Source organism: Spirosoma endbachense, assembly GCF_010233585.1.
Classification (GTDB): Bacteria; Bacteroidota; Bacteroidia; order Cytophagales; family Spirosomataceae; genus Spirosoma; species Spirosoma endbachense.
The window spans coordinates 2,386,035-2,501,377 of the sequence record NZ_CP045997.1 but is presented as its reverse complement, the minus strand read 5'-3'; the positions used below and the strand labels follow the sequence as shown (position 1 = coordinate 2,501,377).

At 47.4% G+C, this 115,343-nt stretch carries 98 protein-coding genes (2 of these 98 cut by a window edge); 65 read left to right on the top strand and 33 right to left on the bottom strand.

The window, feature by feature from the left end; all coding sequences use genetic code 11:
• From GJR95_RS09805 to GJR95_RS09645, 33 genes are all read left to right on the top strand, one after another.
• A protein-coding gene (locus tag GJR95_RS09805; RefSeq protein ID WP_162385698.1) for a nucleotide sugar dehydrogenase crosses the window boundary here: on the top strand, positions 1-265 show its end. 1,007 nt of this gene lie to the left of the window's left edge; the window shows 265 of its 1,272 coding nt (coding positions 1,008-1,272); the start codon falls outside the window, past its left edge; the stop codon is at positions 263-265.
• Between the two features lie 70 nt (positions 266-335).
• Positions 336-1,442, top strand: a complete 1,107-nt coding sequence (locus tag GJR95_RS09800) for a sugar transferase (protein ID WP_162385697.1) — start codon at positions 336-338, stop codon at positions 1,440-1,442.
• 50 nt (positions 1,443-1,492) lie between these two features.
• Positions 1,493-2,605, top strand: a complete 1,113-nt coding sequence (locus GJR95_RS09795) for a DegT/DnrJ/EryC1/StrS family aminotransferase (RefSeq protein ID WP_162385696.1) — start codon at positions 1,493-1,495, stop codon at positions 2,603-2,605.
• Positions 2,606-2,609: 4 nt separating this feature from the next.
• Positions 2,610-3,185: an acyltransferase gene (locus GJR95_RS09790; RefSeq protein WP_162385695.1), complete on the top strand. Its 576-nt coding sequence runs from the start codon at positions 2,610-2,612 to the stop codon at positions 3,183-3,185.
• A 39-nt stretch (positions 3,186-3,224) separates the two neighbouring features.
• On the top strand, positions 3,225-4,187 hold the full coding sequence (locus GJR95_RS09785; RefSeq protein ID WP_162385694.1) for a Gfo/Idh/MocA family oxidoreductase: 963 nt from the start codon (positions 3,225-3,227) through the stop codon (positions 4,185-4,187).
• Between the two features lie 64 nt (positions 4,188-4,251).
• Positions 4,252-5,103, top strand: a complete 852-nt coding sequence (locus GJR95_RS09780) for an ABC transporter permease (protein ID WP_162385693.1) — start codon at positions 4,252-4,254, stop codon at positions 5,101-5,103.
• Between the two features lie 21 nt (positions 5,104-5,124).
• Positions 5,125-6,375: an ABC transporter ATP-binding protein gene (locus tag GJR95_RS09775; protein WP_162385692.1), complete on the top strand. Its 1,251-nt coding sequence runs from the start codon at positions 5,125-5,127 to the stop codon at positions 6,373-6,375.
• Entirely contained in the window at positions 6,359-7,042 is a 684-nt protein-coding gene (locus tag GJR95_RS09770; protein WP_162385691.1) for a TylF/MycF/NovP-related O-methyltransferase, read from the top strand. The genes GJR95_RS09775 and GJR95_RS09770 overlap by 17 nt, the downstream gene beginning before the upstream one ends.
• Positions 7,043-7,045: 3 nt before the next feature.
• Entirely contained in the window at positions 7,046-7,798 is a 753-nt protein-coding gene (locus GJR95_RS09765; RefSeq protein ID WP_162385690.1) for a methyltransferase domain-containing protein, read from the top strand.
• Positions 7,799-7,804: 6 nt separating this feature from the next.
• Complete coding sequence (locus tag GJR95_RS09760) at positions 7,805-8,803, top strand: glycosyltransferase (RefSeq protein WP_262889776.1); 999 nt, start codon at positions 7,805-7,807, stop codon at positions 8,801-8,803.
• A gap of 115 nt (positions 8,804-8,918) precedes the next feature.
• Positions 8,919-9,857, top strand: a complete 939-nt coding sequence (locus tag GJR95_RS09755) for a hypothetical protein (RefSeq protein WP_162385688.1) — start codon at positions 8,919-8,921, stop codon at positions 9,855-9,857.
• Between the two features lie 74 nt (positions 9,858-9,931).
• The gene (locus GJR95_RS09750) at positions 9,932-10,888 is read left to right on the top strand and encodes an FkbM family methyltransferase (RefSeq protein WP_162385687.1); all 957 of its coding nucleotides are present in this window, start codon (positions 9,932-9,934) and stop codon (positions 10,886-10,888) included.
• A 9-nt stretch (positions 10,889-10,897) separates the two neighbouring features.
• Entirely contained in the window at positions 10,898-11,863 is a 966-nt protein-coding gene (locus GJR95_RS09745) for a glycosyltransferase (RefSeq protein WP_162385686.1), read from the top strand.
• Between the two features lie 8 nt (positions 11,864-11,871).
• Positions 11,872-12,717 (top strand): glycosyltransferase family 2 protein, encoded by an 846-nt coding sequence (locus GJR95_RS09740; protein ID WP_162385685.1) that lies wholly within the window; start codon positions 11,872-11,874, stop codon positions 12,715-12,717.
• 6 nt (positions 12,718-12,723) lie between these two features.
• Complete coding sequence (locus GJR95_RS09735; RefSeq protein ID WP_162385684.1) at positions 12,724-13,431, top strand: FkbM family methyltransferase; 708 nt, start codon at positions 12,724-12,726, stop codon at positions 13,429-13,431.
• A 14-nt stretch (positions 13,432-13,445) separates the two neighbouring features.
• A complete protein-coding gene (locus tag GJR95_RS09730; RefSeq protein ID WP_162385683.1) occupies positions 13,446-14,279 on the top strand; it encodes an alpha-1,2-fucosyltransferase in 834 nt (277 codons plus the stop codon).
• Between the two features lie 23 nt (positions 14,280-14,302).
• Positions 14,303-15,154, top strand: a complete 852-nt coding sequence (locus tag GJR95_RS09725; RefSeq protein ID WP_162385682.1) for a glycosyltransferase family 2 protein — start codon at positions 14,303-14,305, stop codon at positions 15,152-15,154.
• Position 15,155: 1 nt separating this feature from the next.
• Positions 15,156-16,079 carry a hypothetical protein gene (locus GJR95_RS09720; RefSeq protein WP_162385681.1) on the top strand — a complete coding sequence of 308 codons (924 nt, stop codon included), beginning with the start codon at positions 15,156-15,158 and terminating at the stop codon, positions 16,077-16,079.
• Between the two features lie 14 nt (positions 16,080-16,093).
• On the top strand, positions 16,094-17,341 hold the full coding sequence (locus GJR95_RS09715; RefSeq protein ID WP_162385680.1) for a glycosyltransferase: 1,248 nt from the start codon (positions 16,094-16,096) through the stop codon (positions 17,339-17,341).
• A gap of 95 nt (positions 17,342-17,436) precedes the next feature.
• Positions 17,437-18,087: a GNAT family N-acetyltransferase gene (locus GJR95_RS09710; RefSeq protein ID WP_162385679.1), complete on the top strand. Its 651-nt coding sequence runs from the start codon at positions 17,437-17,439 to the stop codon at positions 18,085-18,087.
• Positions 18,084-19,256, top strand: a complete 1,173-nt coding sequence (rffA, locus tag GJR95_RS09705) for a dTDP-4-amino-4,6-dideoxygalactose transaminase (RefSeq protein WP_232541138.1) — start codon at positions 18,084-18,086, stop codon at positions 19,254-19,256. The genes GJR95_RS09710 and rffA overlap by 4 nt, the downstream gene beginning before the upstream one ends.
• A complete protein-coding gene (locus GJR95_RS09700) occupies positions 19,228-20,037 on the top strand; it encodes a glycosyltransferase family 2 protein (protein WP_162385678.1) in 810 nt (269 codons plus the stop codon). The genes rffA and GJR95_RS09700 overlap by 29 nt, the downstream gene beginning before the upstream one ends.
• 2 nt (positions 20,038-20,039) lie before the next feature.
• Positions 20,040-20,801 carry a methyltransferase domain-containing protein gene (locus GJR95_RS09695; protein WP_162385677.1) on the top strand — a complete coding sequence of 254 codons (762 nt, stop codon included), beginning with the start codon at positions 20,040-20,042 and terminating at the stop codon, positions 20,799-20,801.
• A gap of 13 nt (positions 20,802-20,814) precedes the next feature.
• A complete protein-coding gene (locus GJR95_RS09690) occupies positions 20,815-21,864 on the top strand; it encodes a glycosyltransferase (RefSeq protein ID WP_162385676.1) in 1,050 nt (349 codons plus the stop codon).
• Positions 21,861-22,739: an FkbM family methyltransferase gene (locus GJR95_RS09685; protein WP_162385675.1), complete on the top strand. Its 879-nt coding sequence runs from the start codon at positions 21,861-21,863 to the stop codon at positions 22,737-22,739. The genes GJR95_RS09690 and GJR95_RS09685 overlap by 4 nt, the downstream gene beginning before the upstream one ends.
• A gap of 6 nt (positions 22,740-22,745) precedes the next feature.
• Positions 22,746-23,717, top strand: a complete 972-nt coding sequence (locus tag GJR95_RS09680) for a glycosyltransferase family 2 protein (RefSeq protein WP_162385674.1) — start codon at positions 22,746-22,748, stop codon at positions 23,715-23,717.
• A gap of 7 nt (positions 23,718-23,724) precedes the next feature.
• Complete coding sequence (gene wecB / locus GJR95_RS09675) at positions 23,725-24,885, top strand: non-hydrolyzing UDP-N-acetylglucosamine 2-epimerase (RefSeq protein WP_162385673.1); 1,161 nt, start codon at positions 23,725-23,727, stop codon at positions 24,883-24,885.
• Between the two features lie 42 nt (positions 24,886-24,927).
• Entirely contained in the window at positions 24,928-25,653 is a 726-nt protein-coding gene (locus tag GJR95_RS09670; RefSeq protein WP_162385672.1) for a glycosyltransferase family 32 protein, read from the top strand.
• Between the two features lie 116 nt (positions 25,654-25,769).
• Positions 25,770-27,089 (top strand): glycosyltransferase family 39 protein, encoded by a 1,320-nt coding sequence (locus GJR95_RS09665; protein ID WP_162385671.1) that lies wholly within the window; start codon positions 25,770-25,772, stop codon positions 27,087-27,089.
• Positions 27,090-27,096: 7 nt separating this feature from the next.
• Positions 27,097-28,035, top strand: coding sequence for a glycosyltransferase (locus GJR95_RS09660; RefSeq protein WP_162385670.1), 939 nt, complete (start codon positions 27,097-27,099; stop codon positions 28,033-28,035).
• Complete coding sequence (gene hisH, locus GJR95_RS09655) at positions 28,032-28,658, top strand: imidazole glycerol phosphate synthase subunit HisH (RefSeq protein WP_162385669.1); 627 nt, start codon at positions 28,032-28,034, stop codon at positions 28,656-28,658. Before GJR95_RS09660 ends, hisH begins: the two co-directional genes overlap by 4 nt.
• A 3-nt stretch (positions 28,659-28,661) precedes the next feature.
• Positions 28,662-29,429 carry an AglZ/HisF2 family acetamidino modification protein gene (locus GJR95_RS09650; protein WP_162385668.1) on the top strand — a complete coding sequence of 256 codons (768 nt, stop codon included), beginning with the start codon at positions 28,662-28,664 and terminating at the stop codon, positions 29,427-29,429.
• Positions 29,426-30,577 carry an N-acetyl sugar amidotransferase gene (locus GJR95_RS09645; RefSeq protein ID WP_162385667.1) on the top strand — a complete coding sequence of 384 codons (1,152 nt, stop codon included), beginning with the start codon at positions 29,426-29,428 and terminating at the stop codon, positions 30,575-30,577. Before GJR95_RS09650 ends, GJR95_RS09645 begins: the two co-directional genes overlap by 4 nt.
• A gap of 332 nt (positions 30,578-30,909) precedes the next feature.
• On the opposite strand, the gene GJR95_RS09640 is transcribed toward GJR95_RS09645, so the two are convergent.
• The 7 genes from GJR95_RS09640 to rpmH all read right to left on the bottom strand — a co-directional run bounded on the left by GJR95_RS09640 (position 30,910) and on the right by rpmH (position 36,939).
• Complete coding sequence (locus tag GJR95_RS09640) at positions 30,910-31,578, bottom strand: hypothetical protein (RefSeq protein WP_162385666.1); 669 nt, start codon at positions 31,576-31,578, stop codon at positions 30,910-30,912.
• A gap of 348 nt (positions 31,579-31,926) precedes the next feature.
• On the bottom strand, positions 31,927-32,703 hold the full coding sequence (locus GJR95_RS09635; RefSeq protein ID WP_162385665.1) for a type III pantothenate kinase: 777 nt from the start codon (positions 32,701-32,703) through the stop codon (positions 31,927-31,929).
• A 111-nt stretch (positions 32,704-32,814) separates the two neighbouring features.
• Positions 32,815-33,504, bottom strand: coding sequence for a tRNA (adenosine(37)-N6)-threonylcarbamoyltransferase complex dimerization subunit type 1 TsaB (gene tsaB / locus GJR95_RS09630; protein WP_162385664.1), 690 nt, complete (start codon positions 33,502-33,504; stop codon positions 32,815-32,817).
• A gap of 88 nt (positions 33,505-33,592) precedes the next feature.
• The gene (locus GJR95_RS09625; protein ID WP_162385663.1) at positions 33,593-35,248 is read right to left on the bottom strand and encodes a S41 family peptidase; all 1,656 of its coding nucleotides are present in this window, start codon (positions 35,246-35,248) and stop codon (positions 33,593-33,595) included.
• Positions 35,249-35,273: 25 nt separating this feature from the next.
• Positions 35,274-36,284, bottom strand: coding sequence for a hypothetical protein (locus GJR95_RS09620; RefSeq protein ID WP_162385662.1), 1,011 nt, complete (start codon positions 36,282-36,284; stop codon positions 35,274-35,276).
• 27 nt (positions 36,285-36,311) lie between these two features.
• Positions 36,312-36,707 (bottom strand): ribonuclease P protein component, encoded by a 396-nt coding sequence (locus GJR95_RS09615; protein WP_162385661.1) that lies wholly within the window; start codon positions 36,705-36,707, stop codon positions 36,312-36,314.
• 64 nt (positions 36,708-36,771) lie between these two features.
• A complete protein-coding gene (gene rpmH, locus GJR95_RS09610) occupies positions 36,772-36,939 on the bottom strand; it encodes a 50S ribosomal protein L34 (RefSeq protein WP_162385660.1) in 168 nt (55 codons plus the stop codon).
• Positions 36,940-37,180: 241 nt separating this feature from the next.
• Between rpmH and GJR95_RS09605 the strand changes: the two genes are divergently transcribed.
• Both GJR95_RS09605 and GJR95_RS09600 read left to right on the top strand, forming a co-directional pair.
• Positions 37,181-38,743, top strand: coding sequence for a M61 family metallopeptidase (locus GJR95_RS09605; RefSeq protein ID WP_162385659.1), 1,563 nt, complete (start codon positions 37,181-37,183; stop codon positions 38,741-38,743).
• Between the two features lie 46 nt (positions 38,744-38,789).
• Positions 38,790-40,319 (top strand): amidase, encoded by a 1,530-nt coding sequence (locus tag GJR95_RS09600; protein WP_162385658.1) that lies wholly within the window; start codon positions 38,790-38,792, stop codon positions 40,317-40,319.
• 105 nt (positions 40,320-40,424) lie between these two features.
• Here GJR95_RS09600 and GJR95_RS09595 read toward each other — a convergent pair whose 3' ends face one another.
• From GJR95_RS09595 to treF, 5 genes are all read right to left on the bottom strand, one after another.
• The gene (locus tag GJR95_RS09595) at positions 40,425-40,565 is read right to left on the bottom strand and encodes a four helix bundle protein (protein ID WP_162385657.1); all 141 of its coding nucleotides are present in this window, start codon (positions 40,563-40,565) and stop codon (positions 40,425-40,427) included.
• A gap of 2 nt (positions 40,566-40,567) precedes the next feature.
• Complete coding sequence (locus GJR95_RS09590; RefSeq protein ID WP_162385656.1) at positions 40,568-41,758, bottom strand: acyltransferase family protein; 1,191 nt, start codon at positions 41,756-41,758, stop codon at positions 40,568-40,570.
• 122 nt (positions 41,759-41,880) lie between these two features.
• Positions 41,881-42,501, bottom strand: a complete 621-nt coding sequence (locus tag GJR95_RS09585) for a hypothetical protein (protein WP_162385655.1) — start codon at positions 42,499-42,501, stop codon at positions 41,881-41,883.
• Between the two features lie 93 nt (positions 42,502-42,594).
• The gene (locus GJR95_RS09580; RefSeq protein ID WP_162385654.1) at positions 42,595-43,347 is read right to left on the bottom strand and encodes a hypothetical protein; all 753 of its coding nucleotides are present in this window, start codon (positions 43,345-43,347) and stop codon (positions 42,595-42,597) included.
• Positions 43,348-43,444: 97 nt separating this feature from the next.
• A complete protein-coding gene (gene treF, locus GJR95_RS09575; RefSeq protein ID WP_162385653.1) occupies positions 43,445-44,977 on the bottom strand; it encodes an alpha,alpha-trehalase TreF in 1,533 nt (510 codons plus the stop codon).
• Positions 44,978-45,158: 181 nt separating this feature from the next.
• Here treF and GJR95_RS09570 point away from each other — a divergent pair, with 181 nt between their 5' ends.
• Positions 45,159-46,427 (top strand): MFS transporter, encoded by a 1,269-nt coding sequence (locus GJR95_RS09570; protein WP_162385652.1) that lies wholly within the window; start codon positions 45,159-45,161, stop codon positions 46,425-46,427.
• 25 nt (positions 46,428-46,452) lie between these two features.
• Here the strand turns inward: GJR95_RS09570 and GJR95_RS09565 are convergent, their stop codons facing one another.
• A complete protein-coding gene (locus GJR95_RS09565) occupies positions 46,453-47,028 on the bottom strand; it encodes a GNAT family N-acetyltransferase (RefSeq protein ID WP_162385651.1) in 576 nt (191 codons plus the stop codon).
• Positions 47,029-47,212: 184 nt separating this feature from the next.
• Here GJR95_RS09565 and uvrB point away from each other — a divergent pair, with 184 nt between their 5' ends.
• Together uvrB and GJR95_RS09555 are read left to right on the top strand one after the other, a co-directional pair.
• Entirely contained in the window at positions 47,213-49,234 is a 2,022-nt protein-coding gene (gene uvrB, locus GJR95_RS09560) for an excinuclease ABC subunit UvrB (protein WP_162385650.1), read from the top strand.
• Between the two features lie 388 nt (positions 49,235-49,622).
• Positions 49,623-51,353: a S41 family peptidase gene (locus GJR95_RS09555; RefSeq protein WP_162385649.1), complete on the top strand. Its 1,731-nt coding sequence runs from the start codon at positions 49,623-49,625 to the stop codon at positions 51,351-51,353.
• Between the two features lie 65 nt (positions 51,354-51,418).
• Here the strand turns inward: GJR95_RS09555 and GJR95_RS09550 are convergent, their stop codons facing one another.
• Positions 51,419-51,865 (bottom strand): hypothetical protein, encoded by a 447-nt coding sequence (locus tag GJR95_RS09550; protein WP_162385648.1) that lies wholly within the window; start codon positions 51,863-51,865, stop codon positions 51,419-51,421.
• 134 nt (positions 51,866-51,999) lie between these two features.
• Between GJR95_RS09550 and GJR95_RS09545 the strand changes: the two genes are divergently transcribed.
• Positions 52,000-52,572, top strand: a complete 573-nt coding sequence (locus GJR95_RS09545; RefSeq protein WP_162385647.1) for a Crp/Fnr family transcriptional regulator — start codon at positions 52,000-52,002, stop codon at positions 52,570-52,572.
• A gap of 72 nt (positions 52,573-52,644) precedes the next feature.
• Positions 52,645-53,400: an SDR family oxidoreductase gene (locus GJR95_RS09540; RefSeq protein WP_198424824.1), complete on the top strand. Its 756-nt coding sequence runs from the start codon at positions 52,645-52,647 to the stop codon at positions 53,398-53,400.
• A 77-nt stretch (positions 53,401-53,477) separates the two neighbouring features.
• Here GJR95_RS09540 and ffh read toward each other — a convergent pair whose 3' ends face one another.
• A complete protein-coding gene (gene ffh, locus GJR95_RS09535; protein ID WP_162385646.1) occupies positions 53,478-54,797 on the bottom strand; it encodes a signal recognition particle protein in 1,320 nt (439 codons plus the stop codon).
• 376 nt (positions 54,798-55,173) lie between these two features.
• On the opposite strand from ffh, the gene GJR95_RS09530 reads away from it, so the two are divergent.
• The 4 genes from GJR95_RS09530 (at position 55,174) to GJR95_RS09515 (ending at position 62,021) form a co-directional block, all read left to right on the top strand.
• Entirely contained in the window at positions 55,174-55,530 is a 357-nt protein-coding gene (locus GJR95_RS09530; RefSeq protein WP_162385645.1) for a hypothetical protein, read from the top strand.
• Between the two features lie 341 nt (positions 55,531-55,871).
• The gene (locus tag GJR95_RS09525; protein WP_232541137.1) at positions 55,872-59,219 is read left to right on the top strand and encodes a SusC/RagA family TonB-linked outer membrane protein; all 3,348 of its coding nucleotides are present in this window, start codon (positions 55,872-55,874) and stop codon (positions 59,217-59,219) included.
• Positions 59,220-59,277: 58 nt separating this feature from the next.
• Positions 59,278-61,074 (top strand): RagB/SusD family nutrient uptake outer membrane protein, encoded by a 1,797-nt coding sequence (locus GJR95_RS09520; RefSeq protein ID WP_162385644.1) that lies wholly within the window; start codon positions 59,278-59,280, stop codon positions 61,072-61,074.
• Positions 61,075-61,178: 104 nt separating this feature from the next.
• Positions 61,179-62,021, top strand: a complete 843-nt coding sequence (locus tag GJR95_RS09515; protein WP_162385643.1) for an endonuclease/exonuclease/phosphatase family protein — start codon at positions 61,179-61,181, stop codon at positions 62,019-62,021.
• Between the two features lie 136 nt (positions 62,022-62,157).
• Here the strand turns inward: GJR95_RS09515 and GJR95_RS09510 are convergent, their stop codons facing one another.
• On the bottom strand, positions 62,158-63,867 hold the full coding sequence (locus tag GJR95_RS09510; protein WP_162385642.1) for a peptidase dimerization domain-containing protein: 1,710 nt from the start codon (positions 63,865-63,867) through the stop codon (positions 62,158-62,160).
• A gap of 347 nt (positions 63,868-64,214) precedes the next feature.
• Between GJR95_RS09510 and GJR95_RS09505 the strand changes: the two genes are divergently transcribed.
• The 4 genes from GJR95_RS09505 to GJR95_RS09490 all read left to right on the top strand — a co-directional run bounded on the left by GJR95_RS09505 (position 64,215) and on the right by GJR95_RS09490 (position 67,844).
• Positions 64,215-65,435, top strand: a complete 1,221-nt coding sequence (locus GJR95_RS09505; RefSeq protein WP_162385641.1) for an NADP-dependent isocitrate dehydrogenase — start codon at positions 64,215-64,217, stop codon at positions 65,433-65,435.
• Between the two features lie 172 nt (positions 65,436-65,607).
• Positions 65,608-66,018, top strand: coding sequence for a Dabb family protein (locus GJR95_RS09500; RefSeq protein ID WP_162385640.1), 411 nt, complete (start codon positions 65,608-65,610; stop codon positions 66,016-66,018).
• Positions 66,019-66,208: 190 nt separating this feature from the next.
• Positions 66,209-67,021: an oxidoreductase gene (locus tag GJR95_RS09495; RefSeq protein WP_162385639.1), complete on the top strand. Its 813-nt coding sequence runs from the start codon at positions 66,209-66,211 to the stop codon at positions 67,019-67,021.
• 16 nt (positions 67,022-67,037) lie between these two features.
• Complete coding sequence (locus GJR95_RS09490) at positions 67,038-67,844, top strand: helix-turn-helix domain-containing protein (RefSeq protein WP_162385638.1); 807 nt, start codon at positions 67,038-67,040, stop codon at positions 67,842-67,844.
• A 13-nt stretch (positions 67,845-67,857) separates the two neighbouring features.
• Here the strand turns inward: GJR95_RS09490 and GJR95_RS09485 are convergent, their stop codons facing one another.
• The 5 genes from GJR95_RS09485 to GJR95_RS09465 form a co-directional block, all read right to left on the bottom strand.
• The gene (locus GJR95_RS09485; RefSeq protein WP_162385637.1) at positions 67,858-69,282 is read right to left on the bottom strand and encodes a serine hydrolase domain-containing protein; all 1,425 of its coding nucleotides are present in this window, start codon (positions 69,280-69,282) and stop codon (positions 67,858-67,860) included.
• Between the two features lie 108 nt (positions 69,283-69,390).
• Positions 69,391-69,981: a Uma2 family endonuclease gene (locus GJR95_RS09480; protein WP_232541136.1), complete on the bottom strand. Its 591-nt coding sequence runs from the start codon at positions 69,979-69,981 to the stop codon at positions 69,391-69,393.
• A gap of 80 nt (positions 69,982-70,061) precedes the next feature.
• Positions 70,062-72,317 (bottom strand): S9 family peptidase, encoded by a 2,256-nt coding sequence (locus tag GJR95_RS09475; protein WP_162385636.1) that lies wholly within the window; start codon positions 72,315-72,317, stop codon positions 70,062-70,064.
• Between the two features lie 116 nt (positions 72,318-72,433).
• A complete protein-coding gene (locus GJR95_RS09470) occupies positions 72,434-73,018 on the bottom strand; it encodes a YcxB family protein (RefSeq protein ID WP_162385635.1) in 585 nt (194 codons plus the stop codon).
• A 133-nt stretch (positions 73,019-73,151) separates the two neighbouring features.
• A complete protein-coding gene (locus GJR95_RS09465; protein ID WP_162385634.1) occupies positions 73,152-73,556 on the bottom strand; it encodes a DUF4783 domain-containing protein in 405 nt (134 codons plus the stop codon).
• 155 nt (positions 73,557-73,711) lie between these two features.
• On the opposite strand from GJR95_RS09465, the gene GJR95_RS09460 reads away from it, so the two are divergent.
• On the top strand, positions 73,712-74,224 hold the full coding sequence (locus GJR95_RS09460; RefSeq protein ID WP_162385633.1) for a phosphoribosyltransferase family protein: 513 nt from the start codon (positions 73,712-73,714) through the stop codon (positions 74,222-74,224).
• Positions 74,225-74,269: 45 nt separating this feature from the next.
• Here GJR95_RS09460 and GJR95_RS41685 read toward each other — a convergent pair whose 3' ends face one another.
• The 3 genes from GJR95_RS41685 to GJR95_RS09450 form a co-directional block, all read right to left on the bottom strand.
• Positions 74,270-74,446 carry a hypothetical protein gene (locus tag GJR95_RS41685; RefSeq protein ID WP_167206007.1) on the bottom strand — a complete coding sequence of 59 codons (177 nt, stop codon included), beginning with the start codon at positions 74,444-74,446 and terminating at the stop codon, positions 74,270-74,272.
• Positions 74,447-74,539: 93 nt separating this feature from the next.
• Positions 74,540-77,512, bottom strand: coding sequence for a DEAD/DEAH box helicase (locus tag GJR95_RS09455; RefSeq protein ID WP_162385632.1), 2,973 nt, complete (start codon positions 77,510-77,512; stop codon positions 74,540-74,542).
• Between the two features lie 392 nt (positions 77,513-77,904).
• Positions 77,905-78,792: a Nif3-like dinuclear metal center hexameric protein gene (locus GJR95_RS09450; protein WP_162385631.1), complete on the bottom strand. Its 888-nt coding sequence runs from the start codon at positions 78,790-78,792 to the stop codon at positions 77,905-77,907.
• 548 nt (positions 78,793-79,340) lie between these two features.
• On the opposite strand from GJR95_RS09450, the gene GJR95_RS09445 reads away from it, so the two are divergent.
• Together GJR95_RS09445 and GJR95_RS09440 are read left to right on the top strand one after the other, a co-directional pair.
• Positions 79,341-82,124 carry a DUF7133 domain-containing protein gene (locus tag GJR95_RS09445; RefSeq protein ID WP_162385630.1) on the top strand — a complete coding sequence of 928 codons (2,784 nt, stop codon included), beginning with the start codon at positions 79,341-79,343 and terminating at the stop codon, positions 82,122-82,124.
• Between the two features lie 47 nt (positions 82,125-82,171).
• The gene (locus tag GJR95_RS09440) at positions 82,172-83,212 is read left to right on the top strand and encodes a sugar phosphate isomerase/epimerase family protein (RefSeq protein ID WP_162385629.1); all 1,041 of its coding nucleotides are present in this window, start codon (positions 82,172-82,174) and stop codon (positions 83,210-83,212) included.
• 178 nt (positions 83,213-83,390) lie between these two features.
• Here the strand turns inward: GJR95_RS09440 and GJR95_RS09435 are convergent, their stop codons facing one another.
• A complete protein-coding gene (locus GJR95_RS09435; protein ID WP_162391642.1) occupies positions 83,391-83,762 on the bottom strand; it encodes a DoxX family protein in 372 nt (123 codons plus the stop codon).
• An 88-nt stretch (positions 83,763-83,850) separates the two neighbouring features.
• Between GJR95_RS09435 and GJR95_RS09430 the strand changes: the two genes are divergently transcribed.
• Complete coding sequence (locus tag GJR95_RS09430; RefSeq protein WP_162385628.1) at positions 83,851-84,213, top strand: winged helix-turn-helix transcriptional regulator; 363 nt, start codon at positions 83,851-83,853, stop codon at positions 84,211-84,213.
• A 71-nt stretch (positions 84,214-84,284) separates the two neighbouring features.
• Here the strand turns inward: GJR95_RS09430 and GJR95_RS09425 are convergent, their stop codons facing one another.
• On the bottom strand, positions 84,285-85,307 hold the full coding sequence (locus GJR95_RS09425) for a LacI family DNA-binding transcriptional regulator (protein WP_162385627.1): 1,023 nt from the start codon (positions 85,305-85,307) through the stop codon (positions 84,285-84,287).
• A 644-nt stretch (positions 85,308-85,951) separates the two neighbouring features.
• Here GJR95_RS09425 and GJR95_RS09420 point away from each other — a divergent pair.
• From GJR95_RS09420 to GJR95_RS09360, 13 genes are all read left to right on the top strand, one after another.
• Positions 85,952-87,577, top strand: a complete 1,626-nt coding sequence (locus GJR95_RS09420) for a GH35 family beta-galactosidase (protein ID WP_162385626.1) — start codon at positions 85,952-85,954, stop codon at positions 87,575-87,577.
• Between the two features lie 265 nt (positions 87,578-87,842).
• Positions 87,843-88,787, top strand: coding sequence for an RraA family protein (locus tag GJR95_RS09415; protein WP_162385625.1), 945 nt, complete (start codon positions 87,843-87,845; stop codon positions 88,785-88,787).
• Positions 88,788-88,812: 25 nt separating this feature from the next.
• Positions 88,813-90,090, top strand: a complete 1,278-nt coding sequence (locus GJR95_RS09410) for a mandelate racemase/muconate lactonizing enzyme family protein (protein WP_162385624.1) — start codon at positions 88,813-88,815, stop codon at positions 90,088-90,090.
• Between the two features lie 235 nt (positions 90,091-90,325).
• Complete coding sequence (locus GJR95_RS09405) at positions 90,326-91,702, top strand: alpha/beta hydrolase family protein (protein WP_162385623.1); 1,377 nt, start codon at positions 90,326-90,328, stop codon at positions 91,700-91,702.
• Positions 91,703-91,756: 54 nt separating this feature from the next.
• The gene (gene uxuA / locus GJR95_RS09400) at positions 91,757-93,013 is read left to right on the top strand and encodes a mannonate dehydratase (protein WP_162385622.1); all 1,257 of its coding nucleotides are present in this window, start codon (positions 91,757-91,759) and stop codon (positions 93,011-93,013) included.
• 71 nt (positions 93,014-93,084) lie between these two features.
• A complete protein-coding gene (locus tag GJR95_RS09395) occupies positions 93,085-95,217 on the top strand; it encodes an alpha-glucuronidase family glycosyl hydrolase (protein WP_162385621.1) in 2,133 nt (710 codons plus the stop codon).
• 98 nt (positions 95,218-95,315) lie between these two features.
• On the top strand, positions 95,316-96,734 hold the full coding sequence (locus GJR95_RS09390; protein ID WP_162385620.1) for a Gfo/Idh/MocA family protein: 1,419 nt from the start codon (positions 95,316-95,318) through the stop codon (positions 96,732-96,734).
• A 115-nt stretch (positions 96,735-96,849) separates the two neighbouring features.
• Positions 96,850-98,244 (top strand): putative oxidoreductase C-terminal domain-containing protein, encoded by a 1,395-nt coding sequence (locus GJR95_RS09385; protein WP_162385619.1) that lies wholly within the window; start codon positions 96,850-96,852, stop codon positions 98,242-98,244.
• A 95-nt stretch (positions 98,245-98,339) separates the two neighbouring features.
• Complete coding sequence (locus GJR95_RS09380) at positions 98,340-99,518, top strand: Gfo/Idh/MocA family protein (RefSeq protein ID WP_162385618.1); 1,179 nt, start codon at positions 98,340-98,342, stop codon at positions 99,516-99,518.
• Between the two features lie 66 nt (positions 99,519-99,584).
• Positions 99,585-100,424 (top strand): ThuA domain-containing protein, encoded by an 840-nt coding sequence (locus tag GJR95_RS09375; protein WP_162385617.1) that lies wholly within the window; start codon positions 99,585-99,587, stop codon positions 100,422-100,424.
• A 96-nt stretch (positions 100,425-100,520) separates the two neighbouring features.
• The gene (locus GJR95_RS09370; RefSeq protein ID WP_162385616.1) at positions 100,521-101,345 is read left to right on the top strand and encodes an SDR family NAD(P)-dependent oxidoreductase; all 825 of its coding nucleotides are present in this window, start codon (positions 100,521-100,523) and stop codon (positions 101,343-101,345) included.
• 166 nt (positions 101,346-101,511) lie between these two features.
• Positions 101,512-102,285, top strand: coding sequence for a hypothetical protein (locus GJR95_RS09365; RefSeq protein WP_162385615.1), 774 nt, complete (start codon positions 101,512-101,514; stop codon positions 102,283-102,285).
• A 5-nt stretch (positions 102,286-102,290) separates the two neighbouring features.
• Positions 102,291-103,088, top strand: coding sequence for a hypothetical protein (locus tag GJR95_RS09360; RefSeq protein ID WP_232541134.1), 798 nt, complete (start codon positions 102,291-102,293; stop codon positions 103,086-103,088).
• Positions 103,089-103,322: 234 nt separating this feature from the next.
• Here the strand turns inward: GJR95_RS09360 and GJR95_RS09355 are convergent, their stop codons facing one another.
• The 7 genes in view from GJR95_RS09355 to GJR95_RS09325 are tightly spaced (at most 52 nt apart) and all read right to left on the bottom strand, a layout consistent with a single transcriptional unit that may run on beyond the window.
• Positions 103,323-105,611 (bottom strand): FAD-dependent oxidoreductase, encoded by a 2,289-nt coding sequence (locus GJR95_RS09355; protein WP_162385614.1) that lies wholly within the window; start codon positions 105,609-105,611, stop codon positions 103,323-103,325.
• Positions 105,586-107,610: a glycoside hydrolase family 2 protein gene (locus GJR95_RS09350; protein WP_232541133.1), complete on the bottom strand. Its 2,025-nt coding sequence runs from the start codon at positions 107,608-107,610 to the stop codon at positions 105,586-105,588. The genes GJR95_RS09355 and GJR95_RS09350 overlap by 26 nt, the downstream gene beginning before the upstream one ends.
• A gap of 31 nt (positions 107,611-107,641) precedes the next feature.
• Positions 107,642-109,387, bottom strand: coding sequence for a sodium:solute symporter family protein (locus GJR95_RS09345; protein ID WP_162385613.1), 1,746 nt, complete (start codon positions 109,385-109,387; stop codon positions 107,642-107,644).
• Positions 109,388-109,406: 19 nt separating this feature from the next.
• Positions 109,407-111,941: a glycerophosphoryl diester phosphodiesterase gene (locus GJR95_RS09340; RefSeq protein ID WP_162385612.1), complete on the bottom strand. Its 2,535-nt coding sequence runs from the start codon at positions 111,939-111,941 to the stop codon at positions 109,407-109,409.
• Between the two features lie 52 nt (positions 111,942-111,993).
• Positions 111,994-113,004, bottom strand: a complete 1,011-nt coding sequence (locus GJR95_RS09335; RefSeq protein ID WP_162385611.1) for an FAD:protein FMN transferase — start codon at positions 113,002-113,004, stop codon at positions 111,994-111,996.
• Positions 112,979-114,781, bottom strand: a complete 1,803-nt coding sequence (locus GJR95_RS09330) for an FAD-dependent oxidoreductase (RefSeq protein ID WP_162385610.1) — start codon at positions 114,779-114,781, stop codon at positions 112,979-112,981. Before GJR95_RS09330 ends, GJR95_RS09335 begins: the two co-directional genes overlap by 26 nt.
• On the bottom strand, positions 114,778-115,343 hold the 3' portion of the coding sequence (locus GJR95_RS09325; RefSeq protein ID WP_232541132.1) for a hypothetical protein. 553 nt of this gene lie beyond the right edge of the window; 566 of the gene's 1,119 nt are visible here — the last part of the coding sequence; its start codon lies beyond the right edge, outside the window; it ends in the stop codon at positions 114,778-114,780. Before GJR95_RS09325 ends, GJR95_RS09330 begins: the two co-directional genes overlap by 4 nt.

The following is a 115,343-nucleotide window of genomic DNA, read 5'->3' as shown; positions in this document are numbered from 1 at the left end:
TGTTGACATCTATTATGAACTTACCGATTTCGGTATCCATGTGGATGTATATGATCCCTGGGCTTTAGCGTCGGATGTGAAGGAGGAATATGGAATTGAATTGATTCCGGATATCGATTTAAAACAATACGACGGAATCATATTGGCCGTGGCGCATAAACAGTTCCTGACACTGGATATTAACGGCTTAAAAAAAGACGATAAATCGATACTTTTTGATGTAAAATCAATTTTCGACAGACGCGTTGTTGATATCCGACTTTGACCCGAATGATTAGCTACAGGGCGTTTCGTTACCGTTACCTTATCCGCACATAGATCAACCCCTCCCTATTATGCACTTTGGTGGACTATCTCTACGGAGCGAGTATCCGAACTTGTCGGATACTTCACAACACTCGCTTAGAGTACCAGCGCTTATTTCTCCCGATCAGTCATCGGTACATAAAAAAATACCAGCCTTATTACAAAAAATCGCGCAGCAGACACCTTGGCACTGTGTCCAGATAGAGGATATTCGGCAGAATAAAACCCAGCAAAAAATAGGAAGCATATACCTTGATGAACTACTTCAGAAAGCACATGACCCAAATCAGGTTTTTGAAAAAGTCCGGCAACTGCTTGTCGGAGACGGTCATTTCGCTTTTCGAATCGTAACGGCAGAGAATATTAAATTCAATATTCAGCAAAAATACCCTTCGCACTTATTCCTTTTATACTACACGATTCATTTCCTGTTCAGGCGGGTGCTGCCCAAACTAAACGGTTTTAGAAAAATAGGCAGGCTACTCAGAATTCCGGTTGATATTTCGAAAGCAGAAATAATTGGCAGGCTTATTTATAAAGGGTTTGATATTGTTGCCATCCAGGAGGGAGACCATGAAACACTAATTGTTGCCAGAATTAACTGGTTGGATAACCCAAGCCAGTCTAAGCCGTTGCCAAATGAAGGGGTTTTATTTCGAATGGAACGGGTAGGTCTGCATGGCAAGCCCATCACTGTTTACAAGTTCCGTTCCATGCACCCTTATGCTGAGTACGTGCAGGAATACCTCTATAAAACAAATGGGATTGATAATGGAGGTAAGTTCCGAAATGACTTTAGAGTGAGCACAGGCGGGCGGTTGATCCGAAAATATTGGATCGACGAACTGCCAATGGTGTTTAACCTCCTGAAAGGAACAATTAAATTAGTAGGAGTGAGGCCTATTAGTGAGCATTATTTTAGCTTATATCCCCCTCATGCACAGGTTGTCAGGCGAAATCACAAGCCGGGTCTACTGCCACCTTTCTACGCTGATCTACCGGCAACATTCGATGAAATTATAGCTTCTGAATTGGCTTACCTGAAGGCATATGAACAGAAACCGTTGGTAACCGACTTGCGCTATCTGCTACTTATCCTTAAGAATATTATTATTAATAAAGCCAGAAGTAAATAACTGCTCGCCCAAATCGATCAATTGTGCTTAATACTGTAAATAACATACAGATGGTTGATTTGAAAAATCAATACTTGAAAATCAAACCAGTTATTGATGCGGCTATTCAGGAATGTATCGATACGAGCAGTTTCATTAAAGGGCCTCAGTTGGGTAGATTCGAAAAACGATTTGCTAACTATCTCAATGTTAGGCATGTTATTGCCTGCGCCAACGGTACCGATGCATTGCAGATAGCCATGATGGCTTTAGATCTCCAGCCCGATGATGAAGTTATTGTTCCAGCCTTTACGTATGTAGCCACTGCCGAAGTTATTGCCTTACTTCGCCTGAAGCCGGTGATGGTTGATGTTGACCCGCAAACATTCACCATTAGCCCGGCGGCCATTGAGCAAGCTATAACCGCGAAAACAAAATTGGTTGTTCCTGTTCACCTCTTCGGTCAGTGCGCCGATATGGAACGAATTGAAACGATTTGTTCGGCCCATGATCTGTTTATGGTAGAAGATGCGGCACAGGCTGTTGGCGCTTCCTACACGTTCAGCAACGGGCATAAGTACTCGGCTGGCGCGATGGGTACGCTGGGTACAACCTCATTTTTTCCTTCCAAAAATTTGGGCTGCTTTGGCGATGGCGGAGCTATCTACACGACGAGTGATGTGTTGGCAGAGAAAGTAAAAATGATTGCGAATCATGGTCAAATCCGAAAATACGAGCACGAAATCATCGGCGTAAATTCCCGGTTAGATTCTATTCAGGCGGCCGTATTAAATGAAAAACTTAACTACCTGACGGAATATACCCAGGCCCGTCAGCAGGTTGCAGCGGCCTATGATGAGGCTTTCGAGAACATTGAAGCCATCGAAGTACCTTATCGAATGCCCGGATCAGACCATGTTTTTCACCAGTATACACTTAAAGTCCCAGCTGCTGAGCGTGACAACCTGCAACTGTACTTAAGTCAGAAAAAAATACCCAGTATGGTATATTATCCCAAGCCGCTACATAGTCAGAAAGCGTATCAAACGATTGGGCGGGTCGTAGGAGATTTGTCGGTAACCGAAGCGTTGTGTAAGCGTGTCATTTCGTTGCCAATTCATACGGAACTGTCTGACGAACAGGTCAGCTATATTTCTGAAGCCATTGTCGATTTTTTTTCCTGAGCCTGTGAATTCCGTTTTTATACATCCCACTGCCGTTGTCGATGATGGTTGCATCATTGGCGAGGGTACTAAAATCTGGCACTTTTCGCATATTATGCCCGACTCCGTAATTGGGCCGAACTGCAACATCGGTCAGAATGTGGTGGTCTCACCCCAGGTTGAATTGGGCCGAAATGTGAAAGTTCAGAACAATGTGTCGATCTACACCGGCGTAACCTGCGATGACGACGTATTTCTGGGGCCATCCATGGTATTTACCAATGTGATTAACCCCCGAAGTGCTATTAACCGACGGGGGCAGTATCAGAAAACCCACGTTGGAAAAGGAGCAAGCATTGGCGCTAATGCGACCATTGTGTGTGGAAATACAATTGGCGAATTTTCCTTTATCGGCGCTGGCGCTGTCGTGACCAAAGATGTTCCTCCCTATGCTTTAGTGATTGGCAATCCGGCCCGGCAGGCTGGCTGGGTCAGTGAATATGGCCACCGTTTAGCGTTCGACGAGGAGGAGAAAGCTACTTGTCCGGAAAGCGGGATGGTTTATGAGCTCAGGCAGGGAAAGGTTTTTCGAATCAGTTAACCCCTCTTTAACTATCTAACACCTTTACTACTCATACTTATGAACAGGTTCGCTCTGATTGGCGCGGCAGGCTTTATTGCACCCCGCCACATGAAAGCTATCAAGGAAACTGGTAGCCAATTAGTAACAGCCTTCGACAAATTTGACTCGGTTGGCGTGATGGACAGTTATTTCCCGGAAGCTGATTTTTTTACAGAGTTTGAGCGATTCGATCGGCACATCGATAAATTACGCCGGTCGGGTCATCCGGTCGACTACGTTAGCATTTGTAGCCCAAACTACCTGCATGATGCCCATATTCGATTTGGTCTGCGGAGTGGTGCCAATGTAATCTGTGAGAAACCACTGGTACTGAATCCATGGAACATCGACGGATTGGCAGAAATAGAAGCCGAAACCGGTAAACAGGTCAATAATATCCTTCAACTACGGCTTCACCCAAGCATTATTGCGCTAAAAAAGCGTATCGAAAACGGACCGGCCCATAAAATTTACGACCTCGATCTTGCCTACATTACCTCACGCGGTAAGTGGTATGGCATAAGCTGGAAAGGCGACATCACGAAGTCGGGAGGTATTGCAACCAATATTGGCGTACACTTTTTCGACATGCTCACCTGGATTTTTGGCTCTGTAAAACAAAACCGTGTGCATGTGCGGGAAGAAAACCAGGCCGCCGGTTATCTGGAACTGGAACGAGCACGAGTACGCTGGTTTTTGAGCACTGACTCCGTTACGCTGCCTGAATCGGTAAAGCTGGCCAACCGGCAAACCTACCGCTCCCTACAAATTGAAGGTGATGAAATAGAGTTCAGTGACGGATTTACCGATTTGCATACAAAGAGTTATGAGCAAATTATGGCGGGTAATGGATATGGTTTGTCTGAGGCTTATCCATCCATCGAAATTGTTAATCACATTCGAAATACTGACCTAACTCGGATTAGCGAAGATTATCACCCGTTAATCCGATTCCAACGACAGTTAGTGGGGCATGAATAATGGCAGGCCAACTTAAAATCATTGCTTTTACGCACAGCTGCCCATTCCTTCCAGCCTGACAAACGTGGACACCAATAAGGAAATTTACGCTCACTCCATTACGCCCCAGAATAGTCTATTTGACCTGCGATTAGCCGAGATATGGCGATATCGTGACCTGCTGATGCTGTTTGTTCGCCGTGATTTTGTGGCGAAATACAAACAGACTATCCTTGGGCCAGTATGGTTTTTTATTCAGCCGATTTTCCAGACGACTGTTTTGGCCATCGTCTTTGGTGGGATGGCCGGACTTTCCACCGATGGCGTTCCACCCCTGCTATTTTACCTGGCTGGTGTTACGGCCTGGAATTATTTCTCGAACTGCCTGCGAGCCACCTCGAATACTTTTACCGCCAATGCGGGCTTATTTGGCAAAGTGTATTTTCCGCGGGCCGTAACTCCGTTGTCGGCTGTTATTAGTAATCTTATTCAGTTTGGGATCGGGCTATTTCTCTTTTTGCTGCTTTACGCCTTTTTTGTCATCACGGGTAGTACGTTACGCGCCAATAGCGCGCTGCTCCTGTTACCGCTGCTCATTCTGATCATGGGTTTTATGGGACTTGGCTTAGGTATGCTTGTTTCGGCAATGACCACTCGTTACCGCGATTTGCAGTACCTGGTCGAGTTTGGTGTGCAACTGTTGATGTATGCCACACCGGTTATTATTCCATTGTCCGCTGTGCCCGCTAAATACCAGTCCATTATGCTGGCCAATCCCATGACGGGCGTTATCGAAACTTTCAAGTACGGATTTTTCGGAACCGGTACGTTTTCATGGCCGCTACTTGGTTACTCTACTGGATTCACCCTGATTGCGTTTTTCGTTGGCTTGGCGGTATTCAACAAAACAGAGAAAAACTTTATGGATACGGTTTAACCATATCCTTAAATTGAACGAATGAAGCCAATTATTAAAGTCGAGAACCTATCCAAACAATACCGCTTAGGCACTATTGGTACCGGTACTATTCGTGAGGACGTTCAGCGATGGTGGCATCGCGTCCGGGGAAAAGAAGATCCTTATCTGATAATAGGCGAAACCAACGACCGTAGCACCAAAGGCAGCAGTGACTACGTATGGGCGCTTAAGGATATCAACTTTGAGGTAATGCCTGGTGAAGTATTGGGTATCATTGGAAAAAACGGAGCCGGTAAATCAACCTTATTAAAAATTCTTTCTAAGGTAACCGGACCAACTTCCGGGCGGATTGACTTCAACGGGCGAATTGGTAGTTTATTAGAGGTCGGTACTGGCTTTCACCCTGATTTGACTGGTCGCGAGAACATTTTTCTGAATGGCGCCATCCTGGGCATGACCAAACGGGAAATCCGATCCAAACTTGACGAAATCATTGACTTCTCTGGTTGCGAACGCTACATTGATACACCGGTCAAGCGTTACTCCAGCGGAATGACCGTTCGCTTAGGCTTTGCCGTTGCCGCCCACCTTGATCCCGAAATTCTGGTAGTAGATGAAGTATTAGCCGTTGGTGACGCTGAATTTCAGAAAAAAGCTATCGGTAAAATGCAGGACGTAAGCAGGAATCAGGGCAGAACAGTGCTATTTGTTAGTCATAATATGGGAGCGGTTAAAAACTTGTGCGAAAAAAGTATAATAATTTCAAATGGATATATTACTTCTACCGGGGAAACGACTGATATTATTAGCCAATATTTAGAGAATAACATAAACGTAAAGTCAAGATGTTGGGTAAGTAATAAAATAAATTATGAATCTGCTTTTATTAAAAATGTATATATCAAGAGAATTTTAGGAAAACAACCTAATTTAAAATTAGAAGTGTCTATTGAAATTGAATCTGCTATTAAATTCAATAATTGTTTAATAGCTTTTGATATTACTGATAAGTTAGATACCCCAATCTTTCAAACAATACCTGAGATTGAGCTGGAATATAGAAAAAACAATGTGATTAATTTGATTTTAGAATTACCACCGCTAATTCCGGGAGAATACTATATTTCAACTTGGATTGGCCCCCACAATACCATTACTTACGATTGGGTTAAGAGTGTAGTATGTTTCGAGATAGAAGAATCTCCGCAAGAAAATAGGACTTTCCCTTTCTCAAATGACCATGGCTTTTTATTTATGAAATCATACATGAAGCATGAAGGAGCAAATTGAAAATATCACGAAAAAAATTGTTAACCTGAAAAAATATCAACATTATATATCGTTGCGCAAAAAGTACAAGAACTATACAATGATTCCGCAAAGTGTATTTTGCGACAACCTGCGCCTGTGTAATGCTAATATGCATTTAAAAGGAGACGTTGTAGAGTGCGGCACATGGAAAGGTGGCATGATTGCAGCAATGGCTGAAATTATGGGGCCTAATGAGCGTAACTACTATCTATTTGACAGCTTTGAAGGCTTACCCAAGGCCGAAGAAATCGATGGAATTGCTGCGAATGAATGGCAAAGAAATACTTTATCTCCAAATTACTTTGATAATTGTAAAACGGAAATGAGTTTTGCTGAATCCGCGATGAAAATGGCGGGTGTATTGAAGCCGCATATTGTTAAAGGTTGGTTTAGTGATACATTGCCTGAAAATCGTTTTACTAAAAATATTGCAATTCTTAGGTTGGATGGGGATTGGTATGAAAGTATATATCTGTGTATGAAGTATCTATTCCCGTGTGTAATAGAAAATGGTTTAATTATTATTGATGATTATTACATCTGGGACGGTACATCAAAAGCTATTCATGATTACTTGAGCGAAATAAAAACTCAGAGTAAAATTTATACTTTATCGGGGGGAGTAGCATATATAATAAAAAAATAATTCATGAAATATGTTCATTACGATAATGTCCACAATACAAATGCAGCAAAGCATATTGTGCCAATACTAATAGAGTTATTTTCACCAAATAATATAATAGATATAGGTTGTGGTACTGGTACATGGCTAAAAGTCTTTGAAGAGTGTGGTATTAATGGTCTATTAGGAATTGATGGGGACCATGTCAATAAAGATAAATTACATATCCCATTAAATCAGTTTGTAGAATTCGACTTAGAAAAGACAATAAATATTGATAAAAAATATGACATGCTGTTATGCTTAGAAGTAGCGGAACATTTGTCTGTTAATCGAGCACAGGGATTGGTGGATGATTTATGCCGAATTAGTGATATAATAATATTTTCTGCAGCAATACCATTTCAAGGCGGTCAAAATCACATAAACGAGCAATATCCTGATTACTGGATAAAGTTTTTCATAAATAATAATTTTAACTGCTACGATACTATTCGCCCTAAGATATGGAATAATTTAAATATAGATTGGTGGTACAGACAAAATATTATAGTATTCACTAAAAATAAACTGACTGTAAGCACAGGTAAAAGTAACGCAATTGAGCCGTTAATTTCGCAGAACCTATATTCGCAAAAAATAGAAGAAATATCGTTGTTGACCAATAAAATTGACAATATATATAATGGCCAATTAACTATTAATGAGTATCTAAGTATGCTTTTGCAGTATTTTAATCGTAAATTTTTTAGACATTTAGCTACTAAATCTTTTTAGTTCAGTATGAGTTTTTCGATAATTACTTGTAGTTACAATCCAGATATGAAAGTTTTTGAGCGATTGGTAACTGCAATTGATCAATTAATAACTAATGGAGCCTTTCTTTTTGAATGGATAATTGTAGATAATAATAGTAAGAAAGCTATTGGTGATATAGAGTTTATTAGAGAAGCTATAGCTGATCATGAGAATTATCGCGTAATCAATGAATCTAATCCGGGATTAACTAATGCACGAATTACTGGGATTGAGAATTCCAGTAATAAATGGATTGTTTTTTTTGATGATGACAATGAGCCAACCGAAGATTATTTAATAAACGTTTACAATTTGATTATAAAATATCCATTTGTAAAATGCTGGGGGCCTGGTCGTGTGAACGTTACATTGCTCGATCCATATGTACCGTCTTGGATTGCTTCGCGAAAAGATATGTTTCAGGAGAAGCATATCAGTGAGGTAATCTTTTCAAATGAAAAAATATGGTCTATCTGCCACCCTGCAGGTACCGGAATGGTGATAGAAAAGAAAATACTCGCAGGATATATAGAAAGTGTTCAAAAAGGCTGTTATACCCTGACTGACAGATTAGGTAAATTACTGTCGAGTGGGGGCGATACGCAAATCGTGTTTCACGCCGTTCGTCTGGGGATGTATGTTGGCCTGGCACCCGATTTAGCAATTAATCACAATATTGAACCAAGAAAAAGCACCTTCAAGTACTTAAAGAGACAAATTTATGCTGGATGCAAGTCATTTATGAAAGCACATAATGAGGTATTTGCCGATAATAAATATGAACTTGTGTATAAAGATAATCTTGGCGTTGCAAAACGTATTATTCGATGGATAATGAATAATTATAATCAGATAAATAAACCGTTAGTAGCCCTCGAATTTTGTGGTTTACTCGGTAGTTTGCATTCGCCATATTTCGTGGTTAATCGAAATCCGCCCCTATTGCTAAGAGTACTTATATACGTTCTGATTGGTGATAAATAAATAGTATCTCCTTGATATTTTATAATCACGAAAATTTCAACCTATTTAAGAAATACTTGGCATAGCGATATAAATGGTGCAGTCTTCGAGAGTTTCTTAATGAAAAATAATAGTAATGGTTAGTTCTGTACCCGTACTTTTCATCATCTTCAATAAAAGAGAAGAAACTAAGCGTGTCTTTAGCGTTATTCGCGATCAACGGCCTACGCAACTTTTTATAGCGGCCGACGGACCGCGGCTTGAGAGAGAAGGGGAAGACGAAACGTGCCGCTATGTACGTGAGTGGGTTTTAGAGCATATAGATTGGGAATGCGATGTGAAAACCCAGTTCAGAGATCGTAATATTGGCTGTGGGCGTGGCCCTTCAGAAGCTATATCCTGGTTTTTTGGGCATGTAGAAGAAGGGATTATATTAGAGGATGACTGCTTGCCAAATGCAACGTTTTTCCGATTTAGCGAGGACCTCCTCAATCGATTCCGGAACAATCCCAACGTTTCGATGATCTCAGGGAATAATTTTCAACCGGTTCAGCCTATGCCTTTAGCCGCAGATTATTACTTTTCTGTATTCCCAAGTTCAAATGGGTGGGCTACCTGGAAGCGCTCATGGCAGGGATTCGACTATCATCTCAGCAGTTGGCCTCATGTAGATAAGCGAAAGCTGGCGAAGTTTCTTTTCCAGGAAAAGCCTTATAGCCACTGGTGGATAACCTTTTTCGATCGATTTTACCAGCTCAAGCCGAACGATTCCTGGGATTACCAATTCCACTATCAATCCATGATTAGAAATCAATTGGCTATAATTCCTAAAGCTAATCTGGTGAAAAATATAGGCTACGGTCCTGACGCAACCCATTCCCAGAACCCAGATAGCTATTTCGCTAATGTTCCAACGCATGAGTTCGAATTTCCAATCAGGCATCCCGACCAGATCGTGCGGCATTACGAAGCTGATTTATTTATTCAAAAGATGCTGTTTGGTAGTGTTGAAGTACCAGGCACATACAAGAAAATCAAACGGCTGATTAAACGGGCTATTCGGTATAGTAATTAATGGCGAAGTACTCGATCACATCAAGGCTTAACAAATACCTCCTCAGGATTAAATCTGTTAGCCTTTTCAATCTGTTGAAGAATCTCGCTTATCTTAGTAAATACGATTATAAGTCCGAATTAAGGGTTACGCAAGCAGAGCTATCGGCCGTGAATTATCGATTGAGAGCCACTCAACTAGAATTACTTTATTTTAAAATTCTAGATTATTATAACAACCATCCTAATGACGATTACCTCCACGAGCTATTCTTTTTGAAAGAAATTGGCACAATAGCCCTTTTTCCTTACCGAAAAATAAATAGCCTTGCGCCTTTAGTTTGTGGAGTTGATTCAACAAAAGGCCTTCCTTATGTTATTCATCGACATAATAAAAAACTATATTTTCCAGCCGATTGGCATATAGATCAGGTTAGAGATACCTACATTAGTCTGGTTGAAGAGCAAGGCATTTTAGGAGGGGGCTACTATGAGAAAGCCCCTCATCAGTATCAAACAAAGGCATTTCATGTTAAACAGGGTGATACCATACTTGACATTGGTGCCGCAGAAGGAATATTTGCGTTAGATAATATTGATAAAGCACGCAATGTTTATCTGTTTGAATCAGATGAAATGTGGACTAATGCGTTGAGGGCCACATTCGAGCCGTATCAGGACAGAGTTGTGCTAATTAACAAGTTCGTTTCGGATGTAGATTCTGGCAATCAAACAACGCTTGCTTCCTGTGTGGCCGACAAAAGCCAGGGTGAGATTTTTATCAAAATCGATATTGAAGGCGATGAAATAAAGGTTCTCAATGGAAATAAAGATTTTTTTCTGACTGGCCCTGCTATACGTATAGCTTGCTGCACATATCATAAAAACAAGGATGCCGAGGATATAAAAAATATTCTGAATGACTACGGATATGAAACTGAATTTTCGGACGGCTACATGATCTTTGTTCATGATAAACATATTCAACCGCCGTATTTCAGACGGGGTATTATTCGGGGGCAACGAAGTAAACTCGTAGTAGACAACGATTGATAAGAATATATGAGTTCGGTTAAGGTGTCTGTCGTGTTGTGTACCTATAATGGTGGGCTGTACTTGCGGGAACAACTTGATTCGCTTCTGAATCAGAGTTTTATGCCCTACGAAATATTGATTCAGGATGACCAGTCAACTGATGATACGTGGCAGATTATCGAAGAGTACAAGATCCTTAACGCCTGCATCAAATCACATCAGAATAGCCAACGCCTGGGGCTTAATCAAAACTTTATCACTGCTTTTTTTAAGGCTTCAGGCGATTATATAGCCATCTCGGATCAGGATGATGTTTGGCAGCAGGATAAGCTGGACCTATATGTCAAGGCGCTACACGACAAAGACTGCTGTTTTGTGTATTCTGATTCATTCATAACGGACTCGAAGCTAACGGTGACAGGTAGATTTGCCGTACCCGACCATACATTAATCGATTTAGTTTGGATGGGTCTTGCACCCGGTCATAGTGTTCTATTTAAAAAGGATGTGTTGCTTGGTTTAAAAAACCTTCATCAAATCGATTTTATATACGATTGGCTGGTGGGCTTAACAGCTCTGTCGGTTGGTCAGGCAAAAAAAATAGATCAACCGGCCACATACTGGCGAAGACACGATACTACTGTTGGCCGCCAGGATTTCAAACCCGTTGAGTATGAATATCTAAAGCCGTATCAATTATTATTTAGGGTCTTTAAATCGCTGTTGATGGGCAAGAAACTAAAAAACTTTTCGTGGCAATACGAGAATATATCGCTGATACTCAATAACTTTGATAATTTGACCCGAGTGAAAGCCATAAATAAATTCGTTACTTACTACAAGCAGGAAAAGCCTTGGACAATGGTGATAGCCTGTTTTATCTATCTACGTCTTCATCAGCACTTGAAAATCAAAGACTGGATAAAATCTGTTTATGTTCCCCTCCACAAATATTATTTCTATAAGTACACGGGTGCGGGCCTTCGCGGATAAACCGAATAATGCCAGTTAAACTGACGATAATAACGATCAACCTCAACAACGCAGCAGGCTTAAAAAAGACAATTGAAAGCGTTGCTAACCAATCGTATCGTAACCTCGACTACGTAGTGATCGATGGGGGTTCCCAAGATGACAGTCAGCAAGTGATTCGGAATTATGAAACGTTTATCAACAGTTGGGTCTCGGAGCCGGATAAGGGTATCTACCACGCCATGAATAAGGGCATACAAAAAGCAACGGGTGACTATTGCCTGTTTCTGAATTCGGGCGACTGGCTTGCCACCCCTACAATTCTTGAAAACGTATTCGCCCAAAACCCAGAGGCCGATATCGTTGCGGGCGATGTGTACTTTTATAATACCCAGGAGAACGCCATTAAATGGCACGTTCCCTCACCCGACCGGCTTACGGCTAAGACCTTGTTTTTAGGAACGCTGCCCCATCAGGCTACCTTTATCCGTCGGACTTTGTTCGATAAAGTGGGATTGTATAACGAAACACTAAAAATCGCGTCGGATTGGCTCTTTTTTCTGGAGGCTTTATTGAAGTACGGTTGTACATATCAACACTATCAGGGAACAATTGCTTATTTCAACATGGACGGTATAAGTTGCAATTCGGCTACGGAATCGCTGCCACGGCGGGAGCAACTTGCGGTTTTAGCAAATGAATACCCGCTTTTTCTGCCTGATTATGAGCGTCTCGATCAGCTTGAAACGCAAACTTTACGATGGAGGCAGAGTAACGAATATCGCGTTTATCACTTTTTGGACCGTATAGGTTTTATTCGTTTAGGTGTGTTTCTGCGCCGGATAAAACGGGTTATTCAGCGTACTCTTTATTAGAAAACGGTGAGGAGACTACTGAAAAAGATCGCCCGACGTTTTGGCTATGATATTGTGCATCTGCCCACCGATCCCATAGCCAGGCAATGGCTCGACCTGCTCAACGCCTATCAGATAAACTTAATTTTTGATGTTGGAGCCAATGCCGGGCAGTTTGGGCAACGAGTGAGGGCACTGGGCTATAAGGGAAAGCTGGTTTCATTCGAGCCAATGGCCGATGTATATCGCCAGCTACTGGCTAAATCGGCTACCGACCCTGATTGGGACGCTGTTCATTCCGGCATCGGCGACTATACAGGAACCGCCACTATTAACGTGTCAGCAAATTCTTACAGTAGTTCAGTATTGAATATACTGCCTCTACATGTCGAAAGTGCGCCCGATTCTATTTACACAAAACAGGAGCCAATTCAGGTGCAGACAATCGACACATTTGTCGGCCAGTATTACAGTCCGGGTAAGAATCTTTATATAAAAATCGACACACAGGGCTTTGAGCGTCAAGTATTCGAGGGTTGTTTGAAATCATTGGATAAAATCAGTGGTTTTCAGATGGAGCTATCACTTCGGCCTTTGTATGAGGGTGAGACACTGCTGGACGATATGCTGAATCTGCTTCGAGAAAACGGTTACAAACTCAAACTCATAGATGGTGGCCACCGCAATTACGAAACAGGCGAACTGCTTCAGGTTGAGGGCTATTTTTTCAAATAGGTAAAAAGAGTCGAATGGTGATCGTACAAAAGAGTAGCGGCCAGCTTGGCAATAAACTTCTTATTTCGGCCCATGCTACTGCCTACTGCTTAAGTCGCCATGAAACGTTATTGAATGCGGTTTTGGGCTATGATGCAATCTATTTTTCAGCCTCCTTATTTGCCAGAAATCGCATTTTTGTTGTCAACAGTAAACGTTTACAATGGATCTTCTCCAAGTGTCTTCGGGGGATAAAGCAGACCATCACCATTTTTAGGAGCCGTCCGTTATTTGATGAGTATCAGGTAGGCTGGGTCCATACAGAACTAAACGATTTGAGACGAGGTAAAAAAAACTGGTTGCTTTTAGAGGGTGAGGGCTTCAGAAGTTCGATCGATGTACAACGCAATCAGGCCACCATCAGGAGCCTGTTTAGTCCCAAAACAAAGTATATAAAGCAAGTAGATCGTATCATCGTCAGCCTAAAAGAGAAGGGTTCACTTCTGGTGGGTATTCATCTCCGCAAGGGCGATTACAAAGACTGGAAATCAGGTGAGTATTACTTTGACGACCTGACATACATGAACTATATCGAGCAAGCCAAACGCTTGTTCAAGAACCAGAGTGTTGGCTTCATTCTCTGCTCTGATGAGCCGATAAACAAAAACTTGTTTCAGTCCGAGACCGCGTATATCAGTACCAACGAAGTAATTGTCGATCTGTATCTTTTGGCTAAGTGCGATTATTTGATTGGGCCGCCGAGCACATTTTCCGGCTGGGCATCCTTCTACGGCGATGTGCCATTGTGCGTTGTTGAAAGCAAAGATGCTGAGCTAACCCTATCCAATTTTAAGCGATACACATTGTAAAAGAGTCGTGATATTTAAAGCGGATGAATGAAGCTGAAAAAATATCAATAATCACAATTAATCTCAACGATAAATACGGTTTAGAGAAGACTATAAAAAGTGTAATAAGCCAGACTTTCACCAATATTGAATATATACTGATTGATGGAGGATCAGTTGATGGTAGTAAAGAAGTAATCAGTTTGTTTGATCATAGCATTCACTGCTGGATCTCGGAGCCGGATCGAGGTATTTACCATGCTATGAACAAAGGAATCGAACGGGCTACTGGGCAGTACTGTTTATTTCTGAATTCAGGCGATTGGTTAGCTGATGAACACGTACTCGAACGGTGTTTTGCGAACGAGCAAATGGCTGACCTGCTGATTGGTGGTTGCTACATATCTAAAGCCGGGCGTATAATTCACACCTATAAACCAACCAATGAGCTAACATTACAATCATTTTATGGTGCCACCATTCCTCATCAGGCCACCTTTATTAAACGAGTTTTATTCGAAAAATTGGGGCCTTATAGTGAAGCCTATAAGATTCATGGCGATTACGAATTCTGGATTCGCGCACTAATCTTACACCAGTGTACGATAGCTGTTATTGATACAATAGTCACTGATTATAACCTGAATGGGTTGTCGAACAGTCATGCATTTAATCAACAATCACAAAGCGAGATTCAACAAATACTCCGGCAGTTTTTTCCCGAAAGAGTGTTGGCCGATTATGAAGCCTGGAAAGTTAAAAAAGCAGAATTACAGCTTTGGGAATGGGTCAAATCAAAAAAAATGCTCCATGCAGCAATCCACTTTATTTATAAAAGTGCCATTGAACTGGTTGCATTGAAACGAAGGCTGGTTCCACCTAAGCCTGAACAATAGTATGTTTGAGACACCTATTTTACTGCTCATATTCAATCGGCCCGACGAAACTCAACAGATGGTGGACGCGCTTCGTACCGTGAAGCCCGGGCGGTTGTTTGTAGCAGCCGACGGCCCACGACCTGATAAACCAGCGGATAAGGAACGATGCCAGGCGGCTCGCGCAGTGATCGATCAAATAGATTGGCCCTGTACTGTTGAAACCTTGTTTAGGCCCGACAACAGAGGTTGTGGGCGTGGACCGGCAGAAGCCATTACATGGTTTTTTGATCAGGTTGAAGACGGAATTGTTCTGGAAGATGATTGCGTGCCTGATCAAAGCTTTTTCCCTTACTGTCGCACTTTGCTGGAAAAATATAAGGATGATGAACGGGTATTTATGATAAGTGGCACCAACGCGCTCAAGCAGTGGACAATACATCGGGAGTCTTACATTTTCAGTTACATGGGGCACAGTTATGGCTGGGCTTCGTGGCGCAGAGCATGGGCAGCCTTTGACTATGAAATGCATGAATGGGCAACCCAGGTTGGCAAACAGAAGATACGCAACACGTTATCGCTAGCCATGTATTTCAATCATTTCAGCGCAGAATTTACGAAGTATCAGCTTAGCCGCCCGGATGATGTGTGGGACTTTCAATGGTTGTATAGCCGTTGGGCTAACGGCGGAAAAACGATTGTTCCGGTAGTTAATCTGATAAAAAATATTGGCTTTAATGCAGACGCTACACATACTGTCCATGAAGCCGATCTGCTGGCTAATCTTCCCCTTTATGAAATGACGTTTCCGCTCATTCACCCTACCCGACAGCTGGATAAACTGTTTGACTGGTATGTATTTGAACGTTTCGTTAATTCACAGAAAAGGCCGTTCTGGAAGAAAATATTACTGAAAGCAGTCAAAATCAGGCTAAGTATCCGTTAGCTCTAATTCAGTTCATGGCCCACTCAGATAAAATTATTTTAAATCTGTCTGCTCTAGATTACAGTGGCGCCGGGAAGTTTGCCGTTGATTTCAGTCAATTACTTCAGAAAAATGGCTTGCAGTCTTATTTAGTCGTTAAAGATTCTAAGGTAGGCGGTGAAGGCATTATCGCCTATCAGGATAGTTCGTTCGATAATGCGCTTGGGAAGTTTCAGCGTAAATCAGTCAAGAAAAAACTGACAGACGACCTTTTTGCTTACGACTACTATTTCTACAATAAGTATGAAACCCTCTCGGTAGTGTCGGCCCAAAAGATTCTGGCACTTATTCCTAAGAAACCAGATGTCATTTTCATTCACTGGGTCACCGACTTTATCAATGCCAAAATAATTCATGAACTACATCGGTTAACTAAGGCTAAAATTTACTGGCTCGTCATTGATAATGCTCCCCTTACGGGCGGATGCCACTACCCCTGGACGTGCGATGGCTATACACGTTCCTGTTCCTCCTGCCCGGCAATTCGGGCTGACGAATACAAGTGGATTGCCGAGAAAAACCTATCATTCAAGAAGAAATATTTACCCGATGACCTATGCCTGATTACGTTTTCGCAAAGCGATTTTGTACGGGCAAAGCAGTCGTCGTTATTCCGTGACAAACACGTATTAAAACTGGTAGGCTTTGTTGATGAAGAGAAATTTACACTGGGCGATAAGGCAGCGGCACGGCGTTATTTCAATGTCCCTGCCGATAAGACAGTTCTCTTTTTTGGCGCATCCTCGTTAAAAGAGAAGCGCAAAGGCATGCAGCTACTGTTGGATGCTCTGACTACTAATCCTACCGATGAGTTTACGCTGTTGATAGCGGGCGAATTTCCAACAAAAGGACTGAAAGGTAATGTCAGGAATCTGGGCTATTTAGACGAGGACGAATTGGTGATTGCCTACCAGGCGGCTACTGTATTCATATGCCCTTCTGTTGAGGACTCTGGTCCAATGATGATCAACCAATCGTTAATGTGTGGTACTCCGGTTGTGGCGTTTGATACAGGAGTCGCGCAGGACTTAGTAATCTTTGAACAAACCGGCTACCGCGCCAAACTGGCTGATGTTCAGGATCTGGCAAAGGGTATAGCCCATGTAGTAAACCGAGATGTGTCAAGCCAGGTAGCTTTACAGAGTCGTTGTCGTACTATGGCCCTGCAAGCCTATGGTCGGGTGGCATTTATAAACAAACTTATGGACTTAGTTACAGCCTGATCGTAATGTCGTTTACTCTGTCGACTCCAATTGCTGAAATAACATTCCTTGATTGGGATAGTAGATTTTTCCGGCGAAAAATAGGAAGGGTAAGCGTGACGACTCAACAAAACCTGTTTTCACTTAGCTCCGTCCTCGAAAGCGCCCACAAACAGCAGTATGACCTCCTTTATGTTTTTTGTGATGCCGGTTTTTCAGTAAGTCAGGACGTGATGAATCTATATAACGGACGACTTGTCGATCATAAAATTATCTATGAACTAACCCTTGGCGACGATTATAGAGTACCCAAGTTCCTCATTCGACAGTTTGATGTGACTGACGATAAAAAGCCCTTATATGAACTCGCTTACCAAAGTGGTAAGTATTCACGGTATCGAGTCGATCAAAATTTTGGTGAGACTAATTTCAAACGATTATACCGGCAGTGGATCGACAATTCCATTTCAGGGGAATTAGCCGATGAGGTTTTTATTCACAATATGGGTGATTCGATAACGGGCTTTATTAGCCTCAAACAAAATGAAAATACGGGCGTGATTGGGCTGATCGCAACCGATATGCGCTACCGGGGAAAGGGCATTGGCACCGCCCTATTGAATCACGTAAAACGGTATGCCGTAAGCTCTGGCATGACGCGCCTTGAGGTAACCACACAGGGAGGTAACGAAACGGCCTGTCGGTTCTATGAGAAAAACCAATTCAGTGTAAAAAACGTGTCGAACGTGTATCATTGCTGGCTGTGATTCCGTATAAAATTCCGTTTAATAAACCCTTCCTCTCGGGCAGGGAAACAGAATATATAACCGATGCGGTTAGATCTGGTAAAATTTCGGGCAATGGTTTATATACGCACAAGTGTCACCAGTTTCTAACGAAAAAATATCACTTCAAAAAGGTACTCCTAACAACGTCCTGTACCGACGCGCTGGAAATGGCGGCAATATTGGCCGATATACAGCCGGGCGATGAGGTAATTGTACCATCATATACATTTGTATCGACGGCCCTGGCATTTATCAGGCAGGGCGCACACGTTGTATTTGTGGATAGCAGTCAGACGAATCCAAATCTGGATATTGATAAGCTGGAAAGTCTGATAACAGATCGTACCAGAGCCATTGTGCCAGTTCATTATGCCGGTATTGCCTGCGATATGGATCGCCTGATGGCATTGGCCAATAAATACAACCTACTGGTTATTGAAGACGCAGCGCAGGCCATCAATTCGTTTTATAAAGGGAAACCATTGGGTTCAATTGGGCATTTGGCTGCTTTTTCATTCCATGAAACAAAAAATATCATTTCCGGCGAAGGCGGAATGCTGGTTGTCAATGCAGAACGATTTAGCAGACGGGCCGAAATTATTTGGGAAAAAGGCACGAATCGCAGTGAATTCTTTCGGGGGGAGGTGAACAAATACGAGTGGGTCGATATAGGCTCTTCATTTCTGCCATCCGAAGTCATATCTGCTTTTTTATATGCCCAACTCGAAAATATCGAGCAAATTCAAAATCGGAGAACCGCTCTCTGGAATTATTACTATCAGTCATTGGTGCCACTCGCCTTGGCAGGTTATGTCCGGCTACCTGACATACCAGTCTATGCCACCAATAACGCCCACATGTTTTATTTGATTTGTCAGAATATAGAGGAGCGAAGTACACTAATCGATGCATTAAAAGAAAATGGCATTCTGGCGGTTTTTCATTATCTGAGCCTGCACAAAAGCGGTTATTATCGATCTAAACACGATGGCCGGGACTTGGTCTATTCAGACATGTACACAAATTGCCTGGTTCGCCTGCCGTTATTTTATGAACTGACCTTTGATGAGATTGATCAGATTGTGGCGATAATTACTGGTGTTTATCAACCCCGGCTCCATGCTGAAATTGTCGATCATAACGATTAATTACAACAATGCGGCCGGATTGCTCGGAACAATAGAAAGTGTAGCCAGCCAGACATCCAGCGACTTCGAATATATAGTTATCGATGGCGGTTCAACGGACGAGAGTTTAGCCATAATAGAACACTATAAAGACAACATCACGTACTGGATCAGCGAACCTGATCAGGGAATTTATCACGCCATGAACAAGGGAATCAGGCAAGCCAAAGGCGAATATTGCCAATTTCTGAATTCAGGTGATTATCTGCTCAAACCCGACGTAACTGAACGGATGCTGCGGGATATGCCCCAATGCAGCATATCATACGGCAATAAAATACGAGAAATTGGCGGTCGACGAATCGTGGAAAAAAGCTATGCCGGACGTCAGATTACGCTGATGGACCTGTATCGTTCAACAATTTTCCATGCTACAGCCTACATAAAAAGATCGCTGTTCGAACAGTATGGATTCTACGACGAATCCCTGAAAATCGTATCAGACTGGAAATTTTACCTGATTACCGTTGGCCTGCACAATGAAAAAGTTGCCTATAGGGATATCGATATGGTCTGGTTCGACACGCAGGGCATCAGCAGTACCCAAAAGGAGTTAGATAGACAGGAACGCACCGAAGTTCTTCAAAAAACGCTACCCGCACCTATTCTGTCCGACTATCAGGCCTTCGCTCATGAAGGCGTAATTATTAAACGATTAAAGCAAAACAAGCTATGCTGGTTTTTAATACTGAACCTCTATCGGGTGCTGTTCAGGCTTGATAAACTCCGCTCCCGCGAATGAGTATGAAAAGTGGTATAATCAATTTGCTGGATAAATTAGGTTTTATCGTCTTTACGAAAAAAACGATAAAGTCTTACAAAGTGGCTCGATTGGAAAGCGTTCACCCGATGCTGAACGGCAAGGGGAATTTTCTGAAAGCGCGGGGAAATGGCGGTTTGCGCCAAAAGTTGGTAGCCGAACGTAAAACCAGTTGGCTCGAAATCGGTTGTGGCGGCACCTTCGACGAAAATTTTACCTACGTTGATCTTTTCCCGGAAACGGTAGTCAGCCAAAAAGGGCGGTACTTTCGGATGGATATGGTCAACGCCACCGACTCTGCACTGGAACGGCTTGGCAAGTTCGACCTGATCCGGATGCAGCATGTATTTGAGCACTTCACGCCCGAATCGGGTCGGGTTGTGCTGGACAACTGCGCCAAGTTGCTGAATAGTGGTGGTTACGTGCTTATTTCCACGCCCGATCTGAAAAAGTACATTGAGTTTTACCTGTCGGGGCAGATTCGTGAAAATTACGATTGGGCATTGAATCGGATTCCAAAAGATAGTCCCAATAGTTTCTATTTTTCGATTTTCTCACATAGCCTGCCTTTTGAGAAACATGAGTGGTGTTACGATGCCGAGGGACTCATTTATCAGCTGGAACAATCGGGCCGATTCACAAACATTCGAGAAATTACGTTAGACAACGAATTAGCCAATATCCCGTTCACGCACAACCGACCCAATGAGGATGTGTGTGTGATTGCTCAATTGAAATCAGTTTAAAGTCGAGTCAACCATGCGTGTATATATTGACCCTCAAACGGATACTGATTATACGGCGTTCTACATTAAAGGGTTGTATGATCGGTTTAGAAAAGCGAATGTGTCTTTTTCCGGTCAGTATTTTACAGGACTGAAACCTAACCGAACCCTGAAATTTATTCTCGACGATAACGGAGTTATATACAAGTACGTAATCGATTGGGGTGACGATCCATCTGTGGCCGAAGCAGATTATGCATGGTGTGATTACTATGGAAAAATTAATTTCAATACGAAGCACACGCAGCCCGCGTATCATCCCAAAATTATTTCGTTGGCGCCAGGGTTTGGCATCAAATTATGGAGCCATTCTGGAAGCGCGTATTATGGCTTGTCTAACTTATTCAAAGCACGCAGGGACGTAAGTAACGTAAAAAAATTCCTCTCTAACTATTACAAACAGGCTAAACAGCTGCCGTTAAATGCCTACAAACCGCTGAAAACCAGTACTAATTACGTATACTCACTCAATACGCTCTGGAATAGCGACGAATGGATAAATAACGATGCTACTGTTAATCGATACAGAGCAAATTTTATGAAAGCCTGCAAATCAATACCAGCGTTGCAATTTGAAGGCGGGTTTGTTTACAGTCAGATCAAAAACACGAATCCTGAATTTCAAACGCTGGTAATTGATGCAGACTGGATACCGAAAAGCACCTACATCAATAAGATAAAAGCATCGGTATTGGTTTTTAATACCCCCGCCTGGGCCTTATGTCATGGCTGGAAATTAGGTGAATATTTAGCACTCGGTAAAGCCATAATCTCGACACCCCTTAGCAATGAACTACCGGCACCGCTTGAGCATGGCAAACATATCCATATCGTATCGGGCGAGGAAGCGGCAATTCGAGAGGCTATCACGTTGCTTTTCAACAACCCTGATTATAGAGCTGTTCTTGAAAAGAATGCTTATGACTATTACTGTGAGTACGTATCACCAATTCAATCGATCAAGTTGTTAACCCAAACGGATCACATAAACTTGGTTGTGGATAGTTCATATACGCTAAAATGACCTTCAGGCATGTCGATTTTAGGCTACTCAAAAAGCTAAACCTGCTGAACTATCTGAATGTGGCCAAAAGCATTTCGTTCAGCGGCCATAAACTAGCAATTCCAGTAGTAAATGGCTTAGGCTATCCGAATCTGTTTCTGAAACCTAATTGGCTTTATTCGATCATTAACGAGCTTTTTGGCACTGACAACGAAGGTTTTATCGACGTCGGGGCCAACATCGGTCAGACACTGATTGCCGTTAAAACGGCTAAACACCCGATTCACTACGTAGGTTTTGAGCCCAGTGTTTCATGCTGTTACTACTTGAAGGAACTGATTCGTGTTAATGGCTTTGCCGACTGTCAGGTTTATAATTTCGCGCTCTCCAATGAATTGAAAGAAACGTATCTGGAGACAAACGGTGAAGCCGATCCGACCGGCTCCATCGTGTCGGCCCTTCGCCCATCTTTTTTCAAACAGCGCGAATCGATCTTGTCAATAGATCATGACCGCTTACACCTTGATCAAAAAGTTACATGCATCAAAATTGATGTAGAAGGCGGTGAGTTGGAAACACTGTTGGGGATGCAGAATCTGTTACGGCGAGATAGACCTTATATCCTCTGCGAAATTCTGGATAGTTTCAGTGATGATGTCCTGACTTTTACACAGGAACGAGCCGATCGGGTGTGTGAGACGCTTAAGAAGCATGATTATTCGATCATTCAGATCGTTCAGCATGAAGAAACCGAACAGATTGTCTCATTCAACGAAATTGATAGCATCAATATAATCCAGTGGCATAATGGAAGTTTACAGCTAAATGACTACATTTTTTATCCCGTTGAAAAGCGAAAGAATATAGTCGAAATTCTGGCCAGACTCAGTCACTGATTAGTGATGTTCTCAGTAGTTATTCCACTTTACAATAAAGCCAGCTACGTCGAAAAAGCAGTCGAATCCGTTCTACGCCAGACCGTTTCGGATTTCGAGCTGATCGTGGTCAACGATGGATCGACCGATAACAGTGTCGAAAAATTAGCCCGATTTACGGACGATCGACTTAAACTTATCAATCAATCGAACAAAGGCGTTTCCATTACCCGTAACAACGGCGTCAAACACGCCCGGTTCGAGTACGTTGCCTTTCTTGATGCCGACGATTGGTGGCACGAGCGATTTCTGGAAGAAATGAAAGCCCTGATTACCCAATTCTCAGAAGCGGGACTGTATGGCTCCAATTACTTCGTCGTAAAAAATGGAGTGAATACGCCCGCTCAGGTTGGGGTTGAGGCTGGTTTCGAAATGGGTTATATCAACTATTTTGAGGTCTATGCCCGAACATTCTGGGTTCCGCTGAATTGCTCGTTTGTCGTTGTAAAAAAAACGGTTTTTGAGGAGGAAAAAGGCTTCAACGAACACCTTAAATTTGGCGAAGACCTCGATTTGTGGATTCGGATCGCATTAACCCACAAAGTTGGCTATGTCAATAAATTCCTGGCCAACTCGAATCAGGATGCGGAAACGACCAATCGGGCACTCGGTACCGACAAGTTCTGGACCAAAACAGAGCATGTTACATTCAATATCAGTCATTTAGCCGATCAGGAGCAGACTCAACCCAACTTAAAAACGCTACTGGATGGCCTGCGCGTCAGATCATTAGTGGCTTATCGGCTCAACGACTGGTATCCGGAAGAGGTTCGGGCAATTTTGAGTCGTGTTGATCTGAGTGCCCAGCCGCTATTTTATCGATTTGTCTATCAATGGCCACGGCCAATGATCAACGTCTATTTTCGGGCGAAACAATACGGTTCCTATTTGAAGCAGATGTTGCTTCGGCGTTTTTATCGCTACGTTCACGCTCGGTAACAATACTTTGAAGAAAAAAATACTGCTTGTTTTTGGCACACGTCCTGAAGCCATAAAAATGGCCCCTTTGGTAAAAACATTCCAAAAGCATTCAGATCGATTCGACGTTTCGGTATGCACTACCGGGCAGCACCGCGAAATGCTCGACCAGGTATTGACATTATTCGACATCAAGACCGATTATGACCTGAAGATCATGCAACATCAACAGGACCTGTATGATGTAACCTCTCGAATATTGATCGGAATGCGGGAGGTGTTGCAGCAGTCTGATCCAGATATTGTGCTTGTTCACGGCGATACGGTTACTGCCCTGTCGGTTTCGTTAGCCGCTTTTTATCAAAAAATAGCTATCGGCCACGTTGAAGCAGGCCTACGGACCTACAACCGATATAGTCCCTGGCCCGAAGAAATGAACCGCCGACTGACGACTCAGCTAGCTACCTTCCATTTCGCACCAACACGACTGGCTCAGGAAAATCTACTTGCGGAAAAAGTAAAGGCAAATTGCATTCAGATCACGGGTAACACCGTAATAGACGCTTTGCAGTTAGCGGTTGAAAAGATCAGTGCCAGCGCTTCGATGAAACATGACCTGGATGCTCAACTATGTGAAGCCGGATACAACCCTGGCAGGCTTACCAAAAACAGACGATTGATTCTGATTACGGGACACCGCCGGGAGAACTTTGGCGACGGTTTCATAGAGATTTGTCAGGCATTGAAGACATTGGCAGAAGCCTACCCAGCCGTTGACTTTGTGTATCCTGTTCATTTGAACCCCAATGTTCAGGTTCCAGTCAGGGAACTGCTTCGCGAATCGGCCAATCACAACATTTTCCTGATACCGCCTTTGTCCTACTTACCTTTTGTGTATTTGATGAAGGAGTCCTACTTATTGTTGACCGATAGTGGCGGTATTCAGGAAGAAGCACCTGGACTGGGGAAACCGGTATTGGTCATGCGTGACACAACTGAACGACCGGAAGCTGTCGAGGCTGGAACCGTAAGGCTTGTCGGTGCCAATGCCCAATGTATTGTTTCCAGCGTTCGGGAATTGCTTAACAATGACAACGAATACCGAAAGATGACGAGTGCGCATAACCCATATGGCGACGGCCATGCGTCAGAACGAATTGTTGATTTTCTGGCACAGATGGTCAGTTAGCTTGTTAAGGAATTCTCGTATTAAGATGCTCGATAAGCTGAAATGATTCCTAAAGTAATTCATTACTGTTGGTTCGGCAGGGGGAAAATGCCGGCAATGGCCGACCGATGCATTAACTCCTGGAAACAGTTTCTGCCCAATTATGAGCTACGACTCTGGAACGAAGATTCGTTCGATATCAATAGTGTGCCTTACGTGAAAGAAGCCTACCTGGCCCGAAAATTCGCATTTGTTACCGATTACGTCCGTTTATACGCGCTTCATCAGTTCGGTGGCGTCTACCTTGACACCGATGTTGAAGTGCTGAAAAGCCTGGATGACCTCTTGCATTTGCCCGCCTTCTCCGGTTTTGAAAGTGACCATGAGATTCCTACAGGCATCATGGCGAGCGAACAGCATAATGAATGGACCAGTGAGCAGCTACGTTACTATGCAGGCAGGCACTTCCTGCGGCCTGATGGTTCGTATGATATGACGACCAACGTAGAGATAATTTCGGGTAGCATGGCCGCCAATGGTTTTATGCTGAAAAATAGCTACCAGATCTATAAAGGCTGTATCCATATTTTCCCTAAAGATTATTTCTGCCCGAAATCGCGCTCCGGGTTAATCACAATCAGCCAGAACACGTATTGTATCCATCATTTTGAAGGATCCTGGCAACCCGTGGGGAGCAAGCTCAAAAAGTATATCTTTCAAAAGATTATTGGCCCAACCATCACTGACAAACTGGTCAACCTAAAGCGATCTCTTTTGTCCCGTAAATGACTCCACCCAAAATGATTGCCCTGCCTTTATCGTATATACCCAGATTTTTTACGCAAAAAAGTATTGTTGCTTTTTTGGGGGTGTTCATACTCTGCTCTATATTATTTTTTAGCAGAATGCTCCCCGCATTGTGGATTTTGTTTGGCTTTCTGGAAGTCATTTGTTTCTTCTATTTTCTGAACTCACTAACTAAACAATGGAACAAAATCGCTGATAAGCGTTTTGAAAAGAAATTGTTCTGGACTTCATTCTGGATTCGAATTGCCTGGGTTCTATTTAGTTTTTTCTTTTATACGGCCATGTCGGGAGTGCCGTTCGAATTCGAAGCAGGCGACTCCAAAGGGTATCATGGAGAAGCGATGTGGCTTCTTGGTTTAGTGCAGGATGGAAAGTTGGAGCAATACAGAATTTACATTGGTAAGAACTACTCCGATATGGGCTATCCTGTTTATTTAGCTCTGATCTATTCCGTTTTCGGCGACAATATATTGATACCTCGCCTGATCAAAGTTGTACTCGGTACCTATATATGCCTGTTTACGTACAAGATCGCCCGAAATAATTTTGGCGAATCCACCGGTCGAATAGCTGGCATAATGACCATGCTGGTTCCTAATTTGATTTATTACTGTGGCTTGCATCTGAAAGAAACAGAAATGGTTTTTCTTGTTGTCTGTTTTATCTACTTAGCCGACAAAATTCTTCGTTCGCGTAAACTGACCCTTACTGCCATCATCTGGCTGGGGCTAATTGGTGCTGTTCTTTTCTTTTTTCGAACGGTTTTGGCGGTCTGTCTGATCTCTTCGATTATGCTGGCGGCATTGTTTACTTCCCAGCGTGTTTCAGCTTTGGGGAAGCGTATAGGGCTTATCGTTATGTTGATAGGCGGTATTTTCTTCCTAACAACGACCCCACTGGTCGATAACGTTAATTTATACCTAAGGCTAAGAAACAAGAACCAGGCCAATCAAATGAAGAACTATGCAATTCACAGGGACAAAGGCCAGACTAATAAACTGGCCGTTTATGGTTCCCGGAGCGTATTCCTTCCCTTTATGATTATGGCTCCTTTTCCGACCCTCATTAATATTCCGGATCAGCCGAATGCCATGATGATGGCAGGAGCTTATTTTACCCGAAATGTGTATGCCTTCTTTGTGTTTATGGCGCTGTTGGCTCTCTACAAACGCAAAAAACTTCGGGAACATGTATTACTATTGGCCTTTACAGCCTCTTATATTTTTGTACTGGCTTCTAGCGGCTTTGCGTTGTCGGAGCGATTTCACTTACCACTGATTCCGTTCTTACTGATCTTTTCGGCCTATGGAATTTCGCAGATGAACCAGAATAATAAAAAATATTACCTGCCCTATCTGGTGTTTATAGTACTTGTCGTCATCGGCTGGAACTGGTTCAAAATAGCGGGTCGGTCATAGCGTGGGTATGCGAATCCTGATTGTGTGCAGTGGTAATGCACCAAATTTCGATTTCCAACTGCACCAGGCATTTATCTACGACCAGGTGGAAGCGCTGAAACAGTTGGACAGCACGCTCCAGTTTGATTTTTTTTTCATCAGAGGAAAAGGGCTAACCGGGTATTTATCCTGCCTGAAAAACCTGTCAGATCAGCTAAAGAGCCAGGCTTACCATTGCGTTCATGCACACGTAGCCTTGTCGGGCCTGTTGGCTAATTTGCAGCGGCAGGTGCCGGTAGTTACCACTTTTCACGGGTCAGATATAAACGTACCACTCCTCCGAGGGGTGTCGTTGCTGGTAGAAATGTTGAGCCGTCGAACGATCTATATTAGTCACCGGCTGGTTGAAAAAGCCATTTATGCCGGAAAAGCCAAACGGTCTGTTATCCCCTGTGGTGTCGATTTCGCTTTGTTCAGGCCACGTCCCAAACAACAGAGCCGCGAACAGCTGGGGCTTTCGTTGAATAAACGCTATATTTTATTTTCATCAAGCTTCGATATAACGGTCAAAAACTATCCGCTTGCAAAAGCTGCTCTTCGGCTGCTTCATGACGAAACGATCGAACTGCTTGAACTGAAAAACTATACCCGTAAACTAGTGGCTTTGTTGCTCTCAGCCGTTGATTTAGCCCTTATGACTTCCTATTCTGAAGGGTCTCCGCAGTTTGTGAAAGAAGCCCTCGCCTGCAATTGCCCGGTTGTCTCAACCGACGTTGGCGATGTTCGGCTGGTAATGGGCGACATACCCGGCTGTCATATCACGTCGTATGATTCGGCTGATGTAGCCGAAAAAATTCGCCTTGTTTTGAGCAATACCGCCCCAGTTGTATCGAGAGGTCATATTCAACAATTCGACAAACAACTGATTGCCAAACAGGTGAGGGGCGTTTATCAGCAACTTAGATGAGTAAACAAACGGATATTGTTATCATTGACTATGGCATGGGCAACCTGCGGTCAGTACAGAAGAAGTTTGAGCAATTGAACGCTAACGTTCGCATTGCATCAATTAGTAGTGCCATTTCAGGAGCAGGAAAATTAGTTCTGCCCGGCGTTGGTCATTTTGCGAATGGGGTCAAAAAATTGAAAGAGTCGGGTATCTGGGAGACGTTGAATCAGGAGGTACTGGTAAACCAAACGCCTATTCTGGGTATCTGTCTTGGCATGCAATTGATGGCAAGTTTTAGTCAGGAGGGAAACGCAGAGGGGCTTAACTGGTTCGATGCCGACGTAGTTCGTTTCAATGTTCAGAACAAACTGACTCACAAGGTGCCTCATATGGGCTGGAACACGACAGAGATAGCGAAACCTTCCGGTTTGTTTGCTAACATGCCGACGCAGGCGATGTTCTACTTCGTTCATTCATACCACATGGTTTGTAAGCAGGCAGAAGACGTAGTAGCAATGTCAACTTACGATTATCCGTTCGCGTCGGTCATTCAGAAAGGAAATATCTACGGTACGCAGTTTCATCCCGAAAAAAGCCACGACTGGGGCGCGCAGATGATTGCTAATTTTATTGACCTATAGGCTATGTTCAGACCTCGCGTCATTCCGCTGCTGTTGCTTAAAAACAAGGGTTTGGTTAAGTCTGTCAAATTTACCAACTACAATTACCTTGGCGATCCGATCAATGCAGTCAAACTATTTAATGACCTGAAAGCCGATGAACTGGTCTTACTTGATATTCTGGCGACAAAGGAAGGCCGTAGCATCGATCTGGGGTTTGTGCGGGAGGTGGGCGATGAAGCCAATATGCCTTTTGCTGTCGGGGGAGGAATTCAGACCATTCAACAGATAAAAGAATGCATCAACGCTGGTGCGGAAAAAGTAGTCATTAATTCCTTTGCCGTCAATAATCCTGCTTTTATCCGGGCGGCTTCCGACGAGTTTGGTAGTTCGACCATTGTCGTCTCCATCGACATAAAGAAAAAATTCTGGGGTAAACAGCAGGTGTATACGCTTGGAGGAAGCCGGGCTACCGGTCTTGACCCAGTTGCCTGGGCGCAACAGATGGAAGCTAATGGAGCCGGAGAGTTGTTAGTTACTTCAATTGAACATGACGGCATGATGCAGGGCTACAATCTGCCTCTGATCAATGCCTTATCGGCGGCTGTAAGTATACCGGTAGTTGCTGCGGGTGGAGCCGGGCAGTTAACCGACTTTAAATCCGCCGTCAGTGAAGCTCATGCATCGGCAGTAGCGGCCGGTTCGCTTTTTGTGTATCACGGCCCCCGAAAAGGTGTTCTGGTAAATTATCCCAAAAATCACGAGTTGGTAAATCTGTTTAGTCAGGCATGAGAGTTTGTACGAAAGGTGTTTGGGACGAGAGCATTCCGGGTATTTCGTTTGACGAAAACGGCGTATCGAATTACTGTAAACTTCAGGAAACGATGATGGCCAACTATCCGAGAGGGGAGAAGGGCTTAGCTGATTGGAACGCACTGGTTTTAGCCATGAAAAAAGCGGGTAAAAACAGTCGATATGACTGTGTTGTAGGCGTTAGTGGTGGGGTCGATAGTTCCTATTTGCTGCACATTGCCGGCCAGTATGGGCTGCGACCATTAGCTGTCAATTTAGACAATGGCTTCAACAGCCAGATTGCCGTTCAGAATATCTATAAGGTAACTACAACGCTTGGCATCGATCTTGAAACCTATGTCATCAACTACGAAGAGGTCCAGGATTTACTCCGGGCTTATATGAAAGCAGGGATGCCCTGGATCGATACGCCAACCGATCTGGCAATCAAAGCGACCATGTATAAAGTAGCTCAGGCTGTAGGCATTCAGTATATTCTTCGCGGAAATGATTTTCGTTCAGAAGGCAAACAACCTAAAGAATGGACCTATGCCGACGCCCGACAATTACGATTCATTCACAAACGGTTTGGGTCGGGTGTTCGGCTAAAGACGTACCCCATGCTCACATTGCCCAAAATGGTCTATGCCGGGTTGATAAAAGGCATCAAAGACATCCGGCCTTATTATTACCTGAACTATAAAAAACAGGATGCCAAACAGCTGATGATCAGGCTGTATGACTGGCAGGATTATGGTGGTCATCATCATGAAAACCTGTTTACCAAATTTTCGATGGCCTATTGGTTGCCGCGTAAATTTGGTATCGACAAACGTAAAATTAATCTATCGGCGCAGGTATTGAGTCAGGCAATCACGCGCGATGAAGCGCTGGCCCAATTGCAACAACCGTTTGCATCAGAGCGTGAACTGGCAGAAACCCGTTCCTATGTGCAAAAAAAATTAGCTTTATCTGACAACGATTTTCAGCAAATATGGTCAGCTACAGGTAAAAATACATTCGACTATCCGTCTAATTATGAGTTACTTGTGAAACTGGCAAGCAGATTAAGACCGCTTATTAGTCGTTTATACGCCTTTACGCCCATGACGGTTACGGCCAATCAGGTCCTGAATGCAAAAAAGTAGAGCCGTTCAGACTAGGACTCGGCCAACTTAAACCTATAATGTTTTTGAAACCGCATCGGCGGCCCGGCCAATGCTGTCAACTTAAGGAAAAAGCACTACCTTTTTGGCTTCATGTCTTCTCGTTCATTATGGAAACTATAAAAAAAGAATCTGTTGATTCTAACCACGGTCAGCCGTGACAAGCCAGTCGCGGTAGTCTGGCCAAAACTACTAAGTAAGTAGTCAGTATAGAGGTCGAGGGTTGTCTGCATACTCAAAATTAAACCAGCCATCCAAAAGGTGGCGTAACATCAGATATTAATAAGGTAAAAAAGAGAATAACCTTTGCCTCATTAGAGGCTAACTGACTCGGAATGGGACTCTAACTGTAATTGAGTTACGTGGCCAGCACGAACTTTCAATTGGTTATATTGAGTAATGAGCAGCAAGCGGGCAAGGGTAGAGCCCATATCCATGTGCAGTGTCTCGGAATAGTGAGTAAGCTCATCCGAAAATTCGGTTTTCATGCGGGGCCACAACGTTTGAGCGAAGTCGTCCAGATTCGTTATTTTATCCCCTTCAAAAATATAGTACGTGAAGTTATCGAGCCGTTTAATCGTCTGATCATCTACTCCGAAAGCACTTGGGTTACCAATTTTAATCGGATCATGAGCATGACGCAATCGACGGTAGATCATCATGGGTCCAATCCCGAATTCCTCCAGAAACAGAACCCTCTTGAACGACTGCTTTAAGGGATAATCGACTGCTATAAATTTACGCAGAACGTTAAACTGAGTATCAAAATACTTGAATTCCTTGACTTGAAAAGCCGAGAAAGCCTTGATTGTATTTCCTTCCTGATACTGGACAATTTCTGCCTTCCAATTATAACTTAGATCTCCTGTCAGAACGGTCCCATTAGCCAGTGATAATTCGCCACGATTCCACAGCGTTTTAGCCATTGCTTTGCCTCCCACAAAGCTTAACCAAATGATTGTTAAAAGTATACCCTTTTTCATAGTCACTCGTTGTCATGACCCGGATAATTCTATCGAATCTGACCGTTAGTGAATGGGAAATTGGAGGTATAGAAAGCGATTTACTAGCAATAGTTATCCAATGGTATTAATTGATTATTTTTTTGTATTTTTTGAATTATATTATATTTGCCAGCATTTCTAAAAACAACTTATTTTAGATGCAAACAGCTGGATATTAGAAGGAAATTTTGTTGTTTAACAAAGTTGTAGAATGGCGTGACGTACATAATTTTTTTTGATAATAACTGCCCGTAAGCAGATAAAGCCATGAATAACCCATTCCAGTGGTAAATGCCGCTGGTTGTATTCATTCCTTAAAATAGCTGCTTATTTGATTGAATCCGTCACTGTTTCGCCAATCAGGCGCACACCATCAAGGGTTAAAGAAGGAACAATATCGGCGAAGGCATCGCGTAATGACGGAATGCGGCCCGATAATCCGCCAGTGGCAACGGCCATACAGTCGCCATTAAGCTCGGCCCGAATGCGTTCAAGTAACGAGCGAACAAGGCCTTCGTAACCCAGTACGACACCCGCCTGGATGGCATGTGTGGTGCTGGTGCCAAGTGCCGATGATGGCACTTCGATTGGGACTTCCGGTAGCTGGGCCGTATTGGCAAATAAGGACCGGATGGCGGTTTTAAGCCCCGGAGCAATGGCCACACCAATGATCTTTCCCTCACCTGAAACAGTCGTGAAAGTCAGTGCCGTGCCGAAATCTACCACAACACAGTTTTGGTGATAGCGCATATAGGCAGCCAAGGCATTGGCTACTAAATCGGCTCCTATTTCGTGGGGCCTCAAAATCTCAAGAGGTAGTAGGGGATATATACCCGGACCAACCACAATGGGCTCTAACCCAAACAATTCGGCCAACATAGTCCTGATTGTTGGTGTTAAATCGGGAACTACACTACTAAGAACGGTGGTCTGAATAGAACTTAGCAATACATTGGCTTCCAGCAGCCATAAGCGTAGCCGTGCCTCATAGGAAGCCGCTGATTCATCGCGTCGGGCGGGAGTTCGCCAGATGTTTTGCCAGCCAGTCTGATTGTAAAGTCCGAAAACAGCGTCGGTATTGCCAACATCAACGATAATCTGCACGAGAGCGGAATGGGGACGGTTGCCGGGGCGAAATAAGGAGAAAAACGTCAGATTCCCACAAAATTGACTTCAATCATGAATTAACTTCAGGTTATCTAACGAATACCTGGTTTAAAGAATGGCCTTTTTCGGCTTATTTGTCATAAAATCTTTCAAATAAAAAGGTTCGAAAGTGACAACATCCTCGAACTTCCCGGTCTCGAAGGCAACCGTAGCTAGTTTGCCGATTGTCCGGGCGGAAGGAATAATTAGCTGCTCCGGGAAAATGGCGGTAGGAGTATGACCAAGTATTGCCCGGCATTTTTCGGCTCCATCGCCAAAAAACACAACCGTATTTTTTGCCAGCCAGTTGCTGAATGACTGTTCATCGATGATCTGTGCCGAAGTCGGGCTTATCTCCTGACCAGAGGCCTCAAACAACGCACAGTAAACCTCCATCCGACGAGCATCGATCATGGGGCAGAGGAGGTAATTCGCCGGATAATGTGCCCGAACCTGTTCAGCCATGCCAGCCAGCGTGTTAATGGCCAGGAGCGGTTTGTCCAGCGCAAAGCAAAGTCCCTTGGCGGTTGAAACACCAATGCGCAAGCCAGTATAGGACCCAGGCCCTTTAGCAACCGCAATAGCGTCTAGTTGGCTTAGCGTAAAACCGCTGTGTTGTACGACATTGTCAATCAGTGTCGTGAGCATAGCGGCCGATGTACGTTCCGTAAAAAGCTCGTAACAGCCTACTAGCGTACCATCCTTGTGCAACGCTACCGAACAGGCCGCCGTAGACGTATCAAGAGAGAGAATAAGCATAGCAAAGAATAATGAAGCGTGTAACGTGAAGATTAATACCAGTCAGGCTTTTGGTCTTCGCGTTACACGCTTCATTATGGATGAATTATTATTTGGCTCCTTTTAGTGTCGATGTATACCGACCCATGTCTTTAAAGAGATCGAGCGCTGCTTTTAGTTCGGGGTCGGTAGCAAAGGATGCTTCTTTAAGACCTTTCTGAAGGTAGTAATGCCCCGCAATTTCCTGCTCCAGTAAGGTCTGGACTTCGGTTTTGAAGGTCATCATATCGGCGTCTTTGCTGTGCGAAACTTTTGTTTTCAGGGCTTTTAGCTGATCCTGAATCTGATCGAAGTATTTTTCTTTCTTGGCCGATGCCTCCAGCGTACCTAAATCTTTTTCAACCTGCGTCGTATAATCGTACTCTTGATTGCTGGCCCATTTGACAAAGTCCTGGTATTCAGCATCGGTCAGGTGAAATTCGCGGGCGGGTTTAATGGTCGGATGCTCATGACGGTATTTTACGGCATAATCGAAAATCAACCCCTTGTTCGTCAGGCTCAGCGCAATTGGCGTTGGTGTCTGGGCTTCGATCACGACATCGGGTAAAACGCCACCACCGTCGTATACAACGCGTCCGGCTTTGGTTTTGAAGGCCGTTTTGAGCGAATCAGGTATTTTGCCAACGCTGCCGTCAGGATTGCGGTGACTGTAATCGATGGCCTGAATGCAGCGTCCGCTCGGGATGTAATACTTGGCTGTTGTAATCTTAAGTTTCGTGTTGAACGAAAGCTCACGAGTGGTTTGCACCAGGCCTTTGCCATACGTACGCTGACCGATCAGGACGCCCCGGTCGTAGTCCTGAATGACGCCCGATACAATCTCGGCCGCTGATGCGCTATGGCTGTTTGTAAGCACAACGATTGGAATTTCGAGATCTAAAGGCGGATTTAGAGCCGTGTAGGTCTTGTTCCATTCCGTTACTTTTCCTTTGGTTGTAACAACTTCCGAGTCTTTCGGAATAAAAATATTGCAGATGTCGATGGCCATGTTCAGCAACCCACCCGGATTTTCACGAACATCGAGAACGAGCTTTTTCATTCCCTTTCCCTTCAATTCCTGAAAAGCAGTACGGACTTCACGCGAAGCCGTTGCCGTAAAATCCTTGAGATCAATATAGCCAACATCCTCGGAGATCATGCCGTAGTAAGGCACGTTGGTCATTTTCACAACGTCGCGGCTAACGGTCAGGTCAAGCGGACCTTTTTGTCCGTAGCGCTGAACTGTCAGTTTAACGTTCGTATTTGTCTGGCCTTTCAGGAGCTTACCTGTATCGGTATCTTTGCGGGTTTTTATGTCCACACCATCGATCTTCAGAATCTCATCACCGATTTGTAGCCCTGATTTTTCGGCCGGAGTTCCTTCATAAACCATGAGCACAATACTCTTATTCTGCCGCTGGCCAATCAAAGCACCAATACCATTATAACGACCCGTAGTCATGGTCATGTAGTCCTCGATTTCGTCTTCGGCAAAGAAGTTTGTATACGGATCGAGCGCCTTCAGCATAGCGTCGATGCTGGTTTTGACCATTCGGTTCGGGTTTATCTCATCAACATAATACATGTTCAGTTCTTTGAACAGGGTAGCGTATATGTCGAGGTTGCGCGCGATCTCGAAGAAACGGTCGTCGGTTTTCATCGCAACCAGCGATAAACTTCCGGCCAGCGCACCAGCCAGGGCAAGGGATTTCCACTGTTTTTTCATAACCATCGGGCATTAGGAAGCCAGTTCAGGCCGTCAATTCGTGAATAAATTTCTCTTTGTCATCAATAAATAAGGCAATTCGACTTACGGATCGTTGAATGCCCATCGGTCCTCTCATCGGTACGGGTTCCTGTACGGTAATAAGCACATTCGGAACCGTAAGGAACGCGCCATTCATGGTGTTGGCGTTGCGCTCCGGTTTATTATTTATCGCCCTTATCCGTTCAACGTTTTGGCGATCAATTACACCGTATCCCCGAAGGCCAAATCGAAGCACGATTCGGTTAGCTTGTACCAACACTGGCCGTTTGATGGTTGCCATCAGATCGGCCACGAAAAATAAAAGACCATAAAAACCTGCTACCGTTGCAAACCAGGCTATTGTTGGATTCCATCGATTTACCAGCAGATGTACGACCAGCGTTTCGATTAAACCGATCAGAACAAGCCCGACCGTTAACGCAGCCTGACCCGATTTCTGATGCGATGTGAAGGCCACATCAGATTCCGCTTTTTCAACAGGAACCAGCCAACCAGCCAGGCCATAGCGTAGCAATGACAGTTCGCTTACCAAAATACGATTAAATCGGGAATGCCCCAGCGTTACATCGAGACTTTTAAGGAGATTCGTGGTAAAATCGACAGTCTTTGTAGTCAACTGCCTGTAATGCCGGATAATCTGATCGATACGAATAAGGGTGTAACCCAGAAACCCAACCTCAAGAATCACGAGTGTCCAGCGCAATGATCCGACCAATTGCTGGTGATTTGTGGGAAGGATAAAGGCCGTCAGGGTTAGCGATAGGCCAACAATACCGAGCAGACTGCGAACCGGAATCGTTAATCGGCGTATGATCAGGAAGTAGTAAAGTGCCGGAATGCCCACAGCCATATCGACAATAACTCCCATTGCTATCCAGTCGGACCGTTGGCCAAATGCAGTCGATTGCGCAATAGTTATCTCCAGGCCAATCACTGCTAGAGCCAGCCCAACGAATAAAACAATCCAGCGGAGTTTGGAAAGGGGGAAGTTCATGGGTGGCTGCCAGGCGAACCGTTCGGGTTACATTTTCTTAAAAGCCAATTTCATGCCTTTTTCTATTTCTTCAAACGAAATTATCTGCTTAGCCGTATACAAAAAAGCAATGGAAGCAGGTGAAGGTTGATCGGCCTTAAAAAGATGCTTGTTTAGCCGGTAAGCCTCGCGAACGCGCCGACGGATGAGGTTGCGGTCAACGGCGCGTTTAAAGGTTCGTTTGGGAACCGTGATGACGATGGCTGGCAAGGCGGGCTCATCGATTAACGGGGCTTCGGGTTGGGGCAGATAAAGAACCCGAAACGGAAAAAGGTAGAACGTCCGTACAGTCTGACTTGACCCGGTCGTACTACCCTTTTTAAATAACTCACCCAGAACTTTTTTGCTGCAAAGCCGCTCCGATTTGGTAAAGGTTTGCTGCATAGTTCAGTTTGTAGTTTTCAGTCTACAGCCATTTATGCATCAGCTGGCTGTAGATTGAAGACTATTAAATTTTAAAGCGTTCGCCTTTTTTCTCGTCAGAAACGGTTAGTTTGTGACGACCTTTTGCCCGGCGGGCGGCCAACACCTTACGGCCATTGGCGGTTGACATCCGCTCGCGGAAGCCATGCTTGTTTTTCCGCTTCCGGTTCGATGGTTGGTACGTTCTTTTCATGATATATCTTCCCTAAAACCCTTGTTTTCCAAATGAGTCCGCAAAGATAGGAGAATAGAGGCAGTTTACCAAGCCTGTTTTTTGAAAAACGTTTTAACTTTAAGCGAGTTACTGATTAGGGAAGTGGTTAATTGGGTAATTGTGGTAAATTGGTTATCAGGATAAGGTACAATTGCCATTTATCATACTTATCCAGGCCGCCATTTACGACTGACCTAAACGACCAACTACACACTCGCCAATGCATTATCGCCTGTCTGCTGATCCTGTTATACCCCATTACATCGCCGTTGAAGCCCATCTGACGCACAGTCAAAATCAGTCGGAAATTGAGTTGCAACTGCCTGCCTGGCGACCCGGACGATATGAATTGCAGCATTTTGCCAAAAATATTCAGCGTTTCGAGATTGTCGATCAAAACGGACAACCGTTGCCATTTCGGAAAATCACGAAGGATCGATGGCTTGTTGAAACCAGGGGAGCTACCGAACTGATAGCCCGGTATAATTATTATTCGCTACTGCCAACGCCTAATCTGCTAAATGCTGGTAGTAGTTTTATCAGCGATACACTGCTCTATGTTAATCCGGTAAATCTTTGTCTGTATGCCGAAGGCTGGATCAACGAGCCGTGTACACTCGAACTAGCTATTCCAGACGGCTGGATGGTGGCTTGTGGATTAGAACAGGTAAATGCAAAAACATTACAGGCGTCTGATTTCTACGAACTGGTCGATTGCCCGCTGATCGCTGCACCCGTCATACAGCATGTGCAATACCAGGTGAAAGGCATTTCGTTTCATGTCTGGATTCAGGGTGGTCGTCGAACAGATGGCGATCCAACGTTCAATGCCGATCGGATCGTGGCTGATTTTAGCCGTTTTTCGGAGAAGCAGCTAGCGCTTTATGGTGAATTCCCCGAACGTGATTACCATTTTCTGACGCTTGTTTTACCGACACCGTACTATCACGGCGTCGAACATCGGAACTCGACCGTGCTCGTGCTCGGCCCTAACGACGAAGGCGAAGGATTGTATCAGGACCTGCTGGGCGTGTCGTCGCACGAATTGTTTCATGCCTGGAATATCATTCGGATTCGCCCGATTGAACTGTTCCCGTATGATTTCACGAAGGAAAATTACTTTCAGACCTGCTTTGTGGCTGAAGGTGTGACTACCTACTATGGTGATTTAATGCTGCGCCAGTCCGGAGTTTTTGATGATGAAGCGTACTTAAAAGAGCTACAGGTGTTGTTCAAACGACACTTTGAAAACAATGGCCGGGCCTTTCAGTCGCTGGTCGAGTCATCGTGGGATCTGTGGCTGGACGGTTACGATAAAGGGGTGCCTGACCGCAAGGTCTCGGTGTATCATAAAGGAGCTATTTCGGCCTTAATCCTGGATTTACACATTCGGAAAGTGACCGACCACGCTCGTTCGCTGGATGATGTGATGCGAATCATGTGGCAACGTTTTGGAAAACCATTTATCGGCTATACACTGGATGACTACCGCGCTGTTACCGAGTCGGTAGCGGGCGAATCGCTGGACTGGTATTACGACTTATGTATTTTTGGAAACCAGCCACTCGAATCGAAACTCAATGAATATCTGCACTGGGTTGGGCTAGCCATAACCTATGAAGAACCTGGCCCTGATTCAGTTGGCGGTATCCGTCTTTTGGAACTGGATGATTGGGCGGCTGGCCAGCAACGGGCGCGCTGGTGTGGCGGATTGCTTACTGAACTGCCGCATGAGGGACTGATTCCCAAAGAAAAGTTAGGTAAAAATGTTGTGGCTAAGTAGCCCATTGTCAAAGAGCAAAACCACCTACTTGTTTCCTGAACCTGACATGCAAACCTCATCAACTCCTGTTCTTGCGTTTGACGAGTACGTTAAATACGATGCAACTGCCCTTGCCGAACTCGTCCGGTCTGGCGAAGTGACGCCCGCTGAACTGCTCGAAACGGCTATTGCGCGTGCCGAAGAGGTTAATCCGCAACTTAACGCTATTGTCACTCCTTTATACGAGAAAGGGCGCGAAATGGCAGCGCAGTTGCCTGAATCGGGACCATTTCGGGGAGTTCCATTTTTGCTGAAAGATCTGGAGTTCGATTGGGCCGGAACGCCTATGAAGCTGGGGTCCAGAGGCTACCAGAATTTTGTGTCTACAATTGATAGTGAAGTTGTCCGGCGGCTAAAAGAAGCTGGTTTAGTCTTGTTCGGTAAAACCAATACACCCGAATTTGGCCTGACACCCTACACCGAATCGAAACTGTATGGCCCGGCCCGAAATCCGTGGAAACCAACGCACTCGCCGGGGGGGTCGAGTGGTGGTTCGGCAGTGGCCGTAGCCGCTGGCATTGTACCGGCGGCTACGGCTTCCGATGGGGGCGGGTCAATTCGGATTCCAGCTTCATGTTGTGGTTTGTTCGGCCTGAAACCTTCGCGGGGGCGTGTCACACTGGGGCCGCGCTTTGGAGAACTATGGAATGGTGCAGTAATTGGGCATTCAGTAACGCGCAGCGTTCGGGATAGTGCCGGATTACTGGACGTTGTGGCTGGCGGACCTGCGTATCGACCATTTTCTGGCGATCCGTATGGCATTGCTCCACCCGAGCGGCCTTTCCTGGAAGAAGTAGGGCGCGAACCGGGGCCGCTTAGAATTGCCTTCTCGACGCAAACCCTGATTGCGTCGCAGCCAGTTGACCCCGAATGTGTAAAAGCCGTTCAGGAAGCAGCCCGATTATTGGAAAGCCTGGGCCATACAGTTGAAGAAGTGCCTTTGCCCTACGAAAAAACAATTATAACGGAGGCATTTTTTGCGAACATACTGAGCGAAACCGCTGCTACGCTGCGCGAGTTAGGAAACTACCTTGGCCGCCCGGTTCGACGCGATGATGTTGAGTTGAATACGTGGGCGCAGCATCGGCTGGCGGAAGGGTTCTCGGCAGCCGATGCTGCTTACCAGAAACGACGCTGGAATACCCTCAATCGCAGTATGGGGCAATTACACGAAACCTATGATCTATTCCTGACACCGACTTTGCCGCGACCGCCCATTGCGATCGGTACCTTTCAGAATACCGCATCAGAGCAACGGGTACTCAAGCTGGCCGATTCGCTGGGTGCATTGAAATACCTGAAGGGCAGCAAAATGGTTGAGGAACTGGCCGAGCGATCGTTAGGCTACATTTCGTTCACGGTTATAACAAACATGACAGGCCAGCCGTCGATGTCAGTACCACTGCACTGGTCGCCCGATGGGTTGCCAATCGGGGTCATGTTTGCCGCCAAACTTGGTGACGAAGCTACTTTATTTCGATTAGCCGGTCAATTGGAGCAAACCCGGCCGTGGTTTATGAAACGACCGGGAAAGTAATAGGCCGTCTTCAGTTGGCATCTGAAATAATAGTGTGCTCATTCTCTTTTATTTAGCTGCATGCCAGTGATTACAAACCTATAAGGTTTTTGAAGCCTTATAGGTTTAAACTAGGTATTGCCGTTTTCGATAACATTTACCTAATGCTAAACAGACAGAGACAGCTTTCGAGCTTCGTATGAGCTGGTCTATTAACGAATAACGCTCTGCTTTAGGAAAGGATTTTGTTACCTGAAAGATAGGCATGGCTATCTACTGCCAACCGCCAACTGCTCACGCTTAACCGGCATATCGCCGGGAGCAAAACGGTCTTTCAGTTTCAGGAACTGCTTTTCGAAGTATTCATACGAGAGCCAGGCCAACAGTGTTGTTAGAGCATAACTGGTTATGTAGAGAATAATCGAAAAGCCAAGGCTATACGGCAGAAACTGGCGAATAATATACAGGCACAGAACAATCGCAATGGGGTGGTACATGTATAATCCGTACGAAATCTTGCCCATGAAATTGCACAACGGGTTTTCCAGATTGATCACGGAGTTCGGATTAGCCGCCAGGTTCATCAGTAAAAAAGCGAAGAACAGCGCGTAACCTTCATAATTCAGCCCCGGAATCCGAACGCCCATTGCGAGCATCGTTGCCAATACGGCATAAACCACCCATTGGACAGGTTTGCTATAAAGGACGTTGAGAATAGGATGCTTTTTGAAAACCAGATAAGCCCCAATGCCACCAATGGCCATTGTACCGATGCGGAAGTGAGCCAGAAAATCGGATACCATAAGCATCGTTGTACCCGCTTCCGGAGCCGTTGAGCCGGGGCCGTAGCGCAGCCAGAAGAAGGAACCAGCCAAAACCAGCGCAATACTGGCCAGAATCAGTAGCGTTCGGCGCGGGTGAAGACTGCCAATCAACCACGGCCAGATAAGGTAAAATTGTTCCTCGACACCAATTGACCACGTGTGCGAACACAAAGGCATTTCGTGATAGAGTGTCAGGGCAATATTGGGCATGACGATCCCGAAAAAGGCCAGCTTTGGCCAGAAATGATCGTAGGCATAGTCGGATACGCCGGGAATATGAAAGGCCGGAATATGCGGAAATACAAAAAAACTTAGCCCGATTATCCAGAAGTAGAGCGGCCATATCCGCAAAATGCGTCGGACGTAGAAATTGCCGATATGAATGCGGCCCGACGACTGCTTCTCCGCCAAAAGCAGATAGGTGATCAGAAACCCACTCAACACGAAGAATAAAGCAACGCCCAATCGACCCGCCTGATAAACAACCGGGTGCTCGTTGGTATTGGTAAATGTATCGGTATAGCCGAAGATCGTTTTAAACTGCTCGATGTGGTGAAACACCACCGATGAGGCTGCAAGAAAACGAACTCCGTTAAATCCGGGGAAATAGACGGCGGAAGGATTGGTAGCCGACATAGTGACTAATTCGGTTCAGCCGTAAAAATAAGCAAAAAGTAGCCTTGCTCCATCAATCATACTGTGAAGAAAAGCCCACCTGTTGGGTAGAATTGAGTAACTGGTTCAGAAATACAACTCGATTAGGACGAAGAACTCCGGCTCCGACCACCGAAAAAGCCACTGCGTCCACCCGATGGGCGTGTGGTACGTACAACGCGGGAAGTGCGGACGTTCTCCCGAAGTTGCTGCGACCGGTCGTATGTGCCAGGATTTGCATAAATACCTGACCCATATCGACGTTCATCGGCCCGGTACTGCGGAGCTGTAGAACGACCAAGCATGTAGCCAAGGCTACCCCAGAGTAAAGCGTTGGCTAATCCATTGTGGTGATAGGCCCCATAAGACCCTGGATTGTGCAGATACGTGCGAGTCGATTGATCAGTTTCGACCAGTTTTTTGGCCGCTTCGACACTCAGCGTGTCGCGGTGACCATCAAAATAGCTCACAACGGCTCCGGCCTGACCGGGCTCGGCCTGAACTTCGTCGGTGATTTTAAAATTGCCGGGAGCTGTTTCTGTAATGTATGTTCGAACACCACGCCGGAAGCTGGTTTCGGTTTGTTCGGTTTCATCCTCGTCGGACCGGTTATTGCCGCAGCTTTGCAATAAAGCCGCACCGTTGAGCAAAGCCAGACTAAGCGTGGCACTAAGGGTAATATCTTTAACGCGCCGAAGAACGGCATGTTTGCGGAGCGGTGTCATAGCATAAGACGTTTATGGCTGCTAAACTACCGCACCACTCACTGGGTTGCAAGAAGATACGGATAAACCGTTGTGGGTCTCAACTAACGGTCGTCAGAACGGACGATGACTGTTGCCAAATAACAGCACTACGCCAGCCGAGGCACTAACTACACCAACAGTACGATCGGTGCTATAATGCGAACTTTCTGACTGACCATTGGTGCTCCTGGCCTTCGAGATCAGGTTATCAAATGTAAAGAGGGCCTGCGTATAATCACCATTGAGTTTCAGCGAGAAACTCCGGCCTAATCTGTAATTGAGGCTTAAGCCACCACCAAAGGCAGTTGCCATGCTTTCAGAACCTGTGGTTTGCACCGACATATCAACGTTCCCAAAGTTACCGACAATCGACGTACTGGGTAGAACAGCTCGGGCGCGCCCAGCTAGTACCCGTGCATCGACAGAAAACCGCCCAAATGGAATGTTGATATAAGGGCCACCCATCACCGTTGTTACGGACCAATTATCGGCTTTAGCCGTCCACACGTCGTTTTCGCTGCGGTAAACGGTCGCTAGCAGCGCATCGGTTTGTAATGCATTCCGATGCTGTTCTCCTTTTATCATTAAGCCAACACGACCAATAAAGCGGTAACCTGCCGAGATGTTTACAGCTAAACCATGTCCGGCCATACTCGCCTGATTATCACCGGGCGAACAACTACCGAACTGGCCCATAGGCAGGCTTGCTCCGGCGGATATGGCAAAGAATCCTTTTTTATCCTGATGCGATAAGATAAACGTCTTTTGACAAAACGAAACGGTGGTCATACCAGCCGCTAAAACGGTCAAGCAGAGCTTTTTCATGGCGTAATGGGCTATAAATGAATTTGGTACATGCCTTCTGTAGGCTGATGCTTACAAATTCAATGCCATGTTTACGCTTTTAGAATATACCGATCAATTAAATCGTATTGACGTCTCTTGAAAGCCTTAGATACACGCCATTGGTCCAGCCAAAGCCATCCTGGTTTGGGTATTCGCCCCCGCCCGTGGTTATGGCGGCATCGACCACGTTGTATTTTTCCATCATCTTGCCCGTTGCCTTAAATACTTTATCGTTCAGGGCCAGCCATCGATCGCGTCCTTCCTGAGCGGTCTCTACAAAACCATAATTTTGTAAGCCGCGATAAACGATCCATTGCAAGGGAGCCCAGCCATTGGGCCAATCCCATTGCTGACCGGTATGATTGAGCGTTGTTACCCAGCCACCTGCCTGCAGAAAATCGGCTTTGAGTCGGTCATGAACTCGGCTGGCCTGCTCAGGAGTAGCGAGTTTAAAGAAAAGCGGGAAAACCCCGGCCAGTGTTAGGGCGGCTGTTTGTTGACTGGTAACGGCGTCATAATCATGGAAGAAGCCAGTTTCTTCATTCCAGAATGTGCTCAGGATGGCTTTCTTGCGGTCGGTAATCCGAGGGTCAAAATCGTCATAGGCTAGTTTCCAGGAGCCCATCTGTAGGGCAGAATCGTGCAGCATCACTTCAAGCCAATACAGCAGGCAATTCAGGTCGACCGGAATCACGTCGGCGGTATGGATCAGGGCCATTGTTTTCTGGTCGGAGAACCATCGGCTGCTGAAATCCCAACCCGATTCGCAGGCTGCCCGGATGTGATTATAGAGCGCTTCCGGAATGACTCCTAGCTCATTGGCTTCTTCGGTCAGTTCAATTTCCTGCCGATATGCTTCAGGGCGCGGAGTGGGCGTATCATCCCAGTAACGGTTTAGATAGGTATAGTCGCCCATTTTAACCAGCCGCTGATGGATGGTATCATCACCGGGAAACTCCCACTGGCCTGCCATCCAGAAATCATATTCCCGCTGCAACTGCGGTTGATATTTTACCAGAACCTCTTTCCCGTCAATTTCGGCCAGTAAATGCACCATCAGGGCGAAATAGGGTGGCTGCGACCTGCTTAAAAAATAGGTTCGGTTTCCATTGGGTATAAAGCCAAATGTATCGATCAGGTAAGCGAAATTATCAATCATATCCCGAATCAGGTCGACCCTTCCTGATTCCTGCAGGCCCAACATGGTGAAGTAGCTATCCCAGTAGAAAATCTCCCGGAATCGACCACCCGGCACAACGTAGGGATGAGGCAAGGCTACCCGTGAGCTTCCTTCGATAGCTTCATCTGTCGGGCGCGTGAGCCTATCCCACAGGCGATTGATGTGTTCTGCCGTCGGGATAGTCGTATCACTGACGTAATCACTGGCTATTTTTTCTGGTACGACAAAATTCGTTCGCACAAACGTTTCCAGATCGAAATAGGTCTTCGTTTTTTCGATATGATATAACGCAATGAGCGACGCAGGAGGGAATTTGGGAATACAATCGACGAATGTTTTGGAGTCAGCAAAAATATGACTTAGCTGTACGTCGCGGAATAAATCACCGAAAAGCTGATCGGGCGACAGGAGATGCGGTTGATTTGCCAAAGTAGGAACACGATTTTCGGTGAAACAAGTAAGTAACGGTGGTTTGTCACAATCCAGAACAGTTGCTCATAACCGTACTACGGCTTTAAGCAACTGTTCTGAACAAAAGAAATAGTATAACTGTGACAAGAAAAGAAAATCCGTAAGTTTATCCTTTCTGAACTGGCAACCACCGTTTCTTATGAACTATTGGCGCATCAAATTGTCCCTGCTGCTTAACTATTTTGTTTTTGCAATCCTGCTAAACAGCGTTGGAACCGTTATCCTGCAAGTACAGAACAATTATGGTGTATCGGCTTCCTCGGCTAGCGTGCTCGAAGCCTTCAAGGATCTTACGATTGCTTTTGTCTCCTTTATCATTGCTTCATACAGCACCCGCATTGGCTACAAACGGGCTATGCTGATCGCGTTGGGAGTGGTGACACTCGCGTGCCTGCTGATGCCACAAGTGCCTGGTTTCTGGACAACCAAACTGCTTTTTGCCGCTACAGGAGCCAGTTTCGCCCTCATTAAAGTGTCGATCTTTGCCACAATTGGCCTCATTACAAAGGATTCGAATGAACACGCCAGTTTCATGAATTTCCTTGAATCGTTCTTTATGATTGGCGTTTTGTCGGGATACTTTATGTTCAGCGCGTTCGTCGACGATACAAACCCGCAATCAACTGCCTGGCTAACGGTTTATTACATGCTTGCGGTTATCTCGCTGATTGCTTTTTTGTTGTTGCTCAGCACTCCGGTTGACGAATCGAGTGTTCGTCATGAGGCTACTAAATCGCTGGCCGACGACCTGGGCGACATGTTTAAACTCGCCATCACACCGGTCGTGCTGGTGTTTGTCATGACTGCCTTCATTTACGTGCTGATGGAGCAGGGAATCATGAGCTGGCTACCCACTTTTAACAGCAAAATTCTGAACCTCCCTACTTCACTCAGCATCCAGATGGCGAGCATTCTGGCGGCATCGACGGCGGCCGGGCGGTTTCTGGCGGGATTACTGCTGCGTCGACTGTCGTGGTATTGGCTGTTGATTGGTTGCCTGGTTGTGGCTGCGGGTTTGGTGTTGCTGGCTTTGCCGCTGGCGAGTTCAGTTGGCGACAAGGTGGTGATGGGCTGGGGCGAAGCACCCCTGGCTGCGTTCATCTTTCCAATGATCGGTTTACTCATTGCTCCTATTTATCCGGCTATAAACTCGGCTATTCTAAGCAGCCTGCCTTTGCGCCAGCATGGTCCTATGGCCGGTCTGATCGTCATTTTCTCGGCACTTGGCGGAACAACCGGGTCCATCATAACGGGCCATGTATTTGAGGCTTATGGCGGACAGACGGCTTTCTATTTCTCGCTCGTTCCCATCGGATTGTTATTGGTATTGTTGACCATCTTCCGCCAGATGCAGGCCAGGGCTGGTGTAGCTGATAAGCTTGTCGATGTATCATCCGGTGGTCACTAGCGGTTAACCAGACAAAGAACATGGGCTATTCCAGTGTAAGGCACATGTCGTAATTTGGACCATTGTGTTCAAAGGTCGCCATCTCAACGAAGCCATATTTCCGATAGTATCGAACAGCACGACCATTTCCTGCCTGAACTCCGCCCCAAAGTATAATTCGTTTTTTCTCCATCGTTCGTGTAATAGCGATAATTTTCTCTATAAGGTGTCCACCCAACCCCTGACTCTGATAGGCATCGGCGATTGAAGGGGCCAGCGAACAGTCTGTCGCAGGGTTTATGTCAATACCTAAACTATTGTATCGGTCTGTATCTGAAGATATAGTTCCCGCCTGCAAGAGTACATAGGCGATAATGGCTTGGTTGGCGGTTGAGGTGGCAATTAGCCGGACGCATTCGTTCGGATTCAACGTAGCGCAGATGGTATTGACGGTTGCTGAATCGAAAGGGTGAGGAGCAAAGTAGCCTTTAGTCGAAGCAGATAAGCTGTTGAAATACGCAATAAGCTTCGGGGCATCGGCCGCTTCCAGTAAACGAACGACAATGCGTTCATGCTCGGGGAGGTGTATCGTTTGAGGAGCAAATGGGTTTGGAGAAGACATGGTATTCATAGATTGAACAAGTTCCTTGTATCGATAGTATTGTCTAGGATGGGTCTGTAAAAATGCAATCACGCAACGAAAAGCAAGTTGGATTGAGCCGCAACGTGAGAAGAGAATGATGTTTAATTCCTCCTTGCAATCCCGTCCAAATCTTCGTAAATTAGCCAGATTACTATCAACGCTAATGAGCTTTAAATTAACCTCAGAATTTCAGCCTACCGGCGATCAGCCGAAGGCAATCGAACAACTGGTCAAAGGTATAAATGAAGGGGAACCATCGCAGGTATTACTCGGTGTAACCGGAAGTGGAAAGACTTTCACTGTCGCTAACCTCATCGCCCAAACCGACCGGCCAACATTGGTGCTGAGTCATAATAAAACGCTGGCAGCACAGCTATACGGCGAGTTCAAGCAGTTTTTTCCCGACAATGCCGTCGAGTATTTTATCAGCTATTACGACTACTACCAGCCGGAAGCGTTTATTGCCACAACCAACACCTACATCGAGAAAGATCTTGCTATTAATGAAGAGATCGATAAGCTACGGCTGTCAGCTACGTCGGCGCTGATGAGCGGTCGGCGCGACGTGATTGTCGTCGCATCGGTATCGTGCATTTATGGTATGGGCAATCCCGAAGAGTTTAAGCGGAACGTTGTGCGCATTGGCGTTGGCGAGCAGATGAGCCGTAACCAGTTTCTGCATCAACTGGTTGGGATTCTGTACAGCCGAACCGAAGGTGATTTTCAACGGGGAAACTTTCGCGTCAAAGGCGATACCGTTGACCTCTACGTTGCTTATGCCGACTTTGCGTATCGGGTTATTTTCTTCGGTGATGAGATCGAAACCATACAGCGAATAGACCCTTCGACGGGCAAGAAAATCTCGGAAGAACGGCTGGTCACTATCTTTCCAGCTAACCTCTTTGTAACGGGTCGGGATACGCTCAATAACGCTATGTACGAAATTCAGGATGATCTGGTAGCGCAAATCCGCTACTTTGAGTCGGAGTTTCGGGAACAGGAAGCGACTCGTATTCGCGAGCGTACGGAGTTCGATCTGGAAATGATGCGCGAACTGGGCTATTGCTCGGGTATCGAAAACTATTCCCGTTATTTCGATCGTCGCCAGCCAGGGCAACGACCGTTCTGCCTGCTTGATTACTTTCCGGACGACTTTCTGATGGTTGTCGATGAAAGTCACGTTACAATTCCGCAGATTCGGGCTATGTGGGGTGGTGACCGCTCCCGTAAAACGGCCCTTGTCGACTACGGATTCCGGTTGCCCTCGGCTATGGATAACCGACCGCTCACCTTTCAGGAGTTTGAAGATCTGACGGGGCAGACGATTTATGTATCAGCTACTCCATCCGATTACGAACTGCGTAAGAGCGAAGGTGTTGTTGTTGAGCAGCTTATTCGGCCAACCGGTCTGCTTGATCCCGAAATTGAAGTACGACCGAGCCTGAACCAGATCGACGATTTGCTCGAATCCATCGATGGCCGTATCAAAAACAAGGAGCGGGTATTGGTAACAACCTTAACCAAGCGTATGGCTGAGGAACTGACCAAATACCTCGACCGGGTCGGCATTAAAACGCGCTACATTCACTCCGAAGTGAAAACCCTCGATCGGGTTGAAATTCTGCGTGATCTGCGACTCGGAAACTTTGATGTACTGGTGGGGGTCAACCTCTTGCGGGAAGGACTTGATTTACCGGAAGTGTCGTTGGTGGCCATCATGGATGCTGACAAGGAAGGCTTCCTGCGCGATATACGATCGCTGATCCAGACCATCGGTCGTGCGGCCCGGAACTCCAACGGTAAGGTAATTATGTATGCCGATCGGATTACGGGGTCCATGCAAAAGGCCATCGAGGAAACCGATCGACGCCGGGCTATTCAGATGGAGTATAATACCGACAATAATATTACGCCAACAACAGTGCTTAAATCCCGTGAGTCTATTATGGGACAGACCAAAGTTGCCGACTCGAAGGTCAAGCATTTCTATGTGGAACCCGAAGAAATCCGGATTGCAGCCGACCCTGTGGTGCGTTACATGGGCAAAGGCGATCTGGAAAAAGTCATTAACGAAACCCAGTCCAAAATGGAGCGTGCCGCCAAAGATCTAGACTTCCTGGAGGCTGCCCGCCTACGCGACGAGCTGTTTCAGTTACGCGATCGACTGAAGAAGGAAACAGCTTAGTCGTTTACATAACTGGCAATGTGAAACAAACTATAGTAGTGCAAAGGATACAGGCTTTTAATCGTCAGCCTTGATGCGTTAAAATCATAGATTCTTTGTGCTACTGTTGTTAACCCAATGGCGCATCGTTAGTGAAAGTTTGCTTTAAACAGGGCTTGCCAGAACAGGGCAGTCCGCCAATGCATCATCATTAAACCCATTCCGTAGATGGTTTTTAAGCAGCTGTGAATTGGTCGATTGCGCCTGTTTTGTTCGTTAATTCGTACAGAAATCAACAGTTTTTTAACGTTGGGTATTTTTTTATACCATATAAGCGCATCTGGCAAACATTTCGCTATATTGAATACGTTTAGGGGTATATACTATGTGTTAAGAAGGGGACGAACGAATGGAGTCAGGAGAGAGCTTCAATAAAGATACGGCGGGGCAAAAGCCGACCCGTTCAGAGATTCAAAATAGTAAGGCAACGGTCCGTCTACCCATGCTGTTGGGTATTACCCTGGCTGGGGGAATGCTCATCGGAGCCACGTTTTTTGGTGGTTCGAAGAGTCTGAATACCATTGGGCGAGGCTATACCAAATACCGGGAAATTCTTCAACTGATCGAGAACAACTATGTCGATACGGTTAATACCGATGAACTGGTCGATTTCTCCATTGAGAAGATGCTCGAAAAGCTCGATCCGCACACGGCCTACATGAACCCGCAAGACGCGGTTGCGGCCCGGTCGCAACTGGAAGGCGGTTTCGATGGCATAGGGGTCGAGTTCAATATTTTCAAGGACACGGTCTATGTTGTAACCCCGCTGGCCGGTGGACCATCAGAAACGGCCGGAATTCTGAGTGGCGATAAGATCATTAAAGTGGATGATACGCCACTGGCCGGGAAGAAGATCGAAAACAGTGCCGTATTTAAAGCATTGCGTGGAAAACGAGGCACCGATGTCAAATTAACCATTCTGCGCAAAAATGATAAAGAGCCTAAGGTCTTTACCATTACCCGCGATCGGATTCCAACGTACTCGGTCGATGCCGCCTATATGATCGACAATAAAACCGGCTACATTAAGGTCAATCGGTTTTCCGAAACAACATACGATGAGTTCAAAACAGCATTAACAGCGCTGAAGGCTCAGGGAATGTCACAATTGCTGATGGATCTTCGTAATAATCCGGGCGGTTATATGGACCGTGCAACCAGCATTGCTGATGAGTTTATTGCGGGTAACAAATTGCTGGTCTATACGGATGGGAAAGACAATCGTTACGACCGCCAGACATTTGCCCGGATTGCCGGACAGTTTGAAGAAGGACCCATGATTGTGCTGGTTGACGAAGGCAGCGCATCGGCGTCTGAAATTGTGGCGGGGGCCTTGCAGGATCATGACCGGGCGCTGATTGCCGGTCGACGGTCGTTCGGTAAAGGATTGGTTCAGATGCCCGTTACATTGTCTGATGGCTCCGAACTGCGGTTAACGATCTCGCGCTATTACACACCCAGTGGCCGTAGCATCCAGAAGCCCTACGTGCCGGGTCACGAAGGTGACTACGAGAAAGATCTCGAACAGCGGTCAAAGCGGGGCGAATACTACATTGCCGACTCAATCAAGAACGACCCAAAACTGAAGTTCAAAACCGATGGCGGACGGGTTGTTTATGGGGGTGGCGGCATTACGCCCGATTATTTCATTCCGCGGGATTCAACCTGGCAGACAAGCTATCTGGTGCAGTTGTATAGCAAAAACATCATCCGTGAGTTCGCAATGGAGTACACGAATGAGAACCGGAAGAAGTTAGAAAAGCTGCCATTTACGGAGTTCGATCGGACTGTTATGATCAATGATGAGCAGATGAACAAACTCATTAAAGATGCAACAGACGAAGGGGTGAAGTTTAACGAGAAAGAATATAATCGCTCGAAAAACTATATTCGGACGCAGATTAAAGCACTCGTTGCCCGCACAATCTATCAGAAAAACAACAAGGGCGGGCAAAACAATGAGTTCTTCCGCGTTATCGGCGAATCGGACGATACCTACCAGAAAGCGCTGAAACTTTTCGACAGAGCCGATAAGCTCGAACACGGCATGTTTACCTACAACGCGCCGGAGAAAAAATAAAAGAGGGTTAGCAGTCTGCAGTAGGCAGTTTTCAGCTACAGGGTTTACTGTAGACTGCTAACTGCCTACTGTTTCTGTTTTTTAGCAAACTGGTAAGCCAGCCCCAGATAGGTTTGCATAATACCATATTTGAAGTCTTTGCGCGAATAAGGAGCAAGCTCAAAAGCAGCCCGTAGATTCGGGACAAACGGAATTTTGGCCCGAACGCCAAAGTGTAATGAATAGCCTTCCAGAACGTCGCGACTATCGAGCCCGTTCAGGAAGTTGGCCCGAATGCCGAATCCCACATAGTAATTCACCTGCTCGCGTCGGGCAACGTTTACCATCGGGCAGAGCGTAGTGCTCAGCGACTCAAATGCCGTGTTGGTCTGAAACCGGGCATCGAGCCAGAAAGGGCGGTCGGCGTTGGTACTCACCGACACAATGGAATTAAAGGGGTAGTAGGCTACAGAAGCCTGACCAAAAGCAGCAGCAGTAACGCTAAGCAAAAGCGCGGTCAATACGTGTTTCATGGCCGCAAAACAACAACTTTCTGTTTAGAAACAAAGGTAACCGTCTGTAAAACGACTGATTGGCTTCGATGTGTGGGGCTTCCCGAACACATCCTGCGTTAGGGTAGGATCATGTCAGGTGTTATTTTTACGCCATGTTTGAGCCTTTTTTTCGATATCTGAGCCTTTTCAAAAGCATCCCGCAGGATGATCGTAAGCTGATCGAATCGGCCCTGACTTATCATGCCCTGTCCGAAAATGAGTACCTGCTTAAAGAGGGTTCCGTTAGTTATAGGCTGTATTTCATTTGCCAGGGCATTGTGCGGATTGTAGCTCAGAACGAACAGGGAAAAGAGGTGACCCACTTCTTTCTGAAAGAGAATCAACTGGTTACCATTCTGGAAAGTTTCACGAACGATACACCTGCCAAAGAGAGTATCCAGGCTGCCTGTGATGCAGAAGTGATAGCCATCCCTAAAAGCAGTCTGCTGGCCTTATACGAGAAGATACCTTATCTGAAAGAACTAATCAGTTATCTCACTCAGCAGACTCTTTTGACGAAAATTCAGACCCGTAATGCCTACCTGGGTCAGGATGCTACGGCGCGCTATCAACAGTTTTTGCTCCGGCAACCCGAAATTGCCATGCGGGTTTCGCTACAGGACATTGCCTCCTATCTGGGCATTACGCAGCAATCGCTGAGTCGAATTCGTAAAAATAGCCGCTAGGGCTTTTTACCATTTGTTAAGTGGTTCCCGTTTTGCACTTCCGAATTTTGCCTTCGTTTAACTGCATTAATAATGAATACGAAGGAAAATACCGTAATGAGCAGCCGGTCAGGCCTGGCTGGTAAACGCATACTTTTGCTGGGAGGGTCATCAGGAATCGGGTTTGCAACAGCTCAGGCGGCCGCCCAAGAAGACGCTTTAATTATTGTTGTCTCTAGTAACAGACAGCGGGTCGATCAGGCTGTTGCCGAACTTCCGGAAGGCACCGAAGGGTATGCCGTTGATTTAACCAATGAGGACCAGGTGCGCGGATTCTTCGACTCGGTCGGTTCGTTTGATCACCTGGTCTTTACAGCCGGTGAATCCCTTCAGCTTGGCGATCTGGCATCGACGAGCCTCGATAGTGCCCAACAGTATTTCAATCTGCGCTATTGGGGCGCTTTCATGGCGGCTAAATATGCGGCTCCGCACATTCTGCCAGGCGGGTCTATGGTTTTTACAACGGGTATAGTAAGCTTAAGGCCACAAAAAGGGTGGTCGTTAGGTGCCAGTATCTGCGGTGCTATGGACGCATTTACGCGGGCGATGGCTATGGAACTCGCCCCGATTCGGGTAAACGCCGTATGCCCTGGCGTCGTCAAAACAGATCTCTGGAAGAATATGTCGGAAACCGATCGTGCCACGATGTATGATCAAATTGGCCAATCGCTGCCGGTAGGTCGAATTGGTGAAGCAACCGATATTGCTCAAACCTACCTTTACCTGATGAAGCAGGAATGGAGTACCGGGCAGGTACTGGTAGTTGACGGAGGGGCAGTTCTGGTTTAAATTAATGAGTGAAAGAGCGAATGAGTGAAAGACTAGTAGGATAATCTTTCACTCATTCACCCTTTCACTCATTAAATCTATCGCATCATTTTATTGAGCTTGCCCGATGCCTGCATGGTATTCATTTTCTTCATCATCTTGCGCATTTCATCGAACTGCTTCAGTAGATTGTTCACCTGCTGAATATTCGTGCCGCTGCCTGCCGCAATGCGCTTCTTCCGGCTTCCATCAATAATGTCGGGCCGTTGGCGTTCTTTGGGCGTCATGGAGCTAATGATGGCCTCAATGGGTTTGAATGAATCGTTATCAATGTCCAGATCCTTGATCATTTTACCCATTCCCGGAATCATACCGAGCAGATCTTTGACGTTACCCATCTTTTTGATCTGCTGTAGCTGGCTCAGGAAATCGTCGAAATCGAACTGATTTTTTCGCATCTTGGCGTTGATGCGTTTCGATTCTTCTTCGTCAAATGCCTGTTGTGCACGCTCCACCAGCGATATCACGTCGCCCATACCCAGAATCCGGCTTGCCATCCGGTCAGGGTAAAACACGTCGAGGGCTTCCATTTTCTCGCCCGTGCTAATAAATTTAATCGGCTTATTAACAACCGTTTTGATCGAAAGCGCTGCTCCGCCCCGGGCGTCACCGTCGAGTTTGGTAAGCACGACACCGTCGAAGTCAAGCCGTTCGTTGAAGGTTTTGGCCGTGTTGACCGCATCCTGACCCGTCATCGAATCGACAACGAATAAGGTTTCAGTAGGAGTGATGGCCCGTTTAACGGCCTCAATTTCCTTCATCATGACCTCATCCACAGCCAGACGCCCGGCCGTATCGACGATCACGATTTTTTTGCCAGTCTTACGAGCCTGGGTAATCGCATTTTGGGCAATCTGAACGGCGTTTTTATTTTCTGGCTCTGAATAGACCTCAACGCCGACCTGCTCGCCAAGCACTTTCAGCTGATCGATAGCCGCCGGGCGATAAATGTCGGCCGCAACCAGGAGCACAGTTCGCCCCTGTCTTTTCAGGTACGACGCCAGTTTGCCGGAAAAGGTTGTTTTACCAGAGCCTTGTAAGCCCGCAATGAGTATGACCGCCGGATCACCTTTGACATTGATGCCCTGCGCTTCGCCACCCATCAGTTCAGTCAGCTCTTCCTGAACGATCTTGACGAACAGTTGGCCCGGCTCGACCGATATCAGCACTTTGCGGTCGATCGCTTTGTCGCGGATACGGTCTGTAATGTCTTTCGCAACCTTATAGTTTACGTCTGCGTCGGTAAGCGCCCTACGCACTTCTTTAATGGTTGCGGCAACGTTAATTTCGGTGATGCGGCCCTGCCCTTTCAGGGTCTTGATAGCCTTATTAAGTTTATCCTGAAGATTCTCGAACATAGTCTATTACAAACGATAGCACAAAGATAACAGTTTCCTTCGGGCATTGATTGCTGTAGAGACGTATCGGCTCTACAACGAATTACATTTTTAGTGCTAAGTATCCTGCGTTTGTCTGTCCCTTTGACACAAAATGTAGTTGAAAACGTACTTCACATTCAGCGTACCGAAAAATCTGTTCTTTCTAACCTTTTAGGAACAATATAATATTTGGCATTATAGTTGATAGGATGAAAACATAGCGAGTTTATTTAATACTATTTAAATCCAAAAATATGGGGTGATTGTACTAATCTAGTTGTTATATTTGTAACAGTGCGTCATGCGTGCATAGGTTGCTGATACGACACCGGAGTAACTTTTACTAAACAACCTCATGAGAACTAATTTAATCAGAAAAGTAACCGGCTGTGTAGCCATTACAGTGTTAGTTACGAGCCCATTAGTAACGTCTTTTGCTGGTTCGGCTCCCTCGCAGGGAGGACTGATAGCGAGCGCGAAGGCTACTACCGAAACAGCACCTTTTCGCGATAAGGCTGAGTCAGAAAAAATGACCAAGGCACCTGTTTTGATACGCAAGGCTCCGACTAAAACGGAAACGACGCCGACAACTACCGCTACTACGAACCCTAAAGAGCAGAAAACGCACGACAAAAAGACGATCAGCCGGTGCTGGAAACGGTTGATGACGATGGTCCGTGAGGTGAGCCACGCTCATCAGACAAAGAAGTAAAAAGCCCTTATACCCATATCAAAAATGCCCCCAAGCTCCTGATAAGCTTGGGGGCATTTTTGGTTTATTCGATTGGTTATCTACCTTGCTTTTAATCAATATATTATACTATACGAAGATAGTATTGGCTGAAAATAATTTCCCTTATAAGGAAAATCAACTAAGTAGAATAAGTTTGTTTTAATGTTATGTAGGTACATTTAACTCTGTAGTAACATAGGTGCCCCTAATTTTGCGCCACTAAAGAGATTATAATGGCTGTCTCTGACAGGTCGAGGCTTATACCGTTCGGGCTTCTCAGGACAATTAATACTTCTTTCATTTTCTAACAACTCACAATTATGAAGAGAGATGTACCTCTAAGACGGGTTGTGCTACAGACCAGTAGAATACCTCGTGTGCAGTTTGCAGCATCACTACTTTTCTGGGGATTATCTGTCGCCAGCAACGCGTATGCAAATGACATTATGCTGACGGGCAAACTGTCCGTAATGCGGCATTTACCAACTACCCTTGCTGATCAGGTAGTGACGGGCACAGTTTCCGACGAGAAAGGCGATCCCCTGCCAGGAGTGAGCATTGTCGTAAAAGGCCAGCAACGCGGAACCAACAGCGACACGAAAGGGCAATACCGTATCACCGTTCCCGACGGGGCGGCTACATTGGTTTTTTCCTTTGTCGGTTATCTGCCGCAGGAAGTTGTGGTTGGGAATCAAACGGTCTTAAGCGTTACCCTGAAAACCGATACCAAATCACTGGAAGAGGTTGTCGTGGTTGGTTATGGTACGCAGAAGAAAATTAATCTGACCGGCGCTGTTGATCAGGTGACTAGCGAGGTACTCGAAAACCGATCGCTTCCTAACCTCTCCCAGGGTTTGCAGGGTACAATTCCGAACCTGAACTTAACGATGGGTGATGGTAAGCCAACTCAGTCGCCTTCCTATAACATTAGAGGAACTACGTCCATAGGGCAAGGTGGGAATGCGCTCGTATTGATCGATGGCGTAGAAGGCGATCCCAGCCGACTTAATCCTAATGATGTCGCAACGGTTTCGGTCCTGAAAGATGCGGCTTCGGCAGCTATTTACGGGGCCAGGGGAGCATTTGGTGTGGTGCTGATCACCACAAAGAATCCGACAAAAGACCGGACCAGCATAACGTATTCGGTTAATCACTCCATCAAAAGCCCAACCACCGTTCCGAAGTTTGTAACGAATGGCTATCAGTTTGCCAAGATGTTCAACGAAGGCTGGACGGCCTGGAACGATTATTCGCAGACACCCCAGAACATCAACAAAACGGTTCGGTTCTCGCCCGCCTATCTGACAGAACTTGAACGCCGGAATAACGATTCAGGCTTGCCAAAAACCGTTGTCGATCCGACTTCTGGCGAGTACGTTTATTACGAGAATACGGATTGGTATGGCGAACTGTATAAAAATACGACCAGCGCTACTGAACACAATCTGTCGTTTTCGGGAAGTAGCGGGAAAGCCGACTTTTATGTAACGGGTCGCTATTACTCGCAGGATGGCCTGTTTCGCTACAATTCCGACGATTACAAGATTCTGAGCCTGCGGGCCAAAGGGTCGATCCAGCTCTATCCGTGGCTCAAGATTTCGAATAATGCCGATTTCTCGTCCATGAAGTACCATAACCCGCTGAACGTCGGTGAAGGCGGTGGTATCTGGCGTAACATTGCCGATGAAGGTCATATGGTTGCCCCGATGTTTAACCCCGATGGAACGCTTACGTATTCAGCGGCTTACACCGTTGGCGATTTCTGGTATGGCAAAAATGGGATCAACATGGACCGTCGTGTGTTTCGGAACACGGCTGATTTTGCTACTCAGTTCTTCGATGACAAATTTCGGGTGAAAGGGAATTTTACGTTCCAGACGACCGACAACAACGAATACCGGACACGTGTGCCGGTTCCCTATAGCCGCAAACCGGGCGTTATCGAATATGTTGGCACGAATTACAACGACCTCCAGAACCTTTACCGGCAAACGCTCTATACGGCCACCAACCTCTATGCTGAATATGAACCCCGATTCAGTCCGAACCATTACGTAAAGGTACTGGCCGGTTATAACTACGAGAACTCCAATTACCGACGGCTGGAAGTTGTACGAAATGGGCTTATTTACGAGAACGCTCAGGACATCAACCTGGCGCTGGGCCAGTCGATCACGACGGGTGGCGGTATGGAAACATGGGCTATTCTGGGCGGCTTCTATCGATTAAACTACGGATTCAAGGATCGTTATCTGCTTGAGTTGAATGGCCGGTACGATGGTTCATCCAAATTCCCATCCAGCGAACGATATGCGTTCTTCCCATCGGTTTCGGCCGGTTGGCGCGTATCGAATGAGCCGTTCTGGAAAGTTTCGCCGAAGATTTTTACCGACCTCAAAATTAGAGCTTCCTATGGTTCTCTAGGGAATGGGAGTATTGGCTCCTATGCTTTCCAGGAACAATTTTCGATTGCTCAATCGAGCGCCGTGCTGAATGGCGTTAAGCCGCAGTATACAAAGCAGCCTAGCGTAATTCCAAACGGACTTACCTGGGAAACATCGACGACCTCTGATTTAGGGATCGACCTCGGGATGCTGAATAACCGACTGACCTTCACGGGAGATGCCTACATTCGGAAAACGACCGGCATGTTCACCGTGGGTATGACGCTGCCTGCTGTATTTGGAACCGACGTGCCGAAGGGTAACTATGCTGACCTGACCACCAAAGGGTGGGAAGCCGTGCTGACCTGGCGTGATAAACTCTCGGTTGCCAGTAAGCCGTTTAACTATGAAGTTCGACTAACCATGTCTGATTATCAGGCTACCATCGACCAGTTCAATAATCCAAACAGGCGATTGACGGATTATTACGCTGGCCAGAAAGTGGGCGAGATCTGGGGATACGAAACGGCAGGTTTTTACACATCCGAAGAAGATGTTAAAAATTCACCTAAACAAACGCTGTTTAAAGCCTCAAACACGGGGCAGTGGTTACCGGGCGATATTAAATTCCGTGATCTAAATGGCGATGGCGTCATTAACAATGGCGACAATACAGTAGACAGCCCCGGCGACCGGCGGATTATCGGTAATTCGACTCCGCGCTATACGTATGGCGTTATGCTGGGTGCCGACTGGAATAACTTTTTCATCTCGGCTTTCTTTCAGGGTGTAGGCAAGCAGGATTGGTGGCCGGGCTCTGAAGCGGGTATTTTCTGGGGGCAGTATAACCGTCCTTACAACAAACTGCCGGAGTGGCAACTGGGCAACATCTGGTCGGCAGATAACCCGAATGCCTATCTGCCCCGTTATCGTGGCTATGTAGCTCAGAACAGCGCTGGTGAATTGTATCAGCAGCAAACGAAATACCTTCAGAATGCTGCATACCTGCGGATGAAGAACATTCAGATTGGCTACAACCTGCCCCGTTTGCTGATCCGGAAAGTGGGTATGAATAGCGCCCGGATCTTTGTTTCGGGCGAAAATCTCCTGACCTGGTCTCCGCTCTACAAGATTACAAAGGACCTGGATATCGAGAATATTGGCCGATCCGATGCTGTGCTGAACCCGCCATCAAACAGTGATCCGAATAGCAATAGCAGCGGCAACGGCAATAACTACCCGATTCTGAAAAGCTTCACACTGGGATTGTCGGCTACATTCTGATCCTTCAGGCAAAACTGCGCAGTTGTATCGTTTCGATAAACTTTGACATCTTCAAAAAATGAAATCATATTATAGTTTACTTTTTCTGGCCGGGTTTTTCCTGGCAGGATGTAGCGAACTGGAGCAAGTTCCGGAGTCGACGGCCTCAAAGGCTGCCGTATTTGGTAGCGAAAAAGGGCTGGAATTATACGCCAATTCATTTTATACGCCGTTGACTGGCCCTGACTTTAGTATTCTTCCAACGGCCAACAGCATCATTCGGGCCGATGAAATGGCTGATTATTCAGCTCGTACACAGGTGCCCGATTTTCTGCGCGAAGGCGCTTATGGACCCCGACAAAGCTCCGGCTGGGATTGGCGTGCTTTACGGAACATCAATTATTTCATTGCCAATGTGCCAAACCCCGCCATTGCGCCGGACGTACAGCGGCATTACATCGGATTAGCCCGGTTCTTTAGAGCCTTGTTTTATTTCGATAAGGTGAAGCGTTTTGGTGATGTTCCCTGGATTAACAAACCCCAGGATATCAGCGACCCAACGTTGTATAACGGCCGCAATTCGCGCGCGATGGTCATGGATTCGGTTTTGGCCGATCTGGATTTTGCCACGCAGAACATCCGGACCACGAGCGATAACTCGCGTAGCCTGATCACGAAATCGGTTGCGTACGGCTTCAAATCGAGGGTGTGTCTGTTCGAAGGAACATTCCGGAAATATCGCACCAGCTATAACCTGGGCAGCACGGCCGATAAATGGCTGAATGAAGCGGTCAATGCGGCCGACAAGGTCATTAAAGAAGGCGGTTTTAGTCTGAATGAAGCGGGTGGAACGGATAAATCATATCGGCAACTGTTTATCAACAAAACACCAATTGCGAACGAGATCATGCTGTCGGCAGTGGTTGATGCTACGTTGAGCGTTTATAACGATGCCAACTGGTGGTGGACGAGTGCGACCTATGGTTCTCGCGTGAGCCTGATCCGAACATTCGTTAATACCTACCTGAACATTGATGGAACCCCTTTTACAGATAAACCGGGTTATCAGACCATGACGTTTATGGATGAAGTGAAGAATCGCGATAAACGGTTGCAACAGACCATTCGTATGGGCAACTATACCCGGATCAATGGAGGAGCCGTTGAGCCGGGGCCTCCCGTTTTCTCCTACACGTATACAGGCTATATGCCCATCAAGTGGTCGCTGGATGATACGTATTATGATGGCGGCACGCGTAACGATAATTCTATTTCCATCATGCGGTACGCTGAAATTCTGCTGAACTACGCGGAAGCGAAAACGGAACTCGGTACCCTCACGAATGATGATTGGGCAAAAACGGTTGGTGCACTACGAAAACGGGCTGGCATAACGAGTGGCTTAACGACCAAACCTGCGGTGGTTGATCCCTATTTGAAAGCCAACTATTTCCCGGATATCGCTGATCCTGTGCTGCTGGAGGTTCGGCGGGAGCGGGGCATTGAGTTAGCGCTGGAGGGGTTCCGTTTTTACGATATTGTCCGCTGGAATCGCGGCCCGCTAATGGATCAGGTATGGAATGGATTTTACGTACCGGCTCTCGATAAGCCTCTCGACCTGAACGAAGATGGTAAAAACGATGTGGTTTTCTACAAAACAAAACCAGCCACCCAACTGCCAGGTGTTACCTACGTTAACGTCGCTGAAACCGTGAACGGCGTAGCGAATCCACAGCGGTTAAAAAACGATACGTCTGGCGAATTGACCTGGCTGAGCAATATTCCAAGAAAATGGGATGAGAAATACTACCTCTACCCAATTCCGGAAAACGACCGGTTATTGAATCCTAAAATTGGACAGAATCCGGGTTGGTAACCAGTTGAGCCAAACGGTATTTCGCCGTTTGGCTCAAAATCATTGCTCAGGTAGAAATAAACCGGTTCTCTCTTCACATAACAAGCCTATAAAACCAATATAAAATGCGCGTACTCTTTTTTCTCTTATTGGGTGGTATTTTGACTACACAAGGATCGTTTGCCCAGCAGTCTGATTTCATTAACGTTGCTACGTATAACCTGCGATACAATAACAAAGGCGACGGTGTAAACGCATGGCCGAACCGGAAGGAAAACGTAAAAGCCTTAATTCAATTCCATGAATTTGACATTTTCGGGACGCAGGAAGGATTGCGCGACCAATTGAATGGTATCGCCGAACTTAACGATTATGCTTTTTTTGGGGCAGGTCGCGATGATGGTAAAGAAGCGGGCGAACACTCAGCTATTTTTTACCGGAAAGACCGGTTTAAAATTGGTCAGTCGGGTAATTTCTGGTTGAGCGAAACCCCCGATAAACCGGGCAAAGGCTGGGACGCTACCTGTTGCAATCGAATCTGTTCATGGGCCAAATTCAGCGACCTGAAAACGAAGAAGTCGTTTTTCTTCTTCAGCGTTCATTTCGATCATCAGGGCGTTGAAGCACGTCGGCAATCGGGTAAACTTATGGTCGCTAAAATTAAGGAGATCGCTAAAAATGAACCGGTTATTCTGGTCGGTGATTTGAATTCAACGCCCGAAACCGAACAGGTTCAAACACTTCAAACGTTACTGAGCGATGCCCATAACGTTACGGCTCAGCCGCCCTATGGTCCGGAAGGCACCTTCAATAGCTTTAAGTTCGATGCGCCGATGGATAAGCGAATCGACTATATTTTTGTCAGCAAGCAGTTTACGATGTTGAAGTATGGCGTATTGACGGATGCCAAAGAACAACGTTATCCATCAGACCATCAGCCGGTAGTCGCCAAGGTTGTGCTTAAGTAGTTCTGAAGGTTATTAACTGGTCGCTGGTGGTTAATCATCAGCGACCAGTTGCTTTTAGCGTTTTATAGCCCCTGAAAAATGAAACATCCCGGAAGCTCAACGCTTTCGGGATGTTTCATTCCAGATCGAGTCAGGTTTATTCGCGTGACGACGAGGAAGATACTTTTGCCGCCGTCGATTTCTCTTTCTCCATTACTTTCTTAACGGCTTCGCGCTGATCGTCACGTACGGTTGGATACGTGATGCCCAATTGCTCCAGATAGCTTTTGTACTTGCTTGGGTCGTAGTAAAACTTCTCGAGCTTTGGCTTGAACTCGGTCATGATCTTCTTATTCAGATAGATAGCCGGTTGCTCTTTGTTCGAAATCAGGGGTTCGTATTTAATGTCTTTCGTCTGCTCATCTTTGTAATAAGCCCAGGCATCTTTGATGATTTCGGGCTTCAGGAGCAAATCCAGCAGGGTCATGGCCTCGGCTTTAGCACCGTATACGACGCCTTTGTGAGCAATAGGTGTGGCCATCGAAATGGCATTGGCCCAGTGGTGGCCGGGCAGGCCCGGAATATTGCTTGGATAGCGAAGTACAATCGTTGGCAGCGACCAAGAAATATCGGCAATATCGTCAGATCCACCGCCCATTGGGGTCATGGCCTGACCGCCCATCATGACTACCGGAGCCGACGAGGTTGGCATTCCCATTGAATCCAGCTTTACCGCCAGCCCCTCGGTCTTGGGTGCCTGCAATTCAATTTGTGAAGCTCTGGCAAGGAGCTGATCTTCCTGCGACCAGGTTGGCAAACCAACTTTTTTGATGTTATCGTATGCCGCGGCTGCAATAACACGGTTTGTGTGTACTGGCCAGGCCGATCCCAAAATTTCGTAAGTGAATTTGGTATCGGTCATCATTGCGGCACCTTCTGCCATTTTTACGCCCGTTTCATAAAGCTTCTTGATTTTCGGGTAAGTCCGTTCGCGGAAATAATACCAAACAGCTGCTTTTGATGGTACGACGTTGGGTTGATCACCCCCGTCCGAAATGACATAGTGTGAGCGTTGGGTCAACTCGAGGTGTTCGCGCCGGAAATTCCAGCCAATGTTCATCAATTCTACGGCATCCAGGGCACTGCGACCGCGCCAGGGAGCGCCTGCTGCGTGGGCAGCCTGTCCTTCAAAATTGAATTTTACCGAAACAAGACCGTTGTTTCCATTATCACCCCACGAAACGCCAAGGTTGTTGCCAACGTGGGTGAAAATACAGGCATCAACATCCTTGAAATAGCCATCGCGTACATAAAATGCTTTCGTACCGACGAGTTCTTCGGCTACGCCCGGCCAGAGCATCAGTGTACCCGGAATTTTCTCCCGTTCCATCAATTTCTTGACGGCCAATACGGCTACGATGTTGAGCGCCTGACCTGAGTTGTGCCCTTCGCCGTGACCGGGAGCCCCATCAACAATTGGATCTTTGTAAGCAACACCGGGTTTCTGGCTGGCTTTCGGAATGCAGTCAATGTCGGAGCCAACAGCGATAAGCGGCTTTCCTGATCCCCAGGTAGCAATCCAGGCCGTTGGAATTCCTGAAATGCCTTTCTTGATCGTAAACCCTTCTTTTTCGAGCAGCGTAGTCAGGTAGTTGAACGATTCTTCTTCCTGAAAGCCCAGTTCTGAAAAGCTGAACAACATATCGTTGATCTGTTGCGCCATAACAGCATTAGCCTCAACAGCGGCAACAGCCTCCTGTTTCAGTTTATCGATCCGGTCGTTGGATTTAGGCGCTTTTTTTGCCTGCCCGAAAACGAATACGGGGAGCAATAACAGCACAAATAACAGATTTGTACAGTTTTTCATGGGTATTTCAAAATTTTATGTTGTATGATTGGGTAATTGGCGAATAAATTTACTAATAGTGTGCGATGTTACCAGCTTTTACAGGTAAAAGCTGGTAATTATCTTCATCAATTAATGAATCAGGATCGGTCTGGTAGCTTCAGGAGTTAACCTGTACACGACCCTAAATACAGCAGATTTTGCTGGCCGTTACAGACGAGACTGCGGCTGCTGACTTTCTCTATTTGACCGATGAGACATCATACTGGTTTAGGTTTTCTCGGTTGGGCCTAATTCACTACTTTTGCGCCGGGGCGCAAGCGGCCAAATTCTTGTATCGTTTTCAATCGTTTATATACCCAAGTCCAATGGAAAAAATTAAGGTGGCGAATCCGGTTGTGGAGCTGGATGGCGACGAAATGACACGCATCATCTGGAAATTCATCAAAGACAAGCTGATTCTGCCCTACGTTGATGTTGACATTAAATATTATGACCTTGGTATCGAGTACCGCGACGAAACCAATGATCAGGTAACCATTGATGCGGCTAATGCCATTAAAGAATATGGGGTTGGTATCAAATGCGCAACCATCACACCCGACGAAGATCGCGTTAAAGAGTTCAATCTGAAACAGATGTGGAAGTCGCCAAACGGCACGATCCGCAATATTCTGGATGGTACCGTTTTCCGCGAGCCAATCGTTATGAACAACGTTCCACGGTTAGTGACCAACTGGAAAGCGCCAATCATTGTCGGCCGTCACGCATTTGGTGATCAGTACCGTGCCACAGATTTTCTGGTCCCAGGCAAGGGTAAACTGACCATGAAGTTTGAAGGTGAAGACGGAACGGTTCAGGAATACGAAGTATTCAATTTCCCCGGCGCAGGGGTTGCTATGGGTATGTACAACCTCGACGAGTCGATCCGTGGTTTTGCTAAAGCCTGCTTCAACATGGCGCTGCAAAAAGACTGGCCGTTGTACCTCTCGACCAAAAATACGATCCTGAAAAAATACGACGGTCGTTTCAAAGATATCTTCCAGGAAATCTACGATGCCGAATTCAAAGCAAAAGGCGTTCACTACGAACACCGACTGATCGATGACATGGTTGCATCGGCGCTAAAGTGGGAAGGTAATTTCGTTTGGGCGTGTAAAAACTACGATGGCGATGTTCAGTCGGATACGGTTGCCCAGGGCTTCGGTTCTTTGGGTCTGATGACATCGGTACTCGTTACGCCAGACGGCAAAACGATGGAAGCCGAAGCGGCTCACGGTACTGTAACGCGCCACTACCGCGAGTACCAGAAAGGCAACAAAACCTCGACCAACCCGATTGCATCGATCTACGCCTGGACGCGTGGCCTGGCATTCCGTGGTCAACTAGACGACAACCAGCCTTTGATTGATTTCGCTAATGCCCTTGAAGCTGTTTGCGTAGAAACGGTTGAAAGTGGTAAAATGACCAAAGATCTGGCGTTGTCGGCTTATCCGGCTGGAACGAAGCTGGCCGCTGGTGAGCATTACCTGAACACCGAAGATTTCCTCGAAGCGCTGGACGAAAACCTGAAAGCGAAATTAGCTTAGTTTCTGAACCGGGATTACACGGATTTGAGGATTTACAGGATTTTGCTTTCAGCAAATTGATTAACAAAATCAGATTAATCCTCAAATCTGCGTAATCCCGGTTCAGAAAAAGGTGCCACTCTTAGTAGGGTGGCACTTTTATTTTCTTTATCAGCTAAACACTTGTTCGCCCATGAAACATATTGTTGCCATCCTCGCCCTGGCCTTGTTATCGATCACGACCTATGCTCACACGCCAAATGGCGAACCACCTGCAAAGAAAATGAAAGCAAATGCTACCGTTCAGCACGTTGTGCTGTTTAAGTTCAAACCCGAAACGACGCCGGAGAAAGTAAACGAAATTGTGGCTGCTTTTGAAGCGCTGCCTTCGCAGATCAAAGAAATCAAAGGATTTAAGTGGGGCACCAATAACAGTCCTGAGAAGCTCAACAAAGGGCTGACCCATGCATTTATCCTGACCTTTGATAATGAGAAAGATCGCGATGCCTATCTGCCGCATCCGGCTCATAAAAAGTTCGGGACGATTGTTGGCCCGTGGCTGGCCGAGGTGACAGTCGTTGATTTTACCGATCAGGCTAAATAAAAACGCAGGTCAACTAAACTTGCCGATACGAACTTCCCGAAAGCTTGGAACTTTCGGGAAGTTCTGTTTATAGCCATGAGCTTCTCACCAAACAATCCTTGAGCTTCTGACCAAACCAACTGCATGGCTCATTCATCGACCTTTGTCTGACAAACAACGCAGCCAGTAACTGCGTAAATCAACAAAAGATATGAAAAAAGTCGTGTTAATTACCGGTGCTTCGGCTGGAATGGGAATGGAAACTGCCAAATTGTTGGTACAAAATGGGTATATCGTTTACGGAGCAGCCCGACGGGTCGATAAGATGCTGGAAATAAGCAAGCTGGGTGTCAAGACGATTCAGATGGATGTGACAGACGAGGATTCTGTAGAGAACGGCGTGGCAGAACTTATGGCCGCCGAAGGCCGAATTGACGTTTTAATCAACAATGCTGGTTTTGGGTCTTACGGAGCTATTGAAGACGTTTCGATTCGGGAGGCAACCTATCAACTTGATGTAAACCTGTTTGGCGCAGCCCGATTGATTCAATTAGTGCTTCCTTATATGCGTCAGCAGCAATCGGGGAAGATCGTTAACATCTCCTCGGTCGGGGGAAAGATGGCTACGCCATTGGGTGGCTGGTATCATGCCAGTAAGTTTGCACTTGAAGGGCTAAGCGATAGCCTTCGCAACGAAGTTAAGCCGTTTGGTATCGATGTGATTGTCATTGAACCCGGTGGGGTGAAGTCGGAATGGGGCGAAATTGCATTTGCCAGTCTGATGAAGGTTTCCGGGCATACAGCTTATAAGACGATGGCCAATAAATTTGCCGATGCATTCAAAGCAACGGAAGGGAAAAATCCAGAGCCAATTATCATCGCCGAATTGATCCGGAAGGCTATTGAAGCCCGCAAGCCCAAAGCACGGTATATTGCAGGCTATATGGCCCGACCAGCGATTTTTATGAAAAAGCTGTTGTCGGATAGTCTGATGGACAAAGTGATCATGAGCCAGGTTAACTAATGAACGGAGCTAACTAATGATGAAAACACAAGCCCAGCTCAACATCCTGTATTCCTGTGTCGATGAGCAGAAACGGGGAAATGAGCAGTTCGTCCCTGAACATGCTTTGGGCTGCATTTTATCGGGTGAAAGCCATTTTCTGACTGCTAGCGGTACGCAGGTTTACGGGGCGGGTACGATTGGGCTCGTCCGGCGGAACCAGCTGGTCAAATCGCTTAAAGTTCCACCTCCTGGTGGCCAGTTCAAGTCCATCAATATCTTTCTGGACCAGGATACATTACGTCAGTATAGTGCCGAAAATCACATCGAGGCCGCAGGGCATTATACCGGTGCTTCCATGCTCCAGTTATCGCTCGATCCGTTCCTCAAAGGCTATTTTGATTCGCTGTTGCCGTACTTTGATCATCCCGAGGGGCTTACCAGCACACTGTCGGAGCTTAAAACCAGAGAAGCAATTGAGTTGCTTTTACGGTTCGACTATAACCTGAAGGATTTCCTCTTTGACTTCAGCGAGCCTTACAAGATCGATCTGGAAGCGTTTATGATCCAGAATTATGTTTATAACGTACCGATCAGCCAGTTTGCCCGGCTCACGGGCCGTAGTCTGGCTACGTTCAAGCGGGATTTTCAGAAAACATTTGGCAGTCCACCGCAAAAATGGCTTCAGCAAAAGCGGTTAGAGGAAGCTCACTTTCTCATCGCTAAACGAAAGCAAAAGCCCTCGAACGTGTATCTGGAGGTTGGTTTTGAAAATCTCTCTCACTTTTCGGCTGCCTTTAAACAACAGTTTGGTTATAATCCGTCGAGCTTGCAGACTGTTTGATACTTGACTGAACTCACCGTTTTTTTAGAAACGACACATTCCGGGCTCTCGAAACCGTTACGGTAAAACCATTCACATTTTTCTTATCGCGTTGAAAGGTCAGGATCGCCCCAGCCAGGCCTCGGGAAGTTGCGGGGGCTTTAAAGGTGTCCAGATCTGTAGGCGTCAGCACCAGATCAACACCGGGTGCCTGACGGAGAGTTAGTTTACCGTCTTTTTCAAAAATCGAGAACGTTGTTTGCGCTTCTTCTGAATAATACTCACCAGCAAAACTCGGTAGTGATTCAATGGGGATGGGATTCGTTGTTTTTCGCGCTGTTGAAGCTGGGCTGTCCGGTTTGGAGGCCTCGCTTTTGGACGACTGATCGCTGATAAAAAGATTCTCTACCTCTTTGACCACATTATAGGGTGCCCCATCAAACTGGGCGGTATTGCTTAACCACGCAATGGACAGATTCGACTGCGGATAGCGGATTAAAATAGCCCTGTAACTAGCTGTCGAACCAGTGTGGTAAACGTAATCCTGACCTTTATTTTTCGTGACATACAGGCCAGCAGCATAGGGATAAGTTGTCCCGTTATTAAAAACTTCAATGGTTAGTTGCTTGGGCAATAAAGAAGGACTACCAAAATGGCCATTCCAGTAATACTCATTCCATTTCAGTAAATCGCCCGTTGTGGTCAATAAGCCGCCATTGCCGTATACATATTCGTTGGGCATGTCGGTTTCATACCCATCGGGTGTTTTATCGTAGGCTATAGCCCGGTTTGCGACAATCCGTTTAAAATTGTCGCGCCACTGTGTGTGGGTCATACCGGCGGGTTCAAATAGGTACTTTCTGGTGAAATCGGCTAAACTTAGGCCACTTACCCGTTCCACTAAAATGGCGAACAGGTTATAATTGGAATTGCAGTATGAAAACTCGTCACCAGGTTTATGGTTAAGGGCTTTTTGGTGGATAATAATATCCAGTGCATCGGCATTGCTATAGGTTTTGGTCGTACGGGGCCAGCCTGCAATACCCGCTACACTACCCCAGTCGCGCAGGCCACTGCTGTGGTGCATCATGCGCCGAAGCGTAATCGGAGTGCCATAGTCAGGCATTTCAGGAAAATACTTCCTAATGTTGTCATCTAACGATACTTTGCCCTGCTGCTCCAGTAGCAGTATTGCTGCTGCCGTAAACTGCTTTGATACGGACCCCGATTCAATAATTGATTCAGTAGTGAGAGGAATCTGATGTTCCAGATCAGCCATACCCCAGGCTTTCGAAAAAATAACCCGCCCATTTCGGGAGATTGAGAGTTGACACCCAGGATTCTGAGGTAAATAGCGACTGAAAATTTTCTCGATCCGGGCAACGGTATCTGCTTCAGGCTGAGCAAATGAAAACGAAGAAATCGCGAGAAGAAAGAGGAATAAGGTAGATTTTTTCATAGGCTATAGTGACCAATAGGCTAGTTCACTTCTCCTATCAAAGAAAGGGAAAAAGAGGAATAGACCTAATATCGCCAACGCCTTTCTCCTTTTTGTTACACGACTCCCTCAATAAGTTAAAACCTCCTGAACATTCAGGGTAAATCCTATTAAAACATTCTCTCCGGAAAGCGTTTCCGTAAATGGTTTCTCTTCGGATTCCTGATCCGGGCGATAAATGGTTGTCATTTTTGATTGCGGATCAACCAGCCAGCCTAGCCGAACCCCATTCTGGAGCCATTTGTCCATCTTTGCCTGCAATTCAGTCAGGTTATCGGACTCGGAACGGACCTCAATAACAAAATCCGGGCAGACATGAGCGAACTTTTTCAGTTCTTCTGGCAATATGCTCATCAGTCGTTCTTTACTGACCCAACCTACGTCGGGCGCTCGCATCGATCGATCTGGTAACGTGTAGCCACCATTCGATTCAGATGTACGGCCCGCTCTGGTTTGACGGTTCCAATTGCGAACTTCGCCAAAAAGTTCGCCACTTGTAAAACTACTTTCTAATCCGGTGGGGGGCATGATAATGATGTGGCCCGTTTCGTCGCGTTCTATATGCAGTTCGGGATTCGCCAAACAAAACGCATACAGTTCGTCGTCCGAAAAGACATTCAAATTCGGTGGTATGGTCAGCGTGATGGCCTGCATATACATACGTTAGGCTTTTTATCAAAGTTAACAAAAAGGGAGTGGTGGACAAGACGCATGGTGCAAGCCCATCACCCTGCTCATTACTATAAATTCTTCTCCACGAAATCTGTCATCATCTGATACAGATGTAATCGTGTATTGCCCCCATAAATACCGTGATTCCGGTTCGGATAATAGAACGACTGAAACTGCTTTCCGGCTGCAATTAAGGCATTTTCAAATTCAACAGAATTCTGAAAATGCACATTATCGTCGCCCGTTCCGTGGACGAGCAGATAGGGACCGCGTAGCTTGGGTGCATGAGTTACGGGCGAGTTGTCGTCGTAACCGGCTGCGTTGTCCTGCGGGCGTTTTAGGTAACGCTCGGTGTAGATTGTGTCATAGAACCGCCAGTTCGTAACGGGAGACACCGAGATACCTGCCTTAAACACGTCGGCGCCAAGCGTCATGCAGAGGGCAGTCATATAGCCACCGTAACTCCATCCCCAGATACCGACTCGGTTTGGATCGACATACGGCAGGGTTTTAAGATAACGGGCCGTTGCAATCTGATCCTCGGTTTCCAACTTACCGAGTTGGCCGTAGGTGGCAGTCCGGAAAGCCGCTCCCCGTGCCCCAGTTCCGCGCCCATCAACCGACACGATAATATAACCCTTTTGCGCTAGGGTCTGATACCAGAAAAAATCACGTGCATCCCAATCGTTCTTAACCGTTTGTGAACCAGGACCACCATAGACGAACATCAGAACCGGATATTTTTTGGCTGAGCCAGTACTATCGAAATTCGTTGGCCGAATCATCCAGCCATTCAATGGTGTGCCATCGGCGGCTTTGGTCTGAAAAAATTGCTTGGGCGAAATCAAATACGTCGCCAGTCGCGATTTCAGCGCATCGTTCGACTCCAGAACGCGCAGTGTATTGACGGTTTTGGTATCACGAAGGCTAACCGCCAAAGGTGCATTCGCGGATGTATGGTAAAGCAGGTAATAGGCAAAGTCAGGACTGAAGTTAGCGGTGTAGGTGCCCGCTGTTGTCGTGAGTCGTTGTTTATTCTGGCCATCCAGGCCGATGCTATACAAGTGCCGTTCCAGCGGAGAACTTACCGACCCGTCGGCCCGGCCCGGAGCTGTTTCGGTGGAGGTGTAAAAAATCGTGCCAGTTGTCTCGTTTACGCCGGATACCGTAGCTACTTCGAACGATCCGCTTGTAATTGGTCGAAGTAGTTTACCGGTCATATCGTACAGGTACAAATGCTTGTAGCCGTTTCGTTCACTACTCCAGATGAATGATTTGCCGTCTTTCAGGTAGGTCAGGTCATCCGTAAACTCCAGGTCTACATAAGTTGGCCCGGTAATCGTTGTGGTGCCGGGCGTTTCTGTCAGAACGTTCGTTGCCTGACCGGTCGTTGCGTTAACATGCAGCAGGTCAAGCTTATTTTGCAGGCGATTCATCCGGCGAACCGAAAGCAGATTTGCATTTTTCGTCCATTGAATCCGGGGCAGATAAATGTCCGTTTCAATACCCGTTTGAGCCTTTATTTTCTTTCCACTTACCACGTCGGCCATCCAGACCGATACGATCGAGTTAGCTTCACCGGCTTTAGGGTACTTAAACCTATATTCGACGGGATACAAACCGCCCCAAAGCTGCATGTCATATTCCGGAACGCGACTCTCGTCAAACCGAATCCAGGCCACACGTTTGCTATCGGGCGACCACTCAAAAGCGCGTGCCATGCTGAACTCTTCTTCATAAACCCAGTCGGCAGCGCCATTGATGATGGCGTTACGTTTACCATCGCTGGTTAATTTGGTTTCTTTTCCGGTCGTCAAATCAACAACGAACAGGTTATTCTCCCGAACGAAAGCAACACGTTTACCATCGGGCGAGAACGTAGCAAATTGCTGCTTGCCACCTTTACTCAATGGTGTTAATTGTTTGGTTGCCAGATCATACACATAAAATAATGCCTTGCTCGATCGGCGATAAATAGGTTCTTCCTGGCTTGTAATGAGCAACTTACGCTCATCGCCCGAGAGCTGATAACCCTCGATACCAACAGGCTTCGTTGAGCCCGAAATGATGGCCTGCCGTTCGTCGAATAATGTTTCAACGGCTGAACCTGTAACGATACTGAACTTTACAATTCGGCCACCATCGAGCGTCGTGTAGAAGCCACCAGTTTTCATCCAGTTGACACCTTCGATCGTTCGCTGGCTGAAGGTTCCGGCATTACGACCCCAGATGTCTTCGAGCGTGATCGATTTCTTCGTCTGGCTGAGGGCCGGAACCGTAATCAGCACTAGCAAAAGCCAGAGTAACGAGCGGCTGTCTGTCATGAGTGTAAAGAAAAAGTAAGTTAAACACGGAAGCACAAAGCACACAAAAGAAAACCGTATCGACGGATCACTCTGTGTTCTTTGTGCCTCTGTGTGTAGTAACGTACTAACTAAGCTTATTTTACCGGCTCCGCTACAGCAGTGTCGGGCAGTAAACCTTTCCGACGCATAACGGTATCGGTAAATTTCAGGTCGTGGTCGCTGTTAAAAATCGAATAGGGCAGATAAATAAACTGCGCTTTGGACAACCCTTTTGTGACGGTCCGGGCAATCCAGCTGGCTTTTACGTTTTTAAGTGCTTCTGCGTTGTTGAGAAACAGAATGTAAGCATCCTTATCTTTCGCTACACTACTGATCTGATCCCATTTCAGAATACCGCCTTCTTTTACATTGATGCGCATCAGAATCTGACGGCTGTCAATTTCATAAATATACTTCTGGAAAAGAGCTTTACTCTGCTCCATTTGAGCGATACCCGTAATCTGAACAGCCCAGAAGAGCACATACAGAATGGTGAGCAACACAATAACGATATAAATCCAGTAATTAGGGTAAACTCCTGTCAGACTCAGAACGACGTTTAACAGAATAAGCCCCAACGGCACAAACGCCCATTTCCAGTTATCTCTTACCCACTGCCGCAATGCGATATTGATGTACGTTTTCTGGTCTAATGCGTATTTTTTGGTCTTAACAATCATAGTACTGGCAACGGCCAAGCGTCAAAATGAAGCACAAAGATACAGTGATTTAGCATGTATGATATATCCTTTTGGATGTATAATGCAGGATTTCCTGCAATACAGCCTAGGTGATTCGGCATGCCTGAAATCATCATTCCTTTCTAAAGTGCAGCGCATTGATGACATATTGGTGGTCGGCATTCTGATGCATGAGCACATAAACGGCAAACGTACGGCCTTCTGTCGAATACGTGCCTGTACTATAACGTAGTCGGTCCGACGCGCCCCGGTACACAAACTGGAAACCGTGAGGAGGGTATTTTCGAAAAAATGACCGAAGAATCAAGGCGGCATGGGTAGCCTGCACGGACGGGAACTCGACTTTTTCGGCGTCGATTACCAGTTCGATGGTTCGGTCGAAGCGAGTGGATAATTGTCCGGCGTTTCCTTTCCGCAACGAGGTCTGCACCGTTTGAATAACCTCGGCGTCAGTTGCTGTTTTTTCAGGCAGCGTATTTAGAATGAGCAGTAAAGCAATGGTTGTAAGGAAGTTCATAGCAGGTAAAAAGGAGAAGCTTATGAACTTCCTTGGCGAAAATTATGCCAAATAAGTTGAGTTGATTCCGATAAATTTGATTTCTGATTGAACTTACTTCGTTGTCTTACGGGTATTTTCTCATCTTTGCGCCGTTAATTGCATTTGCAGTCCTTATGAAAACCGCTCAGCCGACGCTTATTCTGAATGCCGAGCAAATCCGCCAGAAAATTCGTCGGATTGCCTTTCAGATTTATGAAAACAATTTTGAGGAAACGGCGCTCTTAATGGCCGGTATTGCTGGCGAAGGTTATGTGTTGGCACAAGCTTTGGCCCATGAATTGCAGGTCATTGCGCCCTTTACGGTCGAATTGATTCAGATCGATCTGGATAAGACGAAACTTGCCCAACCGACTGTACAACTCGACCATCCAGCCAGTGACTATACCGATAAAGTTATCGTTGTTGTCGACGACGTTCTGTATACCGGCCGTACGCTGGCCTTTAGTCTGCAACCCTTTCTGGGCGTGCCGGTACGAAAACTTCAGGTAGCCGTGCTGATCGATCGGAACTACCCACGCTATCCGGTTGCTGCGGATTATAAAGGGTATGAGCTCAGTACGACCCTAACGGAACATGTAGACGTGATATTGAGTGATGCCAGCAGAACAGGCGTATACCTTAGGTGAAGAACGGGGTGATGGCAGGAAACCTTTTCCTGCCATCACCCCGTTTTATGCTTTTGTGCCGCGAATCAGGCTGATGCCGGCAAAGAAAAAGATACCTCCCAGAATGAGATAAACAAAGGATGCCTGAGCAACACCGCCTTTGGTAAAATCGATACCACCGTATATCAGACCACCCAGGCCAATTAAGGTTAGTATCATGCCGAAAATGCTTTTAACGTTCATCGTTGAGTTTGTGAAGGTGAATGATCGATTGTCGGTATAGTAACTAATTCCAGACAATATCTTCCCAAAAAACTCGCAGATGGACTTTCGTTGCTATTCCAGCAGCACCATAATATCTTCTTTGGTCAGCGATTTCATGAAATTCTCTTCAGTAGCAATCAGGCTACCTGCTAATTGCTGCTTGGCCCGTTGCAACGATAAGATTTTCTCTTCTACGGTGTTCTTGGCAATAAACTTATACGTAAATACGGTCTTCTGCTGACCAATGCGGTGCGCACGGTCAACCGCCTGAGCCTCGATGGCAGGATTCCACCAGGGGTCCAGAATAAAGACGTAATCGGCCGCTGTCAGGTTATGCCCTAAACCGCCCGCTTTCAGTGAAATCAGGAAAAGCTTTACCGAATCGTCGGTCTGAAATAACGCGACCTGGCTCTGGCGATCCTGCGTAGAGCCATCCAGATAAGCGTACTGTATATTTTTCTCTTTCAGATATTGTCGAACCACATTCAGGTGTTTAATAAACTGACTGAACACCAATACTTTGTGGTGCTCGATCATGGCGCTCTCCAGCCGTATGAGCACATCCGAAAGCTTACCCGAATCGCCTTCATACTCATCATCGACCATCCGGGGGTGGTTTGCAATCTGGCGGAGTTTGGTCAGACCCTGTAATACGACCATTTGCGACTTGGCCATACCGTCTTCCTCGATACGCTCCAGAATCAGATTTCGGTAGTATGACTTCGCTTCTTCATACTGCTTCTCCTGGTCGGGCGTCATTTCCGAATAGAGGACGCTCTCTACTTTTTCGGGCAAATCGGTGGCTACCTGCGATTTGTTGCGCCGGAGCATAAACGGTTTAATTAAACTATAAAGCCGACTGGTTTTGGCTTCATCGTGGCGCTTCTCAATGGGTATCTGAAACTCATTGCGGAAAAACGATTGACTACCCAGCAACCCAGGATTGATAAACGACATCTGGGTCCAGATATCCATCGTACTGTTTTCGAGCGGAGTACCGGTCAGAATCAGCCGATGGGCCGTATTGAGCTGCATGACTGCTTTGGTGATATGCGACGATGGGTTTTTGATCGCCTGCGATTCATCCAGAATCACATAGTTGAAGCGGTAATCACTAAGTAAGTCAATATCAATCCGAACAATACCATAGGAGGTCAGAATCAGGTCGTAGCCATCGAACTGAGCGGTGTTCTTCTCCCGGTAGGTGCCGGTATAGACCATAACCCGCAAATCGGGTGTAAATTTTTGCGCTTCCAGCTCCCAGTTATAGAGCAGGGAGGTAGGCATCACCAAAAGGGTAGGGTTGGTAACTCCGGCTTCCTTCTGGCCCTGAAGCATGGCCAGGGTCATAACGGTTTTTCCCAGCCCCATATCATCGGCAAGACAGCCGCCAAACCGATACTGACGCAGGAAGTTCATCCAATCGTAACCGGCCTGCTGGTAAGGTCTCAGTGTCCCATGAAATCCTTTGGGGAGAGCAAATGATTCGATTTCCTCGAAGTCGCGCAGCCGTTCGAGTTTTCGGCTCATGATCGTGGTCGCGAGGTTATCGCGCTCCAGTTCCTGAACCAGGGCGAGGTGATGCTTTTGCAGAACCAGCCGATCCAGGTCACGCGGGTCTACGCTGTCGGGTTGTTCCATAAAGCCGAACAGCTCCGAATATTTTATAAACCATACTTCCGGAATGACCGCTATTTCGCCATTGGGTAGTGTAAACTCGTGTTTTTTATTGAGAATAAGCGTCCGAAGCTTCAGGAATGGAATCTCAAATTCGCCAAAACGAACATTGGCATAAATATCGAACCAGTCACGACCTTCTTCGATCGACACGCTAATGCTCGAATAGCCCAGAAAATACCGCTTCGAATCCTGGGCATGTTGCCGAAGCAAAAAGCCAGCTTCGTGCAATGGTTGATTATTAGCCGATAGCCACGCAAACGCTTCGGACTTCGGAATGGCCAGACGACCATGGCGTAAATCGAGGCCTGTTTCGCGCAGGAAAGTCAGTTTTTGGCGTTCCAGACGCTGGTCCCGCCGAATCTTATGGAAAACGTATTCTTCGCCTTTCTTTTCTAAGCTAACATTGGCCGAGGGCCCAAAGCTATCGAACCGAAACGTAAAATCACCGTACTGAAACGAGAGGTCGAAAGCGATTCGCTGGCCTGATTCATCCTCGGCATCTGTTCCATCGTTGAGCAGTCCCGCAGATACGGTACGACTCGACGTAATCATTTCTGAAACAGTCAGTACGGGTACCGGCTCAATGACTTCTGCCCGTATTTCGAACCCCTTTGCGTATACGTCATAGGCGGCTATGAGCTGGGTAACAAAGCGTTCGTAGTACTGCTGTTCTATATTTTTGGGAATAATAATATGGTTCTTGGTAAAGAATGGACGTAGCTTTTTGCCGTCCACATTTTTGCTGAAATGATACACCCGATTATCGACCATCATATAGGCCGGTTCGTCGCAGATCATCAGGGCACCCTTAAATTGAAATTCTACGCGTTCGGTCTCACCATGTTCACCAATCGGATAGCGGATAATGGGGAAATAGTGAGTCGAGTCCGTATTGCGGACGAAGTGGAAATGGACTCTGGCTGGTTCCGGCATCCACTCGATCGTAGCCCAGGCCGGATTCCCATCAGTGCCCATGATGTAAAATGGTTTTCCGGGCAGGAGTGCCATAATCTGGGCCTTGATATTTTCCAGATAGCCACAAATAGCTTCCTGAACGAGCTTATCGCCTTTGTGCGGATCGTATATTTTCAGGAAGAAATCAACTGCGGGTAGCTTGCGGGTATTGAATTTCTTGACAATCGTGTCTTGCTGAATGCTTTCAATAAGCCGGACAAGCTCAAAATCACGTTGATCTAATTCCTGAGAAAATTCGCCGACATTTTGCGTAGAAAGCGTTTGATTCAGTAATGTTAGCTCATTCCGCCCGTTTAATTGCACTACAAATGCTTCAATGAGATAGCCCAGGAATTCGTGCTCGAGGAGCGAGTAAACAATCTGGAAGGGTTCGGACGGCGAAACTTTCATGATACAGCAACAGCAATGATATACAGCTTAACTACGGACAATCAGCCAGAAAAGGCACGTAACTAATCGAATACTGAATTCCGGTGGGCAACTCAGGAGAGCGACTGAAAGCGAGTCAATGCGAGCAAGTTAGGCTCGTTTCAGTATGGCTACTGGTTTCAAATATACGAACAGAAATAAGAAACCCAACAGTAGATTTACCAGGAGGGAAAAACTTCAACAGAGTTACCAGAAACGATGTTGGAAAGCCATTGAAGCACTGGAATGGTACTCATTGACTCAGGCAGTTTCTTTAGAAAGGGTAGCACAATGGCTAAGCGAATGCCAGCCACCGGCAGGAGCGAGTAGCCAACTGACATAAAACGCAGCCTAAAGATGGCATCAGCTATGATTTATTTTGCCGGCTGATCAGGACGCCAGTAGGGTTCAGCTGCGGGCATAAATTCAATAGGAACTTCCGGTATGAACGTCTTCAGCCACTCAGTACAGTATTTCATGCCAGCCTGCTCAGACACTAAATGTCCCATGATGATCAACGCCTTTTTTTGACCCGAGGCAATAGCGTCCTGTACATATTCCACCAGTTCCCATTCGTGAGTTTCCCCAACGATCAGTACATCGGCTTGTGCGAGGTAAGGGATACCGGGCATCAGGCTGACATTGCCCCAACTGGCCAGCGCCCGTTTGACGGGCATTTGAGGATTGCCGATAACCCGCATGGTTTTTATGTTCAATTTAGTCGCCATACCCTGCGCGAAGCGTGCCAGGGATGTTTCCGGAAAGGTGAACAGGCGAGGGTTTTGCGGGTCGGCATTCTTTTCCCAACCCAGTTCCCGGATCATGCCTGTGGCGATACCGTCTGGCCGACGACCGTGCCAGTGATCGTGGAAGTGGAAGACAGCCATACCGTGCTGCTGAATAAAATCACGCTTTAGCTGATAGAGCGAATCCTGCTCGATGGGCTCCGTCCGATCCTGGTGCGAGTAGTAGGTTGGCTCGTGCGTGATGACCATATTGAGCCCCCTGGCAGCAGACCGTTGCAGCACATCAAGGGTAGCCATCATCGTACTGGTGATCCCTTTAACGGGCAGCTCAGGCGTACCCGCAATCAACCGATCGACGGTCTGCTCACGCCAGGGAATGCCTACATTGGTTTTAATCCGGTCTATAACCTGTCCTGCTGTCAGCGATTGGTAAGGCGTTGCCTGAAGTGTTCTGGCTGCGGCCAGACCAAGAGTTGTCATCAAAAAAGTGCGACGGGAAGGGTAGTAGGGTGTCATTCGTTGGGTATGCGGGCTAATTGATTGACAGATGCTGACCGGACAGTGCCTTTTACATGAGGAATTTATTCGCTGGCTAAACCTCTCAGAAAGAGACAATCAGCCATCCCGGTAATAAGGTTTAGTGACTTCTCCATTTACCTATCTACTCTGGATTTTCTTACTATTTTATTGTCGGCGTCTACCATATAAGGAGTGCGTTAGCCACTGAACGAAGATCGGTAATCGTTGCATCACACCGATTGCATTAAATACGGGTCGATTAATTTTCTCAACTGGCTTAGCCTATCGGTTAAAAACGGCGAACTATCGGTGTTTCCTGCTTAATAGTCTATTAGATTTGTATATTCGGTGGAAAAAATATTGCTTTGATTAGTCTTGCTCGGGCGGAAGGAGCTACGGAAAATTTCCCGCTACAAGGGTTAACCGACGACCGTCAGGCTACATGCACGATCTAAACACAGTATACCATTACCATGAATTGGACTGGTGGTACTGCGTGAAGCTATGGATAATTAGTGTACTAAAAACCAAAGAGGTTTGATACTATGTTGAAAAATTTCTCTAAAACCAGTTTGGCAATTGCCCTTTGTATACTTGTCTTCTCGTCGTTTATAGGATCTAATCCAATCCGGCAAATTCGGCTTCAACAGACTTTTTTTGCGGCCGATACGCTACCTAAGCCAACATTACCCGAAGGCGCAAACCCCGACGATCCGGATTGGAAAGGCATTGATTTAGAACCCAAAGCGCCCGTACAGCCCTTAACCCCGGTTGAGGAAGCCAAGTTATTTCTTTTGCCACCAGGCTATAAAATCGAACCCGTTCTGACCGAACCCGCAATTCAGCAACCGGCAGCCATCTCCTTCGATGGCAATGGTCGCATGTACGTGCTGGAACTTCGTACCTATATGCTCACGGCTGATTCTAAAGATGAGTTGCAGCCAACGAGCCGGATTTCACGCTGGGAGGATAAAAACAACGATGGCGTCTACGAAACCGGAACCGCCTTTGTCGACAACCTGATTTTTCCCCGCTTTGTGCTACCCTACGGCAAAGACTGCATTCTCACCATGGAATCGGATGCCGACAATGTCTATAAATACACGGATACCAACGGCGATGGCAAAGCCGATAAAAAAGAATTGTTTACCAATAAGTATGGGCGGTCGGGCAATGTCGAGCACCAGCAGGCTTTTCTGTATTGGGGCATGGACAACTGGCTCTACAGTACCGTCAACGCCTTCCGGGTGCGGGAAACACCCAATGGGGTCATTCGTGAAAAAACGGGTTTTAACCGCGCTCAATGGGGTATTACTCATGATGATAACGGGAAATTGTGGTTTCAGGGTGGGGCCAGCGGCCTGCCTTCCTATTTTCAGTTCCCGATTCACTATGGCAATTTCGAGGTCCCGAACGAATTTGCGAAGGGCTTCGATGTACCCTGGGGAGCGCCGGTAAAACTGGCTGATATGCAGGGTGGTATGGACGAAGTTCGGCAGCCCGACGGATCGCTGAACCGGGTGACTGGCGCGGCTGGCAATGACGTATATCGGGGTGATCGACTCCCCGCCGATTTGAAAGGTCAATATTTTTACGGAGAGCCCGTTGCCCGGATTGTCCGCCAGATCAACCCCGTCGTAACCGAGGGGCTTACCACGCTGCATAACGTTTATCAGGACCAGAAATCCGAGTTTCTGCGCTCGACCGATCCGCTGTTTCGGCCTATCGATATGACCACCGCCCCCGATGGTACACTGTACATTACCGATATGTATCACGGCATCATTCAGGAGGGGCAATGGACTCAGAAAGGAACCTATCTGCGGACAAAAATCGAGCAATATCAGTTGGATAAAGTGGTTGGGCTGGGCCGAATCTGGCGCATCACCTACGAGGGCAAAGAGCGCGATAAGACCCATCCGGCTATGTATGCTGAAAAATCGGCCGATCTGGTGAAGCATTTAACGCATCCCAACGGGTGGTGGCGCGATATGGCCCAGCAGGTACTGGTACAGCGCAACGATTTGTCGGTCGTACCGCAGTTGACTACGATGGCGCTCACCAGCAAAAATACACAAGCCCGGACCCACGCCCTCTGGGCGCTGGAAGGGCTTGGCGCATTGAAAACGAGCGTTGTGCAAAAAATGCTGAAAGACGCTAACCCACTCCTGCGCATTCAGGCACTTCGCACGGGTGAAAGTCTCTATAAAACGGGTGACAAAACGTTGGAAGCGGATTTTAAACAGGCATTGGCCGATGCTAACACCGACGTTCAGATTCAGGCGATGCTGACGGCCAAATTTTTGAAACTACCTGGATTGGAAGAAGGTATCAAAGCGGCAATGGCCAGCAATAAAGCTGCGGGTGTTAAACTGGTTGGCGAACAAATCCTGACGCCACCCAAACAGCGAAACATGGGGCCGTTTGGTGCACCGGAACTGAGTGCGAACCAGAAGGCGCAGGTGGAGCGCGGTTCCTTAATTTATAACGAATTGTGTTCGCAATGTCACGGCAACAACGGCATGGGAACCCCCGCCGGAAACGGACGGTTGCTGGCTCCCGCGCTGGCAGGCTCACAACACATGCAGTCGCACCCAGATTATGCCATACGCGTTGTTCTGCACGGGCTTGAAGGTGCTATTGACGGCAAAACATACGCTGGCGGCCTGATGGCGAGTATGAAAGAACAATCAGACGAATGGGTCGCTGATGTGCTTTCTTACATACGAAACGGATTGTCAAACGATGCGTCGTTAATTTCACCGCAACAGGTGGCGCGGGTTCGCCATAAAACGACGGATCAAAAAGGGTCGTATCAGTACGCCCAACTATCGAAATTGATTCCTTATGAACTGCAACCACAGGCATTACAGGTTACCGCCAGCCACACGGCCTCTACCCGTATTGGCGGTAATGTGTCGCCTGCGAGTGCTTTTACCTACGAGGGCTGGTCAACGGGTAAGCGTCAGGAAAAAGGTATGTGGTATCAGCTGGAATTTCCCAAAGAGGTAAGTTTAGCCGAATTACGATTTACCGCATCGCAAACCATTAAAAAGGGATGGAAGCCAACACCCGGCCAACCCATGGCATCGATGACGATACCGTTTATTCAAAATTATCCGCGAGCCTTTGTCCTTCTGGTGTCTTCCGATGGTCAAACCTGGCATGAAATCCAGCCCGAAACGAAAGGTGTTTCGGGGGATAATATCATTTCGCTGAATGGGGCTAAGGCCAAATTTCTGAAAATGCAACTGAGCGAAAATTTAGCCGACGATGGCGATGATATTCCATGGTCAATGAGTCAACTAAAAGTATTTGCTCAGGAATAAATGCTTTATACGCCTGGAGTTTAATCAATTCGATAGCCTTGAAAATCATGAAAAACCAACCCACACGCCGTCAGTTTTTGGGAGCTACGGCGGCTCTCGTTGCGGGCACTGTCGCAGGCAGCCATAAACTTTTTGGTGCTCCTGCTCTGATCCGTAGTTTGGGTGATAAGCCCAATTCGCTGATCGATGGCGTACAGATTGGCGTCATAACCTACTCGTTTCGGGACATGCCCGACCAAAGCGCCGAAGCCACTCTGAAATATGTATTGGATTCTGGGATCAGCGCTATTGAATTGATGGGCGGGCCTGCCGAATCGTTTGCCGGTGCTCCGAAAAATACGGTTAATATGCAGGCTGTTTTCCCTTTGATGCGGAAGCGACGGGAGAAGCAGGAGCTTACCGAAGACGAAAAGAAACAACTGGCCGATGCTGATGCCCAAATGAAAGCGTACCGGGAGGAAGTGGCCAAATGGCGGCTATCGGTGCCCATGGATAAGTTCGAACAGGTGCGTAAGATGTACAATCAGGCGGGCGTAAAAATTTATGGGTTTAAACCTGATACGTTTGGTGTACAAAATTCGGACGCCGAAATAGAATATGGTTTAAAGGCGGCTAAACTGCTGGGTGCCAATCAGGTCACGGTAGAACATCCGGGCAACGATGCGCATACCCTTAAATTAGGAACGATGGCGCATAAACAGGGTTTACGAGTAGGCTATCATGGGCATGAGCAACAAACGCCTACGTTCTGGGATACCGCCCTTGCTCAATCGCCGGGTAATGCCATTAATTTTGATTTAGGTCATTACGTAGCCGCCGGGAACCCCGATCCACTAGTCTTCCTGAAGCAAAAACATGATCGAATTGCCAGTATGCACATCAAGGATCGCCAAACGGCCGACCACGGCAAAGGGAATTTACCGTGGGGACAGGGCGATACGCCCTTACTTCAGGTATTGAAACTGATGCGCGATCAGAAGTACAACTTCCCGGCTACGGTTGAATTAGAATACAAGGTACCGGCAGACTCTAATGCCGTAGCCGAAGTAAAGAAATGTGTGAATTTCTGTCGGAATGCACTGAGTTAGGCCATAGATGTGCGTAACTAACGAACAAAATACCCTGTTTTTGGTTACAATATCGAGCGATTATCCATCAAGGGCGTGAGCACAGATGGATGTTGCGCTGTGAGAACATATTGAGAGAATATGTCTGAGCGAAAACCCCGGCGATACGATTTCGCCGGGGTTTTTTGTTAAGCTGCAATTACAAAAAGAGTTTGAAATGTTTCTCCGTTATAAGGAGACAAAGCGATAAAACACAGGCGATTAAAGCATTATAGAAATGCTTGTATTCTGAATGCGCAAAATGGGCGATCAGGGCTCCTACAGCAAATGGGAATAAAAACAATACGGCTGCATTCTTGAGCTGGTGATTCCAGACACCAGCAAGCAACGCTACTGCACCAATTGTTTCGGCAATGCCAATCCAGATTGTCCAGGTTTTATCAAAGCCGAGCGATAACATGCTCGTCATCATTTTGGGCTTTTGAAGAACTTTGAAAAGCCCGGCGTACCCAAATAAATACAGGTAGTAAGAGTAACATAGCCAATGAACGACACTCGTTATTTTTTCCATCATCTTTTTTGATGACAAAAGTATTGGCCTACTTTACGGAGAACAATGTACATACAGAATTGTATGATACTGATAAAAAAAGCAGTATATGCACAAAGAAACATCCACAAATGCGATTAACAGGAAGAGCCTGAATGAAGAATGTGGTATGGCCTATACGTTAGCCGTCATTGGCGGACGGTGGAAATTGAGCATCCTTGGCTTCCTGATGAACGGTGAAAAACTCAGATATAATGAGATCCGAAGAAAGCTTGTGGGGGTGTCCGAGCGAATGCTGATCACACAGCTCAAAGAGCTAGAGCGTGACGGTTTGATCGAAAGAACGGTTTATGCTGATGTTCCTCCCAAAGTAGACTATCAATTGACGGATTTAGGGAATTCGTTGCAGGAAATCCTAAACGCTATGGCTGATTGGGGAGATATCCACCGCGAGAAACTACAGCAGGAATAAACTGGATTACAGACTGTTATGCCTATAGCTATTTCTGCCGATTCCTTTGAGATTTACCTGGCTCAGTATTGTTACCTGACTTTTAGAGATGACTCGCGTATAAGTAATTCCGAATGTAGAATAATGGTATTGGTCGTTAGAATATCCATCGCACCATTCAAATGATTAATCAGGCTCTGGGCTGCTACTTCGCCCATTTTTTCGCCGGGGTAGTTGATCGTTGTTAGATTGGGTTCAATGACTGTTGATACAGGGTCATTGTTAAAGCCCACAACGGCGATGTCGGCAGGAATCGAAAATCCGGCCTGTTTCAGGGCGCTCATACAACTCACCGCGCAGAAATCATTGGTCACAAAAAGACCATCGGGTCGCATTTTCATGGCCTGAATACGCCGGGCCGCTTCTGCTCCCGCTTCCTGACTTAAATCAGTTACCATAACTAAGTCTTCGTCATAGGGCAAATTATACTCAAGCAAGGCCAATCGATAGCCTTTAAGCCGGTCAGCATAAACGTTCCGTTTCAGATTGCCGGTTACGTGCATAACCCGTCGGCATCCCTGTTCGATCAAATGAGCCGTGGCTTCATAACCTGCTTTAGTATTGTCGATGACTATACTGGTTCCCTGTTTGTGTTCGAGTACACGGTCAAAAAATAGCAGCGGAATTCCTTTGTTAACAAACGAATCAAAGTGGTCTGCTTTGTCTGTATCATAGGCAACGGATACCAACAACCCATCGACCCGGCTGTTGAACATCGTTTTCGCATTCGCGATTTCTTTTTTAACTGACTCCAGTGATTGGCTGATAATCAGGTTATAAGATGCTTTATTAGCGACCTTTTCCATGCCAGCCAGCACTGTCGACATGAAGTTACTGTTCAGCCGGGGCACGATAACACCAATCGTATTGGTTCGCTGACGTCGCAAATTACTGGCAAATGTATTCGATCGATAGCCCATTTCCTTGGCTGTTGCAGCAATCATGCTTTTTGTATTGCTGTTAATGGCAGGATGGTCGTTCAACGCTCGGCTAACCGTTGCGGGGGATAGATTCAACAGTTTCGCGATGTCGTATATAGTCGTTTCTTTTTCCATAAAGAGAATGCCCCCTGGGGCTGGATTATCAAAGTAACGCAAAATCTCTTTTTGCTCAATTTTACTGCAATCGGTTGCTTTTGAGCACGATTAAGCGTGTAAACAGCACAAAGACTTGTAAATTAATAGCTAATCAATTATTAATCAATAATTTAATGCGTGTATGCCGGCCTTGATTTAACTGCTAATATCAGCCTTTTATCGAGTAAAGCAAAAGTAGAGGAAATATTTTACTATTTTTATCACAATAGTTTATGTAAAAAATACCGAAAACTATTGAATGAACACGTTATAGGCATTAAATTTAATTGACTGAGAAAATAATCTTTGCAATCGGTTGTAATTATAAAAATTAACAGGAACTTTATAGTCTAAATGGGAGGCTAGGAAAAATAATCCATGAAAAAATCCTATCCGTTAGAAAGCATAGTCACTGCTTCCAGCCTAAGATTTCCAGCGTAACGAAAAGGATCAACCAATAAACCCAATTGACGAATTATGAGACGACTACCCGAACGAAACGTAGCTGTTTTGCTGACCGGCGTCTGTGTGACCAGGCTGATAAGACCCGGTACATGAATTTCCGAAACATTATGCATCTTGGCCAACGCTTTCGGAAAACGTGTACAAATTCTATCAATCGAATGATTCGTTGCTACTGTCAGATTCTCCTGTTTTTTGTGGCGTTTTCGGCTACTGCACAATCGCCTGCTAACCTGCCCCATCTTCAGAAACAGGGCAATGCTACACAGCTAATCGTGGCGGGTAAACCATTTCTGATGCTGGGTGGTGAATTAGGGAATTCCAGTGCATCGGATATGACATATATGAAACCCGTTTGGCCTAAACTGCAACAAATGCACGTAAACACGGTTTTAACGCCGGTTTATTGGGAATTACTGGAACCTCAGGAAGGTAAGTTCGACTTTACACTGGTCGATGAATTGATTAAGGATGCACGCGCTCATCAGATCAAACTGGTACTCTTATGGTTTGGCAGCTGGAAAAATAGCATGTCCTGCTATGTCCCCGATTGGGTGAAAACCGATACGAAGCGCTTCCCAAGAGCACAGAATAAATCCGGACGAGGTCAGGAAATTCTGACTCCCTTCGCTAAAAATAATCTGGAGGCCGATATAAAAGCCTTCAGCGCGCTCATGCGGCACATACGCGATACCGACGAGCGACAACAAACGGTTATCATGATTCAGGTCGAAAACGAGATCGGAATGTTGCCCGATGCCCGTGACCATTCGCCCGTTGCCAATGAAGCCTTTCAACAACCAGTGCCTAAAACGCTGCTTCACTACGTACAAACGAATAAAACTACGCTGGCTCCCGCTGTACTGGAAGCCTGGAAAAAGGCTGGTTATAAAACTAGTGGAAGCTGGGAAGACGTTTTTGGTAAAAGTCTGGCAACCGATGAAATCTTCATTGCCTGGCATTTCGCGCAGTATGCGAACCGAGTCACTGAAGCCGGGAAAGCGATTTATGCACTCCCCATGTTCGTTAATGCAGCCCTGAACCGCCCGAATGTGAAACCGGGCGATTACCCCAGCGGTGGGCCGCTTCCGCACATTATCGACATCTGGAAAGCTGGTGCTCCCGCGCTCGATTTTCTCTCTCCTGACTTCTACAATCCGGATTTCAAGCACTGGAACGACCTCTATAAGCGTCAGGATAACCCGCTGTTTATTCCAGAAATAAGGTTTGAGCCATCTGTGGCCCCCAAAGCCTTCTATACCGTTGGTCATTATGATGGGATGGGTTTTTCGCCGTTTTCAATTGAATCAACGGATAAACCCGGAGAGGAGCCTCTTGCAAAAAGCTATTCGGTACTCGATCAGTTAAGTCCGATTACTCTGGCCAGTCAGGGGAAACGCATGATGGATGGGTTTCTGTTCGACAAAAAGACGGCTACCGATACGGTTCGGCTGGGAGACTATACTTTTTTGGTAAAGCATGATTATACACTGGGCTGGTCGCCAAAAGCCAAAGATGAGGAATGGCCAATGACGGGTGGGCTGATTATTCAGACCGCTCCCGATGAATTTACGGTAGCAGGAACCGGTGTGGTTATCACGTTTTCGTCTGATAAACCCGAAGCGCCCATTGCGGGTATTGTTCGGGTCGATGAAGGGAAATACGTTGATGGGAAATGGCAACCCGGACGTCGTCTGAATGGGGATCAGGATCACCAGGGGCGGCATGTGCGCATTCCGGTAGGTGAATATGGTATCCAGAAAGTGAAGCTGTACCGGTATAAATAAATGGTCAGACATGGACTATTGATTTGGGATGAGCACATCGACCGAAGCTAACGATCCAAAGCCCAATGAAACTATCCTTTTTGTTCATCATACATGGTAAGTAATACACCCTCCTGTCAGTTGATGGGAGGGTTGTTTTAGGATGATCTGGTAGAAAGTTCATTCCCTTCGCAACAGAAATTCAATCGGTTGCAAAGGGTAGAAGCCTGCACTAAAGTCCTTATGCTGAGCAAATACTAAACCTCTTAATTCTGTATAGTTTGTTATGAAGCTATTCGTCATTATTGCGGCCATGCTGTCTCTGACCGGATCGGTAACGAGAACGGTAGCCCAGCAGATTTCCCGCGAAGAACTCATCTTTCTGACCCCCGACTGGAAAGGAGAACGCTTCCCCGATGGCCGTCCGAAGGTGCCGGATGCTATTCTGAAACGCATGAAACGGGTCACTCAGGAAGAAGCCTGGGCGGTACTGAAAGGTGAAAACTACCGCTATCAGTTTGCCGGTGACTGGCAAACGATCAACCCGGATAGCGTACTGGTTGGCCGGGCACTCACGGCAACGTTTATGCCCGGTCGACCGGATGTACACCGTGTTACGGACGAAAAAGGGCACACGAAAGACGGGCGCGTAAAATCGCAGAATGCCTGGCCGATCGACATGCTGATTAAGGGCGATGTATACGTTGTCGATCAGTTTGGTATGCACGAAGACGGCCCGACCATTGGTGATAACCTGGGCAACTCCATCTACGCCAAAACGGGCAATGGGATCGTCTATGAAGGAGCCGTTCGCGATGTGGCCGGACTAAAAGAAATTGGAGGGTTCACTTCTTATTTCCGGAGTTATCATCCCTCACACCATAATCCGGAAGGCAATCTGAATACAACATTGGTGGGCATCAACCGGCCGACGCGCATTGGTAAGGTCATGGTGATGCCGGGCGATGTGGTGCTTGGGCGCGACGGGGGTGTTTGTTTTATTCCGCCACATCTGGCCGAGAAAGTCGTCAAAACCTCCGAGATTATCCGGTTGCGTGACATGTTTGGTCACCTGCGTTTACGGGAGCAGAAATACACGCCAGGACAGATTGACTCACGCTGGTCAGATGATATTGAGAAAGACTTCTCGCAATGGCTGAACGCCCACGTGAACGAACTGCCCGTTCCGAAAGAGCAAATTCAGGATTATCTCAAAACCCGCACCTGGTAAATCGACCGCCTAAACTCTTTTAACCATGAAAACATCCCGTCGTTCATTTCTCACTAAAAGCGCCATCGCCAGTGCCTTAACGGCCAGTTCATTATCTGGTTTCGGAAATGGCCTGGAAACAGCTGTTGACCGGGCTCCGCAATCATCAGCTCCCTCCGATCTGAAAATCACCGACATCAAATGCGGCTTTATTCGGAATGGACATAGTTTGTTCGTCAAGGTACATACCAATCAGGGAATCTGGGGATGCGGTGAAGGCGTCGATGCTACGCCCGGAACCTATCATTTGGTGAAAATGATGGGTGAACGGATCAAAGGCAAAAGCCCGCTTAATGTGCACCGCTTGTTTGAAGATGTTCGGAAAGCGGGCTTTTTCGAAGGAGCGCAGGCAGGCATGTATATTTCGGTTCTCTCGGCGGTCGAAACGGCCCTGTGGGATCTTGTCGGTAAAGCGCTGGGTATGCCCGTGTATCAATTGCTGGGCGGCAAATTCCGGAATAAAATCCGGGTCTATTGCGATACGGGAGCCTATCGGGAAACGGACACCAGTCCGGATGCTTTCGGGAAAAGTGCCAAAAAAGCCGTCGATATGGGCTTTACAGCCGTGAAATACGACATCGATGAGCGCAACGACCCGAACAAATTCGATGCCTACAACTGGACGGCCAGCCAGGGCGAGCTGGAACGGATGTACAACCAGATTGCCGGGGTACGGAAAGCCGTTGGACCGAAGATCGACATCTGTGTGGATATGCACGGGAAGTATGACGTAACCACCGGCCGACGCGTCGCCAAGATGATGGAGCCCTTAAACCTCCTCTTTCTCGAAGAACCGATTCCCGCCGAAAATCCCGAAGCATACCGACAGATTCGTGAGGCTTCCAATACACCCATCTGTGCCGGTGAAAATCATTACCTGGCTCACGGTTTCCGTAGACTGCTCGAAATCGGGGCGGTGGATATCATTATGCCTGATTTGCAGAAAGCAGGGGGCCTGGGCGAAGCGCAGCGGATTGCTAATCTATCCAACCTCTATTACGTTCCGTTTGCCCCACACATGGTAGCCTCATACCTGGGGGCAATGGCGTCGAGTCACGTCTGCGCGTCGGTACCGAACTTCCTGATTCTGGAGTGGCAGATCTACTTCCACGAGGAGCCAATGTTTAAAGAGATCGTTACGTTCGATGGCCCAATGGTAGAAAAAGGATTTATCCCCCTATCGGAAAAGCCTGGTATTGGTGTGGAAATCAATGAAGAAGGGATGCGGAAGTACGCGCCGAAAGATGTGCCGTTTTTTGTCTAAACGCCCGACTGGCCGCGCTGATCACTAATAGGTCTATCGCTTGGAGCTGTGCCACGGTTTTGAACCGTGGCACAGCTCCAAGCGATAGACTACAATAAGTATCCCTGGAAGAGTAAGCTAAATGTCATGAAAAATAATTTTCCCAATGCATAATTCCCTGCCCGAACGTGTTGACCTTTTAGATAGATCGCCCAGACTTCTCGCAGCAATTTGTACCTGTTGCCTGATTATCAGTATGCTATCCGGCTCCGTTGCGAACGCTCAGGCACCCGATTTTCAGAAAATGACGCCCGAGCAGCGGACGGCTTATATGAACAAAATGCGGGAGGCCAGCCAGGAAGACTGGCAGAAAGTAATGAATCAGCTAAATCTGAAATTGCCGACGCTGCCTCCGCCCGCCGATGATCCTAAGCGACCCTCGCAGCTCAAGCAGAAAGAGGGGTCAACCAATTGGTACGACGATGCGGGCAATACCCACGTTCGATCAGGATGGGGCAACTGGACCAACTACGACGAAACGAAAGCTGAAGGCCACGACTTGCCGAACCCGCTGGTGCTAAAAAGTGGCAAGCCTGTTAAGGATGCGAATGCCTGGTGGAAACAGCGCCGACCCGAAATTCTGAATGATTATTTGACCGAGATATACGGCAAAACACCGAAGAATACGCCGAAAGTGCGCTTTGAAGTCACGGAGGTGATCGATACGGCACTCAAAAGCAAAGCTATCCGAAAAACAATTGTTGGCCACATTGACAATTCACGATACCCCAGTGCCAAACCGAGTATCAATATAACCCTGTATACACCGGCCAGTGCCAAAGGGCCAGTGCCGCTGATGGTGCTGGTCTGGGGATCATTTCCCGCCCCAATGCTGACGATTAACCGGGTCATTACGGCGGGTTGGGCGGTAGCAACTGTCAATACCGGTTCTATTCAGATGGATAATGGAGGTGGTTTGCATGAAGGTATTATTGGCCTGGTCAATGAAGGAAAAGACCGAAAACCCGACGACTGGGGCGTATTGTCTGCGTGGTGCTGGGGACTAAGTCGTGCATTTGATTATTTCGAGACCGACAAGGCCATCAATGCCAAACAAATCGGGATTCAGGGGCATTCGCGCTGGGGGAAAACTGCCTTGCTTGCAGGTGCTACCGATCCTCGCTGGGCTATTGTTTTTGCCAGCTGTTCCGGATCGATGGGCGCTTCCCTCGAAAAACGAAATTATGGCGAGACCATCGACAACGTGGCTGGCTCGGGTGAATACCACTGGATGGCAGAGAACTTCGTTAAATACGGGGGCAATTGGGCTGCCATGCCCGTTGATGCGCACGAACTGGTAGCGCTGGTGGCTCCCCGGCCGTTATTTATTACGGGTGGCACAAAAGACAGTTGGGGCGACTCGTATGGCATGTTTCTGGCCTGTGTTGGCGCTAGCCCGGTGTATAATCTGCTTGGTAAAAAAGGGTTGACTACAACCGAAATGCCCAAGCCTGACGAAGCGCTGATGGACGGCGAACTGGCTTTCCGCAATCATGAAGGTGGTCATACCGATGCCCCCGACTGGCCGGTATTTCTGGAATTTGCCGAAAAACAATTTAAACGGATTAAATAACCGGTTGGGAGCAGGCTAACCAGCTTGTTTTTCCAAACGCGACGAGCATTTATTATGGGAATGTTACAAACCATGCGCTGGTTCGGGCCAAACGACCCGGTTTCATTAATGGATATACGGCAGGCAGGTTGCACGGGCGTAGTGACGGCGCTGCATCAGATTCCGGTAGGTGAGGTCTGGTCAGTCGAAGCCATTGACGAACGAAAGCAGCTTGTTGAGGCCATGAATGATCGGTATTCGCCTTTACAGTGGGCGGTGGTCGAGAGCTTGCCCGTTCATGAAGACATCAAAAAAGGTCGTTCGGGCAGAACCGCGTATATCGAAAATTATAAGCAGTCGATCCGCAACCTGGCCGCTTGTGGCATCAACACAGTTTGCTACAATTTTATGCCGGTGCTCGACTGGTCGCGTACCAATCTTAACTATGAAATGCCGGATGGATCGCGGGCGCTGCGGTTCGTTTGGGAGGATTTCGCGCTGTTCGATCTGTGCATTTTAAAGCGTCCGGGTGCTGAACCTGATTATGAACCTGAAGTGGCCCAGTCGGCTCGTCAGAAGTTTGAGCGGATGACGGCTGAGGAAATTGCCGCATTGACCAATGTTGTTTTGCTCGGATTACCTGGTTCTGAAGAGGCTTTTTCGCTCGATACATTTCAGGGCCTGTTAAATGAATACGCGACAATTGGCGATAAGGAGCTTCGGGAAAACTTGTATTACTTTATTCAGGAAGTTGCCCCACTGGCTCAGGAAGTCGGGATTAATCTCTGCATTCACCCCGACGATCCCCCCCGGCCCTTGTTAGGATTACCCCGCGTAGTCAGTACTGAAGCGGACCTGGCGCAACTGATGGCGGCTTGCGACGTAACCGCCAATGGCATCACGTTCTGTACGGGTTCACTGGGCATCCGCTCCGACAATGATTTACCCGGAATGATTCGGCGATTCGGTAATCGCATTCACTTTATTCATCTCCGTACAACGAAGCGGGAAGGTGCCGAGGGTTCTGGTGATGCCCGCAACTTTCATGAAGCAGATCACCTGGCCGGCGATGTTGATATGTATGCTGTGGTGAAGGCAATTGTGCTGGAACAGCAGCGGAGAGCCCAGCTGGGTATTGGCGCAACGGCGATACCGATGCGTCCTGACCACGGCCATCAGATGCTCGACGATTTGCATAAGCGAACCTACCCCGGTTATTCGGCAATCGGTCGGCTGCGCGGACTGGCAGAGCTACGCGGACTGGAGTTCGGAATCATTCGATCGCTGGAAGAAACAGAAGGTATACTGACCCAGCAATCGGCCGACTATTAATTTTTAGGCACTATCTGGTATCCCAGCATTGGGTAGTAGTACACAACTTCACGAAGCGTTACTAGCAACACATGAATTCGATAAAGTACACTAAACTTGTTGTCCTCCTGCTGGTCGCCACCAGTACCTACGCCGGACCACCAGACCGGGAGGATGGGTATCGGTTGTGGCTGAAATATGATTTGATTAAAGACGCGGGTCAGCGGGATGCTTACGCACGTTCGGCGCAGTTTATCGCGCTGAATGGCAACAACTCGGTTTTGAAAGCAGCAGCCGATGAGTTGCAGATCGGTTTGCAGGGGTTGTTGGGTAAATCGATACCCGTTATTGCCAACGCTGGTAGCCGGACGGGTGGCATTGTTCTGGCTGTCGGGAATGGCCCAACGGCCAGCAATCAGGAATTGAATGCAGAAGGGTATCAGATTTCAAGCCAGTCAAACAACATTGTCATTAACGGAAAAACCGAGTCGGGCGTTTTGTATGGTGCCTTTGGGCTACTACGCCAACTTCAGACGCGCCAACCTCTCTCCACTATTTCGCTGACCAGTAACCCAAAGGTTCGCTATCGGATGCTCAACCATTGGGATAATACCAACGGCACTATTGAGCGGGGGTATGCAGGAGGAACGCTCTGGAAATGGTTCGAACTCCCCGAACGGCTGGACCCACGCTACCGCGATTATGCCCGGGCCAATGCATCGCTGGGTATCAACGGAACGGTTGTCAATAACGTCAATGCCAGCGCTCGTTTTCTTACGGGTGAATACATCCAGAAAGTAGCGGCACTGGCTACTGTTTTTCGGCCTTATGGCATTCGGGTTTATCTGTCGGTTTATTTCCCGGCTCCCAAAACCATCGGCGGTCTGAAAACAGCCGACCCACTCGACCCGGAGGTTCGGAAATGGTGGGCCGATAAGGCGAAAGAAATCTATGCGCTCATTCCGGATTTTGGCGGTTTTCTCGTTAAGGCCAATTCGGAAGGCGAGCCCGGCCCGCAGGATTACGGCCGCAATCATGCCGATGGAGCCAACATGCTGGCCGAAGCGCTGAAACCCTATGATGGTATTGTGCTGTGGCGGGCCTTTGTCTACAAGGCTGACCCTAAAGCCGACCGCTTCAAAGCGGCTTACGAAGAGTTTGGTGACCTCGACGGTAAGTTCGATAAAAAGGTGATCGTTCAGGTGAAAAACGGTCCTATTGATTTCCAGCCTCGTGAGCCATTTTCGCCCTTATTCGGGAAAATGCCCAAAACACCGCTGGCAATGGAGTTCCAGATTACGCAGGAATACCTCGGCTTTGCAACGCACATGGTCTACGAAGCACCCATTTTCAAGGAATGCCTGGAGACAGATACCTACGCTAAAGGTAAAAATTCAACCGTCGCCAGGGTTGTGGATGGTAGCTTACACGGCTATGCAATAACGGCTATGGCGGGTGTTGCCAACACGGGCTCCGACCGTAACTGGACGGGTCATCCGATGGCGCAGGCGAATTGGTATGCTTATGGACGATTGGCCTGGGACAATACGCTGTCTGCTGAAGCGATTGCGAACGAATGGATAAAAATGACGCTCACCAATGAGCCTCAGGCTGTAAAACACATTGCTGATCTGATGCTCAGATCGCGGGAAATTTACGTGAATTATAATACCCCGCTTGGGCTTTCGCGCCCCTGGTCGGGCGTTCACTTTGCGCCCGAACCCTGGCAAAATAAAAGCTCCCGGCCCGACTGGACAGCCATTTACTACCACCGGGCCGATTCGGTAGGATTGGGTTTTGACCGGACGTCTACGGGGAGCAATGCGCTGGCACAATATAGTCCGGAGGTGCAGCAGCGCTGGAATAACGTCGAAACCTGCCCATTACCCTATTTGCTCTGGTTCCACCATGTGCCGTGGACCAAGAAACTGACAACGGGCCGCACACTCTGGGATGAACTCTGCACGCGTTTCTATACGGGTGCCGATTCCGTTGGCTGGATGCAGAAACAGTGGGCGCAAGTGAAGAACAATATTGATCCGGAAACATACGCCGACGTCGCTGCCCGACTGGAAACCCAGCATAAAGAAGCGATTTGGTGGCGGGATGCGTGGGTTTTGTATCTACAGGAGTATGCGCGTCAGCCCATTCCGGCTCCCTACAAAAAGCCGGAACGAACACTGGGTGAGGTAAAACAACTGGTTGATATTTACCTGCTTCGTTGAGTTTCTGCGACAATCTGTAAGAAATCATTTTCTGAAAAACAGATAGATGTAATGTTTAATAAGCTTTGTATACTAACGATTCCTAAATCCTTAATGCCATGAAAAAAGACGAAGTAGTGGACGTATCGAGACGTAGTTTTCTGAAAACGACAGCAACAGGAGCCTTAGCCACGACGATCATAGGTGGTTTTCCAACGATTGTGCCTGCGTCGGTATTTGGGAAAAATGCTCCTAGTAATCGAATCAATATCGCTGCCATTGGCACGGGACGTATCTCCCGTGGGCATGATATGCCGGGGGTATGGCAGTATGATAACGCACTGATTATGGCCGTCTGCGATCTCGACAGCAACCGGGTTGAAGATGCCAAGAAGCTGGTCAATGGCTATTATGCCAAGAAAACAGGTAAAGATTATGATGGCGTTCGGGGTTATACCGACTATCGGGAATTATTGAACAACAAAGATATCGATGCCGTCATTGTCAGTACCCCCGATCATTGGCATGCCCCGATTGTAGTCGATGCGGTGCGGGCAAAAAAGGACGTTTACATGCAGAAGCCAGCCTCTCTTACCATCGCCGAAGGCCGGATGATGGCTGATGCGGTCAAACAATCCGGGCAGATCGTACAGGTTGGTAGCCAGCAGCGTTCATCGGAACAGTTTCGGTATGCCGCCGAGCTGGTCCGCAATGGCCGGATCGGACAGTTAAAAACGGTTTATGTTGGTTTGCCCGGCGACCCATCGGGTGAAGAGGAGCCTCAAATGCCCGTTCCGAAAAACCTGAATTACGACATGTGGCTGGGCACAACGCCGGAGGTTTACTATACCGAAAAACGGGTGCATCCACAAGTTGGCTACGATCGGCCCGGCTGGTTACGTTGTGAACAATTCGGTGCCGGAATGATCACCGGATGGGGCGCACACCACGTCGATTCGGCCCATTGGGCCATGAATACAGAATACACCGGCCCTGTTGAAATCTGGGGCAAAGCCGATTTTCCGAAAAAAGGCCTGTGGGATGTACATGGCATTTTCCGTACAGAAGCCCTGTATGAAAATGGCGTGCGGATGATTGTCACGAATGAGATTGCCAATGGCATTAAATTCGAAGGAACTGAAGGCTGGATTTTCGTCTCTCGTGGCGATGCGGCCGTAACGGCCAGCGATCCTATTGCGAAACAGAATGCGGCCAAGAAACTGGATGCCAGTGATCCCAAACTCCTCACATCGGTTATCGGACCCAATGAAGTTCATCTGACTGTCAGTAAAGAACATCACGGCAACTGGCTGGAAAGCATCATCAGCCGCAAGGAACCGATTGCTCCGGCCGAAGTTGGTCACCGTTCCTGCTCGGCTTGCCTGCTCCATCATGCGGCTATGAAACTGAATCGTAAACTCTATTGGGACCCGAAAAAAGAACAGTTTAAAAACGACCCGGAAGCCAATAAACTGCTGTCGCGCCCACAGCGTGCAACGTATGCCATTAAAGCAGTGGCCTCGGCGAAGGGGAGATAAGGGTTTATGGTCAGGAAACTGGGGTGGGCCGGTATGCCGGAGCGGCATGAAACGAATGCGTCACCTCATCGCAACTCCTTGACCGTAAATTGTTTAAACTATAATGCTAGCTAAAATGAAGTTATTGCCCACTGTTGGTAGCCTGTTTATGGCCGCACTACTTGCCGCCTGTCAATCGTCGGAGAAAAAAGCCGGACAAGATTCTGATGATGGTATGATTCGCCTGATCACGTTAGACCCCGGTCATTTTCATGCGGCTCTGGTGCAGAAAACGATGTATGACGGCGTGGATTCGGTCGTGCATGTGTATGCGTCCGACGGACCCGATTTGCAACTGTATCTGGATAAAATTCAGGGCTACAATACCCGCCCCGACGATCCGACCCATTGGAAAGAAAAAGTCTATAAAGGCGCGGATTTCCTGGACAAAATGATAGCTGATCGGGCCGGGAATGTAGTGGTGATGGCTGGAAACAACCGCCTGAAAACAGATTACATCCAGAAAACGGTTGACGCTGGATTTAATGTACTGGCCGATAAACCAATGGTTATCAGTTCGTCGAATTTTGGCCAATTGAAAGATGCTTTCGCTACGGCGGAGAAAAATAAGGTGTTGCTCTATGACATCATGACGGAACGGTACGAAATATCGACCATGTTACAGCGGGCCTTTTCGATGCAGGCCGACGTGTTCGGAACACTGGAAAAAGGGACGCCCGACAATCCATCCGTTACGAAAGAGAGTGTTCACCATTTCTATAAAAATGTGTCGGGAAGCATCCTCACGCGCCCGGCCTGGTTTATGGACGTTGCGCAGCAGGGCGAAGGAATTGTCGATGTAACGACTCACCTGGTCGATCTTGTTCAGTGGGAATGTTTTCCCGAACAAACCATTGACTATCAAAAAGATATTAACCTTAAGTCGGCCCGGCGATGGACGACGGATATGAGCCTTAGTCAATTTAAGGCTATAACAAAACTGGATGCTTTTCCAGATTACCTCAAAAAAGATGTCGTAAAAGACAGCATCCTGCGCGTATACAGCAACGGTGAGATTAACTATCAGCTCCGGGGTGTGCATGCAAAAGTATCGGTTACCTGGGCCTATAAAGCACCGGAAGGAGCAGGCGACACCCACTACTCGATTATGCGCGGAACGAAAGCCAACCTGATCATTCGACAGGGAGCTGAGCAACAGTATAAGCCAACGCTGTATATCGAGCCGATCAAAGGAAACACAGCCCTCGATGCCTCGCTGAAAACTGCTCTGCCGACCATTCAAAAGGAGTTTCCGGGTGTCGAACTAAAGAAAATAGCAAAAGGCTGGGAAGTCGTCATTCCCGAAAAATACAAGGAAGGTCACGAGGCCCATTTTGGTCGGGTAACGCAGAAATACCTGCAATACCTGAAAGAAGGCAAGATGCCTGCCTGGGAGGTCCCCAACATGCTGGCTAAATATTACACCACAACGCAAGCGCTGGAACTGGCGAAAAAATCAAAGAGCAAATGAAAGAGCGAATGAGTGAACGTGTGATACTTCAGCAAAAATGATGGGGATCACTCGTTCGCTCATTCACTCTTTACCTCTTTAACCCCCTTAAAATCATGAACAACCCACAGGATAATCGACGCAAGTTTCTTAAAGAGTCCGTCGCAACGGCGGCTGGCCTGATCATGTTACCGGGCTTGCCTGGTGAGGTGTTGACTGCTCCTCAACGACTGGTCATCGAAAATGAAACGAAGACTCCGCTGGCTCCCAAAGCCGGACGGATTAAGTTCGCTGTTATTGGCATGAATCACGGCCATATTTACGGTCAGGTGGAAGCTACGGTTCGGGGTGGTGGCGAATTAACGTCATTCTACGCGAAAGAGCCTGATCTGGCGGCTGCGTTTGCCAAACGATACCCACAGGCCAAACTCGCCAAAAGCGAACAGGAAATTCTTGATGATAAGTCCATACAACTTGTTCTCAGTTCTGGTATTCCCGACGAACGGGCACCACTGGGTGTTCGGGTCATGAAGGCTGGTAAGGATTACATGGCCGATAAACCCGGTATCACAACCCTTGAACAACTGGCCGAAGTACGTCGCGTTCAGAAGGAAACGAAGCGTATCTACTCAATCATGTATAGTGAACGCTTCGAGAATAAGGCGACGGTTAAAGCCGGAGAGTTGGTTAAGGCGGGCGCAATTGGCAAAGTAATCCAGACAATTGGCCTGGGGCCGCACCGCATAACGCCCAAGTCGCGTCCGGATTGGTTCTTCGATCGGAAGCGGTTCGGTGGCATTATCTGCGACATTGGTTCGCACCAGTTCGATCAGTTTCTCTACTTTACCGGTTCTTCCAAAGCCGATGTGGTTGCGTCGCAGATTGGCAATACGAACCATCCGCAATACCCAAACTTCGAAGATTTCGGCGATGTGATGCTGCGTGGTGATGGCGGTGTGGGCTACATTCGGGTCGACTGGTTTACGCCGGATGGGTTGAAATCCTGGGGTGATGGTCGCCTGACAATTCTTGGTACAGAAGGCTTCATCGAGATTCGTAAGAACATTGATCCGGGTGGGCGCGAAGGCGGAAACCACCTGTTTCTGACGGATAATAAAGAAACCCGCTACTTCGATTGTAGCAAAGAGACACTGCCCTACGGCGAACAACTCGTGAACGACATCCTGAATCGTACCGAAACCGCTATGACGCAGGAGCATTGTTTTCTGGCTACCGAGCTGGCACTTAAAGCCCAGAAGCAGGCGCAACCAATTCACCTGAAAAGTAAGAGTTAAGGCGTTGAAACGCCGGGCTTCCCGAACGCTCAAAACGTTCGGGAAGCCGAATTCCGATATTGACACATGACGAAACGATACGTACTTACCCTGCTTTTAGTCCTGGTTGCCACGAGTGTCGGCTGGTCATTGGACGATCAGGTGAACTGGAAGAAAGTCCGGGTGCTGGTCTACACAAAAAATGGGAAAGGATATGTTCACGATAACATCCCCAATGCCGTTCAGTGTATTCAGAAACTTGGGCAGCAGCACGGATTCAAGGTTGATGTGTCAGATCAGCCAGCGGTCTTCACCGAAGAAAATCTGAAGCAATATACAGCCCTGATTTTCCCAAGTACCAACAACGATGTATTCGATACCGATGCGCAACGGCTGGCATTTCGACGGTATATTGAGGCTGGTGGCGGGTTTGTTGGCATTCATTCTGTCATAGGGACCGAGCGTAACTGGCTCTGGTTTAAGCGAATGCTTGGTGGAACGTTTGCCTGGCATCCTCATTTCCAGAAACTCAAACTCAATATTATCGACACGAACCATCCGTCCATGCAGGGATTGCCCAAGGTTTGGGAGAAAGGGGATGAGTGTTATTTCTCGAAAGAAATGTCGCCAGGGCCAACCGTCGTAATGGTACATGATCTGACCGCACTGAATCCACAAGACCAGGAAGAAAAAGACAAGATAATCGCCAATCGGGGGTCATACACCGAGCTCTATCCGGCGGCCTGGTATTACAATTTCGATGGAGGATATACCTGGTGTACGGCGCTTGGTCATGATAAAAAAGACTATGAAGACCCTACGTTTACCCAGCACATTTTTCAGGGAGTCCGTTTCGTGGTCGGGCAGGTCCGGAAAATCGATTTCAGTAAAGCCTACGCCGATTCGAGGGATACACCGATAAAATAGTTTACGGTTTATGGTTTTTGTTTTCCGGGGCGGCAGGAGACAGCACGTCCTCTGGAAAATAAATGCCATAAACTGATTGAATAACCAACCTAAAAAATGGAACAAGTGCAAGAGAATACGAACGTGCAGCAGGCAGTCAATCCAACGGTTCATACCATTTTTTCGCTCGAAGGCAAACTCGCGCTCATTACGGGTGGGGGGAGTGGAATTGGCTTTGACATAGCCCGTTGTATGGTGGTGGCCGGGGCCAGTGTTGTCATCACAGGTCGTCGGGAGCAGCCCCTACAGGAAGCAGTTGGACTGCTTGCCGAAAGCCGCACCGGTGCTCAGGCCTATTACAAGGTGAACGATGTAACAGCAAGGGGATCGCTGGATGGCCTGGTAGAGGAAATTGAAGCCGCACACGGTCCCATTGATATTCTGGTCAATAATGCCGGTATCAACATGAAAAAACCGGCCCTTGAAGTAACCGACGAAGATTTCGACCGTATTGTTCACACAAACCTGAACTCCGTCTTCAGCCTGACCCGTGCCTGTGCGCAACGCATGATGGCGCGTAAACGTGGTTCGATCATCATGATTTCGTCGATGGCCGCCTATTATGGACTTGACAGGGTGGTAGCGTATGCCGCTTCCAAGTCGGCGGTTGAGGGCATGGTTAAAGTGCTGGCGTCGGAGTTTTCGGGCAATGGCGTTCGCGTCAATGCGATTGCCCCCGGATTTATTGAGACAGCGATGAGCAAAACAGCAATGGGCGGAGATCCCGACCGGTTTGCCCGCGCCATGCGTCGGACACCGATGGGGAAATTTGGCAAACCCGATGATATCGGTTGGGCCGCTGTTTATCTGGCTTCGGAAGCCGCCAAATATGTCACTGGCGTATCACTGCCCGTTGATGGGGGTAACTCAATTGGGTTCTAGGATAGGGTTGGTTCTGGCAACCATATGTAGCTGCCGGGGCGTAAGAATTATCCGTTGTTGTTCGATACCAGCCTGAAGCCTAAAAAAGCGTACTACGAAGTCGTAACGTTTTAATTTAGTGAGATTTATTGGTTAGACGGCTTTTGTCTGGCAGATCGATGATCGTATGGAAAACCAACAGCAGCCTCAGCCTCAATCGGATCAGGAGCCACCCAATAAGCCACCAGCACAAAAAAAGGGGCCTGGCCGGGTTTATGAGCTAGTCCGGGAACGCTGGCCAGAATATGTCCTCGAAATTATCGTCATCATCTTTAGTATCACTATCTCGTTCGCTTTAGACGAATGGAAAGAGAAGGAACGCAAGCAGGAAGTTGAACAGATCTACCTGAAGGGGCTTTCGGATGACCTGAAGCGAGATCGTGTTTTGCTGCGGGAGGTCATGGCAGAAACGCAGCAGATTGTGCAGAAAGCCCGGACATTGGTGGAGCTCAGAAGCCAATCCGATATTGATAAGCGGGGTTATAGTCAGGTGATTAGAGATGTCAAGTTTGTATTTAAACGCCCCCGGTTCATTGCCGAAGATGCCACGTTTGCCGACCTGAAAAGCACGGGGAACATGCAGTTGATTACCAGCTATCCATTAAAAAGCAGTTTGTTCGACTACTACAAAGGCTATGAATCGATCGATCAGGTCGAAACGGCTGAACTCCAGACTACGAACTTCGTCATTGCCCCTGTTCTGCTAAAGCGCTTTCCAGTGATTGGTGATCGGGCGTTAGAAAAGAAGGTTGATATACTCTCAATTATCAATGAGATCGAGTTTAAAAACACAATGTACGTTCGTCAGACGACACGTGAGGAGTTGCTAAGAGATTATCAACGGCTTTATAAACAGGCAGATACGATTCAGGCAATGTTGACCCATCAATTAAAGAAATAGATTTTATGAAACCGTTCTTCCTCTTCGGCTGCAAAGTCGCCCTGCTTGGTTTAGTATGCCTGCCTGGCAGTCGCTTATTGGCTCAGTCGGCTCCCACCGCCAAAACCTATACGTATTTCATTTTTCACAAACTGTCGCCCGGTCTTACCATCCAGGATGCGCTGCCCGTTGAGCGGGAGTGGCGGGTCATCAATCAGGCTGCGGTAGATGAAGGCAAGATGATTGGCTGGCACATGATGGTCAAACAGATGAGTTCTAACCCTAACCCGGATTATGACTATGTGACGGTGATTGTTTCGCCAGTAATGGGTATCCAGGGCGCTTCTCCGGCGGCCATCGCGAAAATCTATGGCGATAGTGTGCAAACCCGTATGGCCAATCTGCAAAAACGTGATCGGGCAACGGCACCTGTTGTAAAAATGGAAGTCTGGGAGACGGTCGATGCGTCGTTTGGTGCTGGATTTTCGCCCGATAAATCGCCCGTCGTTGTTGTTGACTTTATGAAATTGCGTGATCCCACGGCCGATTGGTCAACGTTGGTTACGCCCATAAAGCAATTGAACGCTGTTCGTGTCCGGCAAAACGAAACTACTGGCGCAGGCGTGTCAACGCTGATTGTGCCAAAAGGGAGCGAAAAAGGGTATAATCTGATTGCCTTTCAGACTATGGCAAATACGAATGTGCTGGCCAATCCGGCAAGCAGCGAGACGACGAAACTTCAGAGCCAGATTAACCGGGCATTTGATGTTGTACGGCAGGAGGTTTTTCGTTTCACGGAGTATACCAAAAGACCGGGTAAATAAGCTAGTTGATTGATCATAGGACTTTCGCTTCGAGCCGTGAATTCGTCTACAAAGAAGCCGATATGATAAAGTGGAGTCGGTTTTGAGAAATCGACTCCACAGCCGTCCCCGCAATGGTCAGGTTGAAGAACCTGACCTCACGCTAATAAGTGTGGTGTCGGTTTCTTAAAACCGACACGTGAACCGCCCTCACAAAGGTCAGTTTTAAGGAACTGACCTCACACTTATACCCACTCACTCATAAACCCTGATTTCCAGTAAAGCGGCTGGTGCATTGCCGTTCATGGCTTTCAAATGGATTGTCAGGCTACTTGTATCAAGTGTTTGCTCGAACCGGATAACGTTCCGGCTCTGGTGGTTTTCGGTTTGGTGAAAAATGCGTTCATTACGATCATTACAAAGCACATATTCCTGAACGCAAAAGGGTGACGCTGTTTCGGGGTGTACCATAATAACCGATTCGAGCGGATGGTCAAAATCCGAATCGAAAAATAACTCGACCCGACTAATTTGCTTCCGGTTGGCCCAACTCAGCGTTAACGTTGGATTGGGATCAGTCGGAGCCGCTACCCAGGCATTAGGCTGGTTCGTGGGACGCTGAAGGCCATTTCGCACGTTTTCAGCCGTAAACAGCCGGATGCCGGGTTCAATCTGTAAGGCAATATTATGCCCTTTAGGACGGCGTTCCGGGCACCAGAATTCAAACGTTTCGACACCAATGTCGTCGGTTGGTTCCTGCTTGCCATAATTTGACACCGCCGGATTGCTCTTGTTAAACACCGATACTATACCGGTCGCTCTCAATTGGCTGTACTGGAGTCGGATGTGTTCATTTTTTAAGAAACACACGAATACATAACCCGCCTGGTTCAGCGCTGCATCAAATGGCAAATCGACTTCCTGCTTCCCTTTTCGTACGGAAATTGTCAGTCTTTGCAGCGTTACATCGGGCGTATGATTACCGGGTTTGCTACTTCGACGTAGTTCTACCGTAAGGGTTGTATCCTGATCAGCCGTCACATAGGCCGTCAAATGAGGTACGGGCCCTGCCGGAATCGGCAGCATCTGTGCCGATGGTTGCGCCAGTGTAACGAGTGAGCCATCGGGCGGAAAGCTGCTCAAAACAAGTTCGCTGGATGCCGATAGTTGCGCCTGTTGGGCTAAGTCCTGATCGTCATGCAGCCGGAGACCGGGTATGTACTGGCCAATTTTTAGCAGTTCGTTCTGTAAAGACGCAATGTATTGCCGCTCTGGCCTGTCGACGAGATCACGGGGTTTTAACCCATCGCGTGTACATAGGGCAGCAGCCATACCGACGGCTTGCGCTACATAGGCACTGGTGCCCATCACGCGCGACGATCCAAAGGCAACGTGCGAGGCACTGATCAGGCGACCAGCCAGAAACAGGTTGTTGATATTACGGGAATAGAGACTGCGATAGGGAATCTGATAAATCCCTTTGCTATGCCATTGGTTACAGCCGGGCTTTTCGCTAAATACACCATCGGCCGGGTGTAAATCGATACTCCAGCCGCCGAAAGCCACGGCGTCGACATGTTCGCGTTGTTCAACAACATCCTGCTGGCGAAGAATATAATCCCCCTCAAACCGGCGGCTTTCGCGCTTACCCGGAATATGACCGACCCATTCCAGCGTTAGCGTTTCGGCTTCCGGGAACTGCCCCGAATTTTTGATGTAGTTCCAGACGCCATAGACAACCTTCCATAATTCCCATTTGATTTTTTCGGTATCGTGAACGGTGTCCAGGCGGCCACCATACTCGATCCACCACAATTGACAACCGTATTCCTGGGTATTGAACCGACGATAGCGAGGAATTTTGGTAATGTCGTCCAGTGCATAAGACGGTGGAACAAAGCGAACCGGACGCCCCGTATCTTTCGTGTAGAAGTACATCGAATGGCCCAGCAACTCGCCGTATTCGGCCGAAGGGGCGAACTTTTCGCCAAACTCTTCCTGCGATTCGGCTCCCATCCGGAAGGCTGCGCCCGCCTGAAAGCCTACTATTCCGTCGCCGGAAGCATCGCAGAACAAAGGAGCTACCAGCTCATATAGCGTGCTATTCTGGCTGCAGAAAGCTTTTAGTTCGCTGATGGTATCGGGCGTCGATTTCTCTACCTCATACACCGCCGTATTCAGTAACAGGGTGATATTTGACTCGCCAATTACTTTTTCGAGCAGAATCGTATCGAAAATCAGCGGATTTCCTTCCGGATTTCGGTACCAGTTTTCGAGTAGTAATTCGTCGATGACACCGCCTTCGCGGGCCCATCGATTGTTGTTGCCCATGTGTGAAGTTGCGCCCAGAACCCACAGCCGTACTTCGCTCGATGCGTTACCGCCGAGCACAGGCCGGTCCTGCACCAGCACGACGCGAATGCCTGCCCGAGCTGCTGTGATGGCACAACAGACACCCGATAAGCCCCCGCCAACTACAATCAGATCGGCGTCATGTCGGATGGTTTTTAAGGTTCGTTTATCGGTTGCTTGTTCGCGTATCATTCGTTAGATCAATCGTTTGAGTAAGAATTGAAAAGCCCGTCGGTTTCAGGATGGTTACATGAAGGGTTTTGTCAAACCCACGAACGGGAACAATGAGGTCAACGCTTTGACCCGGTTGCAGAGTTGGTATGTCAAGGCTGTCATCGTTGGCTTTTAGCTGGTAGCCCTGAAGGGTATAGGCCGGAAAATCGTTACGGGCCGTTATCCGGATGGTAAGCGTATGAACGCCTTCTGGCCCAGGAGTCCAGCTTGTTTTTTCGACGGTTACGGGTGCCATTTCGCGCTGATAGGTCGCGTACATCGGTCGTTTTGCCCGTTCTGGCCCGACAAGCCCCCACGGACGGTAGCCGTTGGGATTGGTGCCCTGATGCCGACTTTGATAATCATTGAATGACCACCACGACGCGCCGATTACGTAGGGCCGCTTCCTGATTTCCCGAACAACCTGCTCCACGTCGGCAATCTGCCCGGCATCGCCCGTTTCGGTGTCGGCCCGACGACCCCATTCGCTGATCAGGATGGGTTTGTCGGGGTAGAGTTGGTGAATGTGATCCAGTACTTTGGCATGATTGCCGTAGGAATTTGTTGAAACAAAATCACAATACTGACTGGCTTCATCTTCCGGCTTTTTCGGCAGTATGTTTAACCGCATCGATGCAAATGTGTAGAGCCGGGTGGCGTCGAGGGTGCGGGCGTAGGCAATCATGTCTTTCGTCCAGCTTTGTCCCGAAGGCGTTTCGGACAGGTATTCATTGCCAACGCTATAAGCGATTACGCTGGGGTGATTCCAGTCGCGCTCGGCCATTTCCCGGAACTGATGCTGGAATTTTCGGCGGATCGTATCGTTTGCCATCTGCTTTGGGGTAAGCTGCCAGTTACCCGCTTCCGAAATAATCAGCATACCATTTCGGTCGGCCCAGTCGTAAACGGCCTCGCTGGGGGTATAATGCGTCAGGCGGTGAAATTCCATGCCTGCTTCCTTCATCAGCCGCAGATCCTTCTCGATCAGCCAGTCGGGTTCCATTGAGCCGAGTCCCGGATAATCGACAACCCGATTGCCACCCGCTACTTTAATAGGCTGGCCATTGAGCAACAGCTGCGCATTTCGAACCTCAACCTTCCGAATACCAAAGTGCGTAGTGGTCGTATCGGTCCCGGCAATAACTCGTAGATCGTAGAGTGTCGGTTTGTCAACACTCCATAAATCCACATCAGTGGCTTTTAGGGGCGCTTCGGCTTCCAGCACGGCCGTTTGATTTGGACCGACAGTGCCAGTTGCACTCTTCCATTTCAACACCAGCGTTTTATTTCCCTGCTTAACCTGATACTGAATGGCAGGTGTAATCGCTTGCCCCGATGTATTCCGAACGCGGGTTTTGAGGGTGAGCGTGGCTGTTCCTTTGACTAACTCAGGCAAGGCTTCCACTTTCACGTTCTCCACGTAGACTTCCGGCTCGACGGTCAGGTAAACCGGCCGAATCAGACCGCCGTAATTCATCCAGCCTGGGAAAGGATCATTGGGGCGGCCATTGTCTTTGGCTCCGGGTATACTGCCCGGTTTCCAGGTGTTGTTATTCACCGAAATAGCCAGGCTGTTTTCCGAACCGGCCGTCAGGTAATCGGTAACATCGAAGCTAAACGGGGTATAGCCACCTTCGTGTGAACCGACTTTACGGTTATTAATCCATACCGTGGTTGCGTAATAAACCCCGTCGAAATGCAGCAAAACCCGTTTTTTGCCCGATGGTTGCCAACCGAATGTGCGCCGATACCAGGTCGTGCCGGTATAAAATTGATACCGTGGATCGACCGAAAAGCAATGCGGCACACTGACTTTATCCCAGCCATTGACCGGTATCTTATTGGAGAACCACTGTTCTGATTCGCCAGCTTCAGCCGGATCGAGTGCAAACCGCCATTCCCCATGTAGCGGAATTGCTTTCGGGTCACGGATTGCATATTGGCCTTGCGCTGAACCCGCCAGCAAAAAAACAGCCATCACTATCAACCTATGGAATTTACTGATCATTCTATATTTGTTCGTTAACTGGCCTATCGATCGGCGCATTTGAGGAAGTAGTTTTAACAACAGTACCGGCAGCCCGCCAGGGAATCAGGGCAGCCAGCAAAATGACTACGGCAATGCCTGCTGTAATGCCCGCGCCGGATACGGTCAGAAAGCTTAGGCCGAACAGCATCAGGGCCGTGAACACCAGCGAACCTGCAATGACCTGTAAGCCAAAGCGATTCTGTTTTTTTACCTCAATGGCTTCTGCCGCTAACTCCGTTTGTGCTTCATTACTTTGCGCGTCATCCCGTTTTTGTTGTCGGGCCACCAGATAGCGGTAGTATTCATCGGCTACAAGGGTCCGCGAGCTTGCCCACAGTTCGTAACCAAGCAAGAGCAACAGAGGTATCCCCATACCAATGGCCGTTTCCCATGACCTTGAAAGTTTGAAACCCAGCAATAAAGGCGATAGTACTTTAAAGAATAAGTTGACGGCCAGGCCGATACTGGTGATCCAGAGTGTTGCGCGGCTAGTCAGGCGTTTAGAGAACAAAGCCCAGAGGGGAGGAGCCAGCAGCGGCCCTCCCGAAATAGCCGAAATACTGAGCACCACTTCAACAATGCCGCCCGCTGCCGGAACAAGTAGCGCGATGCCGATCATGCCCAGACCAAACACCCACGACGACCCGCGTGCTACCCGAATCAGCTGTTTGTCAGATGCCTTCGGATTTATCAGGCCTTTATAAATGTCATTCGTAAAAACAGCTGAAACCACATTCAGGGCCGTATTGGCGCTTGCTGAGGTCGAGAAATACATACCCGTCAGCATCAGACCGAGCAAACCAGGCGGTAACACAAGCTGGCAGATTTTCAGGTAGGCGTTTTCCGTGTCTAAACCAACCAGCCCCGGATTGATGGCTTTGTAGATCATAGGCGGCATCATCCAGATAATCGGGCTGATGAGGTAGAGTCCGGCGAACAGAAAGGCGACTTTCCGCGCTGATTTTGGACTGTCTACACTCGTGTAGCGTTGTACGAATGTCCAGTTCCCACCGATGTAAGCGATGTGATAAAGCACAAAGGCCAGCACGAATCCGATGGTGTATTCACCATTGAGGGGCGAAAAGAAGTCGGCGGGTACGGCCTGTGTGAAGCCATCGAAACCTCCCACTTTATCCAACGACAATGGCAACAGAATGAATACTGCGGCAGACAGCACCACAAATTGCAGAATATCGGTAACCATAACCGCCCATAACCCACCCACGGCGGTGTAGGCGATCATGAACAGACCCAGCCCAATGGTACAGGGCACTATTGGCAGATTGAGGGACGAGCTTACCAGTTTAGCCACCGGATACAGTACCGATCCTTTAATGAAAATACTGACCAGCGTGAAAATAAAAATATAGACTTTCTGAACCGTGAGGCCGAGCCGCTCGCGGATAAACTCGGCAGCAGTCAGGGCACCGGCGGCTTTCCAGCGGGGAGCCAGGTACAAACCCGTTACCAACGCGCCAATGCACATCGTCCACTGAATGGTGATTGCGACCCAGCCGTATTTATATGCAATTGATCCCCAGGCAACAAAAGTGCCTGCTGAGAAAAAGCTCATGAAAAGTGACAATCCACCAATGAACCACGGCACGGCTTCTCCACCCGCAAAAAACGATTTCAGGTTTCGTCCCGTCCGGGCAAACAGCATCCCGATTCCCAGCACAAAAGCCGAGAATATGACGATGACGGCAGTATCAATGGTTGTATTCAATGGGTAAGTAGGTTAAGGGTTATAAATCCTTGGATTCGACCGTGATAACTTCTATTCCGAACGCTGGTAACTGCTTCGAAATGGATTTTCCGTTTCTGATAGCCAGGTGAAAATCAGAGGACTGCGCCCGGTTATTCATCAAGACGACAAACAGCTTTTCTCCGGTTACGGCTTTGGCTACTAGATAGTCGATCGACGGGTTATCGATCTTTGCCAGGTTTTCATCGATGAGCAGCGTAGCTTTTTCGCCATTGATGGTCCCTGGGGCGAAGCCATACGTCTGGTGGGGGCCAACTTTGGGTGTTACGAACCCCCGTGGGAACGTCACCTTTCCGCCCGACCTCAATTCCGCTTCGGCCATCAGGTAATCGGTGAGCCAGCCTATTTGCCACCAGGCATGGTGTGGATACGGCCCGGAGCCTCTGTTCATGGCTTGCCAATAGTAGGAGGCAACGCTGGTTTTGGAGTCCACGAACGCGTCGCGCCCAATGGCCCCTGAACGGGCCATGTCCGCAAAAATCGGTTCTTTCGTCAGGCCATACATCCGAATAAACAGACCGGCATGACTACACAGTTGAATAGGTCCCAGCCGGGTAGCCGAACCGAAAATGCCGCCATGTTCAAAACTCAACCCCGCCTGACTGATTTCCCAATCTTCGCGTGGAGTCCCGTTCACGGTTTTTGCCTGATGACTGGCAATCGGATGGGTATAAATCGAGGTAGTATAGATCTTGGCCGCCGTAATGGCCGCATCTTTGTAGCGGGCGTCGCTGGTGAGGTCAAACAAATCCAGAAACGCCTGCGCCGACTGTCCCGTCGCAAAGTCAGGGGCATAACGGGCATCGCCACATACGCCCAGAAAACTCCCCGTTTCAACGGCGTTTTTAATCAGCCAGTCCGCTCCTTTTCGGGCGGCAGCGAGGTATTTTGGCTCTTTCAGAATACGATAGGCAACAATCAACCCGTAAAACGTTGGCCTCACATCCTGAATGTCTTTGAAGATTTCCTGCTCCGAATGGCGATCGTAGGCGACCGCCCAGCGACCATCCGATTTCTGCCAGGTCAACAACCGGTCAGCACCAAAGCGCAGCCGCTCTTTCAATTCGGCGTTTTCTGGCTCGAATAAGAGCATGTTGCCGATGTCGAGCATGGTATAGTACGTTAAGCCAATTGGTTCGACCACTTCACCCCATTCTTCGACGAATTTTTTTGATTTGGCCAGATAGTATTGACCCTCAGGCGCCCCCTTGAAAAAACTATTTCCCGTTTCCTGCTGAGCCAGTTTGAAGTTTTCGGCGTAGGGCAGAACGTTTTTTGTTAGCGCGGTGTCTTTCGTGGCCGTTGCCAGCATCCACATGGCGCCGTAATCGGAGTTCTTCATGGCGTCTTTGTTCGATCCTACTACACCACCCAGGTACGACTGCGCCCCAATTTTCTTACCCTCAAAATCCTCAATGTTCCATAAGGACGTTTTCGGATCGGTCAGGTAGTGGTGCATTTTGGCAATCCGGTCCGTTAAGGATTGTTTGCTTTGCCGTAATGCCAATGATTCGTTGAACCGATAAACGTCATAAACGGCATGGTTCAGCGCTTTGAACCAGTCGCCGTCGGTCAGGCTATAGCGGAAACTATAGCTAATGGTTTCTCCCACTTTCAAGGCCGATTTTGGTTCGCCCAATACCGGATAATACAGCGTCGGTGAAAGCTGCGCTTTTCGGTTCATGTGCGATAACCCGATGTTCCAGTCTGTTTGCGTGATTTTATCATTCGCCCACGGGTCGCGCGCCAGACCGGGCTCGGGAATAACCGAGAGGGTTATGCCGTTTTTGGTCGTTATCATCGGACTGAGTGTACTGGCGCAGCGTTCACGGTAGAGGACGGGCAAAGATGGAATGCCGTGACCGTAGGCATAGGCCAGTGCGAAATTTGGCTGGATTTTGTTCCCCTGAAAATAGCCGGGGACCGTTGCCCAGGTCAGGTTCTGTTCTGAGATCGTGGCGATTGTCGGGCTGGCAAGCGAGAAATAGCCGTCTTTCTTTGGCTTAATGGTTTGCCTGACAATAATATCTGACGAAAATTTTGGGTCTAACATCCATTCCGAAACAATGGTAGCGACTTCGGTTTCCTGGCTGAATACGACCTTGTTTTTGCCACTCTGTTCTGCTTTCTGTGGGAAGAAGTGAATAGCCTGCCCGGCCTTATTCAGCGAAACCGGACTGGTACTTTCTGCCCATTGCACTTGCTGGTAGTGGTATTTTGAACTAGGAAAATCTTCACCCGTAATCGTTTTGAACGTCGTATCGGATTTCGGATTGGGCTTATCTGCTGCATAGAGCAGCGTATTTTCACCAGAAGGCGTACCAAGGGTTTGCCAGCGGTCACCTTTCCTGACCTGAATCTGCTTCTCCTCGAAACCACGGGGCGTTTTTGTCCAGATCAGGCGAATCCGATCATTAGCCAACTGAGGTGTAATCGTCTGTCCTGTTGCTGGACGAATGCCCACAAAAGCACTTAGCGTCAGCAGATAAACAGCGATTAAGGTTTTATTCTTCATATCAGGGTTTCAGAGTTACTGCTTGTAGTCTGGTTGAGTATCAATTGATTCTTCACAAGTTTTTCAATCCTTCGCTGGCAAACGCCTTCAGTTGACCATCCTCGCCGGTATAGAGGATATACACATCCAAATCAGGCCTCCTGGCTAAAAAACGCTTCGTTGCTTCCAGGCCCATCACAAAAAACGCGGTGTCGTAGCCATCGGCGGTTATGGCATCCGGCGCAAATACAGTTACGCTCAACACCGAACTTTGCTCCATCGAACCCGTTTTCGGATTGATGATGTGGCTAAACGTCTGGCCGTTCGATTGGTAGTGGTTCCGGTAGTTTCCGGCGGTTGTCATAGCCCGGTTGACCAGCTTCATGGTCGTTTGCATTTTTCCGGGCTGGAGTGGATTCTCGATGCCGATTGTCCACGACTGACCATCACCTTTCGGTCCTTTCGTCCGGATCTCCCCGCCAATTTCTACCATATACCGGTTAATCCCTTTGCTTTCCAGAAACTCAGCAATGACATCGACGCTATAGCCCTGAGCAATTCCATTAAAGTCCAACCGTATGTTTTTCTTTACTTTTCGGATAGACACAGCATCAAACACGACGTTGCGAAAACCAACTAACTGTAACAATGAATCAACATTGACTGGTCCTGTTGATCGTACTTTTTTAGGCCCAAATCCGTAGGCTTCGACCAGCGGCATCACCGTTGGGTCGAAAGCTCCATTCGTTTCGCGGAACACCTCTTCCGATTTTTTGAGGACCGGGTAGAAATAGGGCAATCGAAACCGATGCGCCGTCTCCGAGCGATTAAACTGCGAAATCTCGGAATCGGCCACATAGGTGGATAGGCAGTTGTCAATTGTTACCAGAACAGAATCAATTTCTTTTTTGAGATTACGCTGCTGTTCGTCCCGGTATTTGATGTGGTAGGTTGTGCCCTGCGTTTCTCCTTCCAGACTGACCATTGGGTACTCTATTACTACCGCTCCTGCTCTCCCCGAAAAAGAGAGCAGGAGCAGGAATACCCAAGGAATCCGGTTAAGGTTTGGCCGCCGTTGGTTCATCTTTAATAATTGCCATTAATTCCGGCAGGTGTTCCTGATAAACTCCACGCGGTGACGTATTGTATTTTTTGCCCAGATAAGCTGCAAAGCCAACCACTTCGCCCATCATGCCGCAGGTACGCATAACCCGTGTGCTGCCAAAGGCTACGTGGGTTGTGCTGATATTACGCCCTGCCATGAATAGATTGGGAATGTTGCGGGAATACAGACACCGATACGGAATGGTATAAGGCGCCACTTTAATATGCTTGGTTCCGGCAAAAAATTCCTGTCCCTCAAAATATTTGCTGTTCTTGGCATCCGGAAAATGAAGGTCGATGGTCCAGGTGGCCGTTACCGTTCCGTCCGGGTATTGTTTCCCTTCCTGAATGTCCATTTGGTTCAGGACATGATCGCCCATGAGCCTTCTGGATTCGCGCTTGCCGCCGATATAAGCCACCCAGGCGAGTTCGCGTTTGCCATATTTTGCCTGTTTGTTGTGTTTCAGATACGACCAGTTCCCGTAGATGGCCCGCAGATTATGGTCGCGGATTTTTTCAGCGTCAGTGATGGTGTTAAAGTTGCCAAAACCCGTTTCCCATTGCCAGTCGGCCTTGGCCTCGTCGATGTGGTATTCATCCGAAAAAGGAATGGCCCAGGGCGTTTCAGGGAATGATGAAACCGTATCGCGCTCCAGCGACGCCCACAGATTTGATGTGCCGAGGGTAAAATCGTCGGCTTTATCGGCTGCCAGCGATTCGCCAGTATCGGTTTTGCTCTCCCGGCCAAACCGGTAGTCGGCTCCGGCCAGATGCCCTAATGTACCATCGCCGGTGCAGTCAGAAAATAAAGCACCCGTAAAACGCACTTCCTGATTGGTGGCAATGTCCCGCCCAATTACGGCAGCAATGGCATTACCTTTCTTCTCGACTTTATAGACGTGGGTATTCAGGAAAAGTGAAATGTTCTTTTCGGCTTTGACGATGGAAAATTTCCGGGCATCGCCATACTCCTTGGCATCGGCGTTTCCGTTACCAGGATCACCATTGTCCATTTCCCGAACAATGCGCCCCAACTTGGGGTAATGGTTTTTGTCGACATCGCCCATCAGGTGTACCCGAATTTCGGAACTATTGTTCCCACCCAAAACGGGCCGATCCTGAATCAGCGCTACTTTCAGCCCCATTCGTGAAGCCGAAATGGCGGCACAGGTTCCGGCAACTCCGCCACCCACAACAACCAGATCGAAGCTTCCGGCTTCGGTAGGTTTATCCGTCAAGTTCAGCAGCTTATTCCGGAAAGCGGTCAGTGCTTCGGGCTTATCGGGTGGTGTGAATTTGGGTGCATTGGTAAACAGAATGGCGTCGCACCGCCCGTTAAAACCGGTCAGATCGTGTAAAGCCAGTTTAAGCTGATCAGTTTTTACGTCGACTTCTCCGCCATTATACCATTTCCATTCGTCGGAACCGCTTTCACCAAAGATGGTTTTTATCGGCTGGCCATCAACGACAACCTGAAATTTACCGGGTCCTTTCGGAAAAGGTGCCCAGTCTTTAGTACGTACCCACAACTGATATTTACCCTTTTGCGGAAAGGTAACGGTGGTGGTGGCATCCTTTACCGACCGACCCATGCCGTGTGCCATCAGGTAAGAGGAGCCCATCACGACAAACGATTGCTGGTCGATTACCCAACCACCTTTATCCTGAAACGATTCGGTTTCCAGAAAGACATGATTCTGCGCCGATAGGGGCAGAGCGAGCAGCAGGCATAACAGAAACTGAAGGGTTGTTTTCATTTTTGAGTAGCTCTTGTTTTAAACGCATTCATCTTCGCCACAACATCATGAGTTCGAGGGTGGAAAGCGGTCAGAACCCGGTATATTTCAGCCGTGTAGTCCTGATTGGTATTATCCAGATGACGAGCCATTGTTTGCAGGGCTTTGTCCGATAGCTTTGGTTGGGCAGCCAGCAAATTGAGCATCATCGTAAACTGTTCGCGGTTGGCGTTGACCATCTCGCTGGCGGTTGCTTCGGCCAGCGAATTCTGGAAGGGAATTCTGGCCAGTTTTTTTAAGATTGCAATTTGTAGCGGGTAGCCCGCCGACCGGTATGTTTCCCACAGCCAGAGTTGCCGGGCATTTTCCATGAAAAATTGATTACCGAGCTTTTGCAGCGCAGAACGGGCGGTAAAAATATTTTTCCCTCGAATAATGCTCAGCATATCAGGGCTGAACGACGCGATGATAGTCCCGTCTTTATCGACGACTTTTTCCATGGCCCAGTATTGGTAATAGTGATTGCTGCTGGCCAGAAAACGATGTAGCAACGACTCATTACTGTAGGTCTCTGTGATCTTCT

Bases quoted from the DNA above. Each gene is read 5' to 3' on its own strand.
- GJR95_RS09720 (WP_162385681.1), top strand. From the start codon at position 15,156: ATGTTTGAGACACCTATTTTACTGCTCATATTCAATCGGCCCGACGAA.
- GJR95_RS09395 (WP_162385621.1), top strand. From the start codon at position 93,085: ATGAATTCGATAAAGTACACTAAACTTGTTGTCCTCCTGCTGGTCGCC.
- GJR95_RS09520 (WP_162385644.1), top strand. From the start codon at position 59,278: ATGAAATCATATTATAGTTTACTTTTTCTGGCCGGGTTTTTCCTGGCA.
- GJR95_RS09660 (WP_162385670.1), top strand. From the start codon at position 27,097: ATGCGAATCCTGATTGTGTGCAGTGGTAATGCACCAAATTTCGATTTC.
- GJR95_RS09380 (WP_162385618.1), top strand. From the start codon at position 98,340: ATGAACAACCCACAGGATAATCGACGCAAGTTTCTTAAAGAGTCCGTC.
- GJR95_RS09475 (WP_162385636.1), bottom strand. From the start codon at position 72,317: ATGACAGACAGCCGCTCGTTACTCTGGCTTTTGCTAGTGCTGATTACG.
- GJR95_RS09360 (WP_232541134.1), top strand. From the start codon at position 102,291: ATGAAACCGTTCTTCCTCTTCGGCTGCAAAGTCGCCCTGCTTGGTTTA.
- GJR95_RS09525 (WP_232541137.1), top strand. From the start codon at position 55,872: ATGAAGAGAGATGTACCTCTAAGACGGGTTGTGCTACAGACCAGTAGA.
- GJR95_RS09670 (WP_162385672.1), top strand. From the start codon at position 24,928: ATGATTCCTAAAGTAATTCATTACTGTTGGTTCGGCAGGGGGAAAATG.
- GJR95_RS09715 (WP_162385680.1), top strand. From the start codon at position 16,094: ATGGCCCACTCAGATAAAATTATTTTAAATCTGTCTGCTCTAGATTAC.
- GJR95_RS09545 (WP_162385647.1), top strand. From the start codon at position 52,000: ATGTTTGAGCCTTTTTTTCGATATCTGAGCCTTTTCAAAAGCATCCCG.
- GJR95_RS09440 (WP_162385629.1), top strand. From the start codon at position 82,172: ATGAAAAACCAACCCACACGCCGTCAGTTTTTGGGAGCTACGGCGGCT.
- GJR95_RS09405 (WP_162385623.1), top strand. From the start codon at position 90,326: ATGCTATCCGGCTCCGTTGCGAACGCTCAGGCACCCGATTTTCAGAAA.
- GJR95_RS09620 (WP_162385662.1), bottom strand. From the start codon at position 36,284: ATGAACTTCCCCCTTTCCAAACTCCGCTGGATTGTTTTATTCGTTGGG.
- GJR95_RS09335 (WP_162385611.1), bottom strand. From the start codon at position 113,004: ATGAACCAACGGCGGCCAAACCTTAACCGGATTCCTTGGGTATTCCTG.
- GJR95_RS09770 (WP_162385691.1), top strand. From the start codon at position 6,359: ATGAAGGAGCAAATTGAAAATATCACGAAAAAAATTGTTAACCTGAAA.
- GJR95_RS09340 (WP_162385612.1), bottom strand. From the start codon at position 111,941: ATGAAGAATAAAACCTTAATCGCTGTTTATCTGCTGACGCTAAGTGCT.
- GJR95_RS09385 (WP_162385619.1), top strand. From the start codon at position 96,850: ATGAAGTTATTGCCCACTGTTGGTAGCCTGTTTATGGCCGCACTACTT.
- GJR95_RS09455 (WP_162385632.1), bottom strand. From the start codon at position 77,512: ATGAAAGTTTCGCCGTCCGAACCCTTCCAGATTGTTTACTCGCTCCTC.
- GJR95_RS09370 (WP_162385616.1), top strand. From the start codon at position 100,521: ATGGAACAAGTGCAAGAGAATACGAACGTGCAGCAGGCAGTCAATCCA.
- GJR95_RS09585 (WP_162385655.1), bottom strand. From the start codon at position 42,501: ATGACACCGCTCCGCAAACATGCCGTTCTTCGGCGCGTTAAAGATATT.
- GJR95_RS09495 (WP_162385639.1), top strand. From the start codon at position 66,209: ATGAAAAAAGTCGTGTTAATTACCGGTGCTTCGGCTGGAATGGGAATG.
- hisH (WP_162385669.1), top strand. From the start codon at position 28,032: ATGAGTAAACAAACGGATATTGTTATCATTGACTATGGCATGGGCAAC.
- GJR95_RS09550 (WP_162385648.1), bottom strand. From the start codon at position 51,865: ATGAAACACGTATTGACCGCGCTTTTGCTTAGCGTTACTGCTGCTGCT.
- GJR95_RS09605 (WP_162385659.1), top strand. From the start codon at position 37,181: ATGCATTATCGCCTGTCTGCTGATCCTGTTATACCCCATTACATCGCC.
- GJR95_RS09615 (WP_162385661.1), bottom strand. From the start codon at position 36,707: ATGCAGCAAACCTTTACCAAATCGGAGCGGCTTTGCAGCAAAAAAGTT.
- GJR95_RS09700 (WP_162385678.1), top strand. From the start codon at position 19,228: ATGCTGAAATTGTCGATCATAACGATTAATTACAACAATGCGGCCGGA.
- rpmH (WP_162385660.1), bottom strand. From the start codon at position 36,939: ATGAAAAGAACGTACCAACCATCGAACCGGAAGCGGAAAAACAAGCAT.
- GJR95_RS09445 (WP_162385630.1), top strand. From the start codon at position 79,341: ATGTTGAAAAATTTCTCTAAAACCAGTTTGGCAATTGCCCTTTGTATA.
- GJR95_RS09565 (WP_162385651.1), bottom strand. From the start codon at position 47,028: ATGTCTTCTCCAAACCCATTTGCTCCTCAAACGATACACCTCCCCGAG.
- GJR95_RS09430 (WP_162385628.1), top strand. From the start codon at position 83,851: ATGCACAAAGAAACATCCACAAATGCGATTAACAGGAAGAGCCTGAAT.
- GJR95_RS09680 (WP_162385674.1), top strand. From the start codon at position 22,746: ATGTTCTCAGTAGTTATTCCACTTTACAATAAAGCCAGCTACGTCGAA.
- GJR95_RS09640 (WP_162385666.1), bottom strand. From the start codon at position 31,578: ATGAAAAAGGGTATACTTTTAACAATCATTTGGTTAAGCTTTGTGGGA.
- GJR95_RS09775 (WP_162385692.1), top strand. From the start codon at position 5,125: ATGAAGCCAATTATTAAAGTCGAGAACCTATCCAAACAATACCGCTTA.
- GJR95_RS09730 (WP_162385683.1), top strand. From the start codon at position 13,446: ATGGTGATCGTACAAAAGAGTAGCGGCCAGCTTGGCAATAAACTTCTT.
- GJR95_RS09745 (WP_162385686.1), top strand. From the start codon at position 10,898: ATGAGTTCGGTTAAGGTGTCTGTCGTGTTGTGTACCTATAATGGTGGG.
- GJR95_RS09795 (WP_162385696.1), top strand. From the start codon at position 1,493: ATGGTTGATTTGAAAAATCAATACTTGAAAATCAAACCAGTTATTGAT.
- GJR95_RS09500 (WP_162385640.1), top strand. From the start codon at position 65,608: ATGAAACATATTGTTGCCATCCTCGCCCTGGCCTTGTTATCGATCACG.
- GJR95_RS09410 (WP_162385624.1), top strand. From the start codon at position 88,813: ATGAAAACATCCCGTCGTTCATTTCTCACTAAAAGCGCCATCGCCAGT.
- GJR95_RS09530 (WP_162385645.1), top strand. From the start codon at position 55,174: ATGAGAACTAATTTAATCAGAAAAGTAACCGGCTGTGTAGCCATTACA.
- GJR95_RS09350 (WP_232541133.1), bottom strand. From the start codon at position 107,610: ATGGCTGTTTTTTTGCTGGCGGGTTCAGCGCAAGGCCAATATGCAATC.
- GJR95_RS09415 (WP_162385625.1), top strand. From the start codon at position 87,843: ATGAAGCTATTCGTCATTATTGCGGCCATGCTGTCTCTGACCGGATCG.
- GJR95_RS09490 (WP_162385638.1), top strand. From the start codon at position 67,038: ATGATGAAAACACAAGCCCAGCTCAACATCCTGTATTCCTGTGTCGAT.
- GJR95_RS09375 (WP_162385617.1), top strand. From the start codon at position 99,585: ATGACGAAACGATACGTACTTACCCTGCTTTTAGTCCTGGTTGCCACG.
- GJR95_RS09465 (WP_162385634.1), bottom strand. From the start codon at position 73,556: ATGAACTTCCTTACAACCATTGCTTTACTGCTCATTCTAAATACGCTG.
- GJR95_RS09590 (WP_162385656.1), bottom strand. From the start codon at position 41,758: ATGTCGGCTACCAATCCTTCCGCCGTCTATTTCCCCGGATTTAACGGA.
- GJR95_RS09450 (WP_162385631.1), bottom strand. From the start codon at position 78,792: ATGACACCCTACTACCCTTCCCGTCGCACTTTTTTGATGACAACTCTT.
- GJR95_RS09540 (WP_198424824.1), top strand. From the start codon at position 52,645: ATGAATACGAAGGAAAATACCGTAATGAGCAGCCGGTCAGGCCTGGCT.
- GJR95_RS09480 (WP_232541136.1), bottom strand. From the start codon at position 69,981: ATGTATATGCAGGCCATCACGCTGACCATACCACCGAATTTGAATGTC.
- GJR95_RS09760 (WP_262889776.1), top strand. From the start codon at position 7,805: ATGAGTTTTTCGATAATTACTTGTAGTTACAATCCAGATATGAAAGTT.
- GJR95_RS09555 (WP_162385649.1), top strand. From the start codon at position 49,623: ATGGAGTCAGGAGAGAGCTTCAATAAAGATACGGCGGGGCAAAAGCCG.
- GJR95_RS09625 (WP_162385663.1), bottom strand. From the start codon at position 35,248: ATGAAAAAACAGTGGAAATCCCTTGCCCTGGCTGGTGCGCTGGCCGGA.
- GJR95_RS09725 (WP_162385682.1), top strand. From the start codon at position 14,303: ATGAATGAAGCTGAAAAAATATCAATAATCACAATTAATCTCAACGAT.
- GJR95_RS09505 (WP_162385641.1), top strand. From the start codon at position 64,215: ATGGAAAAAATTAAGGTGGCGAATCCGGTTGTGGAGCTGGATGGCGAC.
- GJR95_RS09515 (WP_162385643.1), top strand. From the start codon at position 61,179: ATGCGCGTACTCTTTTTTCTCTTATTGGGTGGTATTTTGACTACACAA.
- GJR95_RS09470 (WP_162385635.1), bottom strand. From the start codon at position 73,018: ATGATTGTTAAGACCAAAAAATACGCATTAGACCAGAAAACGTACATC.
- GJR95_RS09595 (WP_162385657.1), bottom strand. From the start codon at position 40,565: ATGCCTATCTTTCAGGTAACAAAATCCTTTCCTAAAGCAGAGCGTTAT.
- GJR95_RS09800 (WP_162385697.1), top strand. From the start codon at position 336: ATGCACTTTGGTGGACTATCTCTACGGAGCGAGTATCCGAACTTGTCG.
- GJR95_RS09785 (WP_162385694.1), top strand. From the start codon at position 3,225: ATGAACAGGTTCGCTCTGATTGGCGCGGCAGGCTTTATTGCACCCCGC.
- GJR95_RS09355 (WP_162385614.1), bottom strand. From the start codon at position 105,611: ATGATACGCGAACAAGCAACCGATAAACGAACCTTAAAAACCATCCGA.
- GJR95_RS09330 (WP_162385610.1), bottom strand. From the start codon at position 114,781: ATGAAAACAACCCTTCAGTTTCTGTTATGCCTGCTGCTCGCTCTGCCC.
- GJR95_RS41685 (WP_167206007.1), bottom strand. From the start codon at position 74,446: ATGAACGTTAAAAGCATTTTCGGCATGATACTAACCTTAATTGGCCTG.
- GJR95_RS09755 (WP_162385688.1), top strand. From the start codon at position 8,919: ATGGTTAGTTCTGTACCCGTACTTTTCATCATCTTCAATAAAAGAGAA.
- GJR95_RS09695 (WP_162385677.1), top strand. From the start codon at position 20,040: ATGAAAAGTGGTATAATCAATTTGCTGGATAAATTAGGTTTTATCGTC.
- GJR95_RS09580 (WP_162385654.1), bottom strand. From the start codon at position 43,347: ATGAAAAAGCTCTGCTTGACCGTTTTAGCGGCTGGTATGACCACCGTT.
- GJR95_RS09510 (WP_162385642.1), bottom strand. From the start codon at position 63,867: ATGAAAAACTGTACAAATCTGTTATTTGTGCTGTTATTGCTCCCCGTA.
- GJR95_RS09690 (WP_162385676.1), top strand. From the start codon at position 20,815: ATGCGTGTATATATTGACCCTCAAACGGATACTGATTATACGGCGTTC.
- GJR95_RS09425 (WP_162385627.1), bottom strand. From the start codon at position 85,307: ATGGAAAAAGAAACGACTATATACGACATCGCGAAACTGTTGAATCTA.
- GJR95_RS09765 (WP_162385690.1), top strand. From the start codon at position 7,046: ATGAAATATGTTCATTACGATAATGTCCACAATACAAATGCAGCAAAG.
- GJR95_RS09435 (WP_162391642.1), bottom strand. From the start codon at position 83,762: ATGGAAAAAATAACGAGTGTCGTTCATTGGCTATGTTACTCTTACTAC.
- GJR95_RS09600 (WP_162385658.1), top strand. From the start codon at position 38,790: ATGCAAACCTCATCAACTCCTGTTCTTGCGTTTGACGAGTACGTTAAA.
- GJR95_RS09685 (WP_162385675.1), top strand. From the start codon at position 21,861: ATGACCTTCAGGCATGTCGATTTTAGGCTACTCAAAAAGCTAAACCTG.
- GJR95_RS09390 (WP_162385620.1), top strand. From the start codon at position 95,316: ATGAAAAAAGACGAAGTAGTGGACGTATCGAGACGTAGTTTTCTGAAA.
- GJR95_RS09460 (WP_162385633.1), top strand. From the start codon at position 73,712: ATGAAAACCGCTCAGCCGACGCTTATTCTGAATGCCGAGCAAATCCGC.
- uvrB (WP_162385650.1), top strand. From the start codon at position 47,213: ATGAGCTTTAAATTAACCTCAGAATTTCAGCCTACCGGCGATCAGCCG.
- GJR95_RS09570 (WP_162385652.1), top strand. From the start codon at position 45,159: ATGAACTATTGGCGCATCAAATTGTCCCTGCTGCTTAACTATTTTGTT.
- GJR95_RS09420 (WP_162385626.1), top strand. From the start codon at position 85,952: ATGATTCGTTGCTACTGTCAGATTCTCCTGTTTTTTGTGGCGTTTTCG.
- GJR95_RS09365 (WP_162385615.1), top strand. From the start codon at position 101,512: ATGGAAAACCAACAGCAGCCTCAGCCTCAATCGGATCAGGAGCCACCC.
- ffh (WP_162385646.1), bottom strand. From the start codon at position 54,797: ATGTTCGAGAATCTTCAGGATAAACTTAATAAGGCTATCAAGACCCTG.
- GJR95_RS09665 (WP_162385671.1), top strand. From the start codon at position 25,770: ATGCTCCCCGCATTGTGGATTTTGTTTGGCTTTCTGGAAGTCATTTGT.
- uxuA (WP_162385622.1), top strand. From the start codon at position 91,757: ATGGGAATGTTACAAACCATGCGCTGGTTCGGGCCAAACGACCCGGTT.
- GJR95_RS09485 (WP_162385637.1), bottom strand. From the start codon at position 69,282: ATGAAAAAATCTACCTTATTCCTCTTTCTTCTCGCGATTTCTTCGTTT.
- GJR95_RS09645 (WP_162385667.1), top strand. From the start codon at position 29,426: ATGAGAGTTTGTACGAAAGGTGTTTGGGACGAGAGCATTCCGGGTATT.
- tsaB (WP_162385664.1), bottom strand. From the start codon at position 33,504: ATGCTTATTCTCTCTCTTGATACGTCTACGGCGGCCTGTTCGGTAGCG.
- GJR95_RS09650 (WP_162385668.1), top strand. From the start codon at position 28,662: ATGTTCAGACCTCGCGTCATTCCGCTGCTGTTGCTTAAAAACAAGGGT.
- GJR95_RS09740 (WP_162385685.1), top strand. From the start codon at position 11,872: ATGCCAGTTAAACTGACGATAATAACGATCAACCTCAACAACGCAGCA.